The sequence below is a fragment of the Parapedobacter pyrenivorans genome (genome assembly GCF_014636865.1).
Lineage (GTDB): Bacteria > Bacteroidota > Bacteroidia > Sphingobacteriales > Sphingobacteriaceae > Parapedobacter > Parapedobacter pyrenivorans.
Genome location: NZ_BMER01000001.1, coordinates 1,452,146 through 1,567,488, shown reverse-complemented (window position 1 = coordinate 1,567,488; position 115,343 = coordinate 1,452,146). Strand labels below are relative to the sequence as shown.

Below are 115,343 nucleotides of genomic sequence, written 5' to 3'. Positions count from 1 at the left end.
ATCACCGCGCCACCTACAATAGCTGTGGATAATAACCCGGAAGCCTGCGTCGTGTACCGTCCCAGACCCTGAACCGACAACGAAAAAATAATAGCAAACATCACCGAATTGCAGAGCCCGACGGAAATCATCGTCCATACCGCGAGGTAACCGCTCGAAAAAACAGAAAACAGGATAAGAGCAACAGCGGAGCCAGCAGCAAACACCAACACATGCTGCGGCTTGAAAAGCTTTAGCAATACAGAGCCTATCAGCCTGCCAACCAACATCCCACCCCAATAAAAAGCGACGTAGTTATTCGCTGAATGCTCCCCGATATCCAGCCGATCGGCAACGTAGTTGGTCAGGAACGTACCAATGGCAACCTCCGCGCCCACATACATGAAAATACCGACCAAGCCGAAATTCAAGTTACGGAACGTATGGATCCCCTGACGGGCACGGCCATTAGGCTGTCGCAACTCCATTTCGTCTTTCGCAACCTTAGGCAACGCCAAAAAGTAAACAACCAATGCAATCAAAAACAGCATCCCGCCGATGGCCAGATAGGGCATGCTGACCGCATCGCTAGACGCATTGGATTCGGATAATCTCGATAAAATGAAATGTGCGCCAAACAGTGGAGCGACCGTCGTACCGATTGAGCCCACCCCCTGGATCAGCGTTAACCTCGACGAGGCGGTGTCCGGTTTGCCGAGCAAGGTGATATACGGGTTTGCCGCCACCTGCAACAATACGATGCCAATCGCTAGCACAAACAACGCGCCGAGGAAAAGTTGATACTGATGCAATAACGCGGCCGGGAAAAACAAAAGCGCTCCAATCCCTGCTATAGCAAAACCGAATACCATTCCCTGTTTATAACCGACTTTCTCCACAATCTTTCCAGCAGGGATAGACATGACAGCATACGTCAGGAAAAAATAAAACTGTACCAGCGCCGATTCCGCATAGTTCAACGTAAATCCGGTTTTAAAAAATGGCACAAGCGTATCATTCAAACAGGTGATGAACCCCATCATGAAATACAGTACAGCCAAAACAATTAACGCCGGTGTATACGACCGTCCATTGGTCTCATTCGCCATTGGGCTATTTACAGGTACGAATGCCATAATTAGTTATCCTGAACCATCAACTTCTTTTGTCTTGTCGAAATAGCTTCCATGGTCTTCCACAGTTGGAACAATCCCCGAGGCACATGAAAGCATCCTTTCCATTTACCGCCTTTTGAAGGTAGCAATACCTCTCCCCTGCGGTTGAGGTAACCGTACCATTCGCCGTATTGTGCGTCCGGAAAATGTGACCAGGTATAACCATGCAGCTTTGAAAACCACGATGCGCAACGCTGGTCGCCCGTATGCAAATACCCTTTCGCAAAAGCAATCATTGCTTCGATGTGCACCCACCAGAGTTTCTGATCCCACTCCAGTTGCTGCAGCGGCTTCCCTTTAACATCGAGGAAATAAAAGATGCCACCGTGCTTTTTATCCCATCCGTATTCAACGAGTTGTATGGCAATGTCAGTAGCCTTCCTGGCCAACTCCGCATTGCCCGAGCGTTTTGCAAGGTCCATCACGAACCACATGGCTTCCAGCCCGTGGCCTGGATTAACCAGCCTTCCGTCGAAAGAGTCGGAAAACCGGCCATCAGGGGTAACGTTCTCCAGAATTACAGCTGATTCCGACTGGTAAAACCGATCCATTATCGTATCGACACAGGAGCGGACGGTTTCTTCCACCACGCCCGGATCGAGCAGGTGTTCGATTTCAAGCACCAGGTTGCATAGAATCATCGGGAGGGCAAAGTTCTGGAGTGAACGTGTATCCGGATATTGCTTATTATATGCCCCCTTGGGGTTGCTGCTACGCTGAAGGATTTGATGGAAGGTCTGTTTGGCGATTTCAGCATGTGCCGCATCTCCTGTAGCTTTATTCAGCTGGCCGAATGCCATCGCTGCAAAGCAATCCGAGAAGATATTGTAAGGTTGGGTCAGCGGAATACCTGCTTGATTCAATGCAAAATACCAATTGCCCGCAGCATCCCGCCCATTAGCCATCAGAAATCTGGCACCCGATAACGCAAAGTCAAGCCATTCCTGCCGTTGTGCCACTTGGTTATACAGCATCGAAAAGCACCATACCTGCCTCGCCTGCAACCAGACAAACTTATCGGTATCATATACACGACCACGTTGGTCTAGGCAGGTAAAATAGCCACCGTATTCGTCGTCAGCCGAATTTTTCAACCAAAATGGAATAACATCATCCAATAACTGGCTTTTATAAAGCTCCGCCAGTGCCGCTGCATCAATCATCTACTATCCTCTTCTTTCTATTTGTACATGTTGGGATTTGCCGAAATCACATCCCACTTAGTCTTGGTTATAATTTAGGCTGCTAAATAATAATATATTTTTCATTCATCCAAATTATTTTTAAATTATTTTCTTAAATAAGGTACATATTAATAATTTATTTTCTTTAATATCTCAAATCACCTATTAACAATCTATCCACTTACCTATCCAGCACTTACAAACGGCCATTTTTGGGTTTATTATCACAATATTTTTAATTTTTTTTAAAAATGCATATGTTTGTATATCGTTAATTAATTGTTGCCATTGATGACAACGAATACCACTTTCTTCGAGGAATTGCACAGCACGGAGCTCACGGGCGTTGCCTATAAGAATATCAGGCTCAAAAAGCGGATATTGACGCATTTTGCTAACGACGGCAATGCGACGTTGGCCGACCTGAGCAAAGTACTCAATACCAGTATACCCAAGACCAGCGAACTCGTAAACGAGCTGATGGCCGACGATTTGGTAAAGGATTATGGAAAAACCGATTCCGGCGTCGGCCGTAAGCCGAATCTTTACGGCCTAGAGCCCAATTCCGCTTTTTTTGTGGGCGTCGAGGTGAAGAATTTCCGCATCAATATCGGCCTTATGGATTTCAGACGCAATCTCATCAAAGCCACGGAAGGGATCCCTTATCTGCTAAACAATACGGAACGGTCGCTAAATGCATTATGCGCCATTATCCAAGATTTCATTGATTCCAGTGCGGTACAACGCGAAAAAATCCTTGGAATTGGCGTCAACCTCAGCGGACGCATCAATTACAAAACCGGCTACAGCTATAGTTTTTTCAATTTCCACGAAGACCCGCTGAGCAGCATCATCGAAACAGCCATCGGCATCCATACCTTCTTGGAAAATGACTCCAGGGCCATGGCCTATGGCGAATTTTGCAACGGCGCAGTCCGGGATGAAAAAGACGTCTTATTCGTCAATATCGACCACGGCATCGGCATGGGCATCATGGTCAACGGTCAACTCTATTATGGCAAGTCGGGCTTTGCCGGCGAGATTGGACATATCCCGATACTGAGCAATGAGATCCTTTGTCATTGCGGCAAAAAGGGCTGCTTGGAAACCGAGGCCTCGGGTGAGGCTATCGTGCGGATTTTCAGGGAAAAGCTCAGCAAAGGAGCCAGCAGTATCGTTACGAGCAAACACCCTAATCCCGGAGACATCAAACTGGAAGATATTATCGAAGCGGCCAACAGCGATGATACCCTTGCTATCGAGATCATTACCGAAGCAGGAGAAAAGATCGGCAAAGGTATGGCCACGCTTGTCAACCTTTTCAACCCCGAATTGATTATACTGGGTGGCAGTTTGGCCGCCACAGGCGATTACATCAGGCTACCCATAAAAAACTCGCTCAACAAATACTCCCTGAGTCTGGTGAATAACGATACGCAGCTCACCATTTCTCAATTGGGCGACAAAGCGGGAATCACGGGCGCCTGCTTGCTGGTGAGGGATCGCTTGCTGGCGATCACTTCCTAAGCGATCGGGTACGCACCCCGCCGACGTCAAAAAATTACGCGCCGAGAATAAAATTATCACTAATATTGCCGGGCAAATTTTCGGTATAATTCGATGCAAACTTCCAAAAGCGCGGCCATTGGCTTCATCTTCGTCACGTTATTGATCGACGTCATGGGATGGGGCCTCATTATACCGGTAATGGCCGATTTGATCGCCGAATTAAAAGGAATACCAGTCAACGAGGCAAGTACCTATGGCGCGCTATTGCTATCTGTGTTTGCCATTACGCAGTTTCTGTTTTCTCCTGTGATGGGCAATCTCAGCGACCGGTTTGGCCGGCGTCCGGTACTGCTTTTTTCCTTGTTGGGCTTCGGTATCGACTACATGATCCTTGCTTGGGCACCCACCTACGGCTGGCTGTTCCTGGGCCGCGTGATCGCCGGTATCACGGGTGCCAGCTTCACCACCGCTGCCTCTTATATCGCCGACATCAGCGAAGATGAGACCACGCGGGCGAAAAACTTCGGACTTATCGGCGCTGCATTCGGCCTGGGTTTTGTATTAGGCCCCGCGCTGGGCGGATTGCTCTCGGTGTGGGGATTGCGTGCGCCTTTTTATGCGGCGGCGGCTTTATGCCTGCTCAACTGCCTGTTCGGCTACTTCCTCTTGCCCGAATCGCTTCAAAAGGATAACCGACGGGCTTTCGATTGGAAACGGGCCAACCCCTGGGGGTCGCTGGCTTTTCTCACCAAGCACACCGAGATCGGCGGACTCGCACTGAGCTTCTTTCTTGTATACCTCGGCGCACAGGCCGTACAAAGCAACTGGAACTTCTTCACGATCTACCGTTTCGACTGGAGCGAAAAAATGATTGGCTTTTCCCTGGCTGTTGTTGGCGTACTCACCGGATTGGTGCAGGCTGGCCTCACCCGCGTCGTTACCCCGAAACTCGGAAACGAAAAGAGCATTTATCTCGGGCTCTCCTTGTATACCCTGGGGCTCGTACTCTTTGCCTTTGCGACCGAAGGCTGGATGATGTTTGTCTTCCTGGTACCCTATTGCCTAGGAGGTATCTGCGGCCCTTCCCTGCAAGCCGTCATCGCAGGGCAGGTAACCAGCAACCAACAGGGTGAACTTCAGGGGGCGCTAACCAGCCTGATGAGCCTCACCACCATCCTGGGTCCGCTCATCATGAATGGCACATTTTCCTATTTCACCACCGAAAAGGCACCCTTCCGCTTCCCCGGCGTGCACTTCCTGATCGGGGCAGTCTGCATGCTGGGCGGACTGATCATCATCAATAAAATAATGGCCGGGAAAAGGACCTAATCACCGGTCAATTCCAGATGTCCATATAGCTTTACCAGCATCTCACATGGATCTGCATCGATCGCCTTCGCAATCAATACCAACTCGTCGGCCCGTAGCTTGGCCGTCGGATTCAATGACAGCTCGCTGATACGGGGCTTGCTTAAGCCGGTACGCCGTGCCACCATCGATTTATTGACCGATTTCCTAGCCAGGTACTCTCCTAAAGGGGTCATACTTTAAATACTTATCGTTTGTATAGACCAATATTAATAATATAAAGAAATTCTTAACAAAAAATAGGAATATTGAAATAATATCAGTACATTTGTAAAGAAATTCTTAACGATTTAAACCATGCATATCTTACAGCCCATCCTCGACAAGCTGGCTACCAAAATCCCGGTTGACCGCATCTTTGAATTTGAGTATCCTTTTATCGATACCACTGCAAGGCGATTGCTCATTGTGGTGGGTGCTAAATGCCAAGTGGCCGTCAAAACGCTGGAACCCATGGCCGAGCTCTGCCTCGCCGAAGCGCCGGAACATAGTTTCGACCTTATTCCTTATGGCGAACTGAAAACGGCCCTTAATAACGGCTCGCTTTATTACCTATTGGCTTGCCGCGAACCACACCTGCGTCTACTCAGCGGTAAAAAGCCGCTACCTATCCTATCGCGGAAACAGCTGGAAAGTGTCCGGACGAAAGCGCAAGAACATTATGAAAAAGGTCGTGTCAAACAACTGGATTTCCTTGACGGGATGCATTTCTACCGTGAAAAAGGAAACCATGCACAAGCACTCTTCATGCTGCACCAAGCGGCTGAGCTGACCTTCCGCGGGATAGAAAACGCCGTGTTCAAGCGTGATCGGCCTAGCCACGGCTTGCAGGAACACCTCAGGCTGATGGGCAAATACATCCCCGAATTCGCCGAGCTGTTTCCCAAAGGTGAACCGCACTACTTCCGCCTCTTGAAACTTATCGACCAATCGTATACCGCGGTGCGCTACCAACGGAATTTCGATGTCGAACCCGAAGAACTGGACCAGCTATACCAAAAACTTATACCGCTATTGGAATGGTGTAATAGGTATTACGATCAATGCATGCGGGCACTGGAATTGCTCATCAATAAAGCGGTCGATCCGGCGCCTGTCGAACCGGTAATAACACCAGATGACAGCCCGCATGCGATAAAAATCACCTTGCCCGAACCATTATCGGCCGAATTGGCCATCGAACAGGCTAAAGCGTTCAACACCATCCTGACCGGTGTCGCCAAACGCGAAGCACTGGATTACCTCATCCTCCTGGGCCATGAAATCAGCCAAACCAAAAAATTGATACGTTACACTTCCGACCAGCCTGCATCAGCGAAAATGGGCCATTGTTATGTACTGGGCATCGGCTCAGGCAGCACATCCAAAAGCCATACCATCGTCCACCCACTTATCCGCGTCACCGTACTCCTCTGTGCTGCCCAGCACACGAAACACGCGTTGGAAAAGAAAAACCACTTCTTTATCCAGGCCTTATCCAAGGGAACCACCCTCTATGTACACGAAGGCTTGCAACCGCTTTCCGTGCCCGAACCGGATTGGTCGCTCGCGCTTGAAAAATCACGCGCAGCCTGGAAGTACCGCAAGTATAAAGCCGACACCTACCTGCAGTGCGCCCAACTCGCCCGTAATCAACGGAAAGACATCGGTGCCGCCACCATGCTTGTTGCCCAAAGCCTCGAACAGCTTTGCATCGGCTTAATTTATGCCGGTATCGGCTATCGCGTAGACCAATGCAACATCCCGTTCCTGCTCCAGGTCTGCAACTTGATATCGCCCGAACTTGCGGAATGCTTCGTTACGGGGCGCGACGCGGATAAAGATGCACTCAAAGCCCTCGCCAACAGCTTGAATGCGGTGCGTTACAAGAAAGAGGATGCACCGACAGACACAGACCTAACCACTGCCATCGCCAACTACGATAGGTTCCGAACGCATGCTGCACAAGTGTGTGAATCGGTATTCGAATACCTGGATGGCCTGGTTGCTTCCACTTCTTCAAACGTGGTGCAGGAAGCCCGACCGGCCGAAGCAGCAAAAACCGAAATCCGCTCTGAAGAAACTCCTGGACATTAATTTTTTCCGGGTTCGGGTCGATGAAGGCTGTTGTGTGGCACCGTATGAAGACACGGAGAGACCCGATTCTTACTGGAGATTTGGTCTGCAATTTAGTCTCCATTGATAAAAAAACTTTTGCCCCCTGTCAAAAAATCGTGACAAAGAATAATTGCTAAAACGATTTCATAGCCTAAATTTGCACTATCGTTAGCCAATGAAGGCCCATGTTAGCATGGAATCTTTTAAACGAACACATGATTTGGTAGTGAAGGGACTTAGTGGTAAAATGTTAGCTTGGTTAGCTTTGCTTAAACGTATTAGCTAATTCGCTGTGGTCTCCTGATAACTTCTTGCTGTCCGTGTTAGGCCAAAACAAAAGGCATTCGTCAGTTGTCGTCCTTTACGAACACGTTATAGACAGCATCAGTTGACGGGAACAGCCAGCCCTCTTGGACTGGGTTATGACGCCACGACACTTCTTGAAATTGAAAAACAATTCCTTAATACGTTATACAGATGAATGTAATATCCAATTATTATGCCGCGCGTGTAAATAGCCTGCTATTCATAGCGGTTTGCGCGCTAGCTATGTGCGTTCCCCTGTCGGCCAATGCCAACGAGGCACCTCCACAAGCTTCCATAAGCGGGACAGTCGTGGACGAGACATCCACTCCGTTGGTTGGCGCTACGGTACGCGTTGTAGGCACGGATCGTGGTACGACGACCAATGCAGAAGGTAAATTTACCATCACCGCAGATCCACAAGACTCGCTGTCGGTCAGCTTTATCGGCTACAACACCAAAACAGTGGCTGTTGGTGCACAGCAAGACCTCACCATTAGCCTAGAACCTTCCTCTTCGGCCAGCTTGGAAGAAGTGGTTGTGGTGGGATACGGCACGCAGCGGAAGCAAACGCTGACCGGCGCTGTATCTTCGGTCAGCAACGCGGAGATCACGACCACCCGGAATGAAAATGTCCAAAACATGCTCACCGGCAAAATCCCAGGCGTGCGTGTTGTTCAGAAAAGTTCCGAACCGGGTTCTTTCAACAATTCGTTTGATATCCGCGGCTTCGGCGCACCGCTGGTGATTATCGACGGCGTACCGCGCGATAACATCACACGGCTTGACGCAAATGACATCGAATCCATTTCGGTGCTTAAAGATGCATCTGCCGCTGTTTACGGGGTGCGTGCCGCGAATGGTGTCGTCCTCGTTACCACCAAAAAGGGAAAGGCGGGTACGGTCGATCTGGACTATTCGGGTAGTTATGGCCTGCAAAACCCCGCCGGTTCACCGCGAGGTGTTGATGCGGCCGACTGGATGACGCTGCGCAATGAAAAAACCATGCACAACGTCAACGGTGGAACGCGCGCATACACGCCGGAAGAAATAGAAGCCTACCGCAACGGCACCATGCCGAGCACCGATTGGTGGGATCTCGTGATGCGGCCATCAGCACCGCAAACCCAGCACACCTTAAGCGCCACGGGCGGCTCCGAAAGAGTCCAATTCTTTACCAGTATAGGCTACCAACAACAGGAATCGTTCATCCGAAGCAATAGCCTGAACTACGACCGATTCAACCTGCGGTCCAACCTTTCGGCGAAGATCAGCGACCGATTGCGTATCGAACTGAACATCAACGGCATCACAGACAAGAAGGAGCAACCCTATACCAACTCCGATTGGATCATACGCACGTTCCAACGTGCCTCAGCGATACAAGCGCCCTATGCCAATGGCAACCCCGAATATTTGCAACAGGGGCTTATTGAAGGTGAAAACCCCATCGCCATGATGGACGCCGATCTAAGCGGCTACAAGCAATTCGGAAATAAGTGGTTCCAATCGTCCATGACCATGTCTTACGACATTCCCGGCATCGACGGGCTGACGGCAAAAGGCATGTTCAGTTACGATTTCCAGGCTGCCGATAACCGCCTGTATAACAAAGAGTACAACGTGTACACGTATGATGAGGCGAGTGACGTTTATACGCCACGCGCATTCGCAAGCCCGAACACCTTCCGCAGGGAATATTTCACAAAAGGGGTTACGCTCTATCAGCTGTCGCTCAATTACAATAAAACGTTCAACAACGATCACCGCATATCCGGCCTCGCCCTGTTGGAGGGGCAGCGCCGCGCAGGCGATAACTTCTTTGCACAGCGTGAGCTTGCCTTGGATCTGGACCAACTATTTGCCGGCATAACCAGCAACCAGATCGCCTACATGAATACCGGAGAAAACGACCTATACGAAAAAACAAACATGGGAATCGTTGGCCGCGTAACATACGATTTCCAGAGCAAATACCTCGCCGAATTCGGCCTCCGATACGATGGATCCTCCCTATTCGGGAGCGCCAACCGTTGGGGCTTTTTCCCTTCCGCCTCCGTGGGCTGGCGATTGTCTGAAGAGAACTTCTGGAAAGACTCGTTTATGCAGTTTGTCGACGACTTCAAAATCCGTGGTTCGTATGGCGTCATGGGCGACGACGGCGCATCCAGTTATCAGTTTATCACGGGTTACACCTATCCTGCCGGAGGGGATAACAACCGTCTTCCCGGGGGTTACTTCTTCGATGGATCCTTCGTGAACTCAGCCGCAAGCAAGGGAATTGCCAATCCGATGATTACCTGGTACGAGGCCAAAACGGCAGACGTCGGCGTCGACTTCAGTGCTTGGAATGGACTGTTGGGTGGTACGGTCGATTATTTTAACCGGCATCGCACAGGACTGCTAGTCACCCGTGCATTAAGCCTGCCCGGCGTGGTCGGCGCCGCCCTTCCGCAGGAAAACCTGAATAGTGACCGCGCTAGTGGCTTCGAAGTAGAGTTGAACCACCGGAACAACATCGGCGACCTGGAATACAACCTACGCGGTATGGTGACCTATACCCGGATTCGGAAGCTGCACGACGAACGCTCCAGAGCTGGGAACTCCTATGAAAATTGGCGGAATAACAATGCCAACCGAAACCAAAACTTCCATGTGGGTTATGGAGCCGAGGGGCGCTTCGCATCCTACGAGGAAATCGCGAACAGCCCTGTGTACTACGGCCGTGGCACACTGCCCGGAGACTATATTTATGAAGACTGGAATGGCGACGGAATCATCAGCGGCCTGGATGCCTATCCCATCGTTTATCAAGACAGTCAAAGCCCTTTCTTCAATTTCAGCTTCAATATCGGCGCCGCCTGGAAAGGGTTCGACCTGAATGCGCTATTCCAAGGCTCGGCACTGAGCTATGTGAAATACATCGAACAACTTCGCGAACCGATGTGGGGCAATGATTTCTCCAATGCACTCAGCTACTTTATGGACAGGTGGCATCCAACAGATCCGACTGTAGACCCGTATGATCACACCACCGTTTGGACTCCGGGGAAATACGCCTACACCGGAACGTTGCCCGACGAGAATTCGGCATTCAATATGCACAATTCCAGTTACCTCCGCCTGAAAAGCCTCGACTTTGGGTATACGTTCGCCAATCGGCTTACGCAATCAATCGGCCTAAAGAATGTACGTGTCTATTTCAACGGCTACAATCTCCTTACGTTCAAGACCATCGAATTGGACCCCGAGCACCCGAACGAAAGTTGGGGTAACCTGTATCCATTGAGCCGGATATACACTGTTGGATTAAACATCAAATTATAGTTGAGATTATGAGACCATCAAGATATAATACCATTATACTGTCATTGGCCCTGCTATTTACCGTTCCGGCCTGTACCAAGCTGGACGTGCCGCCGATGAATGTCGTACAGGACGATGATATATTTGGCAGCCCCAACGGCATCGCCAGTTACATGGCCCGGCTGTATGGCCAGCTTCCCATCCAAGATTTCCGCTATACACCGAGGCGGGGATTCAACGAATTCTGGATCATCGATCCCTTCCCCACAATTACCGGGGAAGCGTTGTCCGCCAATCAGAGCTCGGCCGAAACCGAAGCCGTCTATTATTGGGGGAATGCCTACGCGCTGATCCGCGACATTAACTATTTCATCAAGACGTTGCCCACGTACATGGAAGCCTCCCGCTTTAGCCAAGAAGACGTAGACCATTGGCTGGGTGAAGCGTATTTCATGCGTGCGGTAACCTATTTCGAGCTAGCGAAGCGTTACGGTGGTGTGCCGATCGTGGACGAGGTCCTTAACTTCCCGGAGCAGCCGATTGAGCAGCTGCAGGTACCCCGTTCATCAGAGGAAGCGACTTACAATCATATCGCTGCCGATTTTGACCAGGCCTGGGAGCTGCTCCCCGAAAGCAACCAAACAGGCAGGGCCAACAAATACGCTGCTGCCGGTTTCAAATCCCGGGCGATGCTATTCGGCGGTTCCATCGCTAAGTACAATGAAATTACGCTATTTGACAATGAGAATAGCCGGCTGTGTGGTATTCCCGCCGAGCGGGCCGCTGATTTTTTCAAGCAGGCTTATGATGCGGCCAAACTACTGGAAGGCCATTATTCACTGTACAAAAACGGATGGCAAGCCGACGACAAAGAGGCGCAGTACCAAAATTATGTGGATCTGTTTTTTGACGAGGAGAGCCCTGAAAACATCTTTGTGAAGCAATACGGCTATCCCGAATCCGTGCACGGTTATGACGTGTACAACATCCCCTACCAATTTCAGGTCGCCGGCTATTCCTCTTCCGTTAACCCGACGCTCGATTTTGTAGAGCTCTTCGATGGCCTACCTAAAACGAGCGATGGCCGCATTGAGGTTTACGATGCAGCAGGAAAATACGAACTCTATGACAACCAAATGGACTTTTTTGCGGATGCCGAACCCCGTCTACGGGCGACGATCATTTTCCCCGGTGATCAGCTCAAGAATGAAACCGTGGAAATCTGGCGTGGCATCTATACCGGCGATGTTGCCGGCGGAATAGACCGGTTGCAACCGGTGGGTGCGCGTACGACTTATGAGAATTCATCCGCCGCATCCCGGTTGGTCACGTCGGCCGTTCCACAGCAGGAGCCGCACGAACTGCCCGACGGCACGCTGATGAACCCTGCCGGCCGGAGCGGACGTTTCTTCAACTTCGCAGCTCCCGCACTGACGGGCTTCTCCGTCCGGAAATGGCTCAATCCCGACATGCCCCCCGCACTGGTCGTCGAAAACCGTTCGGACCAGACCTGGATTGAACTGCGTTATGCAGAAGTGCTCCTCAACCGGGCCGAAGCCGCTTATGAGCTGGCCGAGGCGGGCGAAGGCGGCGCCGACTATTTGGGTGATGCCTACGAATGCATCCGGCAAATCCAAGAAAGGGCCGGCGCGGATATATTACCAAGCCCGGCTGCGCTGACATCTATTGATATCATCCGGAAGGAACGGCGGAAAGAACTCAGCTTTGAGAACAAAATCTGGTGGGACCTGAAGCGCTGGCGGATCATGGATGATGAGCAAAATGGACGTACCTACCGCGCCCTGATGCCGTTCTACGCAGAAAACGCAGAAAAATGGTTTTTTGACGATCGCTTTGAAGAGCGCAACGCCATCTTCACGTTTGACACGCGCTGGTATTACCAACAGATCGATCCGGGTGAAATCACCAAGAGCCCTAATTTAGTACAGAATCCTGGCTATTAATTATTGAAAGATGAACCCGACATGATTAGAATAATCATTGCCCTGCGTGCTTAATGATTATTCTAATCATCAAAGGCTCCATCTGACAACTAAAAAGCAAAAAAATAAACAGATGAAAGCGAAAAAAATTATCACATACGTATTATCGGGCCTGCTGTGCACCGGCCTATTTTCATGCCAAAAGCTCGACAACTACGCTCCCCCATCCGAAACGTTGCAGGGCCGCGTGATTGACAAGGCGACCAAAGCGCCAATACAGACCGAAATGGGCGACCGGGGTATCAGACTGCGGTTGTTGGAGCTGAGCTGGAGCGACAACCCTACGCCTTACTTCTTTACCTGCATGCAGGACGGCACATTCAACAACACCAAAATTTTCAAAGGAAATTATAACGTTGTGCCACAGGGACCATTCGTGCCGCTGATCCTACGTGACGGAAACGGCGATATCATTACGGATGAAAGCCAAACCGTGGACATCGAAGGAGTGACCGACCTGACATTTGAAGTGGAGCCTTTCTTGAATGTAGAATGGGTAGGCGAACCGGTATTGAACGATAATGGTAGCATCACCGTCCAAGTGCGGGTTACACGCGGAACCGCCAATCCTGACTTCCAGCAAGATGTCACTGAAATCGCCCTCTTCATTAATTCCTCCAGCTATTACGTCGGGGATAACAATTACGACAACCGGTATACCGTGAGGATTACCGGAACCGAGGCCAACGGCTCCGTTGGGGAAGTCGTTACGTTGACTACCCAAGACAGTTTTTCGATGAACAGGGATTATTACGTGCGCGTGGGTGCCCGCATCGATTACAATGTAGAAGGTGCGCAGCGCTTTAATTATAACGAACCGAAAAAAGTAGCCATTCTCTAACAACGAACATCCATGATGATGAACAGAATAACGATGCTATTAATCAGCTTATTGGTCGCCGTCTCGTGTGCCTCCCGGAAACAGCCTGGCAAAAGCGGGAAAACAGCAGTCCGTGAAAAAACCAGTTTTCAGACCTCGCAACACTGGAAACCCGCGACCGACACACGGGCAGATATCGCGATGGTTTACGGTGTAGGCGGTAATCCCTCCGACAAACGCAAAGGAAAATCCTTTGAAGAACGGGTACAATCCTGGCGGGAGCGCGGATACACCGCCCATTTCATGACGGGTATTGCCTGGGGCGAGTACCAGGATTATTTCACCGGCGAATGGGACGGCAAGTGGCACCTGGACGAAGGGCAGGTGGAACGTGGCGGTGACACCATCTGGCACGGTCGCATGGTTCCCTATATCGTGCCAACCGCCAACTACCTGAAATACATCAAGGAGATGCACGTTAAACGGGTTATCGATGCCGGCATTGATGCCATCTACATGGAAGAACCGGAGTTCTGGGCACGTGCCGGATACAGCGAGGCCTTCAAACGGGAATGGCAAGCTTATTATGGCTTCCCCTGGCGCCCGCAGCACGAGTCGCCCGAAAACACCTACCTGTCCAACAAGCTGAAATACCAGCTGTATTACAATGCCTTAAAGGATGTATTTACCTACGCCAAGGAATACGGAAAAAGCAAGGGCATGGACATCCGCTGTTACGTACCTACGCACTCACTCGTCAACTATTCGCAATGGCAGATCGTGAGCCCCGAGGCGAGCCTTGCTTCGCTCGATGTTGTTGACGGCTATATCGCGCAGGTATGGACAGGCACTGCCCGCGAACCGAACTATTTCAATGGGAAGGAAAAAGAGCGTGTATTTGAAACGGCCTTTCTGGAGTACGGTTCCATGGAGTCCATGACGGCTCCTACCGGCAGGAAGATGTTTTTCCTTACCGACCCGATCGAAGACTGGCCCCGTGACTGGGTAGACTATAAGAACAACTACGAGGCCACGTTTACCGCCCAGTTGCTGTATCCCCAGATTGCCGACTATGAGGTCATGCCGTGGCCCGACCGCATCTACGAGGGGCTGTACCGGGTCAGCAAAGACAGCGAAGAGAAGGCGAAAATCCCCCGCCACTATTCGACCCAGATGCAGGTGATGATCAATACACTCAATCACATGCCGCTATCCGAGAATACCGTGTCCGGCAGCCACGGCATCAGTGTATTGATGGCCAACTCCCTGATGTTCCAACGGTTTCCGACACATGATGGATACGAGGATCCGCAATTGGCTAACTTCTACGGCCAGGCACTGCCCTTTCTGAAACGGGGTGTTCCCGTGAAGACGGTACATTTGGAAAACGTGTCGTACAAAGAAACCCTAAAAGACACCAGAGTGCTGTTGATGACCTACTCCAACATGAAGCCGATGTCGGCCGAAGGCCATCGCTACTTGGCCCAGTGGGTAAAAAAGGGCGGCATCTTGGTCTACAGCGGACGCGACGAGGATCCATACCAAACCGTCACCGAGTGGTGGAACAGTGATGGCAACACTTACCAACGGCCTTCCGACCACCTCTTCGAACAGCTGGGCATTCCGGCTGGCGCTGCCACTGGCGAATACACCTATGGCAAGGGTACTGTGCATATCTTCCGGAACGATCCGAAGGAATACGTATTGAAAAAAGGCGGCGACCAGCAGTTTATCCAAGTAGTTAAGGACCTGTATGAGCGGAATTCGGCCAACAGTCTTATTTTCAAAAACCAACTGTACCTGGAAAGAGGGCCGTACGATATCGCCGCCGTTTTAGATGAAAATGATGACGCAGCCGCATTTACCATCGACGGCCCGGTGATTGATCTATATGATCCCGCATTGCCTGTGCTAGCTCGTAAAGTGGTCCAACCGGGGCGACAAGCTTTGTTGTACAACCTCAGCCGCGTTGTCACACCGTCCACCCCACAGGTACTGGCGTCCGCTTCGCGGATCTACGAGGAGGACATCACCGGGAACAGCTATGCGTTTGTCTGCCGTAGCCCGTTACATACCACCAATGTCATGCGTGTGCTGCTGCCGACCGAACCTAGACAGTTCGCGGTAGTGGATCCGGAAGGAAATCCCGTCAGCGATGTCAGGACGTCTTGGGACGCTTCATCACACACCTATTTTCTCCAGTTCGAAAACCATCCGGATGGCATGCACGTCAAATTGGATTGGTAATTCATCCCGTATTTTGTAAGCAAACACGATCGTTTGCTCGTTATGAAAGGTTTCCAAATGGGTATTTGGAAACCTTTCTGTTTGTAAAGCCCCTTCGAACGATCAATAAATGACCCACCAATATGACCAAAACTATTTAAATAAATAGCATTTTATAGGGGGTTAATAGGGGAATAATAGGGGTTTAATTGGTCAGAATACCTATGAAATTACTCTTACCCATTACTAAAAAGCGGTTTATATTTTGATTAATTAAAGAGATAATGTACTTTTGGATATAAACCAATTAGGAGACCATACCATGGCAATACTCAGAAACGGGCCCAACGGGGGCTTCAGCGGAAAAGTAGGAAGCGTTGTTGGTTACAAATGGAAAGGGAAAGACGTCATCCGCGGATTACCCCGGAAGAACAACCAGCCACGAAGCGAGGCACGGCTTGCCAACGAACAGGCCATGAAACTTATCATGGGCGCGCTTGCACCGCTTAAGGTTTTCATCCGGGCGGGATTCCGGAATGCCGTGGAATCACTGGACATGACCGCATTCAACCTCGCCCTTTCGCTGAATAAAAAGCAGGCCATCAAAGGGGAATACCCTAACCTGGAAATCGAGTGGAGCAAGTTCCGGATCAGCCAGGGCGAGCTGCCGGGGCTGGAGGATGTGACCGCAGCCTGGGGGGATAACGGTTTAACCCTCTCCTGGCGGGACAACACCGGCGCAGCAAATGCATACCGAACCGACAGCCTTTCCGTTGTTGTTTATTCCCAAAAGACCGAACTGTGGTACAACTTTCTTAATCATACATCCCGCAATGCCCAGCAATGTGATTTGCCTGCCCACGAAAAATGGATAGGCTCCGAAGTCGAGGTATTCCTTTCATTGGTCTCCTTCGGGGGAGGGCTGGTCTCCGATAGCATGCATATCCATGTACCGGCAATCAGTACCTGATGTACCTTATTTATTGGGCAATTCGTTCAATTGCTGCTGGTACATGTGATTGAACGTCTCCCAGTCCATAAAAGCCGAACCATCGGTGATCTGCCATACCAACGCTTGTACGGTAGACTCAATCGCGTAATAATCATCCGAAACACCATCTTCATCCCAATAATCCACTGCCGCAATCTTTTTGCCCTTCAAATCATCGATGAGTCTACCTAGCAACTTGCTATTGGTCACCGGACCAAATGTATAGACTGCCAACGACGAAGCCGAAGAGCGGCTATTGTTACCGCAATACGTATGGAAAATGAAACGGATTGTCTTTTTTGGCGGGATGACAACCATCGTTTCCTCCACCACCACACCATGCTGGTATTCATCAGTTTCGGAAACCAGGATAAGTCCGCCGGGGAAAATGACTTTCTTTTCTTCATCGTTGTCATTCCGAAGCCCGACACAGACGGTCACGTAGTGGCCGCTTCCGATGCGTATTTCCGCTTCATCGCAGTAGTCCCCCGTGATTGTACCGTCCACGGTAACACCATCGGGCAACTTAAATGCGGTACCCTGCGGAGTGCCCGATTGCTCGCCAAGTCCGGGAAGACTACCAATCTCCTGCTGCAACTCCGCATCATCTTCAGGGCTCGGATCGTTGTCTTTACTACAGGAGAGGATGGCAACACAAGTTACCATTACCACTAGCATCGAAATAAAACGGAATGGGTTGACTTTTCTGGATAAAGAATGGATGACCATCGGATTACGTTATTATTAATTATAAATATATTTATTAACTACAAATCTATCGCTCGGCGAAATTAACGTTATCGAACGTTCCAAACAATCCCTAAATTCAAGTATTTTAACGCCCACCATTCGGGCAGCTGAATAGGCAACCAGCGATGAGGTGTCCGCAAGCGAACATGAGGTGTCCGATATCGGACAGTCCGCAAACCTGATATCGTGTTTTACAGCTGTTTTTCAGCTAGTTAAAAAATTGGAACGATAATATAGGGTGAAGGATTAAAGAATAATATTGAGTAACCACAATGAATAACGAACCACGCATAGGCCGACTGCCGAAAATTGATGGCCGACTGCTGATAGCTGTATAAACATGATCAAAATTACCGAACTGCAAAAATTTTACCGTACCGAAGAAGTGGAAACGGTTGCGCTCAACAATTTGAGCATTCACGTGAAAGCGGGTGAATTCGTCGCCGTAATGGGTCCCTCTGGATGTGGAAAATCCACGTTGCTTAACATCGTCGGCTTATTGGACGACCTGGACAATGGAAGCTACCTCTTTAACAGCATCGAGGTGGCCAAATTCAACGAGCGCAAGCGCTCGGACCTACGCAAGCACAATATTGGCTTCGTCTTTCAAAGCTTTAACCTCATCGACGAGCTTACGGTATTCGAAAACGTAGAGTTGCCACTTATCTATACCAAAGTGCCGGCAGCAGAGCGCAAGAAACGCGTAGAGGAAGTTTTGGAAAAAGTGCAGATCATGCACCGCCGCAATCATTTCCCCCAGCAGCTTTCGGGCGGCCAGCAACAACGCGTGGCCGTAGCCCGTGCCGTGGTGAACAACCCCAAGCTGATCCTTGCGGATGAGCCTACCGGTAACCTCGACTCCAACAACGGTAATGAGGTGATGCAATTGCTCACCGAGCTGAATGAACAAGGTACGACCATCGTGATGGTAACGCACAGTGAACACGACGCCCGCTATGCCGATCGCATCATCCGCATGTTGGATGGGCAGGTATTGATGGAAACGGTGGGGTGATTGTTTCAGCCCGTAGCTCCACGACTGGATCCGTGGCGCTGCGCTGACGTTTCCTAGGCCGTGTCTGCAACGGACTAAAACCTGGGAAAGAGGATATAGGTGGATGTCTCATATCTCACAGCTAAAAAATGATCAAGAACTATCTCCGTACATTATTCCGGAACTTCGCTAAAAGCAAGGCTTATTCATTGATCAACGTCACCGGGTTATCCATTGGCATGGCTGCTGCATTGTTGATCATCGTATGGATCCAGAATGAGCTGAGTATGGAGCGGATTCACGAAAAAGAAGACCGTATCTATGTGATGTACAACCGGGATACCGGCCCCGATGGCAACCGCTGGGCGTGGGGCAATACCCCCAAGATACTGGCTCCAACCTTAAAAGCCGATTATCCCGAGGTGGAAGATGCCGTGCGGATCAATAACATGACGTTCTTATTCACCGTTGGCGACAAAAACTTCAATTCGCGAGGTGCTTTTACAGACAGTGGCTTTTTCAACGTTTTCAGTTTTCCGCTGATAAAAGGAGATCCCGCCACGGCGTTGGCAGATGGCCATAATATTGTCCTGACTGAGCAATTCGCTAAAACACTCTTCGGTAACGCGGATGCCATGGGCCAAACCATCCGCATCGATAGCAACCGTAACGTGACCGTAACTGGTATTCTAAAGGATCTGCCGAACAATACCCTATTGGCGTTTGACTACCTGCTCCCTTGGGAACATTTGGAACGGTTGGGCTGGAACGACACCCATTGGGGCAATAATTCCGTCAATACGTACACGCTGTTGAAACCCGGAGCAAGCCAAGCAGCTTTCGACCGAAAGATAAGGACCATCACCATAGACCACACAAAAGAAACGGCAAGCGCCTCTACGACCGAAGTATTTACGCAGCCCTTGAGCCGCTATTACCTGTATAATAAGTCGGAAGACGGCAGATTGGTGGCCGGCAACCTGGTCACCGTACGGCTATTCATGGTACTCGCTGCATTTATTCTGTTGATCGCTTGCATCAACTTTATGAATCTCAGCACTGCGCGAAGCGAGCGGCGTGCAAAGGAAGTAGGTATCCGAAAGGTTGTGGGCGTAAGTAAGACCTTATTGATCACGCAGTTCCTCATCGAAAGCATTCTCCTCAGTATCTTTTCTTTCCTCGTTGCTTTACTGATTGTCCAATTGAGTTTGGGTGGTTTCAACCAATTGGTGGGGAAAGCACTCTTCATACCCTATGGCGACCCCTTTTTCTGGCTATTTGTCACTGGGTTTATCCTAATAACCGGTTTGGTTGCAGGCAGCTACCCTGCCTTCTACCTCTCATCGTTCAATCCCATAAGTGTGCTCAAGGGAACGTTCAAGAAGGAAAATGCCCTGATTGCTCCAAGAAAGGTGTTAGTGACGATCCAATTTACCTTTGCCATCATCCTCATTATTGCCACCATCATCGTTTACCGCCAAATCCAACATGGGTTGAACCGAGATACCGGATATGACCGGGAGAACATGGTATACCTCTTTTATCAGGGAGATATGGACAAGCATTATGCTGCCATAAAAAACGAGCTGCTCACCGGCGGTGCAGCAACCTCGGTCTCGCTTTCGGCTAACCCCATCACCCAGCAGTGGAGCGACAGCTGGGGCTTCCACTGGGAAGGGAGCACAAAGGCCGATGAAAAGCTTGACTTTGTACGTTTGGGTACGGATGCTGATTTCACAAAAACCTTTGGTATTGAATTGGTTGCCGGCCGCGATATCGACGTGTACAAATTCCCTACCGATAGCATGGCAATCCTATTGAACGAAGCGGCCGTAAAAGCCATGCGGCTTAAGAATCCCGTTGGCACCCGTATCAAGTGGGTTGACGGGACCGAATACTTCCACGTAGTGGGGGTTATCAAGGATTTCATCCTGCAGTCGCCTTTCGAGCAAACCATCAGCCCGATGATGATCAACGGACCCGCCGGATATTCGCCCTATATCCTGCATGTAAAACTTAACGCCGATAACAGCACGGCAGACAACCTTGCCCGGATGGAGAAGATTTTCAAGGCGTACAACCCACAATATCCGTTTGAGTATGTATTTGTCGATGAGAACTATGCGGAGAAATTCAAGAGCGCGGAACGCTCCGGCAAACTGGCGGGTCTCTTTGCGCTGCTCACTATTGTCATATCCTGCCTGGGTTTGTTTGGCCTGGCAGCTTACATGGCAGAAAGCCGCACCAAAGAAATCGGTGTACGGAAGGTGCTCGGTGCATCGATATGGAGCGTAACGCAACTGCTGTCGAAAGATTTTCTGAAACTAGTGATGTTCTCGTTCGTTATCGCCTCGCCCATTGCCTGGTATGCCATGAACAAGTGGCTAGCCAGTTATTCCTATCGAATCGATATTGAATGGTGGGTATTCGCGATGACGGGCATATTAGCAGCAGCAATCGCATTACTGACCGTAAGCTGGCAAGCCATCAAAGCGGCATTGGCTAATCCAGTGGATTCGCTTAGGGATGAGTGATTAATGTTTATAATCAATTCATACTGTTGCTCATCAACTGGAATCGGTTCACGCTGCTCCCAATTCCTAGGTTGATTTTGCAACAACATAGACTGACCACAGAACACTAAAAAATGATCAGAAACTATTTCAAAACCGCGTGGCGGAACCTGAAGGAACACAAGTTCCATACCTTCGTTAACATCAGTGGCTTGGCGTTCGGTCTTGCTACCGCTATTTTGCTGCTCCTTTGGGTGCAACATGAAAAAAGTTACGATCGCTTCCATAAGGACTTTTCCCGAATCCATCGGTTTACCGCCCATTTGGATGCCAATACCGTTTGGGAGGGAGTACCTGGTCCATTAGCCATATACGCCCAATCGCTGCCCGAGGTTGAGGGGATTGTCCGCATCAATGAGTGGAACGGCCAGGTGTTGGCGACCGAAGACCGGAGCACAGTCCTCGATGGTTTCACTACGGCTTATGTAGATAGCACCTTCCTATCGCTATTCAACTTCGAACTACTCAAAAGCAGGCCCGAGCAGCTGTTCCCCGATCCGTATAGCATCGTCCTGACTGAATCGACTGCAAAAAAATTCTTTGGTGATGATGATCCTTTGGGCAAGGTGCTTCAATTTAGGGGAGATAACCTCACCGTTACTGGATTGCTGCACGACTTTCCAGACAATTCATCCTTGGCATTTGATGCCATACTACCCATGGCCCATTATGCGCAGCGATTTACCGCTGATGGGGGCAATGGCCAGTGGAAAACCATCGATGTAGACATGGGCAGCTACTCCTTTACCACTTTTGTCAAATTACGAGACGGGGCCCATCCGGAGGTCGTTGGAAAAAAATTCACCCAACTTTATAAAGATGCCAGAAACGGGGAAAGCACGGTACAGTTTAACTTACAGCCTCTAGCAGACATGCACCTGGTGAGTGCTGACGGAAACAACGCCGCTGCAAGGATGGTACAGATTTTCTTACTCATTGCCATCATGGTATTAGCGATCGCGGCCGTCAATTATATCAATTTGACTACCGCCCGGGCACTCGTGAGGGCCCGTGAAGTCGGCATCCGGAAGGTCGTCGGCGCCAGCAAGGTGCAATTGTTCCTGCAATTTATCGTGGAGACCGCGCTGCTCTTCTGTTTCGCATTGCTGGTTGCCGTCGGATTGATTGTCGTACTCCTACCCTTGTACAACGACATCGCTGGCAAGCAACTTCATTTTTCGCTATCCAACATGGAAATCTGGAAAGTCATCGGTTACTCGGCTTTAGGTACGTTATTGGCGGCGGCGATTTATCCCGCACTCCTGCTATCCGGTTTCCAACCACTCCAGGTGATGAAAGGGAAAATGGCATCCGGGGTTGGAGTCACATTATTACGCAAAGCACTTGTTGTCTTCCAGTTTGCCATCTCCATGGTATTGATCGTTGCCACGTTCGTCATCAGTCGCCAAATGACCTATATGCGGAAGCTCGATCTCGGCTACGATAAAAGTTACGTATTCAGTGTGGCGCTTCCCGATGATGCAGTAGAGCATATCGAAGCGGTAAAAAATGAGTTAAGGAATCATCCCGGTATCGTTAATGTCGCCCTTTCGGACATGTATGACATCACCAATATGGGCAATGCGACCGGCGACCTCGAGTGGCCCGGAAAACCGGTCAACAGCAGCCTCATCATCGCTCAGTCATCGATCGACAAAGATTTTATACCCACGATGGGCATCCAATTGCTGGAAGGGCGAAATTTAACCGGTACCGCCGCCGACAGCAACTTATATGTTGTCAACGAAGCAGCCGTTCGGGAAATGGGCCTCACTCCGCCTTATGTGGGTACGCCCATCAGCTTCCACGACCGCCCGGGAACCATTGCTGGTGTCGTGAAGGACTTCAATTTTAAGTCGCTCAAGGAAAAAATTTCTCCCCTCCTTTTTTTCCACTGGTACGACGGCAGCATGCTGTATGTACGTACCACTGCGGCTGAGGCCTCGAATGCCATCAAGGCCGTTGAACAGCAATACCAAAAATATGCAGGTGACTCCCCTGCTCCTTTTAAGTATAATTTCGTCGACCAACAATTTGAAGCTAAATACCGGACAGATCAGCGTGCCGGCTTGCTATTCAACATATTCGCCGGCATTGCGATTTTCATTTCCTGCCTCGGTCTTTTGGGGCTTTCTACCTATACCGTCCGCCAACGGGTGAAGGAGATCGGCATCCGCAAAGTACTGGGAGCTAGTGTGGCAAGCATTGTACAGCTCCTATCCGCCGGATCCATCCTTTTGGTGGTATTGGCCGTGGTCATTGCGTCGCCAATTGCTTGGTGGGTAATGAATACCTGGCTGGACGATTTCGCATTTCGGATTGATATCCAATGGTGGATGTTTGTTTTAGCCGGAGGCGCAGCGTTACTGATTGCGCTATTGACGGTCAGTTGGCAGGCAATCCGAGCGGCAGTGGCCAACCCGGTGGAATCGTTGCGGGACGAGTGATGGATTATTTTACTGCTAAATAAAATGATAAAGAACTTTTTCACTACCACTTATCGCCACCTATGGCGCAACAAGCTCTTCACGGTATTGAATTTGCTTGGACTTTCCATTGGAATCAGCGCGGCTCTGGTCATCTCCTTGATTGTTTATTACGAATTCAGCTTCGACACCTTCCAACGAGATAGCGACCGGATATACCGCATCGTAATTGATGCCAATTTCAATGGCGTTGAAGGTCACAGTGTAGGCGTGCCTGCGCCTTTGGGCAGCGCTATACCCAACGAGATTACCGGAATCGAGCAAACCGTTCCAGTGTTCCAATTTCAAGGGGATGCGACCATTCATGTGCGGATCGATGAGGATCATGCTTCAAAGCCGCTTTTGTTCAAAAAGCAAAAAGACGTCGTCTTTACCAATAACGACTATTTTCGGTTGTTGGGATACCAGTGGATTAGTGGGCAGCAATCTTCTGCACTTGCCCAGCCATTCACGGTCGTCCTCACCCAAAGCCGCGCACGGCTCTATTTTCCGGACTTGTCTCCGACCGCGGTCATCGGCAAACAACTCACGTACAATGACCTCACCCTTACCGTCTCCGGTGTAGTAGGCGATCTGGATAAGCCGACGGATTTCAATGGCAGGGAGTTCATTTCCTTGGCAACCATCGAAGCTTCTTCGCTGAAGGAAAATTTCATGATGGATGTGTGGGATGACTGGATGGCCTATTCCCAACTCTATGTCAAATTATCGGCAAACCAGTCTGCACAGGCCTTCCAAGCCCAACTGAATACGTTCTATCAGCAACACAACACGGAACGGGGCAAAGACATCACGCTTAGCCTGCAACCGCTCCATGACATCCATTTCAATCGCCTCTACCCCAATATCGGCGGCCGTATTGCACAGAAGTCGACCCTATACGGCTTAATGGCCGTGGCGGCTTTCCTGCTCGCATTGGGCTGTATTAATTTTATCAACCTCACTACCGCGCAAGCATCGCAGCGGGCAAAGGAAATTGGTGTGCGTAAAACAATGGGCAGCTCCAAGCGGCAATTGATTCAACAATTCCTGGGCGAAACCGTCGTCATGACCAGTGTCGCTACCGTCCTTTCGATATTATCCATACCGATCATTCTTCGACTCTTTTCCAAATTCATCCCTGAAGGGCTGACGGCCGATTTCATGTTCCAACCGGGTTATCTGTTCGTACTCCTACTGCTCGTCGCCGTAGTCAGCTTTCTTTCGGGATGCTATCCGGCACTGATACTATCCGGATTTACCCCTACATCCGTTTTAAGAAATCAGGTTTCGGGACTGACCGGGCAGACCCGCCATGCTGGCGTAAGGAAAATACTCACGATATCCCAATTCGCCATAGCCCAGTTCTTTATTTTGGCAACCCTCATCGTAAGCCAGCAAATCAACTATTCCATCGACTCCGATATGGGGTTCGATACGGGGGCCATCTTCAAATTTGACACTCCTCGGGATACGGCCGAAACGAAAAGCAGACAGCTACTGCATACCGTCCAATCCCTGCCGGGCGTCGAGTTGGCGAGCACCGGCTTTCATGCCCCGGCCGATCGCGGGGTGTCCTTTACCACGGTCTCCTTTCATAACGGGACGGAGGAGCTAAAACCAACCACGCAGATCCGATGGGGTGACGAACATTACCTCGATGTCTACGGAATCAAGCTGGTGGCGGGCCGGAATATATCACCCGGAGACGCCACGAATGAGCTACTGGTTAACGAGCAATTTGTGAAGGAAATCGGCTTTCAACGGCCCGAAGAGGCTTTGGGTAAGTTTCTCAATTGGAATGGCAATGCGGTACCGATTGTGGGAATCATGAAAGATTTCCATCATCAATCCACCAGATCGTCCATTATGCCGCTGTTGTTTCAAAAAAACAACGGATCGACGTTCCATGTACGACTCAAGCCAAATCGAGATGGCCAGTCGTGGAGCCATGCGATCGCCCAAATCCAAAAAGCTTACCACGGCCTGTATCCCGATGAGGATTTCAACTACCAATTTGTGGATGAAATGATTGCTCAGTTTTACGAACACGAACAAGCTACCGCCAGCTTACTGACCTGGGCGATGTCACTTTCCATCTTAATCAGTTGCCTGGGATTATTGGGTTTGGCTACCTACACCATTAACACGCGCGGCAAGGAAATCGGCATCCGCAAGGTGCTCGGCGCAACGGTAGGCAGCATCGTACAGCTCTTGTCTAAAGATTTTGTAAAACTGGTTGTCATTGCGTTGGTTATCGCTTCGCCCATCGCGTGGTGGGCCATGAATAGCTGGTTGGCTGACTTTGCCTACCGCATCGATATGGAATGGTGGATGTTTGCAGGTACGGGATTGGTAGCCATGGTGACCGCGGCACTGACAGTGGGCTCACAGGCGATAAGGGCGGCATTGGCGAATCCGGTGGATAGTTTGAGGGATGAGTGATGTTTTAGCCTGTTGCTCATCAACTGGAATCGGCTCGCGATGCTCCCAATTCCTAGGTTGATTCCGCAATAGGCTAAAACAATGGGGATGGAAAAGGTTTACGCGTCGGCTGGATTCAGGGCGCTTCGCTACTGTATCCTAGGCCGCCTTCGCAACAGGCTAAAACAATTGTAGGTAGGAAGGGGATTTGGGGTCTGCAATAGGCTAAAACAATGGGATGGAAAAGGTTTACGCGTCGGCTGGATTCAGGGTGCTTCGCTACCACATCCTAGGTGGGGGTGGCAACAGACTGAAACGGTACGAAAGAAAATGATAAGGAATAACTTCAAAACCGCATGGCGCACGATAGTAAATAACCGGGCTTACGCCGTCATCAACATCCTCGGACTTACCATCGGGCTTACCGCCGCTATGCTGGTATTCACCGTGGTCATCGACGAGCTATCATACGACAAATTCTGGACACGGGCACAAGACCTGTACAAAGTTTACCAGGATAGAAACATGGGTGATGGGTTCCACCAAAAAGCACCTTACTCGCCGGCCGAACTTGGTAAAGCCTTGAAGGATAATTTTCCGGAGGTCGTACAATTTTCCCAAATATCGACGGTCAAACAGCGATTCCGTTTGGGCTTAGAAAATCCTGACGGTATTGCGGCGCGGGTGCTGAATGCCGACACCAATGCGTTCGACATGCTTGATTTGGTACCTGTCGATGGTCGGCGCCCTAACTTCATCGCCGGGCAAACGAACCTACTGATTACCGAACGCTTCCGTGATACGTATTTCAAGGACCAGAATCCTGTCGGAAAAATTATCGAAGATGTGCCCACGTGGAGTAACGAAAAGCACACCTTCCTAATCACGGGAATCATCAAAAACATCCCTGAAAACACCCACCTTCGGGCAGATGTCGTCGCCCTCACCAAACCCACAAATGCCACATTAAGCAAAGATGGATCCTTCTTCCACTCAAGAGTCTACTATCTGCTAGAACCTGGAACGGATCCGCAAGCATTCACTAAAAAGATGAACAACTGGGTACGGCATTACATTGAACTGAAGGAAGGCGAGCAAGTCTACGGGTTACAGCCCATCACCGATGTTTACCTCGACTCCGACTACGACAGCGCAATCACTGCGCGAGGCAATCGCAGCACCATCTATATCCTCATCGGTGTCGGCGTCCTGCTCCTGCTCATTGCCTGCATCAACTTTGTAAACCTCTGTACCGCTCAAGCGATGCAACGGCTTAAAGAGACAGGAGTTCGCAAAATTCTTGGCGCTCAACGCAGTCAGCTTGTCGGGCAATTCCTCACGGAGTCCCTATTATTTTTCTTGATAAGCACACTAGTCGCCATCGCCCTCTATGCACTGGCATTACCCGTGGTAGAAAGCTTTATGGACCATAAATTGGAACATTCGCTGCTAATCGACTCCCGTATATTAAGCATTACCTTGTTGCTTGTTTTTGGAGTAAGTGCTCTTACCGGCGCTTACCCCGCTTGGATACTATCAGGACTCAAGCCATCCAACACGCTACGCGGCAAGCTCTTTCAAGGCAATCTCTTCAGCGCAGGTGGTTTGCGGAAAGCGTTGGTTGTTCTGCAATTTACGATCGCAATCGCGGTATTGATAGCACTGCTGGTGGTGAGGCATCAAGTGAATTACCTAACCAACAAACCCATTGGATACGACAAAGAAAGCCTGCTACATATTGGCTTCCGCAACTGGGAAGGAAAAGGAGAACTATTCAAAACCGAACTGAAGAAGCTACCGGGTATTGAAGCCGCCAGTATCGCCAGTTGGAATCCTGTGGACGGCAACACCATCTTCTCCCGGCCTTCGTTTGACCATCCGCAAAAGGAGAATGAAAAAATTGCCATACATTTCATCGTTGCCGACTTCGATTTTACACGTACGCTGGATTTCAAACTCCAACAAGGCCGATACCTAGACGCGGCGTACGGGACAGATGTCTTTGACATGATGGCCGCCTCCGAAATGGATAGCCTTGAACGACGCCAATACATCAACTCGCGTTCGGCACTGATTCCGGCGTCTACCGCTAAGCAATTAGGTATCCAAAAGTTGGGTGTGACCATCCCAAAATTAGGTTATACACCGGTTGGCATCCTACAAGATTTCCACCGCGAATCCCTACACCACGCCCTAGGCCCCGTGTTCATCTTTGCAGAACAGAACCCCGATGATACCGGGATGTTTATCCGCGCCACGCCGGGTATGGGACGGCAAGCGCAACAATCGCTGGTGAAGCTATCGAAGGATTTTTATCCCAATCGCTTGTTGGATGCGCAATGGGTAACTGATATTTTAGATAAGCAATATGAGGCCGAGCAGAAGCAGCAGACTTTATTCTCGTTCTTTAGCGGCTTAATGCTATTCCTTTCAGCCATGGGCGTATTCGGCCTCATCCTGCATACTGCGCAACAACGCATAAAGGAGATCGGCATCCGCAAAGTGCTTGGCGCATCAGTGTCTGGAATAGTAGCGCTTCTATCAGGAGGTTTTATCAAGCTGGTGCTCGTGGCCGTGGTGATTGCCTCACCGATTGTTTGGTGGATGATGAACAAGTGGCTGGATGATTTTGCTTACCGCATTGATATGGAGTGGTGGATGTTTGCAATGGCAGGCTTGGCGGCGCTGGTAATTGCGCTGCTCACGGTAAGTTGGCAGGCGATAAGGGCGGCATTGGCGAATCCGGTGGATAGTTTGAGGGATGAGTGATGGGTTGGTTTTAGCCTGTTGCGCGTCGTCTGGATCCAGGGCGCTTGCGCAACGGGCTAAAACAATTGTAGGTAGGAAAGGGATTCGGGTTTGCAATAGGCTAAAACAATGGGGATGGAAAAGGTTTACGCGTCGGCTGGATTCAGGGCGATTCGCTACTGTATCCTAGGCCGCCTTCGCAACAGGCTAAAACAATGGGGTAAGAAAAAGGGGTTGAGGATGAGAAAATACCGGTTTCATATTCTTGACAACTTGACAAGAAAAAAACCTATCTTTGTATACATGAAGACCATGACAGTTGGCGAATTCAAGACACGCTTTGCAGAGGTACTTGAGCAGGTTAAATCGGGCGTAGGGATTGCGGTGACTTACGGCCGCAGGAAAGAAATCGTGGGTTATTTTCTTCCGGAATCACAAGTTACCAAACCTACACGCAAGCTGGGAATATTGGAGGGAAAGGCAAAGGCAGTGTTTAAACCCGATTATAAAATGACAGAAGAAGAGTTGCTCAGATGAGTTACCTCCTGGATTCACATGCGTTCATTTGGGCGATCCTAGATCGCAAAAAACTATCAACCAACGTTTACCGTTTGTTGGAAGACGCCAGTCATCCTGTATTTGTCAGCGCTGTGAGCTTTTGGGAACTTTCTTTGAAACATAGATTGGGCAAATTAGACCTAACCGGAATTTCTCCTGAGGAGCTGCCGATACTAGCCCAAGAAAGTGGTTTTGAGTTTATTCCGCTCAAACCATCAGAAGCTGCGGGATACCATCTCTTGAAAGCCGACTGGCACCGCGATCCCTTTGATCGGATGCTTATCTGGCAAGCGATCACTCATGACTTAACCTTATTGAGCAAAGACAAGACCATCAGCCAATATCAATCTGTCGGATTAAAGCAGCTATGGTAGCTCGTTAACCAAACCGGGCAACCCCTGCCCGCTTTCGAACAATTGGTGTTCGATATCGAACACCAACACCACACAATATACCAATAAAAAACTCACCGTCAATCAGTTACATTTATGGCGCAAAAAATGTAATGCATCTTTTGATTCGTATACAAACTGACGGCTGATGGCCGAATGCTGACAATTATGATTAAGAATTACCTAAAAATCGCTTGGCGCAATCTCTGGAAAAATAAAACCACCGCGTCCATCAGTATCGTTGGGCTTGCCGTAGGTATCACATGTTTTATCTTACTAGGCACTTATCTGCTCAATGAGCTCCGCTTTGACCGCTTTCACCGATATGCAGACCGCATTGCATTAGTTACAGCTGGATATAAGTCGCCCGATGATGCTGAAATGCGCTATATGGGCGTTACCCCAACGGCTGTAGGGCCTACATTGAGCAATCAGTTTCCGGAAGTTGAAAAAGCGACACGCATCTACAACCGAGGAACCCTGACGGTACGCCATGGTGATCAGCTACTCAACGAGAACAATATTATCTACGCAGACAGTGCATTTTTCGAGATACTGACTTATCCGTTTGTGGCCGGCGACCCGCATACCGTGCTTAACCAACCTCAATCGGTGGTACTAACGGTGCCGATGGCCAAGAAATATTTCGGTGATGAAAATCCCGTTGGTCAAAGCATTTTGATCGACGAAAAGCCGTGGCAGGTAACTGGTGTAGTGCAACCACCACCAGCATATACCCAATTGTCTTTTTCGGCGGTGCTCGCTTACACGACCTTAGAGCGCTCACGTAATCTCATTTGGCATTCGGCCAATGATATTACCCTGTTGCTGCTTAAAAGCCCTATCGACTTTGGCCCACTTCAGCAGCAGGTCGATGCATTGGTACAACAGCAATTTGCCGAGTCCATAAAATCAGGGGGTTATTATTACCAATTGAACATTGAAAAACTTACCGAGGTGCACCTCTATTCCAAAGCAGCAGGCACGGGCAATATTGCCTACCTGTATATCCTCGGCGGTATTGCCATAGGATTGTTGCTCATCGCTTGCATCAATTTCACTAATCTGGTGACAGCGCAATCAGCAGAAAGGGCCCAGGAGATCGGCGTGAAGAAAGTACTAGGTGCCGAACGCGGGCTGCTGTTCCGCCAGTTCCTGTTTGAGTCGGCCTTTGCTGTTTTTCTTGCAATCATCCTAGGCCTTGCATTGGCCCTGTTTGCCCTTCCCCTCTTCAACCGGTATGTGGGCATGGACATCAGCATGGTGCATTGGAATGATATCCGCTTTTATGTGGGTATCGCTACCCTCTTTATCCTCATCTCCCTAGTCGCCGGGGGGTGGCCTGCCTTCGTATTATCGGCATTCAAACCCGTTACCGTATTAAAAGGAAAAATAACCAATACCCGCAGCGGCTGGAAATTGCGCAAAGGCTTGGTGGTATTCCAATTCTGTATTTCCATCCTTTTCGTTGTCTGCACGGTGATCGCCGGAAGCCAACTGCATTATATCCAAACCAAGGATACGGGGTTGAATCGATCACAGGTTGTGGTGCTAGACGGTTCTTCGCTTCCCGTGAAAACCATTGAGACGTTCAAAAACGAGCTGCTAGGTAAAACGGGCATACAAGGTGTAACAGCTTCCTACGATTCACCGGTGAATGTAAAGGGTGGTTATACCATCATGGGAGCAGACGGTAAAGAGTCGAATTTTGCCTTGAGCGTCACGGCCATCCCCGTTGAAAAGGATTTCGTACCGGTATTCGACATCCAGCTCCTTACTGGGAGCAACCTCACCGATGCGGATATCGCGCGATCCAATCTTGATGACGATAATACCCGCGAATATGCCTTCATCATCAATGAGCTAGCGGCCCAAACCATGGGCTGGTCGGCCGAGGAAGCCATTGGCAAGTGGATCAACATGAATGGCCGGGAAGGTCGGGTCAAAGCCGTAGCAGCCAACTTCAACTTCGCCTCGCTCCATGAGGAAGTGAAACCCATCGTCCTGTTCCCGGAATACAATTGGTTTGGAAAACTGTTCATCAAAACGGCGGATGGAGCATCCATTACGCATACGTTGAGGACCATCGAAAGCACTTGGAAAGCGGTGAATCCGAATAAGCCTTTCGACTTCCATTTCCTCGATCAGGAGTATGAAGCACTTTACAAACAGGAAGCGCAGACGGCCAGCGTACTGAATATCTTCTCACTGATTACCGTGCTTGTAGCTGCCATGGGGTTGTTTGGCCTGGCAGCATTCACGGCGCAGCAACGGGTCAAGGAAATCGGTATCCGCAAAGTGCTGGGCGCTTCGGTAATCGGCATTGTACGTATGCTTTCGGCCGACTTCGTCAAGCTGGTGTTTATCGCGGCAATCATCGCCTCCCCCATTGCCTGGTGGATGATGAACACATGGCTGGCCGATTTTGCCTACCGCATCCAAATCGAATGGTGGATGTTCGGTTTGGCGGCATTGTTTGCGTTGGTGGTAGCGTTGCTCACCGTAAGTTCACAAGCTATCAAAGCGGCGGTGGCGAATCCGGTGGACTCGCTTAGGGATGAGTGATGTTTTAGCCCGTTGCTCATCAACTGGAATCGGTTCGCGATGCCCCCAATTCCTAGGTTGATTCCGCAACAGGCTAAACACCAGATATAAGAAGAGATTTTTAAAAGTCATAGCCGTGATAAAAAACCTATTATTAGTTGCATTACGCAACTTCAAGCGGGACAAGTGGTACAGCCTGTTGAATATTCTAGGGCTTACTATCGGCATCACATTCAGCCTGTTCCTGATTTTTTACATCCAGGATGAACTGAGTTATGATCGCCATCATGAAAAGGCAGACCGGGTATTCCGGGTCGAATCCTATATCAAAGAACCGGAAAAAGACACGTTGAAATGGGTATCTACCCCCTTTCCAATGGCGCCGGCATTAAGCAAGGACTATCCCGAAGTGGAAGAGGCCGTCCGGTTTGTGGATAACGGGAATGTATTGTACAAAAAAGGAGAGTTAAGCCTTTATCAAGACAAGGTTTTTATCGTCGACAGCAATATTTTCCGGGTCTTTACGCATCCGTTCCTTGAAGGAGACCCAAAGACGGCATTGGTAGCGCCCAATTCGATGGTGCTTACGCAGTCGGTCGCTGAAAAGTATTTCGGGAAAACCGACAGCTATCTCGGAAAATCATTGGAGAACACCAATGGGGATGTGTATAAAATAACCGGTGTGGTCAAAGACGTTCCCAAGAATTCGCATATCATCTTCCATGTCTTGATTTCCAGAAGTTCGCTGCCTGCGGATTTTGCAAACAATTGGGGTGGTTTCGGTTTTCACACCTATGTACTGCTGAAGCCCAATACCAATGCCTCCTCATTTGAACAGAAATTGTTGCCGATGTATGATAAATACCTGGCTACCATTTTTGCGCAGTTCCAAATCAATATACGGTTCGGGATCCGGCCGATTACAGCCATCCACCTCCACTCAGACATGCAGGGCGAACCGGAAGAATTGGGAAACATTTCATACATCTACATTTTTTCTGCGGCTGCCTTTTTCATGCTGTTGATCGCCTGCATCAATTACATGAACCTGACAACCGCACGATCTGCCAGACGTTCGAAGGAAATCGGTATACGGAAGGTTACGGGTTCTTCCCGGTGGCAGCTGATTTCGCAGTTCCTTGTTGAATCCATATTGACTGCATTGTTTGCGTTACTGCTAAGCCTCGGACTTATTGCGTTGCTATTGCCCATATTCAATTCGTTGTCTGGCAAATCGATTTCATTTGACACGTTATTGCAGCCCAACACGCTGCTGACGATACTGGTTGTCGTAGTATTCGTCGGATTGATGGGAGGAAGCTATCCTGCGCTATATCTTTCAAAATTCAATCCGGTAAGCGTGTTGAAAGGAAGTCTTTCCAAGAGTTCCAGCAACGTAACACTCCGCCGAGCACTGGTCGTCATCCAGTTTTCTATCTCGATCATCATGCTCATTTGCACTTGGGTGGTTTTTAACCAGTTGGCGTACCTCCGTTCGAAAGACCTGGGGTTTAATAAGGATCGGGTATTGACGGTGACCGCCAATTCACAGCGGGATGTACGCAGCAAGATTCTCTCCTTCAAAAATGAAATGCGCCAAAACCCGCAGGTGCTTGCCGTCAGTACATCGCAAGCGGTGCCCGGAGCGAACATCAACTTTAATCTGTTTACTGTCGAGTCCAAAAACGGGTTTGTCGATAAAGGTGTCTTTACCTATGGTATCGATGAAGACTACATCAACACCCTGGGAATGGAAATGGTGCAGGGCAGGAACTTTTCGGGTTTGCCGGATACGCTGCGCAGCATCATCGTCAATGAGCGAATGGTCAAGGAATTTGAATGGGGTGAAAACGCCATTGGGAAAACCGTAAAGTTTCCGGGCGACACGTCAGGCAACTATTTCGAGGTTGTGGGTGTGGTCAAAGACTTTAACCAGCAATCGTTGTATAATCCGATTGCATCATTGATTCTGTTTTATAGGCCCAATAGCAACAATATTCAATTGAAACTGGATCCGCGCAATATTCCAGCAACCGTTGCCCGTGTGGAGCAAGCGTGGAAGACATTTTTCCCCGAATTGCCGTTCCAGTACACGTTCCTCGACCAAGATTTCGACTCGCAATATGCAGCTGATCAGAAACGAGGTAAATTGTTTACGACATTTTCTGTGCTGACCGTCCTTGTTACCTGTCTCGGGTTACTGGGGCTCATCGCATTTATCACGGAACAACGACAGAAAGAAATCAGTATCCGCAAGGTATTGGGTGCAAGCGTGAGCCGGATCATGCCCTTAATCACCGGCAATTTTGTGGTATTGGTAGGTCTTTCGTGCTTGATTGCATTCCCCGTTGCGTGGTATTTTATGCACAAGTGGCTGCAGTTGTTTACGTATAATACTGGATTATCCGTCATCCCATTCCTGCTATCGGCCATTGCGGTGCTGTTGCTCACGTTGGCTACGGTATTATTTCATACCATCCGGGCGGCAACAGCGAACCCGGTAGACAGTTTGCGGGATGAGTGAGGTTTTAGTTTTAGCCTGTCGCGCGGCGTCTGGATTCAGGGCGCTTCGCTACTGTATCCTAGGCCGCCTTTGCAACAGGCTAAAACAGGAAGTGATTGAAAGGGGGCACAGATCTGGATTTGGGGCGCTTCGCTACTGTATCCTAGGCCGGACTCGCAACAGGCTGAAATCAATGATAGTGGAAAGGGTTGCGCGACGTCTGGATCCAGGGCGCTGCGCTACTGTATCCTAGGCCGGACTCGCAACAGGTTAAAACTGTAAGTGATGGAAGGGGAATAGCGGGTGAAAGATTTTATAGAACACGAATGAAAGTGACAAAGAACAATGACCGTCCTTTCTAAGTACTAAGTACTTTTTACTAACTACTAAAAAGATGCTGAAGAACTACTTTAAAACCGCTTGGCGAAATTTAATTCGGAACAAGGGTTTCGCGTTGATCAACTTGCTGGGGATGACCATTGGAATGACCTGTACCATACTCATATTACTTTGGGTGCGAAGCGAGGTTAGCTATGACAAATTCCACAAAAATTACGATGATATTTATACAGTCATCGCCAACCGGGATTTTAACAACCGCATATTTACAGACTACAACATGGTATTGCCACTTGCCAATGCACTGGAAAATGCCAGCCCCCAAATCGAACATGCCGTTGTGACAACACAGGGATACGATCTAACACTCCGTTACAACGATGTGCTGCTTCAGCAAAGCGGCTACACGGTAAGCGAGCATTTCTTTGACGTATTTTCCTGGAAGTTCATAACAGGTAATCCTGCCACTGCGATAAATGATCCTTCCGCTGTGGTGCTTACACAATCAGCCACCAAAGCGATATTTGGCAACGCGGATCCGATTGGCAAGACCATCACGGTTGTTGAAGAAAACAGGGAACTGAAGGTAACGGCGGTAATCGCCGATCCCCCCGGGGATTCCAGCTTCCAATTCGGCCTTATCCGCCCATTCAACTATTCTGATGCCGATGTCCGGCGCATGATGAGCAACTGGAGCGGATCCAGTTGGCGGGTGTATGTGCAAGCGATACCCAGGGCGGATGTGCAGCAGATAGACGAGACCATCAACACCATAAAAAAGCAGCACGATCCGAATGACAAGGTTAGTACGTATTTCACTTTCCCAATGAGTAAATGGCGGCTTTACAGCGAATTTAAGAACGGACAAAATGTAGGCGGCATGATTGAATATGTTCGGCTATTTACGATTATTGCTGTTATCATCTTGTTGATCGCCTGCGTGAATTTCATGAACCTTTCTACGGCGAGGTCTGAAAAACGGGCCAAGGAAGTCGGTGTGCGCAAAACCCTGGGCAGTGGGAAGACGCCATTGATCCTTCAGTTCTTTTGTGAATCGACGATTCTGGTGTTCATAGCGTTTCTACTTTCCATTTGTACGGTATATGCATTGTTACCTGCCTTTAATACACTGGTAGGCAAGGATCTGTCATTGGATGTTGCCCAGCCTTATTTTTGGTTGGGCGCTTTAGCCATTGTGCTACTCACCGGTATCATGGCTGGCAGCTACCCGGCGCTGTATCTCTCGTCCTTCAATCCGGTGAAGGTACTGAAGGGTACGTTTCTTACGGGCGGCAACGCAGCGTTACCAAGGCATTTCCTAGTGGTAGGTCAGTTTGTTATTTCATTTTTGCTTATCTCCGCCACGGTCATTGTCTATCAGCAGTTGCACTATGTTAAAAACCGGGATATGGGGTACAATCCCGATAACCTGATCATGATCACCGCAACGGATGATACGAAGAAAAACTTCGGTGTGATCAAACAGGAACTCGTAGCGAGTCAGTTGGTACAGGCCGTTACACGTTCGAGTTCACCCATTACACAGGTATGGTGGAAATCGGGTGCGCCCGACTGGAACGGGAAACCCGCCGATATGGATTTGATTATCTCTGGAATCCGAACAGACGTGGATTTTACCAAAACGATGGGCATCAAGGTACTGCAAGGGCAGGATTTTACGGGGATGCCCGCTGATTCGTCCGCTGTACTACTCAATTATGCGGCAGTGGAAGCGATGGATTTGAAAAATCCGATTGGCATGGAAATGCGTTTCGGTGATGAGAAATACCATGTTACCGGTGTGATAGAAAACGTGGTCATGGAGTCACCGTATCAACCGGTAGATCCGATGTTGACGTTTTATAATCCGAACGCCACAGGGGTAATCTCCCTACGTTTGGGTGAAGGGGTACAGCCGCAACAGGCCTTGCCCTTCATCGAATCCGTATTTGAAAAGTACAATCCGGCATATCCGTTCGAGTACCAATTTGCCGATGATGAGTTCGGGACCAAGTTCCTTACGGAAGAGCTCATCAATAAGATTACCAATGTGTTTGCTGGTTTAGCGATTTTCATCTGCTGCATCGGACTGGCCGGCTTGGCGTCTTTTATGGTTGAAAAACGCTTCAAGGAAATCGGTATTCGAAAAGTGCTGGGTGCCACGGTAGAGCAGGTGATGCTGCTGATGTCGAGGCAATTTTTGAAATTGGTGCTCATATCTTTCGTGGTTGCTACACCCTTAACATGGTGGCTCATGCACAACTGGCTGGAAAATTACACCTTCCATATCGAAATATCTTTTTGGGTATTCGTTATCGTAGGGCTGCTTATCTTATGCATGGCATTGGCAGTGGTTTGCCTGAACGCTGTTCGCGCGGCAACAGCGAACCCGGTAGACAGTTTGCGGGATGAGTGATGTTTAGTTTAGTTTTAAGCCTATTGCGCGGCGACTGCATCCAGGGCGCTTCGCTACTGAATCCTAGGCCGCATACGTAACACAAAAAAACAAGGAGTAGAAAATGGAAATATAACGGGAATTCACGAGATATAAAATACCTCACCTGCTGTTCACATCCGAACAGCAGGTGTTCGATATCGAACACTGCTATCGCAACACACACGATCATTATACTGACAACCAACACATTATAGGTTTGGTCTAGAAAATGTTGCCTTGAACGATAATTGTTCACTAAATGATGCATAACATAAAAATTGCTTTTCGTACGCTGTTGAAAGGGAGGCTATACTCCGCTATCAGTATTTTAGGGCTGACATTGGGGATAGCTTCTTGTTTGGTAATCGGCACGGTGGTATTTGATGAGCTATCTTATGACAAACATTGGAGTCACTCGGCAGACTTGTATAGGCTGCTCTCTATCCGGCAGGACGGCGGAGACTATACCCGAAAGGGTGGTACGGTATACGCCGGGCTTGCTCCTTCGCTAAAGCAGACTTTCCCGGAAGTGGTGGATTATAGCGAACTATATACGGCTACAGCTCACTTAAAAATTAATAAGACCGATCAACTACAATTGGATGCCGTGATACTTCATGCGGATAGTTCCGTCCACCGGCTATTGGATATTGAGCTCATCAGCCAAGAAGATTTGACGCCAGCCGGCGACATCAAGAAAATCATCATATCCCAACAATTTAGTGAGCGATATTTTAATGAAAAGAATCCACTTGGCCAACGCATCTACGATGTGCCTAATTATGACGAAAAGGCCAACGAATATGTAATCGCCGGTGTGATGAAGGACCTACCAACGAATTCGCACCTGCGTGCCGACATGATATTACTGAAAGAGCGGAAAGAATTGGCACTCAACGAGGGGCTCGGCAGCATGATGTTTGCTCGGCATTACATCCTATTGCGTGAAGGCACCGACCCTATAGCGTTTCAGCAAAAAATGAACAACTGGTACCGTGATAGCTACAGTGAAGATAAAACCATGCAATTCGCCCTGCAGCCAATGGTAGACATCTACCTGAAAACCGACTTTTCGGCCTACCAGCCCGTCAAGGGTAATATCCAGCATAGCTACATCTTTTCTGTTGTCGCCGTGTTGCTGTTGTTGATTGCCTGTATCAATTACATCAACTTAAGCACCGCCCGTGCGAGCAGCCGGATTAAGGATACGGGCGTTCATAAAATTTTAGGTGCTTCCCGGCGGTACATCATGACGCAGTCATTACTTGAATCGCTGTTTACCTTTGGTATAGCAGCCTGTTTAGCCATAGGCTGTTATCAATTGGCTCTCCCCTCGCTGGAAAGATTTATCGGACATCCCCTCGCCTTCAGTTTTGCCGCGTTATGGTCTTACTTATCCGCTGCTGTGCTGGTCTTCCTTTTGGTATGCTTGTTCAGCGGGCTATACCCCGCGTGGTTGGTATCCGGCTTCAGTGCGGTGGGCAGCATCGATCACGTACTGAAGGGCCAACACGCGCGTAAGGGATGGCTACGCCAAGGGCTGGTAGTGATCCAATTTGCGATTGCAGTTGCGATATTGGTATCGATGCTGGTGGTACAACAACAGGTGGATTTCCTTAAAACAAAGGATGTGGGATTTAACACCGAAGGCTTGCTGAGTATCAACCATGTATCGTGGGATGGTAAATCCACGGCTTTGCGCGTTGAATTAGAAAAAAATCCGGATATCGTTTCGCTGAGCTTTAGCAACTGGCTACCTACAGACGGTGCTGGCACCATGGTAAGGACCATGGAAGACCCCCGCAACCCAAATGAGCAGATCGACGTTTGGTACATCGATGCAGAGCCCGGCATGGCGAAGACCCTGGGATTGCGACTGAAAGAAGGTCGCCTGCTCGATTCTGCGATGCCCGGAGATGCCATTACGGCCAATGATTTTGAAGCCGAGGGGATAACCATGCGTCCGTGCCTGATGACGGCGAGCACAGCGCATTTATTCAACCAGGTCGTAGGATTGAACGAGCATTTTGAACAGGCACAGGTCATGCCTGTGGGTATCGTAGCGGATTTTAATAGCGAATCGCTGCATAAAGAAACTGTACCCACTGTCATCGTGGGCTATCGCGACCCTGCATACGGCGCCCTGCTCATCCGCAGCCGCCCGGGAGCTGAAAGTCGTGTGATGCAGTCGGTAGCGGCGACATGGAAACGTCTTTATCCCGAGAAATTTTTCGATATACAACTGGTAAAGGAGACGCTAGCGAAACAATACCAGGCCGAAGAAAAGCTACGGGAATTATTTGGCATCTTCAGCCTTCTCACCATGCTGTTGGCCGCGCTCGGCGTATTTGGTCTTATCGTTCATGCAACGAGCCTACGTACCCAAGAAATCGGCATCCGTAAGGTATTGGGAGCTACGGTGACGGCTATCGTGGCCATGCTCGCTAAGGACTTTGTGAAGTTGGTGTTGCTGGCTGCTATCATCGCCTCCCCCATCGCCTGGTGGACGATGAACAAATGGCTCGAGGATTTCGCTTACCGCATCGATATCCAGTGGTGGGTGTTTGTAGCGGCAGGCTTTGCTGCTGTGGTGATCGCGGTGCTCACGGTGAGCTGGCAGGCGATACGGGCAGCGATGGCCAACCCAGTGGATAGTTTGAGAAACGAATGATGATGTTTTTAGCCTATTGCATTCCGACTGGATCTGGGGCGCTTCGCTTCCACATCCTAGGCCGGACTCGCAAGAGGCTAAAAACAATTAGGAGTAGAAAAGGGAATTTGGGACAATATGGAATAAAAAGGAATACGCGCAGGGACCACCCTAGCTAAACACTAAGTACGATGTGCTAACTACTAAATAACATGATTAAAAACTACTTCAAAGCCACCCTTCGCAACCTTTGGAAAAACAAAGCGTACAGTTCCATCAACATATTAGGGTTGGCCATAGGTATGGCCAGTTTCCTTGTTATCCTGCTTTACCTCAACCATGAGCTGAGCTACGACCGGTGGAACCCGGAACTGGAAAGGGTGTACAAGGTGTCCGAGCGGGGTGAGGACGATATTTTCGAAACCACACGTGCGCCTTTGGCAGCGCTATTGCGCGATAATGCCTCGCAGGTAACATCGGCAACCAGCATCATGGCGGGCGGTAGTTTCGAAGTCCCACTTTCCGTAGCAGATAAGCAATTTTATCAGGACAACACCCTTTCTGCCGATTCGCTGTTTTTTAGGGTGTTTCCCTATGCCTTCATACAAGGAGATGCCTTTACAGCGCTTAATCGACCCAACGCCATGGTAATCAGTGATCGAGTGGCAACTAAGCTTTTCGGCGACGAAAATCCTATGGGAAAAACGGTCAGGGTGTTCAATGGTTTTGATTGCGAAGTAACTGGTGTGCTGAAAACACCCGACAGACCGTCGCACATGGATGTGGACCTGGTGTACCGGGCACCTTACGAAAAATCCAATTTCCATTGGGCTAATCAGTCGTTTCAAACCTATATCAAAACCAAAGAAACCCTACCCGTTGCAGACATCGAACGGGTGGTTGACGAGCTTTACTACAATCACCGGGTAAAAGAAAGTGAAGGTCTTACCTATCAAGCGTTCCGCGACGAAGGTCACCAAGCTGGTTTGTTTGTTGATGCGGTGCCGGACTTGCATAACTTCCCCAAGCACGGCGACAGTAATATTACCACCGTATCCATACTATTAGTATTGGCAGCCCTATTGTTACTGGCCGGTGCCATCAATTTCAGCAACCTATCCATCGCGGCTTCCATCCGTAGAGCCAAGGAGGTGGGTGTGAAAAAAGTGCTCGGCTCCAGTCGGGCGCGGTTATTTTGGCAGTTTATGGGTGAAACAGCGTTTCAATGTTTTATTGCCCTGGGTTTATCGATGTTATTACTCAGCGTAATGCTTCCTTACTTCAACCGGGAATTCGGCGTTAAGCTGGATTTCCTTCAAACTGGAAGTACCATTTCATTGCTATGGCAGTTTTTATTGAGTTTGCTGGTGATTACCCTGTTATCCGGAATGTATCCGGCGATATTCCTCTCTCGATACAATACGTCCAAAGTACTGAAAGGCGATTATTCACGTGGCACGAAAGGAATGGCATTGCGCAACGCGCTGATCGTAGTCCAGTTTGTGGTGGCCGCCTTCTTTATTTTTGGCACCGTGGTGGTGAGCCAACAACTGCATTACATGCAAAACCAAGACACTGGATTTTCAGGGGAGCAGGTGTTGCGCATACAGCCATACATGCAAAAGTCGCGGGATGATGGCTTTGGCGCAATACGGAATACCCTACTCCAGATTCCGGGTGTACAATCCGTGGCCAAAACCACGACGGTTCCGGGTGATGTTTTCGTAGACACTTCCACCGTAGCATTCAAACACCGTGGAGAAGCGTATCGATTGACATCTGTCAAGGTCAGTGCCGATTACTTCAACACGTTGGGTATCGATCTACTTGAAGGGCGATTGTTTAACAACGGCCAGGCTGACCAGCACACACGCACGGCCATCGTCAATGAAACTGCCGCAAGACGATTGGGGCTCCAGCAAACAGGTGACGCTTATATTACCTTCCCGTATTGCGATAGTATCCCGGTCCAAGTGATTGGCGTGGTGCGTGATTTCAATGTGTTGGGCTTTGAACAACACGTCCAGCCTGCGGTATACACGATTGGCAATGAAGCCTGTATGTTCCAGTCGGGCGGTGCCATCCTCGTCAAATTGAGTGGCGGTGACCTCCGGAAACCAGTGACCGCTATCGAAGAAGCATGGAAGATCATTGAACCGGGTTTCGCCATCCGGCATACGTTTCTTGATGACAATTTCCAACAGCTATTCGCCAATCACCTCCGGCTGCAACGCATAGTGAATTTCTTTGGCATTGCCGCTATTGCCATTGCGCTAATGGGTCTATTTGCCCTGACTGCCTTCCTAGTGAATCAACGAACCAAGGAAATCAGCATCCGCAAGGTACTGGGGGCTGGAATTGCTGACCTAGGATTGCTTTTGGGTAAGGATTTCATGCGGCTTATTGCCATCGCGGTTTTGATCGCGGTTCCGTTGGGGTGGTGGGCTGCCAGCGAGTGGCTCAAGGGTTTTGCCTATCGTATTCCGTTGACAGGGTGGCAGTTCGTAACGGCTGCATTGGGCGTACTGGTCGTCGCGGCATTGACTGTAGGCATCCATACTTTTAAAGCCACGCGGGCAAATATTGCAGATAGCCTGAGGGATGAATGATGTTTTAGCCTGTTGCGCGCCAACTGGATTCAGGGCGCTTCGCTACTGAATCCTAGGTCGCCTTCGCAACCGGCTAAAAAATGGTCATAGGAAGTGGAACCAGGGATAGAGCGATAAAACGGAACAAGGATAAAAGAACTACTAAAGAAATGATTAAGAATTATTTTAAAACGGGTTGGCGTTACCTGACCAAGCATAAGTTATTTTCTTTCATTCACGTTTTCTGCCTGACCATTGGCATTACGTTTACCATGGTTGTGGGGGTGTATGTGCTCAACCAGTACAACATCAACCGCTCACTCCGGGACGTCGAAAACCAATACATCGTCAAAAGCAACTGGAAAAACGGAGAGCTGGGGCTGGATATTACCACGTTGGGGCCGCTCGCAAAAACCCTGCGCGAAGAATATCCCTTGCTGGTGGCTGATTATTACCGGTACAATCCGGTAAATAATGTGGTCTCTGCCGGCAACAAACATTTTGTGGAGGATATTGCCATCGGTGATACTTCTTTCATCCGAATGTATGGCTTTCCTATCCGTTATGGTAATACCGACCGGCCCTTTCCGAACAACCATTCCGCCGTCATTACTGAAAGTATGGCCCTGAAACTGTACGGCAAAGTAGACGCCATCAACGAAACCATTAGCGTACACAGCACTGTACAGGGTGAAAAACAAGATTATCACGTTTCGGCGGTCATCGCCGACATCCCTTTCAATTCGGTTACCTATCTGATTGGCGACAACTATTCCGTATTCGTGCCCACGGAAGGCAACATGTACTACGGTTTTGAAGATCCGGCGTCCGGTTGGGATAATCCGTTTGAAATAGGCATGATCCAACTTCAGCCCGGTGTTACACCGGCTGACCTCGTAGTGCCTTGCCAGGAGGTACTTGCCAAATATACCCCCGAAAACATCCAGCAAAACCTCACTGTTGGGCTGGCTCCGGTGAAAGACTACTACCTCAATGACAATGGCGGTGCAGCTCGCCGGATGATTACCATCCTATCGCTATCGGCGCTGTTCATCTTGGTAATGGCTGTTATCAATTTCATCAATATCAGCATCGTAACGTCATCACAGCGCCTAAAGGAAATCGGACTCCGCAAAGTATTTGGTGGTGCTAAGCAACAACTGATCATCCAGTTTCTCAGCGAGGCGTTGTTGCTAACCGCGCTGGCCGCACTGCTCTCCCTCCCGCTTTACCAACTGTTACGTCCCGTTTTCAACGAAATCCTAAATACCCAACTAGACTCCGTATTCGATTTCAGATGGACAACTTATGCCGGTCTTTCCGCACTGGTGCTCGTTACTGGACTTTTGGCAGGTATTTATCCTGCGTTTAGGCTGAGTTCGTCGCCGGTAACCGCTGCCGTCAAGGGGAAGATCGACAGTGCTATAGGCAATTTAACGCTTCGCAAGACGATGCTGACAGTCCAGTTTACACTGGGCATTGCGGTATTTATCGGTACACTGATCGTATCGCGCCAGGTAGACTACATCTTCTCGAAAGACATTGGCTACAGCAAAGACCAGGTGATGGTGATTACCGCATTCCCGAAACAATGGGATGCTGCCGGCGTGAAAAAAATGATGGACGTGAAGCACGCACTTACCGAGCTGGCGGCCGTGGAAAGCGCTTCGCTATCATTTGAGGTGCCCAAGCGCCAACCGCCGAATGCATTCGGATTCATGCTGGCCACAGGCGACAGCCCCCAAACGATGATTCACTCCATCGGGGTGGATCAGGACTATGCGCAGACGTTTGGAATGACGGTACTCGCTGGGAGCTGCTTTGCACAAAGCGGTGGCCACATCCCCAATCAAGTGGTACTCAATGAATCCGCAGTCAAAGCATTGGGACTGACCCCGGAGACAGCCGTCAATCAAAAACTGCGGCCTGCTTCGTCGGGCAGTGAGGTCACCATAGCGGGCGTGGTGAAAGACTACAACTACTCCAGCTTGCAAGAGCAAATCAAACCCCTTGCCTTCTTCCACGTGCAGGATTGGCTTTCCTATCGCTTTCTTTCGTTGAAACTACGCGGTGCGAATATCGCTGAAACTATCCCGCTTATTAAGCAGCAATGGGAAAAACTGGTACCCGATGCACCGTTTGAGTTTAGCTTCATGGACGATCAGTTTGCCGCCCTGTACCAATCGGAGCTGCAGTTGAAGCGAGCGGCCGATGTGGCCACAGCGCTGAACTTCCTGATTATTGCGCTGGGTATATTTGGCATCGTAAGCTTTACGTTGACTAAGCGCAGCAAAGAAATTGCGGTGAGAAAAGTGCTCGGAGCAGAGCTCAGGCACCTGACATTGCTGTTTGTGAAGGATTATACCCGCCTCATCATTTTGGCCAACCTGATTGCTTGGCCAATTACGTATTGGGTGACCAACAACTGGTTGGAAGGGTATGCGTACAGGATAAGCCAAGGCCTAGGCGCTTATTTGCTGGTCTGCCTATTGGTCTTTGTGCTGGCTTACGGATTGATTGTTGGATTGTGTGCAAAGGCTAATCGGGCCAACCCTGTGGAGTCATTGCGGGATGAGTAATTTTTCAACTTATGGTCAAGAACTATTTTAAAACCACCCTCCGCCACCTGTGGCGCAACCGGATGTTTACCTTGCTCAACATCTTTGGCCTTGCTATCGGCATCAGTGCCTGTTGGGTGATCTATCGCATCGTAGACCACGAATTCAGCTATGACGCGGATTTACCTAACAGTGAACGAATCTATAAAGTCATCAGCGCATTTAGCAGGGATGGCAAGGAATCCCGGATGGGAGGCGTATCGGCTCCACTTTACCAGGGAATCGAAGACGAAATCACCGGCGTGGAGCAGGTGGTTCCCGCGTTTCGTCAGTGGGCATACCGCGTCGAAATCAAACGGGAAAATCAACCCTTATTTGTCAAGGAAGAACCCGACGGCATCGTGGCCACCACATCATCGTATTTCGAGATGCTCCCTTACCGGTGGTTGGCAGGTGATAAGCGCACGGCCATGGACGCTCCAGAAAGTGTGGTACTCACTGAAAGCCGGGCCAGCCTCTACTTTCCAACAAGCGAACCGGAAGCCGTCCTGCATAAAACCATTACATATTATGGCCGCGATACGGTGACCCGCACCGTTACAGGTATTGTAGCCGATTATGACACGCCATCCGAGTTTACCGGCCAGGAATTTGTCGTGCTGCCCCGGGTCGCTTATGAAACCTATGTATGGACCAACACCAACGGTACCGATCGGCTATACCTGCAATTTGGCCAAGGTGTAGACGTGGATGCCAAGCTTCGCGAAATCAATGCGCTGGATGCCAGGCATTGGACCGCCCTTGCGAAAGAGCAGGAAAGTCAAGGAGCAAACAATATGCCCACACGTGGCCGCACCTATGAACTGCTCCCCATCCGGGATGTCCATTTTTCAACCGACGTCGCCGAGTTTGGCGTAACCAAAACCAGCCGATCGGTGATGTATGGGCTCGTCAGCATAGGCGCATTCTTACTGATCCTTGCCTGCATCAACTACGTAAACATGAGTGTAGCACAACTTCCGCACCGGGGTAAGGAAATCGGCGTACGTAAAACACTTGGCGGGGGTAGCTGGCAGCTCATCGGCCAGTTCCTCTCAGAGACCCTCCTTACTACTTTGGTGGCCGCAGTGTTGGCCTTCGGGTTTGGCCGAATGGCCTTTTGGCTACTGGCAGACATCATCCCACAAGGTGTTACGCCGGATGGGAACCTCATGACCTTACTTGCTTTCCTATTGGGTGTGGTGGTCTTGGTTACCCTGCTGGCAGGTCTGTATCCTGGATGGCTTATTACCAAGGTCAGGACCGTACAGGTATTCAAGAGTTTCTTTACCATCTCGGCGCCCAAAAGCGGATTAAACCTGCAAAAGGTACTAATTGTATTCCAGTTCACCATCGCCTTGGTGTTCATTATCAGTACCATCATCGTGGGTACCCAGCTACGCTACACCCTCAAAGCCGACATGGGTTTCAACAAAGACGCTACCATATTGGTGAACGTACCCTGGAAATACCTATCGGATACACGCTACCAAGACAAGCAGTTTACACTGCTCAACGAAATCCGTGCGCTTCCCGGCGTCGAAAAAGTGGCCCTGGGTACCGCGCCGCTCTCCTCGGGCTATTCGTCAAGTCCGTTCGGTTATACGCCTGCCGAAAAAGACCCGATTGAAATCACTGGTTTCAAAAAAAGCATTGATACCGCTTATTTGGCGCTTTACGAGCTGGAACTGCTGGCGGGCAGGAATATCCACGCGTCAGACACCATTTCTGAATTCCTCATCAACGAGGCTGCGGCCAAGGCACTCGGGTTTGCTACCCCAGAGGACGCTGTAGGGCAAGTCATCGGACAACGGGGCAACAGCATGCATCCCATTGCCGGGGTGGTCAAGGATTTCAACACGCAAGATTTTTACACGGCTATCACCCCAACAATCCTCTATATGGAGCGCACAGGGCTTTCTTCATTCAACATCAAACTAGACAGCCATGACCCCAGAAAGTGGCAGGCCACTACAAAAGCCATCGGCGAAAAGTGGGCACAATTTTATCCGGCCGAAGCTTATCAATACCGCTTTTACGACGAAACGCTTGAATCCCTGTACAATCAGGAACGGCAGGTTGGTAAACTGATTAACCTGGCTACCGGAGTCACGATTTTCATCAGCTGCCTCGGTCTGTTTGGCTTGGCTACACTGACCGCCTTCCAACGCACCAAGGAAATTGGTATCCGCAAAGTGTTGGGAGCTACCATCTCAGGGATTGTGGGATTGCTATCCAAAGATTTCGTCAAACTGGTGCTGATCGCTACCGTCGTTGCCTCACCCATCGCATGGTGGACCATGAACAACTGGCTGGAGGATTTTGTCTACCGTATTGCAATTCAATGGTGGATGTTCGTCGCGGCCGGGTTTGCAGCCGTGATGATCGCCTTGCTCACGGTAAGCTGGCAGGCGATACGCGCAGCGATAGCCAACCCGGTGGATAGTTTAAGAGATGAATGACAATGGGAATGGAAAGAGCTGAAACAAGTACGGATAGGAAGGGTCAAGGACAAAATCAAATTTAGTGTATCACGTATTTATTATGATCAGAAATTTCATCAACATTGCGTTCAGAAACTTCCGGAAACGCAAATTATTTACCGCTATACACGTATTGGGCCTAGGCGCTGCCTTTGCGTCCGCAGTGCTCCTGTTTCTCACAGCCATGTTTGAATTGTCGTTTGACAATTTCCATGCAAACCAGAACCGGATCGGTCTGGTCTATGACGAATCCAATCCGACGACGGGAAAAGAATACGGAGAGACGAAACCGGTTCCTTTTGGCCCTGCATTGAAAGCGGAACTCCCTGCCGTGGAGCGGATGTCCCGATTCGGAAACGGCGGTGTCTTACTCAGACACGGCGACAAGCAGTTTTCTGCGTCAGCACGATTTGTAGACCCCGATTTCCTGGAAATGTTCAGCTTTCGATTGATGAGTGGTGTTGTTACGGCACTGAACCAGTTAGATAACATCGTCATCAGCGGGACCATGGCTCAAAATCTTTTTGGGCGCACTGATGTCGTGGGACAAACACTGGAAGCGCAAATCAATGGGGAGTGGCAGTCCAAAACGGTTGCTGCGGTTACGGAGGTGCTCCCCAAAAATTCAAGCCTGACCTTCAATACACTGCTTCGCTTCGAACACATGATGCCGGATTACAGCGCTCAGCTTGACAATTGGGGCGACGCTAATCACAGCGTGTTCGTTCAGTGGGCAGGCGATAAGTTAGATCCCTTAGTCTTTAACCAACAAGCACGCGCATTCATGGCTACCCATTATGTAGGTGAAATCGCGAATCTGAAGCGAGATGGCGCAAAACCCGACGAAAATGGCGAGTATTTAGCTTTGAAGGTGCTACCCATGAAAGACTATCGCCTCAATACGTTGGGTATCGGTGGTGGTGGTCCACCTGCATTCCCTTGGATCTTGTTACTTATTGCAGGTTTAATTCTGTTTATCGCAGGGTCAAACTTTGTTAACTTGTCGTTGGCGGGCTCATTCACACGAAGCCGAGAAATCGGCATGCGCAAAACACTCGGCGGACGGCCTTGGCAATTGATGTTACAGCTTTGGGCCGAGGCATTATTGGTATGCCTTGCCGCACTCACATTGGGTCTGTTGGTAGCACAGGTACTGCTTCCGTCCTACAACGCCAATATGAACTACGGACTATCCATCCGCCAGTTGTTTGCCGACCCGAACTTCCTGCTCTTCCTCGCTACATTCCTGTTGCTAACATTCATCGCTGGAGGATATCCAGCGTGGATCATATCACGCGTTAACACCATCCAGACGCTTAAAGGTCGTTTTCAGTTCAATACCAGGGGAGGATTGCGAAACATACTTACCATCGTACAATTCATGATTACCATCGTGCTGGTAACCTGCACGCTGATCATGGGAAGCCAATTGCATTACCTTCATACTCGACCACTGGGATTTAACAAGACCGCCGTCCTCAGCATCCCTATTGGGGACGAAATCGATGGGGAACATGCGTTAACCCGTATGCGGGCGGAATTAGCGACCTTGTCTCAGGTGGAAAGTGTGAGTGGGTCAGACACCAATGTTGGCCGGGGGAGGGATGGAAGCATGTCAACCTCGCGTATTGGGTTTGAGCATGAAAATCGGATCATACGTACGCACTGGCAGCGCGTAGATTACGACTACCTGAAAACGTTAGACCTCCAGCTTGTGGCAGGGCGTGAGTTCTCCCGCGAGTTTACGGCAGATACCAATGCCGTCATCATTAACGAGCAAATGGCGACCCAATTGGGTGGTGTTGAAAAAATCTTAGGGCAAACGATTCCCATTAACGGCGGCAGTCAGGTCATCGGCGTGGTGAAAGATTATCATTTCAAAGATCTTCGCCAACAGATAGAGCCGCTCACTATGACTATTAATCCCCGAGATTTTCCACTGGAATATATCTTCATCAAGGTCAGGCCGGAAAGTCTGACGTCGGCGCTGGCGGCCGTGGAATCCCTATGGAAAAAAGTGAATCCCCACGCTGTCGATGTAGCATCCTATCTCGATGAAAATACGGACAACCAATACCGACGGGACCGGCGTGTTGCAAACATCATCATCGGTGGGGCGACCTTGGCCATCCTGATTTCGTGTATGGGCTTATTTGCCATCGCCTTGCTGGCTATCAACAAGAGGGTAAAGGAAATCGGGGTACGGAAGGTACTTGGGGCAAGTGTATTAGGCATCATTACCCTCCTTTCGCGTGATTTCATCAAGATGATGGGTATCGCCTTTCTCATCGGTGCGCCGATTGCTTGGTGGATTAGCAACAAATGGCTAGAAAGTTTCGCCTATCGCATTGATACACCCGTGGCGTTACTGCTCCTAGGTGGTCTTTTGGTATTGGGGGTTGCTTTGGCTACGGTCATCGTTCAGTCGCTGCGGGCGGCGGCGGCAAACCCCGTGGATAGTTTGAGAAATGAATGAAAGTTTAATTTTCGCCTATTGCTCCCCGACTGGATCCGATGCGCTACGCTGCCGTATCCTAGGTCGGGTCTGCAACAGGCGAAAACAATGGGGATGGAAAAGAAATGCGATGTACTAACTACTAAAGTAAATGATAAGAAACTACTTCAAAACAGCTTGGCGCAACCTCGTACGGGGCAAGATCTTTTCTGTGATCAACATTAGTGGGCTAGCCATTGGACTCACGGCATCCCTCTTGCTGGCGCTGTACATCAAGGACGAACTGAGCTACGACCGGTTTCATGAAAAGGCGGACCGGATTTACCGGGTATCGCGGGAGTTTCTGGCAGAAGATGGTTCAACGGATTTGCACTTGGCGGGTATAGCGCCACCCTACGGTCCGTTGATTGCCCAGGATTTTCCTGAAGTGGAACGGATGGTCCGCATGTTGGAAACGAGCCTTGCTATCCAGCATGGTGATGTGCTGTTCAAAGAAGAACGGGTATTTTTTGCGGAAGATGGATTTTTGGATCTATTTACGGTAAATGTGGTGCAGGGCGATGCGCATACTGCACTGAAAGAGCCGTTCACCATCATGTTGTCTACGCCCATGGCTAAGAAATACTTTGGCGACGAAAACCCGATAGGCCGCATGATACGCGTGAATAACCAAGGAGAAATGATGGTTTCCGGCGTGTTTGACCCGTTTCCCGACCAATCGACGATGCATCCTGAGTTTCTGATTTCGTTTGCGACATTGAATGATGACGATATATATGGTGCTGAACTTTTGCGGACGAATTGGGGCAACAACGCGTTCAATACGTTCTTACTGCTTCCGGAACACGATGATGCACAGAAGATGGTGGATGCTTTTCCTGCATTCCAGAATAAGCACATGGGTGAGAATACCTCCAAGTGGTCTGTACTTCACCTAATGAAGCTCACGGACGTCCACCTGCATTCGCATACCGATTCAGAAATAGAGCCCACATCAGACATCCGATATGTATACTTTTTCTCTGCCATCGCGCTATTCATCTTGGTGATTGCCTGCATCAACTACATGAACCTCACCACAGCCCGATCGGCCAAGCGCGCTAAGGAAGTGGGTATGCGCAAAGTGGTCGGCGCGCAACGCGGCCAGCTCATCAGGCAATTCCTTACGGAGTCGTTACTCTACACCGTCATCGCATTGCTGGTGTCGTTTACCTTTGTACTGGCCACACTTCCCCTTCTCAATAGTTTATCAGGCAAAAACCTCTTATTTGGCGATCTGCTTAGCCCGACCTTCATCGGCATCATAGTGACAGTGACGCTGGTCACCGCGTTGGTTTCGGGTTGTTATCCCGCTTTTTTTCTTACGGCTTTCCAACCCATCAAGGTATTCAAAGGCAAGGTGGCTACCGATGTTAAGAAGGGTATACTGCAACAGCTTTTGGTAACGGTACAATTCGCCATCGCTGTGTTGTTGATTATTTGCACGACAGTGGTGTACAATCAAATGCGGCACATCCAGGATTTCAAATTAGGTTATACCAAGGAACAGCTTATATTATTGCCAGCAACGGGAGATTCTACCACCTATGAATCGATGCGGCAACAGCTTGTGCAGCAAACAGGCATTGTTGACGTAGCCCGTTCGTCACGTATCCCCACGGGGAGGCTTTTGGATGGTCAGGAAGCTTTCGTCATGCGGGGAAGCGAATTACAGCCTTCGGGTATGATGATCAAAGGACTGGCGATTGACGAGCAGTTTATACCGACCTACCAAATCGAAATGGCTGCAGGGCGTAACTTATCCCGAGCCCACCCCACGGACCGTACCGATGGGTTTATTCTCAATGAGTCAGCCGTCAGCATGTTGGGATGGAACGATCCCGCTGAAGCCATCGGAAAAGCCTTTGCCTACGGCGACCGAAAGGGACAGATCGTCGGGGTTACCAAGGATTTCCATTTCGAGTCGCTGCACCAAGATATGGTGCCCTTGGCAATGGCCATGAGCCCCGATGGCTATGGGTGGTGGTCTGTACGGACATCGGGAGACATCCGTACAACATTGAATCACCTGGAATCGGTGTGGAAAGCCCGCTTTCCGAGCAACCCATTTCAGTATGAATTTCTGGACGACCGCTTCGGCGCATTATACGAGCGTGAACAAACCCAACAGATCCTATTTGGCATCTTCGCGGGTATTGCCATCTTCATTTCATGCTTGGGCCTGCTGGGATTATCCATGTACATGGCGGAACTGCGGATGAAGGAAATCGGCATACGTAAGGTACTAGGCGCTTCGGTGTCGGGTATTGTGCGTTTGCTTTCCAAGGACTTTTTGAAACTGGTATTGATCGCTATTTTCATCGCCACCCCACTTGCTTGGTGGATCATGAATGCTTGGCTGGCTGATTTTGCTTATCGGATCACCATCCAATGGTGGATGTTTACTCTGGCTGGGATTGCGGCGGTGGTGATCGCATTAGCTACGGTAAGCTGGCAGGCGATCAAAGCGGCAATAGCGAATCCGGTGGATTCGTTGCGGGATGAATGATATGTTTTGTCTAGTGTTTATTATCTAATAGCTAAAAAATGATAAGGAACCACCTTAAGACGGCCTGGCGTAATATCTGGAAAAGCCGATTTTTCTCGGCACTGAATATCGGCGGGCTAACCATTAGCCTGGCGGTCGGCATGCTCATATTGGCATGGGTGCAAGACGAATTGAGTTATGATCGTTTTCACGACAAGGCTGCCGATACTTATAAATTGGATTTATGGGGTGGTACCGGATCCAGCCGCCAAATTTGGGAAGCGACGGTAGCCCCAATCGGCCCGATGGCCAAAGATCAGTTGCCTGAGGTTGTGGATCAGGTACGCGTCACTTCTGCTGGATCTACCTTCTCATTGTTTGAATACCAAGATAAAGCCTTCGGCAACGAAAATGTCGTGTTTGCTGATCCTAGTTTTTTTACGGTTTTCGACTTTCCGCTATTATATGGGGATAAAAACAGGCCATTTGCAAACGATCAATCGGTAGTCATTACGGCATCCACCGCCAAAAAATACTTCGGAAACGAAGACCCATTGGGAAAAGTCATTGTGGCCGATTCAAAAACACCTCTCACCGTAAGCGGTGTACTGGCCGATTTCCCCAGTAATACCAGCTTAGGCTGCGACATGATAGTGCCCATCGACTATCATTTCAGGCATGAACTTACGCAAAACCACGTCGACCTGACCACCAATTTTACGTATTTCAATTACGATACCTATTTATTGCTTGAACCCGGCACGTCATTGACGGCGCTCAGCAAAAAGTTATATGATATCCATATCAGCCAAAAGCCAGACGATACCGATGCGGATTACCTCCCGCAGCCCATTGCCGAAACGCACTTATATCGTGCCGATGGGACAGAAAACGGCATGGGAACGGTACGCATTTTCACTGCAATTGCTATTTTGATTCTGATCATTGGCTGCATTAACTATGTGAACCTTTCCACAGCACGTTCGATGCTACGGGCCCAGGAAGTAAGCATACGGAAGGTCATCGGTGCTAACAAACGGAACCTATTTTTGCAATTTTTCATTGAGACAGCATTGGTTTTTATCGTGTCCGCTGCCCTTGCCATCGTGCTGATGCAAGGGTTGATGCCCGCATTCAATGATTTATCCGGAAAAGATCTACGTATCGACTTTTCCGACGACCATTTTTGGCTGGTGTTTGGGTCATCGACGCTGGGTACCTTATTGTTATCCAGCATTTATCCGAGTATATTGCTCTCCTCATTTGCTCCTATTGCGGCAATGAAAGGCAAAATCTCATCGGCGGCTGGTAATGTTCTTTTCCGCAAAGCACTGGTGATTATACAGTTTGTCATATCCATCACCCTCATTACCGGCACTATCCTCATCACACAGCAGCTGGATTATATGCGCAAGAAAGACCTTGGGTACGATAAAGAGCAGGTATTCGGTTTTTGGATGCGCGATATGGCATCACATTATGATGCCGTAAAAACCGAATTGCTCAGGCAACCGGGGGTGGAGGAGGTTACGCGATCGTTGGGCAATATCCTTTGGCTAGGCCAGATCACGGGAAGTGCCGAGTGGGATGGAAAGGAACCAGGATCGACGTTCATCCTGCGACCGGTAGCCGTAGACCATGATTTCCTTTCGTTTTATAGGATGTCCTTGGTAGCAGGAAAGAACTTCACCGGCAGCCCAAGTGACAGTACCCACTTTATCCTGAATGAAACCGCAATAAAAGAAGCTGGTATTGAAGATCCAATAGGCAAGAGATTCCGCGTTTGGGATACCGAGGGAACCATTATCGGTGTTGTGAAAGACTTCCATTTCGCTTCTATGAAGCAAGAAATCAGTCCGGCGATTTTTGTATACGCGCCTGATCGTGCAAACCTGATGCAAGTCCGCACGACCGCAGACAATGCAACGCAAGCCATCAAAGCTGCGGAGATCGCATTCAAGAAATACAATGGAAAGTATCCGTTCGATTTTAACTTCATGGACGAAACGTTCAACTACCTGTATGCCGGCGAGATACAACAGGCGTCCCTCTTCAATTACTTTTCGCTCATTGCCATACTGATATCGTGTTTGGGATTGCTCGGACTGACCACCTTTACCGCTTACCTGCGCACCAAAGAAATCGGCATCCGCAAAGTTTTGGGAGCGTCGATGGCAAGCATCGTCAGGTTGCTGTCGGCTGATTTCTTGAAGTTGGTCCTGATCGCCGTCATGATCTCCGCTCCTATCGCATGGTGGCTGATGAATCGGTGGCTTCAGGATTTTGCCTACCGCATTGATACGGAGTGGTGGATGTTTGCGGTCGCGGGATTGGCAGCTGTGGCCATCGCCTTGCTCACGGTAAGCTGGCAGGCGATACGGGCGGCGATAGCGAATCCGGTGGATTCGCTTAGGGATGAGTGATGGAGCCGCCTTCGCAACGGGCTAAAACAATGATGGAGGAAAGCGCTTGGGTTATGCTAGCGCCGTCTTCAAAGCTACTGCTGCCTGCTGAACTGCGGTTCGAATCGCAGAGACGTTGGCAATGGGATTCAACAGGCCAAAATCGTGGATCAAGCCGCCGTGCCGGGTAAGCGTAACCGCTACACCCGCTTCGTCTAGTTTCCTGGCATAGGCTTCGCCTTCGTCCCGTAGCACATCGTTTTCTGCCGTTTGCACTAATGCCGGTGGCAATCCTTTTAGCTGCGCTATACTGGCCTGCAACGGAGATGCATAGCTTTCCTTTCTTTTGTCCACATCGGGCAGGTAATTATCCCAGAACCACTTCATCATATTTTTGGTCAAGAACCGCTCATTCGCAAACAAATTATACGATTCCGTTTCAAAATTAGCATCGGTGACCGGCCAAAGTAGCAGTTGAAAGTTGATTTTAGGCCCATTTCTGTCTTTTGCCATCAACGTAATTACTGCACTCATATTTCCCCCTGCGCTATTCCCCGCTACGGCAAGCCTGTTGCCGTCTACCCCGATCTCTCGCCCATGCTGAGACACCCATTGCGTGACCGCATAGATTTCTTCTATAGCTGTTGGGTAGCGAGCTCCTGGTGAACGGGAGTAATTGGGAAAAACAGCAACGGCTCCACTCTCTACCACCAAGTCCCTTACTAATCGTTTGTGGGTTGGAAAATCCCCCAACACCCAACCACCGCCATGAATGAAAATAAAGACGGGGGCATCATCTTTTGCGCCATCAGGCTTGACAATATGGATTTCCACATCGTAGCTATTTTGCGAAATCGAACGTACCGATTCCTCAATACCCGAATCATCAACTTCCACAGATTGCTGTGCATCTACCAGCACCTGGCGGGCTTCTTCTGGACTTAATTGTTCCATAGGTTTACCGTCGCCCGAATTGGCAGCCTTCAAAAAAGACCGTATTTCTGTAAAAATTTGTGGATCGCTTTCGCCTTTGTGATTCCGTTGCTGCGTCATGGTATGTTGTTTGATGTTGCGAATGATGTCTTTTCATAACAACAACTTTTAATGGACAAAGTTTGAAAGCGTGGTTAGCTAGCCTGTCCGCAAATGGGCAACCCGTGTTCGATATCGAACACGTGCATCATTAAAAACAAACCTAATCTATTGATTATAAAATAGCTGTCTTTTTGGCGCGAAAACTGTAACGGTTTAGTCGCAAAATGATCAAGAACTATTTAAAGGCCGCACTACGGAGCTTAAGGCGGAATCGCAGTATACGACCCTGCACATTATCGGGCTGGGCGTCGCTATTGCATGCGGACTGTTTATCTATCGGTATATCACTTTCCACAACAGTTACGATAGCTATCATGAACGGGCTCCACAGACTTACAAGCTGGTATCGGACATCTTGTTGGAAAATACGGCTTACAATGAAGGTGCGTCCGAAAGCGATTGCATTGCTCACGGTGAGTTGGCAAGCCATACGGGCGGCAGTAGCGAACCCTGTTGAGGCGTTGCGTGATGAATAGTCCATAAAATCACATTTCTTTATCGGCATACATCGCCGCTTATCGATTCCAAACGTCCCTTGTCGATTCGCAAATTGCCAACTGAAAGGAATCGCTTCCTTTGTGGAAAAATAGCAGATTATGTGTCAGCAAATTATCAAAGAATCGACAAACTACATGAAAATGTTTGAGCTGCTCGCCCATGCGAGTTCGGCTACGACCAACAGACAAAATTCTTCCCTGCATCAATCCGTCGCACAGCCAGCAGGTCGCACCACCTACGAATCGGATCTACCGGTTCTTGAAGCGCATATTTTTTCACTCCTTGGCATTGATTGACATGCGTTCGCTCTTCATCACAATCGGGTTGGGGGCGCTATTGGTCGGTGCTTCACCCTTATCCGCACAAACGCCTACGCCAATTGTCGGGGGTGCCTATCCGCTGCAGATCGACCTGCCCTTATTCGACCTCCCGTTTCAGCGGGATGCGGCGCGTGCCGGAGAATTGTTCGATAGCTATTCCATGCAGCAAGCGCTCGCGGTGACACAAAACCTGCACCGTGTCAACTACCATTTCAACAATAAACTCTGGCAGCGTATTATCCGCCCTGACAACAAACGAAGGCATGTCTACAACCGCATTGCAGCCAACATCACTTCCGGCCTAGTTGATTATGCGTTTACCTACTACGGTGTTGTACTCTCGGCCCAATGGATGCACGAAGAATTCCATCGGGCTGGATTGACCATACGGGGCATAGCGTCTTACGACGAGACGTATAACCGCTTCAATGGCGGATTCGCGAATGGATCGGTAAGCCGGGTGAAGGATGAAGACCTCATCCGGTTGAAAAAAGAAGCTCCGCAAGAACTGGTCCGTAGCTTCGCCGCTGGCATTGAAAGCGAATTCTTGTTATTGCGGGGACTGCAAAAGGACAATTTTTTCAGCGACTCCAAGCACGCCAATATCGCACTAAACATCCTGCTCACGAAGCATGCCATCGACTATGTGAATCAGTTCAAACAAAAAGACTACAACGGCAGCATCGACAGCATGAATGCGTATGGGCTGACCGTGGCCGACCGCGACTTTGTGGGTTGGGACTTTACGCCATGGGTATATGACTTGCACCGACCGGACGAGCCTTACGAAGCACGCGGCACACACCCCAGCGGTGTGGGCATCGACCGCGCCATTAAGACAACGGTACTGACTGACAAAGAATACCGGTACCTGGAAAGGATGGGCAAAATGCAGTACCTCAATTTCCTTTCGCCCTTTATGATCGGTATCAACCGTATCCGCCTGAATGACCAGACGGCATTTAACGTTGCTGTGAGACACTACCTCAATTCGTTTGGATATGACCTCACGGCAGATTTCTTTCTCGATCACCGAGGGCGACAATACCTCGTCAGTCTGCACGGTTACCGCAACAACCATAGGTTGGTCCCCGGCGTAGAGGTAGAACGGAGTCCTTATACACTCGGCCTTGCCGGAAAGGACCGCCTGTTGCTACAACCCTCGGCTATGCTCTGGCTGCAACCTAAAGGCTTCCATGATCGTCAGGCCACTCCAGGCGGATTGCTACGGCTACAGGGAGCCTATGTATTGGATAAAACGTGGCGCATTGTTGCCGTCGCCGAGGGCAAGACCCAAGGCTGGGTGGCGGGAAACCCTTACCTGGATGCCAAGGCAAGTTTCCGGCTCGGGGTGTCTGCATGCTTTCATAGGGGGAGCAAACAAGCGGCATCGTTGATGTGAGCCGTTACCCATTATTTTGTATTTTTACGTCCGATGACTACCGGTTCAAGATACCGCCAACTCCGTTTGGCCTTGCTGCCCTTGTTGGGCTGCATGGTGGCAGTGACGGGCGCCCAAGCACAACGGGCCTCGGGGTTTATACCCATAAACCGACTGGGCATATCCTATCAACGAGTCATAGGCATAGATCTCGGTCTCATCGCCTACAACACCTTATATGGATCACAAGAACGAAGTTTTTATGACATTTCCTTGGGTGTCGAATCCATATTCGCTCGGCAATTCGCACTCGTCCCGAAACTGAACGTAGACGTAGGTATCCGATCCTCCTTGTTTGACGCGGCGACCATCGGTGGCGGATTTGACGTGGGGTGGTATATGGATTTTCCCAACGGCAACTGGCGAATCACGCCAAAGGCGGGGGTCACGTTAGGATCGATATTCCGGCTATATTATGGCTATCACCACTATTTTTCCAAACCCGTTCCGTTGGGCACGGGCCGGCACCGCATTTCCTTCGAGCTGAATATTGCGGCTTTTCATGATTTTAAGATCGGAATCTAACACGTTTTGTATCGTTACTTATACGGCTGCAATGCCTCCACTAGCTCCCGGTAGTCTTTCCGCATCAATCCGGGCCCATCGGTAATTTCCCATAAAGCCCCCTGGATCATCGTATAGATAACGCGCCACTCGGGTATTTGATAGTCTTCGTCGAACATTTCCTGCGGGTTATAATGCTGCGTGAGCCGCAGTTTGGGATAAGCCTTGAGCAGCTCCAGCAGCTTACGGATGTTCGGGTCGGTGGTTACCACACCGGGTTCGTACATGTCTTTGCCGATGGGATAGTCCTGTGTGTCCCACTGCTGGTTTTCCTCCCACGGAAATGCCATGGAATAGTTAAGGCAACCCAAGCCGAGGTATACAGTGGTTGTATCCGCAGGCGGATTGACGTCCGCATAGGTAGGCGGTACCTGGATGCGTACCGTTGACGTTAAGATACCGTTCTGTGTGCGTCCCTCGTGTTTGAACAAACAGATTAACCCACTCGGTATTTCTACGGTGACCGTCACATCCAAGTTGTTGATAAAATTCACATCGGCATAAAATGTGTTCAGGCTACCATGTAGTAGTCCGAGATCGGGGCTGAATGGTTTGTCCGGCCGCGCTACAACTTCGATTCCATGCGGCAGCTGCCAGGGTACGCCGGCGGGAATGCCGTCATTATCGCCCAGACCCGGTTTGTCTTTTGAGGACGGAATGACCATATCCCAATCGTTGCCTTCTTCCAACGGATCCGGGAGGTCTGTCCCCTCTCCTTTTCCGCAACCGACCAATAGCCAAAGCGCTACCGTATAATACATCCACTTGCTCATCAATCTTATAATTTAATAAATTCTACCCTTCTGTTTTGCGCCCGGCCTGCCGCTGTCTGGTTGTCGGCTACCGGCTCCGCTTCACCCTTGCCCCCCGTCTCCAGTCGGCTGCCTTCAATCTGATATTCGGCTTGCAACACTTCGCTCACCGCAGCGGCCCTGCGCCCACTGAGTTCGAGGTTGGCCTTATCGTCGCCTACGGCATCCGTATGGCCGACGATGCGTACACGGATGTCCGGATGTCCGGTGAGTACTGCCGCAATAGCTTTCAGCACACCGGCGGATTCCGGCTTAATGGTCGCTGAACCGGTATCAAACAAGATGCCTGTTGTACTGAACTTACCCGCTTCCACCAGCTTATGCCGGGTATCTGGCAGGCCTTTGGCAATCTTGATATTACCGAAATAAACACCGATCTGTTCGTCGTTGTACGGGCTGCTGCTTAGCTTGAAATAGAGCTGGTTGAACTCACCTGCTTTGGCGATGCCTTTCGGCACATCATACAGTTTTTCGCCATCCACCCAGATACGCAGTCGTTCTTTCTGCCCTTGGATGGCTACGTGCGAGACTTTCCCATACCATTGACTTACCAATTGATTCCTCGTGGGTGGACTATTGAAATAACGGATATACTTCTCGTAGCTCTCGAGCACGATGTTTCCGGCATCGGAGAGCGGGGAAACTTCCACATAAAACGACTTCTCGCCCTTCGGATCGGACAAAAGTTTATTGGAGGTCGTGGATTCGCCACCGGAGGCCAGCAAACCGAACTGGAAAGACGGTGGCAGCCACCCTTTGAAATCATACTGCAGCACCATATCGAATTCGACCGTAAAGTCCGGTCCGAAAGGCTTTTCGTTGGCCGTTAAGACGACCGTTCGCTGTGCCATACGCAGCCATTGGCCGGGAATATCGTTCAGGCTGACGATTACCGAGCCACCGTTGCTATTCCATCCACCGGGCAGTTCGCCGATGGCTTCGCCGGAAAAGTCGTCGGCATACAGCACCGAGTCGCCCGGAATGAAATCATACTTGCTGAACGCTTGAATGGAAGCCTTGGGGTTGCCCGTCGTATCACTTCCAGGTGCCGCAAGCTCGCCATTTGCTGATGGTTGACCACTGGACCCTGAGGCCTTACCGTCTGCCGGTGTTGATGCGGACTCGATAGCCTTATCGATGCCTTTGGAGACCGCTTTGTCGGTTTCGTTCAGTACTTTCTGGGTAGCGGTCTGCTCCGCACGCCCTTTTATTTTATTGAGGATAGACTGCGCTTGTGCCACTACCGGTACGGCGCCGAAAAGTACGGCAACAACCGTGAGACCTTTTACTGAAAAATACTTCATCATACTAAAATTAATCGGCACAAAGCTAATTGCTCCAGTCAATTGCCGCCTTCCGTTTCGACAAACAGCAATATAAAGGCACGAACGCATTATAGCTTCGACGAAAATCAGTGTTTCACTCATCGCTGTTTCGAGCCCCTTTGTCGACGCTATCGATCGTTTATCGAAAACAAGAAAGGCAATTGCGCGAACTGCCGATACTTGCCAAAAAATGAACATGAAATTCGTCAATATGTACACCTATCGGCTGGCCGGCGGACTACTCCTCTTACTCGCACTTTCCTGCAGCAAAGACACGCCCGCCATCGAAGAACCGCGCCCCGTATTCGGCGAGCCGGTAATCAGACCCAAAGGGCAGCCGATGGGCGATGCCGTATCGACGATTATCGATGCCCGGGGCGGCGTGCTGTGGTTTCACGGCGCAGTACGGCTGGAAGTTCCGCCCGGGGCGGTGGAACAGCCCACGGCATTCGGCATCCAGCCCATCGCCAATACGCTCGATGGTACTTCTCCCTATCCGGCCTTCCGGCTCACGCCGGAGGGCACCCACTTCAAAAAACCTATCCAGGTGTCGTTTATATACGAGCCCCAAACCGGTGGTGCCCCACAGACGCGTATGGTAGCTTTCCAGAACGACAAAGGTGTTTGGTGTGGCGTTTCCACGGCATTGGACGAGGCCCAGCATCGCTTGACCGTGGCAACCACACATTTCAGCGACTGGGTATGGTTTGATTTGCTGTCGCTTCGGAAAGACCGGGAATCCATCGGGGCCGGAGGGACGGTGAACCTCCAATTGCTGCAACAAGTGCTGGGCGAGCTCGTCCCCGCCAATCATATCGACAGCGTATCGCTCGGTGCCATGGACGACATCGGTTATTGGAAAGAAGATATAACGATAAGTAACTGGAAGATCGTATCGGGCCCAGGCAAGTTGGAACCGCAGGCGAACAAGTATGGCAAACTCGGTGATGCGGTATACACAGCGCCAGCAGTCATCAATGAAGCAACCGAAGTCGAAATTCAGGTGGAAGTGGAAAGCAAATACGGTTACATCAGCGACCCTACGGCGCCCGATGGCCGGCGAAAGCTTGGTAAGCTGATCCTGCTCACGAAAATCCTGCTGGAGCCCGATCACTATTTTTTCCTTGAGGTAGACGGGGTGCGCCAAGACCTATCGAAGGGCGCATCGGGGGCGGTCATGGGCGGTCAGATTACCGTCAGTAGCGCCAATGAAGCAGGTGTGACCGTCACGTTGGGCTGCTTTGGGACCGGCTCGGGCACGTACCCCGGCGGTATCAATTCCGGCGAATCGTTTATCCTCGTGAGTGTACCTTCCGGCGGAACCCGGAAGTCTTTTCACAACGTCTACGTCCAATGTCCAGACATCCGCTATAGTGGCGTTACCGAAGTTGGAATCACGGATGGCGCCATCGAAGGCACATTCTCCGGCACGGTCTATTATAGCGACCAAGCATGCGGCTACAGCGATAGTAAATCGGTGAAATGCACATTCAAGATTAAGCAACATTAATTCAGGTAATCATATGGAATATACCAAAAAACAGTTCACGCGAGGGATTACGCTCTTGGCATGGAGCGTGATACCGCTGCTAGATAGCGGTTGCACAAAGACCAAAGACGGGCCAGACGGCGATGGCGCACGAACTGGCTATGTAACGGGTATTGTCAAAGACGGGGCCGGAAAACCGCTGGAGGGCACGCACATTATCATTGACCATAGCATCTTCTTCAATGCCAACATAACCACCCGCACAAACGGCGAAGGCAAGTACGCCATCAAGGTACCGACGGGCTCGTGGTACGCATTCGCCAAACGGGAAGTCGCATACAACGGCAAGACCTATTCATTTTATTTACACCCTGATAACCCCACGGGTTTCGGGGACGAAGGTGCGGTGCGCAATTTCGTATGGAAGTTGACGGGCATCATGCCCGAGCCACTTTCCGGTCATTATGGAGGACTAGTGACCATCGATAACTTTCCGGGGATTTACATCGAAGCAACCGAAATCGATTTTCTGCTCACTCCGATTGGACCGCTGATTGATGGCAGCCAAGGGGAGGCAATCCACTTAAAAGCTGAAGATGCCCACACCCTCAGGGACATTCCCATCGGCCGTTATCGGCTGACCGGTACATACGGCGGGAAACCGGCAACCTTCCGCCGGTGGAATTCGGACGACCCGTTTGTGGCGGACTACGAACTCCACTTCGAGCCGCAGATTGCCGCGCAGTGCGACAATTGCGCAAAACTGGAATATTATTGGGAATAATAACTTGCAGCCTTTTATGCAAAAAGCGGAGTTCCAATTCGAAGGACCTCCGCTTTTTACGCTGACTATTCATCGTTTACGTTTCTTTCGGCACGTGTAAATCAACCAAACAACCATTTTAAGAAGCAGCAATAGCAATATCGCCAATCCAACCAACACCCAACGCAGTCGCTCCCCGTCTATATAAAAATAACCCATGTTCCCCTCTAAAGAATCAAGGATTTGATACCGTTCAAGTAGTGTTTCCCTACACCGATTTCCTGTCCGTTTTCCATCACCAAGTAGAGCCTACCGAAATCACGATAGCAAGCTTCGATACGTTCGATATTGACGATGAACGAACGATGAACGCGCAAAAACTGTGAATTATCCAATCGACACGCGATGCTTCCGATACCCGAAGAGCTTAGGAATTCGCCATGCCCCGTATAAACCACGGTATAGTCGCCCGCAGCTTTCAGGTAACGGATATCGAGCATGGCAATGCGCCGCAGCCGATCCCCTTCTTCCACGAACAGGTGGTTGGGCTGGCGGGTGGACACGCGCGCATGCACCGGTACATCGGTTGCGATGGCCGGGCAAGCCACCTTCCGCAACGCCGCATCCAATCGCGCCGCGCCATAGGGTTTTAATAGGTAGTCGAGCGCTTGATGATCAAACGCTTGTAGCGCATACGATTCGTTCCGTGCCGTGTAGATAACCTTCGGCATATGATCCGCCTTACGGATCAGGTCAAACGCCTTGTCTCCCAGCTGCACATCCAGGAAAAGCACGTCGGGCTCGAGCGCATTTACATAACGGATAGTCTCGTGGCAGCTCCCGCATTCACCGATCACGCGAAATCCGGGATGGTTATCGATGTGCTGCCTGATTTGCTGGCGATGCATGGGCTCCCGGTCGGCAATTAAAATGGTATTCATCTTTTTTCGAACTAGTAAGTAGATGCAAAACTAGGCTGGCGTTTGGTGTTAAAATAGCGCAGTTACCGCCGAAAATGGGATTACGTACTACTACTGAATTTAGCCGATTACCGGCTCTCACCGATTGGACACCGAGCGAAAACACCTACTTTTGCTTGCATAAACAAGTCAAGTAATGAAGATAAAGACAGTACACGTGACCACCTTACTAGCAATCGGAACCATGCTTTCCGCCGCCAGCTGGCCTAACAAACCGATGTCAACCGCACAAGCCGCACCCTTTGGTGACCGCTATTGGGTATTGACATCGACGACCATCCACCCCGCACTTGATGTCGATATGGATGGCGAACCGGATACCGACCTGACCATCTTGCGGGAACCTTGTGAACGTGATGATGTCAGCAAATACCGGAGCGACGGTGTTATCCTGACGGACCACGGATCGGAGCGTTGCGACGAAGAGGAAGAACATGAGGAAGAAACCGGCACTTGGTCATACGATGCATCGACAAAAACGGTGACGATGGACCACTACCATAGCGATAAACCCGTGATAGCCACCGTCTCGTCCGCCTCGAGTACGAAGATTGTTTTAACCTCGCGCCATGAATCGGCACACGGTACCCATACCATCACCGCGGTAATGACCCCACGCAACTAAGCATCGGATGAAAAATCGTTGCGTGTGTAACATTTCCAGTCCTTGTTTCGTCTACACGTTGACTAAAAACGGCCAACGTGTACCTGATTACATACCTGCTTTCATCATTACTGCTTTTTGGATTGTGTGCTGATCTTTCGGCGCAGGAAGCCAAATCAGATAGCGTACGGGTTTTTGCGCTCATCGACATCGCAAAGGAAAAACAAGCGCAAGGCTTTCCCGATTCGGCAGAACATTACTTCAAAAAAGCAGGCCAACTGGTGGAAGAGCTCGATTCCGATATCGGGCGGATTGCTTATGCGGGTCATTATGCTGTTTTTTTATACCAACAAGTACGCTATGACGAAGCACTCACCCTTGCCAAACAGCAGCTGGCGGCTAGTCTCAAAGTCAACAATAAGCAGAAAGCTTCGTATGGATACAACAACATGGCCCTCCAATACCAAGCACAGGGTAAGCTCAAGCAGGCCGCCGAAGCGTTGATGAAAGCCCTGGAGCTATCGTCCGGAATCGAAAACCCCACACATCGTGATTTATCGGACCGCCGGAAATTCTACAACAACCTCAGTTCACTGCTCCTCGATTTGAACGATATCGACAAGGGGTTGCAGTATGGATTAAAATCACTTGAGATTGCGGAAGAGCTACAGGACACCGTTGCCGTGGCAATGAGCCTGGTAAACATATTGGTAGCCGAGGCGATGGCCAACAAGCTCACCGATGCAGAACAGCACGCCCTGCAACTGCTTGCTATCGGTCAGTCCCATGGCGATGTACAAACGAAACTGACCGCCTACATCAATCTCAGCGACATCTATCGCCGCCAAGACCGCCTTCCGCTCGCCCTTGAAACGTATCAGAAAGCCGAGGTATTATTGCAACAGGCACCTCCCGGCAACGAAGTATACGTACTGTCTGGCATTGCCACCGTATACAAGAATATGGGCCAATACCATCAAGCAAGTTCCTATTTTGATAAGGCGCTCGTCTTGGCCAGGGAAGAGCTTGCCAAACCCAAGCTCATTGAGCTCTACCTATCCGGCGCGGAAATCAAGGAAGGGCTGGGCAATTATCGGCAAGCCCTTCAATTCCGCAAGCAGTACGAACGCCTCAGCGACTCCCTCTTGAACCGGGAAACACAGCAAACCATCCAAGAGTTGGAGGTAAAATACCAAGCAGCGGAGAAAGAAAAATCGATAGCCGAACAAGCGCTGAAGATCAGCGAACAACAGGCTCAGCTCGACCGCAAAAACAAATGGATTGTCCTGGCTGTTGCATTGGTCCTCCTCTTGGTTTTATTGCTTATGTCCAGTCGGCTCATCAGCCAGCAAAAGCGAAGGACCGAAGCTTCCAAACAGGAAAACCGATTGCTGGAAGCGCAGCTTAAAGGCGAAGAGGAAGAGCGGGCAAGGACGGCCAGGGAGCTGCACGACGGTGTAGCCAGCATTCTTTCGGCGGCGAAGCTACAGGTCAATGCATTAGCTGATGGCCATCCGATACCGCAGTTGCACATCGGTCAGCTCATTGAATCAGCTGTGCAAGAAATTCGAAACATCTCACACAATCTCGCACCGGAAATCGTACTCACCGAGGGGTTCGCCTATGCCATACAGGAATTTTGCCAAAGAATACGCCGACCCGGATTGCAATTGGAATGCTACATCATAGGAGCGATACCCCAATTGGACAAGAAGGCCGAGCTCCTCCTATACCGCATCGTACAAGAGTCCGTAACCAATATGGTGAAACATGCCGATGCCACCGAGGGTATTGTACAGGTGGTCGATGGAGGTAACCGTCTCGCGATTACCATCGAAGACAATGGAAAGGGATTCGACCCCGAACAGTTGACAGCGGATGGTATCGGGCTCAAGAATTTATCTTCCCGGATACAACTCGTGGGCGGCACCTATGAAATCCGTTCCGCGCCGGGGAAAGGAACATCTATTTACATCGAAATCGGAACGGATAACCACCGTCCTGTCAAGCGGGAGGGAGCCGAGGTTCGAACCTACGGTTAATCAACTTTCCGTAGTACCACGGATGGCGGGTGGTCGATTTTTAGTTATTTTGCACAAGCTTTGGAGAATACCTGTTATGATTACCCTTGGAATTGTAGATGACCATTCGCTCATCATCAGTGGATTGGCTCATATGTTGAGCGATCAGCCTGCTTACCCGATCTTGTTTACCGCTACTGACGGCAAACAATTGATGGCCGAATTGGAACAAGCTGTACCTGATGTGCTGTTGCTCGACATCGAGCTACCGGACACCAACGGCATTGAGTTATGCACCGCCGTACTTAAAAAACACCCTACATTGCATATCATTGCGCTCACCAATCACGACGAAGTGGTTTATGTCCGTAAAATGATACGCAACGGCGCCAGCGGGTACCTGCTGAAAGGCACGGATAAAAGTAACCTGCTGGCGGCCATCGATACCGTTGCCCGTGGGCAGCAATTCTTGGATCGCCAAATCGAACAAGCGATTTTGCGGCAAACCCTTACTGGCAAACGCACATCCGTGGAGGTGAAGTTGACCAAGCGCGAAAATGAAATCCTTGCATTGGTCGCTAACGAATACTCCAATCAGGAAATCGCCGATAAGTTATTTTTGAGCGTTCGTACCGTAGAATCACACCGACACAGCCTGAATCATAAATTGAACATCAGGAATTCAGCTGGTTTGGTAAAAGAGGCCTACCTACGGGGATTGATTTGATTACGGAGCCCCATAACTACCATCCTAATCTTGCTTCTGCCCAAGCGTCTTTCGGATCCGGCTGAGGCTGTCTTGGTGAATCGCCAAAAGTGAAGCAATATATTTCAGGGGAACCTGCCGGATCACCTCCGGCTGGGTTTCCATTATTTTCTTATACCGCTCTTCCGCTGTCATGCATATCGCATCTATCTGGTTGTCTTGCAACCACGCCAACAACCGGTCCATGATCGCCAGCTCTAGGTCATACATCCGCGGTATCGCTCCTTTTAGTGACAGTGCATTTTCCTTATCCCATACCAAGACATCGATCTCTGTGAGCGACTCCAACGCACAGGTAGATAACTGCCCACTTTGGAGGTACAGTGGTGTGGACAAAAAGTAATTCGTCGAAACAATCCCCAACGTATGATCGACACCCTTTTCTATCCGGTATAAACGCGCGATGCCGCTATTCAGGAAATATAGTGTGTTGACCGCTTTGCCCTGCTCCATAATCACCGTATGCGGTGGTAGGATCTCATGCCGCGTGTGTGAACTGATGATGTTGAATTCATCAGGCGTGAACAGCACGCCATATTGTTGCGCAAAGTGGCAGGCATTTTCAAAAAGTTTCCGTGGTGTCATCAACAAGCAGGTTATTTTCAGCCTAGTACGACACTAAAATACAAAAAAACCAATCATATCGCAATTTCTGACATATGTCAGGTTATGGAATGATCGCAGCCGATAACTTTGTACTGTTATGATAACGAATAGACAACCATGGGAAAACAGACCGTATTGATTGTAGATAGCGATCATTCCGCCAGACATTGGCTTCGGGAAAACATCAGCTGCCAGCCCTACCCGTTTGTATTTTGGGAATGCTGCAACGGCTTGGAAGCCGAAAAGTACATCAACGCGCTGCAGCCGGATCTTGTATTCATGGATGTCAAACTTCCGGGGAAAAACGGCTTTGAAGTCTTGGACGCTGTCGAACACCAACCATCGGTTATCTTGACATCGGCGTCTGCACAAGATGCAGCAGCAGCATTCGAATATCAAGCCATTGACTACCTCATCAAGCCGTTGACGGCTGGACGCGTAAAGCTCGCACTGCAGCGTTTTGATCATCGGTGTGAAGCCGCCCGCAAAAAAGACAGTCCGAGCGATTCACCAGCCAACTATCCGGCGCGGATCCTGGTAGAAAAGGGCCATCGTTTGACCAGCATACCCATCAATAAAATCACCCACCTGAAAGCCGACAAAGATTACACATGGATTCATATGCTAAACGGAGAATCCTACCTGAGTACCACCGGTATCGGCCAGCTCGAACGTAAGTTGAATCCCCAATATTTTATCCGAATCCATCGCTCCTACATTATTAATATCGATCACATCCAAGAGCTGTACCGCGACATCAGCAAGCTTTTCGTATCACTGCCGAATGCAATCGAAATCAACGTGGGCCGCAATTACCTCCCAGCCGTAAAAGAGCTCATATTTTGACCGCCCGTGCGATCGCTCGGACGGTTAACGGGATACCCCAGCAGGTAGGTAACGGGCAGCAATTTATCGGTAATCCTGCCGACCTCCCAGAGGTAGCGCCGGTCGACATCAGCGTGGTGTGCAAAATCGAGCATTTCGTTGGCCCTGTACGTGCGGCACACACTTACCAACCCATCCCATAGTAGGTATGCCGGTATGATGGGAATCAAATACGTGAAAAGTAACCTACGCCATTTAAATGGGCGGATACGTGGCGTGAGCCACCATACGCTCAGCGGCGACAGGATCAAAAACTTCAACAAGGTAAACAGACTTCTTTCCTGCGCTTCCACGATCAAGATGGGCGATTGCTGTAGCACCGCATTACTTATTAAACGCTGGGCTTGGTGGGGTGGAAAATGATGAAACGATACGAATTGTGTCCGCAACCCCTTCAGTTCATGGGGTACCTTCAACGCATTTACCGGCTTGGCGTAGTACGAAATATTGTTTGGAAATTGCTGTGCGAGGTAATCGAACGCGTCTTTATTCGGAAAAAAATCAGTCAGCACCACCCGGATGTCAGGTACATCGGGGATTAAGCGCTGGAGCATCTTTTCCCATCCACCGCCGCCGCCGGAAGCAATATCAATACAGGTTGTTTGCCTAGTTCGTTCCAACGCCTGTTTGATAATCGGAACCAAATGCTCGTAATAGTCCGCCTGGTCAGCGATGGCCCGGAGGAAATCCGTACCGTAATCGCGGAGCCATTTCGGAAACCAAGATAAATCTTCAAACTCAAATAGGTGTATTCGTCTCATAAGGTGTCAAAGCTAGTAAGCACGGCGATTCGATTGGATGAAAGCCGTCAAACCACCATACACGAAGATAAAAAGCATAATATGCAGATAAACGTATTGTCTAGTAGTATTACGTAAGCTAAAACTAAGGTATTGCCCCCGAAAAAAGGGAGAAGAACCTTAACTAGTTTCGTCAATTAAATAACACTCGATATGAATTTTCTAGAAAAACTCAAAAAGCTCGATCTTGATCTCCCTACCCCTACTGCACCCGGTGGAAACTACGTATCCATAAATATCAGGAATGATGTAGCTTATATTGCTATTCAATTTCCCATATTGAACGATCAGTATCATTATCAGGGTAGGCTCGGCGGAGAATTGTCGACCCGCGATGGATATAACGCCCTCGGTATCTGCTCGCTGAACGTATTGTCTCAAATAAGCACCATCTCATCAATAGACCAGCTCGTGGGATTAAACCACCTTGACATTTACTACCAAGCGACAGCCGGATGGGATGAGGGAGCCCGGCTGGCCGATGGAGCCTCTGATCTATTCGTACAAGTCCTAGCAGATAAGGGCCGGCATTCTAGGGCTATTTTCGGTGTTGAGCGGCTGCCTAAAAATTTCGGTGTGGGATTAACGGCAACATGCACCATTGCCAACACGTCACTTTGTCAAACTTGCATATCTGCACAATAATTGACAGCAATTCAGCCGGAAATACGTAATACTGCGCAAGCGAAAGTTCCCGTAGCAACCCCGAAAAACTGTCAGCTCACAAGCACTAATTTTGTCAATGTAAAACAAAGTACAAACAAATGAAACAAACGTTCCTATTCAGTTTGATCTGCCTTGTCGTGGCCTCAGGTTGCAAAAAAGACCGCGAGCGTGAATCGCTATCAAACACAACAAAATACCTCCAACGTTATATGACCACGACAGATGGTGTATCCAGTACCTACACATTGCTTTACGACGACAAAAACCGCCTCGTTGCGTACAATAGCGAAGAGGATAATTATCACAGTAAGGTGACTTATGATGGCAATGACAATCCCATAAAGTTTGAACTCGAGTCGGAGGGCGCTAAACAGGTATTCGAAATCACCTATAGCAACACCGGTATTCCTTTAAGCGCAACTTCCGTTTTGACCTATCCGGCAAATCCCGAATTGGAGTTCGAAACAGCCGTTGCCTACGAAACAGCGAACGGTAAGGTCAGTACAATGCGCTTCTCCAACGAGTCGGGCGAAGAATCTATCTATACGCTTAGCTATACCGGCAAGAACTTAACGCGGGTAGCATTAACCAGTGATAACAGCGAACTGCAACTGACATGGAAATACGGCAACAAGAAATCACCATTCAGTGCGGCTCGTTTCGACTACCTTGTTATTCCCGATTTGTTCGGTGTCTTCTCCAGTGAAAACGAGATCATTGAAAGCAAGTTGGACATTACCGGCCTCGGGTCGTTCATCAGTACGTATGCTTATCAATATGCGGCCACGGGCTACCCTTCCTCAGCGGTGGAGAAAGATGAAGATGGCAAAGAATCCCGAACCACCTACCTTTATAAATAACTCATCAAGGTTTTCTGTTGAATGCCTTGCGGTAGCTGTCATTTAATCGAAAATGGGCGTGCATAAGGCACGCCTATATTCCTTTATCGAAAGCATTACGAGACGACTAGTTTTGCTTCCGCAAGTACTTCGTTAAAATAACAATCAGCTGCCCGTCTACCCTGCCTTCTATCTGCTCTGGATTATCTTCCACCAAGCGAATGTTTTTAACCACTGTGCCCAGTTTGGCGCTTAAGCTGCTACCCTTCACATCGAGAGTTTTGGTAATCACCACAGAATCGCCGTTTTGGAGAATGTTGCCATTGGCGTCTTTGTGCACGACGGCTTCACGGGCTTCTCCCTGTTCACCGAGGGCCTTTGCCCATTCCAGCATATCGTCGTCGAGGTAAAGGATATCCAATGCGTCGGAAGCCCAAGCTTCGTCTTTCAGGCGGTTCAGCATACGCCATGCCAGCACTTGTACGGCGGGCACTTCGCTCCACATCGCATCGGGAAGGAAACGCCACGCTTCAGGATTGAGAGGCTCAGTACCTTCAACCTGGCCGACCAGGGACTTGCACACGACCACCTCATTATCGGCATACGTATCAGGCAATATGTGATGGACCACTACGTCCGCTTCTTTTTGGCACAATTCGCATTTACCACCGCTTCTTGCCATTAATTTGTCGTTCATATCCGGGATTGATCTAGTGGTCGCAAAGATAAGATTTATTTCGTCTTTCCGCGGAACGCATACATCAGGTAAAACAGTGCCGGGAGTATCAGCACACTGCCACAAAGGAGCGCCCACCCCAGCGCCTCAATGCTGGCCAACCCCCCGTGGTGATCCGCTAGGGACAATGCGCTGCCGTTGTTGAGCAAAACCAGATCGGGATAATGCTGGTAGGTAGCCGCAAATAGGATCATCACCACCTGGAAGCCGGCAAGCAGCCGCATCCAAAGGGCATTACGGCGTTTAAATGCAATGAACAATCCAATTAGTGACACCGAAGCGGCCGTAATGGCCAGTTGCCCCCAGATATCCCCGAAAATCCAATGCAACAGTGGGATTTCCGAACGATGTGCCATTAGAAACACCACTGCACCGCATACCACCACAATCAAAATAAAAGACCGAGCCAGCCGAATAAGCATGCGTCTTTCGCCTTCTTCTGGCGTTTCCCCCACGGCAAACACGGCTGCTAGATAACCACAGATTGCAATGGTGAAGAAACCCACACTGATCCCGAAGCCATTGAACCAGCTAAACACGTAGGCCGAAAGGAAGTCGGCTGCTTCGGTGTCTATCGTGCGCGATACCGTAGCGGCGGCGATGATCCCCAGAAAGAAAGGGGTAACGAGACTTGATGATGTAAAAACACGAGAATAGACCCGCTGCAGATCGTCAGTAACGGCATCGTAGTGACGAAAGGCGAATGCGGTACCCCGTGCCATAATCCCCAGCAGCATAAGCACGAGTGGTATATGCATGTATACCGACATGGCCGCATAGATTTCGGGGAAGCCTACGAACAGGATGACGATGGCAATGATCAGCCACATGTGATTGGCCTCCCAAACAGGTCCGATAGCCCGGTACATGATGGCGCGCACGGCCTTGCGGTGCTTGGGCTTACTGACCAACTCCACGATGCCGGCACCGAAATCGGCCCCGCCCAACAGGATGTAAAGGCAAATGGAAGCCCAAAGGTATGCGATAACGACGTACAACATAGCGTTTAATCTTTTGCTTTATACTCGGGATCCGTCGGATCATACAACTTGCCGACCATCTTAATTTGCCTGTATAGCAGGTAACTCACGATGATCGACAGCGACACAAACACTGCCGTGAATAGGTAGAATGAGTAGACAATGCCCGGCATGGGAGTCACGGCGTCTGCCGTACGCATCACGCCATGGATGATCCAAGGTTGGCGACCCACTTCGGTAACTGTCCAACCAGCTTCCAGCGCGATATAACCCATCGGGATCGCAATCACGAACAGTCGCAATAGCCACCTGCTGGATAGCCAATGTTTTTTGTGGATAAGCCCGTAGAGGTATATAACGGACAATGCCGCAAGTAACATTCCCAACCCGATCATGAGCTGGAAGGCATAATGGGTAATTGCCACCGGCGGGCGGTCTTCACGGGGAATGTCCTTCAGGCCCGTCACCGGCGCATCGATATCGCCATGGGCCAAAAAGCTTAATAGCCCCGGTATCTTTAATCCATAGTGTACCGTGTCATTTTCTTCATCCGGTATGCCGCCAATCAAAAAGGGTGCCCTTGACTCGGTATTGAAATGCGCCTCCATGGCTGCTAGCTTGGCCGGCTGCCGCTCAGCGACATCTTTAGCCGAGATATCCCCACTGATCGGCTGCAGGAGTGCTGCTACACAGGCGGTCAGCGCACTGATACGGAAGGCCGCATTGTGAAAGGCGACATTTTTATTTTTGAGGATCATCAGCGCATGCACGCCTGCAACGGCGAAGCCGGTAGCTACAAACGCGGCCAATGTCATGTGCAGTGCCTGTGAGAACCAAGCATCGTTGAACATGGCCGCAATGGGATCGATGTTCAAATACTGGCCATTCACGTAGTCAAAGCCCGCGGGGCTGTTCATCCATGCATTGGCAGCCACCACCAAAATACCAGAGGCCACGCCGCTGATGCCCACCACCAATCCTGCAGCCCAATGGAACCACGGGTGAAAACGATCCCAACCATAGAGAAAGAAACCGAGCGCTATGGCCTCGATAAAAAAAGCGGTCCCCTCCAAGGAAAATGGCATCCCAAAGATAGGACCAGCGTGCTCCATAAACGTGGGCCACAACAACCCTAGCTCGAAAGAAAGCATGGTACCGGATACCGCACCAGTAGCAAAAAGTATCGCTACTCCGCGGCTCCAAGCTTTCGTTAGTCCCTTGTATAGTAAGTTGCCGGTCTTTAGGTAAATGAAATGGGAAATCGACATGAAAAAGGGCATGACCATGCCGATACAGGCAAAAATGATGTGGAATCCCAAGGACATGGCCATCTGTGACCGAGCGGCGAGAAAATCATCCATAGCACGTATGTATTATCTCACCAAAGTTACGCATTAACGCTACGCGCAGCCCGGGTTTAGGGGAAGAGAATGATAGAAAATGTAATTTGAAGTAATTCTAAATTGTTAACGATATCGCTATTTCTTAATCATTAGCAAATCTGGATATTGTTGAACAGCACATTGAACCGTTCCTGTATCTGAAAACCGCTGCTATTGATATTCGTGCTATTGGCTATTAGAGCCAATACTTCGGTCAATATGACCGCTAAGCCCGGTCAAGCCTATCCTGTTGTAACGTTAGATACGATGGTTACCCAAAAAAATCAAACAACGTTCCGCCCAATGGGCAAGAATGGCTATTTTAGCCGAATCCAGTTTACTTTTTTCGATGTGCCGATACTAATGAAAGACGAACAGCAATTACTTACCGAAATTAGAAAGGGAAATGAGCGAGCATTGGACGAGTTATATGTAACCAATAAAGCGAGATTTTTGAGGTATGGTAAGCACATCCTTGACGACAACATGGTGCTGGAGGATATCTATCAGGATGCAATCATTGCGTTTTACGAAAACGTAAGGACGGGCAAAGTGACGGAATTGAAAAGCGCCATTTCTACATATATAATCAGTATAGGCAAATTTATGCTTTATCGTTACCTTAGGAACAGTAGGCCTACTACAAGCCTGGAAACGGGTGACTTGCAGGAAATAGATTGGGTAATTTCCAACTATATTGAAAATGTAACAGATGAGGACGAAACGGTTAGCCTATTGCAAAATGCCATCAAAAAGCTGGGAGAGCCGTGTAGCACGATTTTACGAATGTTTTACTACGACGACAAGGAACCCACAGCGATTATGAAGCTGTTGGGATACGCTAACACAGATGTAGTAAAAAGCCAAAAATACAGGTGTATGCAGAGTTTGAAGCTCATCGTGAAAAAAATATATCGGAATGCCGGAAAAATATGATGTACTGATCGATGCCTACTTAACAGGCAAACTGGAGGGGGATGAACTCCATAAAGTAGAAAAGCTAAGAGCAGAGGACCCTGTATTCAGGGAGGAACTTCAATTCAGGCAACAGGCAGCCAAGGCTTTTGCGCGAAATGAACATGAGCGGCTAAAATCTCGCTTGCAAAGTTTGACCGATGAAGAGCAGTCGCCTGAAACAACCATTTCCGGACAAGAAAGTCGGTTAACGTGGTGGTATGCAGCTGCATCCATCTTACTAATCGGTACAATAGGACTATTTTATTGGTCTAATCAGCCTGTAAGAACGTCCTCGGAATTGTATAGTATCCATTTTACCCCTTATCCAAATATTGTAATGCCCATCGTACGGGAAGCAACAGATACAGATGTGCTCACGAGGGCATACGCAAACTATGAAAAAGGAAATTACGAAAGGGCCTATATACTGTTTGCGCAATTGATCGGTGATGGCAATGCAGACGCTGAAACCGTGTTTTACCAAGCGTTGTCCGCCATGCAGTTAAATCGTTACAAGGAAGCCACTACGCTCTTGTCTACCTATTTGGACTCACCGGGCACGAAGCTCATGCGCCAGGCGCAATGGTACTTGTCATTGGCATACATCAAAATGGGGGAAACCGAATCAGCGATTAACCTACTTGAACAATTGGCCGTATCAAACGGCTATAAGCAAACAGAGGCTAAAGTGTTGATAAAAGAATTAAATCCATGACTACAAAGCCCGTGGACGACGGGCCCGCTTCCATTTTCTGCCTGCATATAAACAGCCGCCAAATCCAATGATTCCCAGCAGCGCCCAATATAGCCAATTTATACCGGGCCTGATGGAGCTGGTGTTGCCTGATATGACCAGCCCGGCCCAGTAATACGGATGCAGCAACTCGGATTCTAACTCGAATTTTTCAAGATACCCCTTTTTAGCGGTCGCCAGCGCAACATGTTTATGTTTATTTTCTTTTAGGCTATGGTAGAAATCAACCATGATTTCACTCGTGCTATTGTCTGGTAGTTGCCAGAGACCCATGACCAAGCTGGGCACACCGGCATAAGTAAAAGCCCTTGCCAAGCTTTGTACGCCTTCACCTTTTTGGATAGGGCCATACCCCGTATTACATGCACTAAGTACCGCCAATCCCGCTTGCAGTTTCATACCATACAACTCATAGCTATGTAACCTGCTGTTGTCCGCAAATATGAAATGGGATTGCTCGCCATTATGGTCATCGACTTGGGCGTGCATGGCAAGGTGTAGTAATCCATACTTCGGAGCTTGATCCCAAAATACTGATTTGATGACCGAATCGCCTCGGTGAATATCCCCCCCAAACAAGGTAGACAGCACGTCCACTTCATTTGCCGCTCCTGGCAAGTCGAGTAACTCCTGTCCGCGTTGATCTGCAGCTGTGGTAGTTACCGGATAATGCGGGGCAAAGGCAGCAAACGCTCTTTCATTACTATATGATGTTTGATCTTGCACAAGCAAGAGCGGTAATGAAGTGGCATAACTGGGCGTATGATTATGCACCAAAAAGCCGCTAGGCTCTCCGTTTGCCGTCAACGCCTCAAACGGAAGGTAATGCAAAACACCATCAGGCACGATGATTAATTGGTTTGCCAAATGGGGCTTCAGTGTTTCGGGTAGCAGAAGATCATGCAATTCCTTTGCAGCGGGATAATAGGCGTCGTCCCTTTTCTTCAGCAGGCCAATGGTGCGCTCGGCCAGCCCTATCAAAGTGGATGAATTTCCTAAAGGATAGAGCGCCAGACTGCGGCGTTTGATGTGGATAAGGTAGGAAGCTGAATCGGTGATCACGTACCTTAGAATTGACTGGTTTCGAAGTTTCTGTTGGATGTCTGATGTGGTGATTTGACTTTCGCTAAAATGATTATAGATAGGATGTAAATTCAAAATAGCTGTTTCGGCTTTTTGGAGCGCGGCCTCCTCCTGATGGAGCAGCGCAGTGATGAGGTCAGTGTCTCCATGGATAGCGCTATCGTTCGCCATGCCGTACAATTGGCTTTTGTAGTGAACGATTAGTCGCCGGTGCGCTTCTTCCTGATCAAGCAGTGAATCAGGAATGACCAGCGACCCCGTTGGCATATTTTTAAGGAACTTTTTCCAACTGTGACGGCTTTGGCTATTTTCCACCAAACTGATGAGGCGAGCCAAGGTTTGTTCTTTAATGGCTTCATTCGGATTCAGGAGCTGGCATTCGAGTAACCCTTGTTGGATAGCCGACAAGAGTTCGGCCAATGTTTCGGTGTAAAGGCCACCAAGGTAGTAGGTCCCCAGCATATCAGATGCCAGCGTAAACAAATGCTGCGCCGCATCCAAATCGGATACCTGCCCCGTATTCCTGTAAAAACCAAGATAGTGATGGCCGGCTGAGCTCAGCGCAGCGATATAATTGCGGTCAACTTTGCCGTCGAAATCACCTGATTTGATTTTTTGGGGAGATTTTCCAAGCGTAGCGGATCCTGCTAAACCTTCGAGGGTTTGCGCGATATGGTATCTTGCGCGATCAGTGTCTTGTTGTTTTGCGGCGATTTGTGCTGCAATCGTATGGAAAACGGGAAGGTTAGCCGAATGCTTTGTTATCGCTAACGTACTGTCTATATATAGTTTTGCTGTTTCGAAATCCCGTATCGCCATAAGTGATTTGGCCATCTTAGCTAAGGTTTGCGATTGCGATCGACCATACTGATGCGTTCTTTTGAGGTCTAGCGCCTTTTGGAAGTAACTGACTGCAAAACTGTCTTTTCCTTGCGCGGCATAAGCACTGCCGATGTCTGCATATCCACTTTCGAGGTATTCGAGTTGTTTGTCGGTACGCTGCGGGCCGATAGCATGCAGCACTCGGGCAATCGAATCAAGGTATTGGTGGGTGCGGGCGGTGTCACCCGTTTTAGCATATAATTTAATGCTCTTATTCCACAAACTTAGTCGAATATTTACGTTTTCAAGCTCGTTTTTATTCACGATCAACCTATTGTTGCTGCCCCACTGTGCGTCCTTATGCAGATGCAGTTGGCGCATCTTGGCCAGCAAGCTTTCCGCCTCATCTACCTGGCCATAATCTATTAGCCATTGAAGCAAATTGCCATATACGGTACTCAGGTAGCTTTTGTCTTCCAGTGCAATGCTTTCCCAGATAGCAGCAGCTTCACTATAGGACTCATATTGCTTGTTTGCCATCCCCATCAAACCGTAATTGAACGCGAGGTTGTTGTATCCCAATGCTACATCGTTGTCGAACCGGCCTTTATGACGAATATATAAGTCAATGGAGCGTTTGTAGCCTTCAATGGCTTGCGGGTAATGGCCAATCATGTTATTGATATAGGCAACGTCATGCACGGTGGAAATGTATGCTAAAGGAGGTTTTTCATCCAAGTTTTCGCGTAGCCGCATACAAAGCTCGGCAATAGGCAGGGCTTCTGTCCAACGTCCATTATATCCTAGGTAGTGGTAGTAGGTATTGAGGAAAGTAGATTGCCGCGAGGTATCCAATTGGGAAACAGACAATAATGGATAGGCTTCTTCAAAAAAGGGAATGCCTTCCTTTTCATAGTCGTAAGTCAGCCCTTTGCCATAAAGTAGGCGGAAGCGCAACATTCGCTTTATCGTATCTGGAGCATTTTTGGCACTCGAGACAGCCTGCTCCCAAAAAGGCACAGCTTGATCAAACTGTCTATTGCTCTGCAGCGAATCCGCGATAATCGACAACGCTTTCCAGTTTGATTCTTGCGATTCAGTCGTGAAGGCCAACATTAGCGCAAAGCAGGTAAAAAGTAGCGATAAGAATCTATAGACAGGTAGCATGCGGTTTCCTTAAGTAATCTTATTTGTGATTTGCGATGACAGCACAAATATAAGCGAATATATCAATGTCGGCACTACACCAAATTAGGTATTCCCCGCACATTTTGATTTTTCTGTTTACCTGACACATGGGGTACGTCACTAACCATAAAAATAAAACAAAAGTAATCTTATGAAAAAATTAGTATTATCAGGTTTGTTTCTTATGGTGGGTTTCGCATTCCTACAAGCTCAGCAGCCCATCCGTGTCGGTCTATTTGGTGCCTACGGCACCAAAATCGAAAAGCCGGCTATCGGTGTCATTGGTGAGATTGGCATCATCCCAAAACTGGCCATTGCACCATCCTTTGCTTACTATTTTATGGAAAATAGCGAATTCGCTAAAATGACATTTTGGGAGTTCAATGCCAATGCCCACTATTACTTCGTCAATGAAGGGCCTTTCAGTGTGTATGGATTGGCCGGATTGAATGTGGCCCGCTCTTCCGTAAACTTTGATCTCGGGGATATCGGGATGGACTTCGGTGGACTTGGAGGGAGTGCCAGCAAAGTGGGACTCAACATCGGCGCAGGTACCAACTTTGATTTCGGTTCGAAAATCCTACCCTTCGCCGAATTGAAATACACCATTGCCGGCACAGAACAGCTGGGCATTTTCCTTGGCGTCAAATACAGTATCCGTTAAAAAAACTTATAAACTCAACAAAAATGAAACCCATGAAAATACCTGCATTATTTTCCCTATTCGTCGTGATGGTATTGTCGGCTTGTGGAAAAAAAGATAACCCGATTCCAGAAGCGACCAACAGTAGCTACGAATTCAAATTCCTGACTGGACCATTGGCAGGCAGGGAGTATAAAGCTGGCGGACTTTCCCCCGAGCAGGCCATCGCGCTCTTCGTGCAGGAGCCAGGGACAAACAATAAAGGCATTTCCCTCCAACTACTGCATGGTGATTTTACGTTTGCCAGCGCCTTGGCGTTGGACCCAAGTGATCGAGTACTTCCATTTGCCCTAGACGGAGCGGAAACAGGAAGTCAAGCGGCCCTTTCCCTCAAAGACGGAGGTACACAATATGTGTTTGGGTCTGTAGGAGGCAACATATCGATCAGTAACTTGAAACGCCAATCTGCAGGATCCAACCCCAATGGCGGCCTGGCAACCTTCGAGCTCCGCTTTGAGAATGCAACATTCTACGATGCCGTGGCTGAAGGTGAAAACATTGAGGTAGAAGTTAAAGTAAGTGGAAAGATTATTATCAAATAACGAAGAATGCAATACATCATGAAATACTCATGTTTCCGAAAAACACAAACATACATGAGTATACATATGGCAATTGAAAAACAAATTATACACATATGAAAAGACATATCGTCATATTATTGTCGCTGGCTTTTTTGGCTTGTGGTAAAAAAGATCATCCAAATCCAGATGAACCGGGAGACGGATCCGAAATCTGGCAGCCTGAGAAATCCCAACCGGGCGTATTCAAAGTGCCGGATGCGTTGAAAAACCATCAAGACACTCACGCCAAGCAGGTATACGGAGCGATTAACGTTTTAGGGGCTATTATTGCGGAATACAGTACTTACTTCGTGGTGCCTGAAGTGCATACACAACCTACAGGCGGATTAGGTGACCGTTTTGAATACCAGGTCGGTGGTCATATCGTCAGTTACATGTTCGGAGATTTCGTCGACTCCCACCGCGTCTTTGAGTTGGAGGTGACAAATGCCACTGGCGGACATATTATGCGGGCGGCGGGCAACTGGTGGGAAGACTGGAATGCAGATGAGGGAAAAACTGAAACGGGCAAGCATTCTGGCCAATTAGCCTATTACATCGGTGCCGAGCCCAATACGCAAACGAAAGAATTTTCTTGGATAGACGACGGGGGAGGCAATTATCGGGTGGAACTATTAGTATGGAGCCCCAGACCTAACAGCTATTTGACTGCAAGGTATCAATATGTATTTAAGGCGGACCAATCGGGTGATTTCACGTATTGGTCATATCCGCCCAATGGTGGTGGCGACTATTGGCGAGCTGGGTGGACAAGCAGCGGTGAGGGCGAATTGATCAAAGGGGAAGGCGAAAATGCGGAAACCTTTCGCTGGTGACCCTCTAATTTTACAAAATGCACACGTCTTCATGGTAACCGGATAAGGTGCTTTAACCCATCAGGGTTTTTGCGCCCTTCGGTTCTACCGGCTAGCGATAAGCGTTGGTTGCGAGTTTTCGATAAATGATTAAGAACATGAACAGGCAATTAGTAATATGCATTTTTTTTGTCCTCACCACGTGCGCATGGACAGGCTGTAAAAAGGGCGATGTTGGTCCACAAGGACCACAAGGGCAGCAGGGTGAACGCGGCGAAGCCGGCAGCCGAGGGGCGTCCGGAAAAGATGGCCATGTTATCCTCAGTGGTACCGGAGCTCCGGCAGCATCAATCGGTTCAACAGGCGACTACTACCTGAACACCAGCAATGCAAGCCTTTATGGGCCAAAAACGGAGAAGGGATGGGGTACATCGATTGGGTTGAGGGGACCCCAGGGCCCACGGGGTGCTACAGGAGCGCAAGGCCCCAAAGGAGATAAGGGCGATAAAGGAGATACCGGCCCACGGGGTGCTACAGGGGCGCAAGGCCCCAAAGGAGATAAGGGTGACCGAGGAGAATCAGGCCCACGGGGTGCTACAGGAGCGCAAGGCTCCAAAGGAGATAAGGGTGATAAAGGAGATACCGGCCCACGGGGTGCTACAGGGGCGCAAGGCCCCAAAGGAGATAAGGGCGATAAAGGAGATACCGGCCCGCGGGGTGCTACAGGAGTAAGAGGAGAGCAAGGTGAAGCCGGCTCACAGATACTCAGTGGCTCGGCATCGCCAACAACCGTCATTGGCCGCGACGGGGACTACTATTTCCAGACAACGACAGGTGCTTTGTTTGGGCCCAAAACCGATACCGGATGGGGGGCGGGCATCGTTCTCAAAGGAGTACAAGGCCCCAAAGGAGATAAGGGCGATAAAGGAGATACCGGCCCACGGGGTGCGCAGGGTGAGCGTGGTGCAAAGGGAGATAAAGGGGATCCGGGCACGGCTAACGTCATATATTCTAATTGGTTTGCTTTTGATAACTTGAACGATTGGGAGATTATCAATTCTAAACACGCCCAAAGCCTGTTATACGTGGATGCGCTAGTCACTTATCCCAATAGCATGGTCGTGGTTTATGTGCGCACGGTCAACAACACGCAGGTTAGCATGTTGCCGATTTATAATTTCAGCTATTCCAGCAGGGTTTTGTCTTATGAGTTTTCCTACCATTACCAATTGCCGGTCATTACGATCGACGTGAAGTCATCGGCGGCAGACTTAGGCCAGATCATCTTGTACGACGCTTACCGCTATGTCATCATCCCCGGGGGGCTTGCCGCATCCGCGAGATCCCAAGGGGTAGACCTAACGAACTTGGATGCCGTTTCACAAGCATTTGATATCCCGATGAATTAATCCCAGGATTTATCCTTTTAGAAAAACCAATACACCATGAAAACAAGTAAAAGAAACCACCAATTGATCCACCTGTTTGCCGTCGCCGTATTGCTTATGGTTTGCCAGACAGGAAACGCCCAGATATGGAAAAACACAGGCAAGAAGATTGAAAAGAAAATCGAGCGGAAGGCCAGCCAGCGCATCGAGCGGAAAATAGACAAAGCGATCGACAAAGGCTTGGACAAAGTGGAAGAGACCCCCGGCGACATCGCCAAATCGGAAAAAGAAGGCAAAGTGAAAAGGAATTCCGGGAAGCCGGGACAGGCACATGGCGGAGATTCCATCGAGATGAATGCCAAAGGCACCTCGGCCGATGGGCAAGAAACCCAATCAGCCGGCCTACAGCGTTATAGCAAATTCACTTTCGTGCCGGGTGAAGAAATCATCGCTTTTGACGATTTTTCGCAGGATGCCGTGGGAGATCTGCCTGCGTCGTGGGTCAGTACTGGCACCTCTGAAATCGTCAACTTCGAGGGCCTGGAAGGAAACTGGGTATGGTTTAACAAGACCAAAGGCAACTTCGTGCCCGAATACCTGCGGGATTTGCCCGAGAACTTTACGCTCGAATTTGATCTCATGTATGATTTTGCATTTGGCACCTATAGCAATGCACGACTTCTTAACCTGGTGTTTTCGGATATTGCCAATCCTGAAGCCAAGCTGGACTGGGAGGGTACACCCGGATATTTCGCTCTTCAAAAATTGACTGATCACTATACCGGGGTCGAATTCTCCGGCGTTGGGCACGATGGCGGGCCTTTTATTACGGGTAGGAAAGTTGTATCAGCGGATGCGTCCCTCAACTTTTCGACAAAGTACAAAGCTGATCAGCTCATCAATGCCGAGAGCAAGAACACACCGATCCACATCTCCATTGCCCGGATGGGAAGGCGACTACAGGTATTTGCCAATGAAACCAAAGTTTTGGACATGACCAATGCATTCGAACGTGATGTGAAACTGACCAGTGCACGTTTCTATGTGTTGAACAGCACGGATGCCGATAACTATTATGTGAGCAACATCCGTTATGCCATAGGTAAGCCAGATACCCGCAACAAGCTCTTGGAGTCAGGTAAATTCACCACTTCAGCCATCACATTCAACACGGGATCGGCTGAAATCAGGTCGGAATCCTACGGGATACTAAAGGAAATTGCCGATGCGCTGAAGTCTGAACCCGGCAAATCGGTGAGCATCATCGGCCATACCGACAGCGACGGCAGTGATGCGCTTAACCAACAGCTTTCTGAAAAAAGAGCCGAAGCGGTGAGGACCACTTTGGAGCGGGAGTTTGGTGTAAGCAACGTCATGTTGGCAGCCGGTAAGGGAGAAAGTGACCCAGTCGCCGATAACGGCTCGCCCTCTGGAAAGGCACAGAACCGGCGTGTGGAATTTATTCTTCAGTAATAACCAACAACGATTTTACAAATTTTATAACACATACCAATGAACGCAACAATTATCGGTTTAGTCTACGTAACCGCAGGTTCGTTGATGAGCTGTGGTCAAGCCACGCCGCCATCAGCCGCAGGAATATCCGATAAAATAGACCCCAAAGCCGAAGGCCAGAATACCTGCCTGTTGGCCCATGCTGAGAAATATAGCGAACTCCTCACGAAAGAAATGGCAGCCGAGGCAATGAATATGCCGGCAGACCAAGCTATCATGGGTATTTCAAAGTTAGGTTTGGCATCCAACGAATACGACTATGTACAGTACGAATGGGAAAACGGGCGTGAAAAACTTGTGAAACAAATCAATCGGAAAGTCAAAGCAAAGGATTACGTAAAGCTTACCGGCATTGCAGCCACTTCGCTGGATAACTTCAAAATGACCTATCGAGCTGTGAGCGACGAGGATATCGGGATGTTGGACGAAAAAATCGAGCGTTCGGTCAGAGCCGAAGCCCCAACAGCAGTCAGCAAAAATGCACAAAAGAAGTTGGACGATTTAGGTATATCACGCGAACAGCAAGAGCAAATGATGAAAGATTTTTCAGGCATGGCTAAAAAGGTTACACATGCGTACGTTACCGTGGAAAACATCGGCGATGCCGCCGTTTGGAACGGCATCGAAAACACCTTCTATGTGTTTACAAATGGTGCCAAATTCCAGGTGGTAGTGGAAGTAGGTGAAGACCCAGATCAAAACAAGGCCATTGCTCTGGCTTTGGCGAGAACTATTTTAGCGCGTTGCAAATAATCCGTTGAAGAGGCCACAGCGATAAAAATTTAGTGCTTTTAATTCTCAAACCGACCATAGATCTTGCAGATCCGGAAAAGTACCGCCTGTATATCCCGGCTTTGAAGAAAAATACTGGTCTGAAGCAATGCTTGCTTGCTCCCTATGTCTTTGCGACGGATAATGTCCAATTCATTCCCAAAATTGATATTGATGAATTCGCGGATTTCATTCCGGCTTCGACGAAGCAAGGGTACATCCGGTCCGTCTTCTTCGTTAAGTTCATTTATCGCCAGCCGGAAGAATTTGTCCATCTTGTCTCCCAACCCTTCCAGGGTGACAATGAAACCATCGGCAAGGGGGGCATGCAGGTTTTCGATATACTGGACACTTTCCGCACTCATGAATTTTGCCGACTGAAGCATATCCTGTATGAGGTCGGCACCATGCACAATGACTTCGGCTGATCGGCGGTCCGCAGCACCCAGCTTCCGGATAGCCCGTAGGCTATTACGCTTCAGCTTGTATGAGTATTTGATCAGGTCCATCAGTTCCCTATCCGTCTTCCGGATCGCCGACACGTCGCCTGCCCGTATCCCATTCAAAACCGTACTATAGTGCCCGGAGATTTCAATGATCATCGTTACCAGCATATTCTTACTGCGGATGTATACATCAAGATCCGGCTCTTCCAGCAAACTCAGTCTGCTCCTTTCGGTTTTCGACTTCTGTTCCCTTTGGGCGAACGTGATGTTGGATATGATGATGTAAACGAGTACCACCCCCATTAAAAAGCCGGTTGCCACTACCCCCTGATAAATCACGAACACGAAGAAACCCGCTACGGAAAACGCAATCAATGCGGTGATAAACCACCCACCTATTACGCTGAGCACACCCGTAACGCGGTATACTGCCGATTCACGGCCCCACGCCTTATCGGCCAGCGAGGTACCCATGGCCACCATAAATGTCACATAGGTGGTTGATAACGGCAGCTTCTGTGAGGTTGCCCAAGCAATCAGTATACTAGCTAAGACCAAATTCGTTCCTGCTCTGACAAGATCAAAGGCTGGCGCATCCTCGCCAACCCGCGTTGCTTTGCTCAGCTTATCCCGTTCGAAACTCAAATCGTATCGCCGTTTCACATTACGTGGTATAACCGCATCGAAGACGTTTCCCAGCAGCATTGCAGTTTTCACCACCCGACGTGACACATTATTGGGTTTGAACCGATCGTCACTTCCGTCATCGCCCTGCTTCCCGAGGTTGATTTCCGTCTCCGTTACCTTCTTCGCTTTCGCACTAAGCCAAATCGTCAGCGCCATAACCAATCCGGCTATCAGCAGCATGTAATTAGGCACGATCACATCACTTGTGGCAAGAAAATCTTGATAGAGTGCGTCGGCAGCAACGCCGCTTTCTACCCAATTTTCATAGGCTAAGAGCCCGGTAATGGGCACCCCGATGAAATTAACGAGGTCATTACCTGCAAATGCCATGGCTAAGGAAAAGGTTCCTGCCAGTACCACGATCTTAAGCGGGTTCAGCTGATATCGCCTTTGAAGCCAGAAGCATAGCGCCGTCGAGACCGTGAGAATAAGCAATAACACAAGCACGATATGCTCGTAGATTATACCAACCCACTCAGCTTGCATCAGTGTAGTTCCCTTAAGGCCTTTGATTAGCAGGAAATACACGATAACGGTAATCCCCATACCGGAAGACGGGGCACCCAGACTTTTTAGTCGTTGTTCGTATTGGAACGTAAAGGCCGAACGAATGACAAACTGGACGACTACACCCGCGGTAAACGCGATTAAAATAGACAGAAAAATACCTGATATAATTGAGAATGTGCTATCCACATTGATATACTTCATCACCTCGCCAATAGCCTCCCCTTTCTCAGCAGCAAATAAAAAGCCCATGATCATGGAAGCCCCCAACAGTTCGAAGACAATGGAAACGGTCGTTGAGGTCGGCAAACCAAGCGAATTGAAAACATCAAAGAGAACGATATCGGCAAGCATAACGGCCAAAAATATCCACATGACTTTATCGAAGGTAAAGTGCTGCGGCTGGAATATACCCTTACGGGCGATTTCCATCATTCCACTTGAAAAAAAGCAACCCATCAAGATACCCGCGGAGGCGATCAGGATGATATTCCGATAGGTTGTTACCTTACTACCTATTGCTGAATTCAGGAAGTTGACGGCGTCATTGCTCACACCAACAATCAAGTCCGCAACAGCCAATACAAGCAATACTGCGACAATAAACAACATATATTCCATGGAAACCCCTATCTACTATTAGTGCTGCAAAATTGTGAACTTATTGTTAGTTAATGATTGTGATTAAGTTAAGTTAATGTTAACTCACTCCCTAACCCAGGTAATCAGCCTGTCTCATTAGCAGTGCCCGATATTTGTTGAAAACAGCCGATTTAGAGACAAAGCCCATATAAATTCCCGATTTATCAACAACGGGCAGAATCCAGATATCCTCGCGGTTCATCTTATTCATCACCACCTCCATATTGGCATCCACCAAAACCGTATCTGCGGGCTTCTGTACCAAATCGGCTACCGTTTTATCCCGTTCATTGGATTCACCCAGTAGAATTTCAAATAATCGCTCGCTATAGATGATTCCCAACAGCTTGCCCTGGTCGTCTACCACTGGAAAAATATTTCGTTTGGTATGAATGATATCGTACCGTCTATCCATGGGTCGTTCATGTGGGTGGAGAATTGTAAAGTTCTTCTCCAGCACGTACCGCAGTTTCATCATGCTCAATACGGTGCGATCCTTATCTTCATGGGTAAGCAAATCCCCTTTTTCCGCCAGCGCCTTCGTGTAGATGGAATGTTTCATCACACTACGATTGATCAGGTAAGCAATAGATGTAACAATCATCAGCGGCACCATCAGCATATACCCACCCGTAATTTCAGCGATTAGGAAGATAGCGGTGAGCGGAGCGTGCATGATGCCGCTAAGTGCCGCGGCCATTCCCGCTACTACAAAATTCGCGATATCCAGCGACACCAGTCCTGTGAGATTCAATCCGTAGGCAAAAGCAAAGCCCAATAGGCCCCCCATCACCAACGTGGGTCCGAATATACCACCGTTGCCGCCACTATTTAAGGTAATTAGCGATGCAAATGATTTTGCAATTACCGTAATGAGGGCATAAAGGACAATCAGATAACCATATTGGCTATAACCTGAAAAAATACTATTGTCCAATAGCGCATGATAACTCCCATTCAGTATTTGCTGGATAGCCAAATACCCCTCGCCATATAAAGCCGGAAAAAGAAAGATGAGCAATCCCAAGCTAAGTCCGCTTAACCACACTTTCCGGTATGGATTTGTAATACCTGCAAACCAGCTGTTGACCGCAGCACTTAACTTGGAAAAATAGATGGAAAACAAACCGATCAGGGCCGCTAAAAGAACATAAAAAAATAACGCATCGAGGTTCCAGTCATCCGTCAGCAGGTGAAACAGCGGTTCGCTGTAGATCAATCTCGATATCACAGAAGCCGTGGCCGCTGACATCAGCAACGGAATAAATGCCGGTATCGAAAATTCCGGCAAAAGGATTTCAATTGCAAAAATCATCCCCGCCACCGGACTGTTGAAGGCACCGGCAATCCCCGCAGCAGCCCCGCAAGCCAATAAAAGCGTAATTTCGCGATAATTGAGCCCAAAAACTCGTCCGATATTGGCCCCGATTGCCGAACCGCTATTGGCGATAGGCGCTTCCAGTCCGGCCGAACCACCAAAGCCGATAGTCAATGCGCTCGTAATAATCTGCGAATACATATTGTGGGGTTCAATCCTACTGGATCTACGTGATATGGCATACATAATCGGGGTCATACCATGCGCCATTTGCTTACTTTTGATAAATCGCCTCACATAGACAACACTCAATAGGATACCTATCAACGGAAAGAAGAGATACAGGTAATATTTATATTCCCATTGTACCTCATCCTGTAGAAACGCCGCAATGGAATGCGTCAAGCCTTTAAGTGCAGCAGCAGCTAGACCACCCAATATGCCCACCAAGATCGACAAAACGATAAGGAAATTTCGATTTGACAACCGTTGAATCCGCCATTGATTCAGCGTCATGATGTATCTCCGAAGTCGCTTCATCATGCCACAAAGCTAATCATCCTGCGCAAAAAAGCGAATCGCTCAGCGGTCTTTCTACCTTTACAGTTAAATTTTGCTTTCCCGGTTATCTCGTTGAGATGACCGTAGCCACGAACTATTTAAATCACTAGATCCCCTGTAGCAAAAGTGCGCTGCTTTGCGTTTAGCACTAAAATTCCAACTATGAATAAAGTATACGCATTACTGGCCCTGTTGGCCATCACCGTCTTTAACGCCTGTGAAAAAGGTGATATCGAACACGAGAGCCGTTTCGAGCAGAGCTACAAAGCTTGGCTGAATTTTAAGGCATCAAGTGGCAACAATTACCGCTACGAAGTGTCTGGTGCTACCTGGACAGGATCCTCTTGGCTGACTACTATCACCGTTAAGGAAGGGAAGGTGGTGCAACGGGATTTCCGATACGAGGTATTCAATGACATCCGCAGGCCGGATGAGGGTTGGGTTTCGGCATCGCTCGATGACTTGCTGAATGGCTTGGGATTTACGGCCGAAGAGTTTCTGGAACATGAGGGAAGTTCCTTCCACGAGGGACTGCAATGGACGGAGACCGCGATTGAATTGGGGGTTCATGAGTCTTCCCCAGCCAGCCCTATCCAGACGCTGGATGAGATTTACGAGACGGCCCGCACGGTATGGTTGAAAAAACGGGATGACGCACAAATTTCTTTTGACGCAAAAAATGATGGCCTGATTTCTTCAGCGGGCTTCGTGCCGAACGGCTGCATGGATGACTGTTTCTCGGGTATTGCTATCCGGTCTATCGAGGCGATTGACTAGGTCAAGTACGGCAATTTGCTTACCATTGAAACATTAAAAAACGATGTTATGTCGTGGTAGAAATTCAACCTCACAAAGCCGCAACAGCGCTTTTCCAGAACACGCGGATATGTCCTGTATCTACTTTCATCCGGTCATCTAAAAACGCTAATGCCGTTCAGGAAAAGTGCCCTTGACGTACTTGATTACGGCAGAAGTGTCAATCAAATTATCTACCTTTTCGAATACCCTTTCCGCATCCCAGATTTCGTCGATATCGAAATGCAAGCCCGTTATCGAACTGTGCGTGAAATCAAGCAAATCCGCGGTATTTTCACTATGCAGCGCTTGCCTGCGGGAAACACCTGGCCACCTTCGGCTGAAGCCTTTCCAATCGGTGAGTTTAGGGTTCTCGTTGTCTTCTTTGAAGCAGTTCTTCTAACCTAATAGATAGCGGGTTAGAATAATATTTATTATTTTTGTGATATGAATGCAGATTTAAACATAAACACGATTCTAACTCAGGTTAAACAGCTTAACAGAGCTGATCAATTGAGTTTGTTGGAAAAATTGGCATTACTAATTCGCAAATCTGATACTACGAGAAATAAAGTCAAACTCAGTTCTATTTCTGGTATCGGGTCCTCGCTTTGGAGTAAGACCAATATTGATGAATACATCGAGCAGGAAAGGCAGTGGTAATAACTGATTTCTATCAAAAGACCGTATTTTTAGATACGGCACCCCTTATCTATTTCATTGAGGGTCATTCTGAATATCAGGAGAAGCTGATGGCGTGTTTTACCGCCAACGATAACGGCGATTTTACGTTTATTACTTCTTCGATTACCCTTTTGGAAGTTTTGGTTAAGCCCCTAAGAGAGCGAAAACACAGACTGGTAGATCAATACAAAGAAATTCTCTTGAACGCATCCGGTATTCTTTTAGCTGAAGTGTCTAATGATATTGCTGAAGGTGCAGCCGGATTAAGGGCAAAATATAACTTGAAAACGCCAGATGCGATACAAGTTGCTACGGCTCTAGAAAACCAAGCGGATTATTTTTTTACAAATGATTATCGACTGGCTATTATCCAAGAGATAAAGATTGTGACATTCCAGGATTTGTAGTCCGCTGGCTTGAAGTCTTTTTCCACTTCACCTTGTTCCTTGAAGTTAATACTATACATTAGCGCATTGGTGCCGACGACAATCCTATTCATAATCATTGGCTTCTTCACGGTCAAATTTATGTCCATCGCTATTTCGCGAAACTTCCACCAATTCCTTCTTTAGTTGTTCCACACTTTTTCTCTTGGCTACCGTTCTTTCGCTGTTTTCGCTTTGCTCAAGATTACCAGAACCTCCAGATAACAACGCCACTCGGTTCTCAATTACAGCCTTCGTCACCTTCAGTGCGTTATCTACCTTTTCGAATACACTTTCCGCATCCCAGATTTCGTCGATATCGAAATGCAAGCCCGTTATCGAACTATGCGTGAAATCAAGCAAACCCGCGATATTTTCACTCAATGCAGCGCTTGCCTGCGGGAAACACCTAGCCACCTTCGGCTGAAGCCTTCCCAATCGGTGAGTTTTTGGGAATTCAAAACTGAAGATAGACAACAGGTTCTTATATAAGTATTCCAGGCAATGATGTAACATCAAAGCTGCTACATTGGGCGATTGGCTTTTCAACCGCTCGGCTTCCGACAAGAATACGCCCGACTGCGCGAATAGTCGGTCCAGTTTTTCCGGTAGCTCGGTTCTCACTTCGTCGAGCGTTTCAGCAGACACTGATTGAAGCCGATAAGGACTCCCCGAAAACACGAGGTTTTCTTGGCTGCAAAAGAGGCAATGATGAGGTTGTCCTTGGCTGATTGCTCGTTCGAATTTGGCTGTTGTTTCAAAATTGACAACCACATTTTTTTGCCGGAAACATGCCAGGTCGAGGATGCCTTTGGTCATTTTCTTTGAGGTGATTTGCGACCGATCCATCACAACGAGGATTTCGGCGTAGGCATTAACATCCAACTCGGGCAATGCAGGGTGATTGATTAAGAACAGCCGCTGCGGTTCGAACACGGCGGTCATCAATTCCAACACCGGTTTCAGCGCCGCGTGTTCAGACGCCACCTGCAAAAGCGAACCGATTTTCCGCATCCAGTTGTCAAACTCCCCGTGGTTCGGACCGGGATGGAGGTAGATGTGATTGGTGGTTTGGGAATCGTTGCGAGTAGAGAAATCGTTATTCCGGGCATCTCCATTGCCGCTAACGTGAATATTCTGATTCATAATTTAATGTTAAGTAAACTAATGCTGTTGCTTGTATTCTGGTCGAAAAAAGGACTTCAAACACTTGGGAAATTAATTAGCACCTTTCAGTAGAAATTTATTAGATATTACCTTGAACGAAACGGTACAATCAGCATTGCGAAACACCAATCCCTCTCGGGCAACCTGTTTATTAGGCGGACTTAGTTCGGCGTCACCGTCTGCCAGCCCCAAAATCTCGTCAATGGTGTCCGGCAACTGGAAGTTCCCAGCCAATAAAGGGACAGTTTCAAGTTCCAGCTTTTCCATCAGTCGGAAAAATTCGTCCATGGGTAGGTATCGGTGTTTGTCAATATCAAACGCATAAAAAACTGTACCGTCTGGCTTACGAGTTTATATGGATTCCCTTGACCCCTTCTCCAATGAGCTCACCTTGTAACGCAATATTTCGATTAAGCGAACTCAATTTGCGAGTAAGCTCAATCTCATGAGCGAACTTCCAAAGCGTGTTATCGGGTGATTCTAACAGCTCTAGGTTTCGAGAACAAACCCCAAAATGTCCGTTGTGCAAATAATAGGTAACGGACGATCCATCCAATTTCTCCAAGACATAATAGCGGTGCTGAATGAGCCGTTCTACGAGTTGTTGAGTTGCGGTTGTTTCCATAAAAAATCAATAATTAGATAGAAAATCTATACAAACGTATAGTTAATATTTCAATAAAACAAACAATCGTTCATATTTTCTATACAATAATTATATTTATCATCACAAAAGAGCAGATTAAATGACAGATCTAGGAGAAATTCTGGCTAAACGGTCGGTTAATAAGTCGATGGTAGCGCGGCGGACGGGCCTGAGCAAAGCACGGATGAACGAACTAACACTGACACCAACAGCCAAGCTGCGGGCCGATGAACTCTATCTCATCGCGAAAGCCATTGACTTGGATCCGTGTGCATTACTCAACCAACTGTACGGTCGATTAACGTTGGTTGGTGAAGGAAATTAATATGACACCGTTAACTCGATATATGAAACACTCCATGCTGTTCGTCATCATTGCCCTCCTTTGCTGCTCCTTCGGACAAAAGCAGCAGACTTGGCTCGCGCTCGGTGATTCCATTACATACCTCAACGAGCATCCTGACGAAACGGGCAATCGCATAACCAAAGGCTATATGACGTTGGTAACGGAGGAAAGACAGGACATGCGCTATATCAACCAGGGGCATAACGGTTGGACAGCGGTACGCATCGCAGAGCAAATCGATAACCTGGAATTGGAAAAGGCGGATTTTTACACGGTTTTCTTGGGCACGAATGATTGGTGGGCGGGATTGCTCCTCGGTTCACTGGCTGATTACCGGAACAAGACAGGCACCGCCACCACAAGCGGCTCTTTCCGTATCATAGCCGATAAACTCAAGCAGCTGAACCCCGATGCCGATATCATCCTGATCACACCCATGCAGCGGGCCGACTTTGTATACATCAACGATTTTAAGAACAACGCCTGGGGCTCCTATAAACCGAACCGAAATGGCCAAACGCTCGAACAATTCGCCGATACGATCCGAGCGATCGGCCGCGAAGCGGGATTCAAGGTCGTCGACCTTTATCATCACCCCAAGCTGAAGCTCGAAAAGCTGGTGAAATTCAAATGGCTGAAAGAACCAGCATCCGGTAAGTACCGCCAATACCGATACCCAACCTATACGGAAGTTGTCTTCAATCCCGAAACCGATGAATATCCCTATCCCGAAGCGGCCATCGACATGACATACGATGGGCTGCATCCCTCGGACAAGGGATACCGGGTGATTGCCCGCGAATTGCTGCACACCTTACCGTAAGCGGTTGCTGACGGATATCCTGCGATCCATCACTTCGACGCTGATATCGCCATAAAATCCACTTCTAATAGCTTTTTTAACGTTCCCTGCGCCCATGCTGCGGGCATGATCCGTAGTAACGAGTTGCGGATACCGATCACTAGCGGATGGGTATATTGGGCGGCGCGACCGATTCGCCAAGAGGTATCGGTGATGTATTTTGTCCGCTTTAACCGGCGCCTTTCGAAGTTTTTGAATGCCTGTTCAACGAGGCTGGTCCGCTTCATCTCGTCGGTCAACACGGCTACATCCTCAAGGGCCTGGCAAGCTCCTTGCCCCATATTGGGGGTAGTGGCATGTGCGGCGTCACCGATCAGTAAAATGTTGTCGTAAGCAAAACGTGATAGCGGCTTGATATCGATGATATCGTTCCAGATCAGATCCTCATCTTTTGTACTCGACAGGATTTCAGGAATCGGATGGTGGTAACCACCGAAGTTGCGCAATAGATCCTGCACCGAATAATTTCTATATACATTGCTGTTTGGCGACGCATTGACACAAGCGTACCAGTAAATGCGATCATCTACCAACGGCGTCATTCCAAACCTACCATCAGGGCCCCACGTTTCCGAACCGCGCTGTAATCCGATAGCACCATTGGTAATCGTGGCCCGCCAACAGGTATAACCTGAGTAACGGGGTTTGGAGCCGGGGACCAATTGCTGCCGAGCAATGGAATTAACGCCATCTGCAACGATCAAATACCGGCACCGGTACATTGTGCCATCTTCGAAATGCAAGGCGATCCCATCGCCAGCTCGTTCAAACCGCCGTAAGCGCTTACCGAGCTGTATGGATTCCGGAGGCAGCTTTTCTTGCAGATAGCGATGTAGGTCTGCGCGGTGCACCGTAAGGTTCTTTTGATTGTATCGCGCACTCAGGCTCTGGGCATCGGGCGCAATCAAGGCACGGCCCTTATGGTCCAAGACTTCATAGGTATCGGTATAGAAGCCGATTTCTTCGACCTCCTGCCGAAGGCCTAAATATTCAAACGCCTGCATAGCATTGGCAGCCAAACCGAAGCCAGCCCCGATACCCTTCAGCACCGGAGCCTGTTCGAAAACCAGAAAATCTTTTTTAAGACCGGCAAGGGCAATGGCTGTGGAAATCCCCGCAACCCCGCCTCCAACAATGGCATATTCGCTAGCTAACGTCATGTTTGCTAGCGGTTAATCGACTGCGCCAAACACCTTCTTCAACAGTGAGGTAGTACGGAATACCGAATTGTCCCGGATGGCGCTTTCTTTTTCTGCAACCATCTTGAATACCCCGCTAACGGTTTCCTGCGTCACATAACTGTTCAGATCCGTTTCGAGCGACTGGTTGGTTATCCCATTATACTGGCTGATGATCTGTTCCCAGATTTTGTCTGCACCGACTTTACCCAGAGAACCTTCCACTTTTGGTTTGAATGCCGTAAAAAGTTGTTCGGATGTTTTACCCTTCAGGTAATTGGTCGCCGCTACGCTATCACCCAGCAAAATGTTTTTCGCATCGTCAAATGTCATCGATGTGATCGCATTGGCAAAAATCGGCGCGCCTTCCTGTACTGCATCTTCAGCGGCCCGATTAAGCAATAGCAACCCCCGGTCGGCCAAGCTGCCCAATCCGATACCGCGTAGCGTGGCATCTACCTTCCTCAATTTCTCCGGGAGTAGGATTTTAACGAGCTCATTCTTAAAGAATCCGTCTTCGGCTCCGAGCTTTTGTATCCCCTCTTTTACACCGATATTCAACGCTTCTTTAAGCGCACCGGACATTTCTCCGGTGGATATGCCGGTCAGGTCCGAGTTGCTTTTCTTACTATCATCACTTGTCTTCTCTTCTTGTTGATTTTTTACAGCTTTCTTTACTTTATCAAATATACTTTGTGCCTGGACCGTGGATGAAGCCAAAAAAGAGCCAAATAACCCGATCAAAAATAGTCTTCCAAAAAACATCATGTTCAATTTATAAATACCCGGCAAATGTACACAACAAAATCAACATGCATTTTGCAGGGAGACGGTTTCGTACCATTTACCAAAGAAAGCCCGCGTCGTTTCCCGATGATTCAATACTGTTCGTATTTGGGCAACAGGTGTTCGAAATCGAACACCTATCCAAAACAATTTCATCATAAAAAACTAATAATGAGCAAATTAATGTTTTGGCGTAGTTGATGCTATTTTTTTGAACACGGACTGATCACGAAGTGATTTGTTGCCAGCACAAAATTAGAGATGATAAGGAATAATTTCAGTACGGCTTTACGAAGCATTACAAAAAACAAAGGCTTTTCCTTCTTGAATATAGTCGGTTTGGCATTGGGTATTTCTTGTGCCCTGCTTATCCTGCTTTGGGTTCAGGATGAGCTGCGCGTCGATCAATTCCACGCGAATGGCGACGAGCTCTATCAAGTCTATCAACGGAATTTTTACGATGGAAAGGTAGCAGGTGCTTACCAAACCCAGGGGCTTTTGGCCCAGGAACTTAAGAAAAATATTCCGGAGATCGAATATGCAAGCGGGATGGAATATGTAGCAGCCCCCGGCACGGCTAGTACCTTTTCCGTGGATGACAATGTCAACAAAATGATGGGATTTTTTGTCGGTGCCGATTTTCTAAACATGTTCAGCTACCCCGTGCTGCAGGGCGACAAACAATCGGCGTTGACTATGCCGAATGCGATTGCCATTTCACGAAAAATGGCCGATCTTTTTTTTGGCAGCACGGAAAACGCTATAGGCAAGACCATCCGGTTTGAGAATAAGGGAGACCTGCAGGTGACAGCAGTCTTTGAAAACCTTCCCGTCCATGCTTCCCAGCAGTTTGACTTCCTAAGGGGGTGGGGCGATTTTGTCAGCGAAAATGCCTGGGTACATAATTGGGGTAACACCTCTCCCTCAACATTCGTGCAGTTGCGTGCCGATGCCGACCGGCAACATGTAGCAGCTAAAATAAAAGATTTCATCTATCATTACACGGATAAGAATGAGGGCTTCCGAACGGAACTGGCTTTGCAACCCTATGGCGAACGGTACTTATACTCAAATTTTAAGGACGGATATATCACTGGCGGGCGTATCGAATACGTCCGGCTGTTTAGCTGGGTTGCCGCATTCGTACTACTCATCGCTTGTATCAACTTCATGAACCTGGCAACGGCCCGCTCGGTTAAACGGGCCAAAGAAATCGGGCTTCGCAAAACTATCGGGGCTTCCCGATTCTCTTTGATCACGCAGTTTTATATGGAAGCGTTCCTGCTCGCGGCGTGCGCACTCCTAGTCGGACTTATACTCGCTTTTGGCTTCCTACCGGTATTCAACCAGTTTACGGGAAAAGCTTTGGCACTGCCGCTCTCAGCATCCGGTTTCTGGCTTTCGGTATTCGCACTACTTATCACTGTCGGTATGGTAGCCGGAAGTTACCCTGCACTGTATTTATCTTCCATGCGGCCTATCCATGTACTGAAAAATAACCTCCGGTTGGGCGGTGTGGTTCTCCTCCGGAAGGGATTGGTAGTCTTCCAATTCACCCTTTCGGTCATGTTAATATTGGGCATGATGGTGATTTATCGCCAACTTGGCTTTATTCAAACGACGCATATTGGCTATGATCGGGAGAATCTGGTTTACATCCCTATTGAAGGTGATTTGGTAAAAAACTATCAAACATTTAAAACAGAAGCGGAAAATCATCCCGGAATCCTTTCGGTATCGAAGATGCGCAATTCGCCGACAGTAATTGAACACCATACAGGAAGCATCAATTGGCAGGGCAAAGATCCTAATCTCATGGTATCTTTTGCCGATGCCGTGGTGGGCTACGATTTCGCAGAGACCCTACAGCTCCAGCTAAAGGAGGGCCGCGATTTTTCGAAGGCTTTTGGAGCAGATTCGGCTGCCTACTTGCTGAACGAAACCGCCGTGGAACGGATGGGCTTCCAATCAGCCATCGGACAAACGGTGGATTGGGGGAACCGTCCGGGCAAAATCATCGGTATACTTCGGGATTTTCATTTCAACTCCTTCCATCAAGCTATCGAACCATTGATCATTCGGCTAGACGAAAACTGGACATGGGGCACTATCCTGGTGCGTACCAAAGCAGGCAGCACAAAAGACGCTATTGCGACGCTTGAACGGCTCTGCAAAGCATTAAATCCAAAAACTCCTTTCACCTTTCAGTTCTCGGATCTGGAGTTTTCTAAGTTGTATAAGAGTGAAGAGATTGTCGGTAAATTGTCCTATTACTTTGCTTTATTTGCCATATTGATTTCTTGCCTTGGCCTTTTCGGCTTGGCTGCATTCACCGCCGAACAACGCACCAAGGAGGTCGGTATCCGAAAGGTGTTGGGTGCGTCAGTGGGCAGTGTGGTATCGCTCCTTTCGCAAGATTTTGTAAAGCTTGTTTTGGTGGCCATTGTCATCGCCTGCCCAATTGCCTGGTGGACGATGAACAATTGGTTGGCCGGTTTCGCATATCGCATCGATATCGAATGGTGGATGTTTGCCGCGGCGGGGCTGGCGGCAGTAGCGATCGCTTTGCTAACAGTGAGTTTCCAAGCAATTAAGGCGGCAGTCGTGAACCCGGTAGATTCATTGCGGGATGAGTAAAGCTTTAGCCTGTTACGCTCCATCTGGATCCGAGGCGCTCCGCTGTTGTACCCTAGGTAGGGTCTGCAACAGGCTAAAACAGTGAAAGCGGGAAACGATAAAAACGAACGTTCTGACCGCTGTTATCTAATGACTAAATACTTTTGTACTAAGACCAATAAGCATGATAACGAACTACCTCAAAATCGCATGGCGAAATATCATCCGCCAAAGGCGGACATCGCTAATCAATTTGATGGGGCTTTCTTTGGGAATTGCGTCGGCGTTGATTTTATTTGTGATCGTGCAGCATGAGTGGAGCTATGATCGCTTCCATAAAAACTACAAACATATCTACCGGATTGTAACGGAGACGAAACACGAAAATTCGTCCGATTACAACGCGGGAGTCGCTAATCCGTTACCCCAAGCGCTACAGGTAGACATGCCTCAATTGAAGGCCATCGTACCATTGCTAGCAACCGGTGGCCAGGTAGATGTACCTAATAAAAACCAGGAAAACCCGATCGACAAATATTCCGAACAGGTCATTTTTACAACAGCCGATTTTTTCCAGCTCTTTGACGCAACGTGGCTTGCTGGAGATGCGACCTCGCTGACGGTGCCCAATAGTGCCGTCCTCGACAGGGAGACTGCCGACCGCTTCTTTGGCTCATGGCAGCAGGCCATAGGACAGCAACTCCAATTGGCCAATGCTATTACGCTCCAGGTTACCGCTGTTGTGGAAAACGCTCCGCAAAACAGCAACTTTCCTTATCACTTACTCGCCTCCTTCCCGACATTGGAGGCAAATTCGAGTCTGTTTGACTACGATGCCGATAATTGGAATGGCGTAAGCAGCAGCTTCCAGACTTATGTATTGTTTGATCCCAATGAGGACAGGGCCGCTATCGGCCAACAATTGGAAGGCTTAGCCAAAAAATATTTTGAAGGCAACGGAAGAAATAGGTTGCTACACTTGCAGCCACTGAGCGATATTCATTTTGACACACGCTACGGCAATGTGCTCGATAATCGAATGGTTAAGCGGTCTACCTTGACCACATTGGCGCTCATCGGCGTGTTCATCCTCATCATGGCAGCCATCAATTTCATCAACCTCAGTACCGCCCAAGCGCTAGGTAAAGGCAAGGAAATTGGTGTTCGGAAAGTATTAGGGGGTTCCAGGCGGGGCTTGATTGCACAATCGTTCAGTGAAACCTTCCTACTTGTCTTTCTATCGATGGTCGTTGCAATCGGGATCGTCTATATCGCGCTCCCTTATGTGCATCACTTTTCCAACATGCCTGATCGCCCTACTTTACTACAAGGGAATACCGTTGTATTTCTCGGTATAGCCCTCGTGGCGATGACCCTGCTGTCGGGTGGCTACCCGGCACTTGTCCTTTCCGGTTTTACACCCATTGCTGCGCTCAAGAATAAGACTAATACCGCCCAACTGGGGGGAGTTCCCGTGCGGAAGAGCTTGGTGGTTGTACAATTCGCCATCGCTCAATTGCTCATGATCGGCACACTGGTGGCCGTAAAACAAATGACCTATATCCGGAATGCCGATCTGGGTTTTGACAAAGCGGCTGTTTACGTAGTGCAAGTACCTAGCGACAACAGCGAGAACCAGCGGGTATCGATTTTCAAGCAGCAGTTATTACAGCTCCCACAGATTCAGTCGGTGAGCCTGGCGAGCGACGTTCCTTCATCGGACAACAAATGGCAGTCAAATTTCTATTTCGATGGAACGGAATCGGGCAATGATATCACGTTCCCCACCACTATGAAATTCGCTGACGCCGACTATTTTGACAACTATGCGCTGACCTTTGTTGCAGGCAATGCCTATGCGGAAAGCGATACCGCCAAAGCGGCCGTGGTCAACGAGACCATGGTGCGTAAATTGGGTTTACCAAGTGCCGAAGATGCGATAGGTAAGCGAATCCGCATTGGATTTATGGATAGTTGGATGACCGTTGCCGGGGTTGTGAAAGACTTTATACCCAACTCGCTGCGAGAAGAAGTCAGCCCGATGATCATTACTACCTTGAAGCGCAACTATTACGTAGCCGGTATCAAACTGGAGAAAGGCGCCGGGAAAAGCACATTGGTTGAAATCCAGCAACGGTTTGAACAGCTTTACCCGGAGCATTATTACCAGGCTAGCTTCTTGGATGATAATATCGCCAAATTTTACGAACAGGAAGAAAAAATGGCGCTGGTGTACCAATTGTTTGCGGCATTATCGCTCGTAATATCCAGCATCGGACTATATGGGATGGTGTCCTTTATGCTGGGCCAAAAAGTAAAGGAAATCGGAATCCGGAAGGTGCTTGGCGCAAGTGTCGCAGGTATCGTCTATCAATTTTCCAAAGAGTTCGTTTATTTGGTAGTTATTGCATTCTGCGTGGCGGCACCGATTGCCTATTATTTCATGCATGACTGGTTGGCTAATTTTACTTATCGCATTAATTTAAGCACTGGGCTGTTTGCGGTTGCGATGCTGGTGGCCCTGACAATTGCGATGCTAACCATTGGCATCAAAGCTTTCAAAGCCGCAGTAGCTAATCCAGTTGATTCATTGAGGGACGAATGACGTAGTACAAAGATATTATCTAACGATCAAGTGTAATGTACTAATTACTAAAGAGATGATAAAGAACTACTTCAAAACTGCACTCCGTAACCTGCTACGGCAGCGGGTGTTTGCCGTCATCAACGTCGCGGGGCTAGCCTTGGGAATCGCCACATGCATACTGATCGGTTTATTTATATTCGATGAATGGAGCTACGACCGATTCCACGAAAAGTCGGACCGCATTGTGCGTGTGGTATTTGGCGGCGCCGTACCCGGTGGTGAGATCAAAGAAGCCAATGTAATGCCTCCTACGGCGCAGGCAATCCAAGCGGAATTTCCAGCTGTTGAAGCCGCCACCCGTCTGGTATCGGCCGGCAGACCTTTCTTTCAGGTGGCCGATCAGTTCTTCAATGAGGAAGAAATGGCATTCGTGGATTCAAATTTTTTCCAGGTATTCAGCTTTCCCCTAATCCAGGGCAATTCAAAGACTGCGCTCATCGAACCCAACACAGTCATCCTTACGGAAACAGTTGCCAGAAAATATTTCGGGAGTATAGATGTCATCGGCAGGCAAATAGCGGTGAAGGACAATAACCAACCCCTAAAAGTGACGGGTGTGGCAGCGGATTTACCCCATAACTCACACCTCCGTTTCGATATTTTCACTTCTATGTCTAGCTACCCGAATGCTAAATCCCATTCGTGGCTGGAATCGGGCTTTTATACCTACGCGGTACTTCATCCCGGCTCAGATTACAACACGATGGAAGTCAAGCTCCCCGCGTTGTTTGAAAAATATGCCGGCCCCCAGTTCCCCGCTGCTTTCGGGATGACCTATACGGAACACCGAAAGGCGGGTAACGACATCGGCTTACACCTCCAGCGCCTTACGGACATTCACCTGCATTCGGATTTTACCAATGACCTGAGTACGCCAGGAGACATCCGCTATGTGTACATTTTCGGTGCTATTGCCTTGTTCATGCTCCTCGTTGCCAGTATCAATTTCATGAACCTGGCTACCGCCAGTGCTTCCAGACGGGCCAAGGAGGTAGGCGTACGGAAAGTACTCGGGTCGGGGCGGAAAGCGCTGACCATCCAGTTTCTACTCGAGTCGCTACTATTGACGTTTATCGCGTTGCTATTCGCCATTGGACTTACCTACTTGGCGTTACCGCTGTTTAACCATCTATCGGGCAAGGCATTAACACTCGACTTGGTAGCACATTGGTGGATCATACCCTTGCTGTTGTTCGTTGGGTTTGCCGTAGGTCTTGTGGCTGGAAGTTATCCGGCATTCTTCTTGTCAGCCTTTAGGCCGGTAGCGGTATTGAAGGGGAAGCTCATTCCTGACAATAACGGCTTGGGATTGCGCAGCGGTTTGGTCGTTTTCCAGTTTCTGGTTTCGATTGGTCTGATCATCTGTACCACCGTCGTGTACAAACAACTCCATTACATCCAGCATAAAAAACTGGGTTATGATAAGGAACAAGTGCTGGTACTGCGGACCTGGCCCTTGGAAAAAAACGAAGAAATATTCCGGCAGCAATTGCTACAGGATTCACGTGTACTCCACGTGAGTAACTCGCCCTATGTTCCGGCGGGCGCTACCTATAGTAACAACTTCTTCGTCCATCCCGTAGATGCTCCCGCGCAATGGACCAAGACCCTCCGATATGATGTGGATGAACACTATATCCCAACCCTGGGAATCGAATTGTCAGCTGGCCGAAATTTTTCAGCCGATTACGGCATGGATTCATTGAGCGCTATTATCAACGAAACGGCTGCTGCAACATTTGGATGGACCGGCGACGCGCTCGGAAAAACGCTAGTCAATGGCGAAAACAAACACTTACGTATTGTGGGAGTCGTAAAAGATTTCCATTTCAAATCCTTGCACGAACGGATATCACCTTTGGTGATGGTGTTGAACAAGAATTTCGGCAATCTTCTAGTAAAAGCCAAGCCCGGTGATGTTACCAGTTTACTGGAAACCATGAAAAAACAGTATGATGGGCTCAGCCCCGATTTGCCTTTTTCGTACTCTTTTCTGGATGATCGGATCAATAACACCTACCTGGCAGAACGTAAAACCGGCATCATACTGGGCTTGTTTGCAGGGCTCACCGTCTTCGTGGCTTGCCTTGGATTATTCGGACTAGCGACATTCACAGCCTACCAACGGACGAAAGAAATCGGTATCCGTAAAGTACTAGGAGCAACGGTAGCTAGCATTATCCGTCTTTTGGTTACGGATTTTGTGAAACTCGTCGGACTTGCCATGCTCATCGCATCTCCAATTGCTTGGTGGGCGATGAACAGATGGCTGGAAGATTTCGCCTACCGCATTGAAATCCAATGGTGGTTTTTTGGGCTGGCAGGGCTGGCGGCAATGATGATTGCGTTGCTCACAGTGGGCGGGCAAGCCATCCGGGCAGCTGTGGCTAACCCCGTGGAGTCGTTGCGAGATGAGTAAATTAGGCTTGTGGCGAAGGATTCTTTACGAGCAGCTCCATTGCTGCAATCCGACGATTGCTCAGCTCACCGGCTATTCGTAAAAGTGTCGAGGCACGGTAGTAAAGCGTCCACGCCTCTTCCTCCTTGACGGTAAACCCCGCAGCATAACGGCAATCATTATAGCTGTTTTTGAGTAAATTGAAGAGCGTCTTATCCCGCGGATTATCACGAGGGAAGACGCCGGCAATCTCTGGTGCAATGGTACTGCAAAGTTTGAGCATCCATGCAAGGTTGTGGGTATTGGGCCTCATGTGCAACATGACTTTAAGTATCGCCTTGCACGCTTGCTCCACAGTTTGATGCATCATAAATACAGCCAAGCCAAAATTGCATTCCACCAAGCAATATGCAGCACAATCCATAAATTGGCAACTGTTGTTGAACCAACGGCGCCAGCCTTCCCGTGTTTCTTGCAACAAGGTTTCGTGGCATATAAACCCCTGAACGACTGGCAACGCATTCGTTTGGCTATACAACAAAGCGCCACGCTTGAAAATATGACAAACAAACACATCTCCTGTAGCCAGGCGTTGCATTGCATCGTTATGTGATAGCACCACCGTGGTGTATTGATGCGTATCGGTACTAAGGTTATTGGCCAAATGTTGGATGTCATACAAGCAGCGCTGTTCGCTCTCATTGTACACCAATAAGATATCGGCCTTGAACCATTGTTTCGTTGTTTTCTGTGCAAAACAATGCGCGCAGCTCGATTCGTGCTGTTGAAGGGCAAAACAAAAGATAAATGCCGTACCGATCCGGTCGGTGAGCTCCAGGGCCAGCCGGCGTAATGCGGCTTGCTGCACCGAATTGAGGTTATCAAAGTCTATATCCATGGTTAACGGTTTTGTGGACTATGGGTAATTAATGCACAACTTGTTGAATTTCTTCATCAAAGCAGGAGCAGCTGCACTGTTTTTTCTATTTTGCATACGTTAACAGCAGCTAAGTTTGTATATTGCTATTTCATACTACAAAGATAATATCTTTAGATACTATTTCAATATCAAAACAGATGGAAATGCAAAATTCTTTAGAAGGCATTGATTTACAGTCGGAAAAAATCGGGAGCCGCCTTAAGGAGATCCGAAATTCCTTGGGCATGACCGTGGAAGAGTTTTATAGCCCCTTGATGAAAGCATTCAATAATGGGTCATCCATTGAAAACAATAAACGGAAACTAGGCAAACGCCTTGCAAAAGACATTATTGAATATTACAATATTAATCCAGCCTACCTGAACACCGGTGAAGGGGAGAAGCTATTTATGGTACGACCCTACCTCAAACAGACCTTTCATTCGATTCCCAAGTCAGGTGGAGAAAGCGTACCCTTCTACGATGTCAAACTCACCGACCTGCAACGTATATCATCGGATATTTTCGACGATAGCACACCGGAATACTACGTAAACTTTCGCCCCTTTAACGACTGCTCGGCTTATCTGCCCATGTACGGCGACAGCATGTATCCTCGCGTCGCCAACGGTGAGATCATCGCTGTCAAGGAAATTACAAACACCGATATCATCCTATGGGGCGAGGCTTATTTGGTCGTGACCGATGAACGCGCCAACGGCATGGTGACGGTGAGGTTGCTCTACCAACACAAAGACACCTCCAAAATCGTACTCCGGGCCGCCAATCCCGATTATGAGGGTGACACCGTGATCACAAAAGCTTCTATTGTCAAACTGTATATTATTAAGGGCAAAATCACCCAAAACCAATTGTAATATTGTAGCAGGCATCCTTTGTTTGCAGAAACCTGCAAAAATTTTCAAAAAAATGCAAAAGATATCCGCCAAGCAAAAAACTTGGCATCCTTTTCGCTATTACCAGCATAGGTTTAGGTTGATAGCCCCTAACCCCATTGGGGCGGCCGTTCCGGTGTAAGCCGGAACGGTTTTTTATTTTAACCGCAATTGCAACACGCTTCTTGCTGATGATTTCCTTAACTTAGGCGGATGGAGCCCCAATTAATTTAGAACATTATTTGCATCTCATGAAGAAAACCATGCTACTCATTGCACTGCTGTGCAGTATTTCGGTCACCCGTGCACAAGAAGAAACCCGCCTGTTACGCTTCCCAGCGGTGCATGGCGATCAAGTTGCTTTCACCTACGCCGGCGACCTCTATGTGGTATCGACAAATGGAGGCGTAGCCCGCCGGATCACCAGCCACCCGGGCTATGAGTTATTTGCCAGATTCAGCCCGAATGGCCAACACATCGCATTTACCGGGCAATATGATGGAAATACGGAAGTATTTGTCATCCCCGCCAAAGGAGGTGAGCCCAAACGAATCACCTATACGGCTACACTCAGCCGGGACGACGTGGCCGACCGGATGGGGCCCAACAACATTGTAATGGGATGGACATCCGACAATCAGCATGTCATTTACCGTAGCCGTGGAACGTCGTTCAATGCATTCAAAGGCAAACTGTATTTAGCCCCCCTTGATGGAGATCTCAGTAAGGAACTCCCATTCGATGTGGCCTCCTGGGCTTCGTACAGCCCAGATGGATCAAAACTGGCGATGAATCGTGTATTCCGTGAATTCAGGACCTGGAAGTACTATCGAGGGGGCATGGCCGACGACATCTGGCTGGTAGACCCCAAATCCGGTGCTTCAGAAAACATCACCAATAATCCCGCGCAGGATGTGTTTCCCATGTACTATCAGGATAAAATCTATTTTGTGAGCGACCGCGACCGGAGGGCCAATCTTTTCGTTTATGACACCCAAACCAAACAAACGCAAAAAATAACGGATTTCACGGAATTTGATGTAAAATTCCCTTCGGTGGGTGGCGATGCCATCGTCTTCGAAAACGGCGGTTATATCTATCACCACGATCTGCGCGATGGACAGACACGCCAATTGCACATCATCATCGCGGAGGACTTCGCCTCGGGTCGTTCCAAACAGGTGGATGCGTCCAAATTTATATACAGTGCTGACCTATCGCCAGATGGCAAACGTGTGACCTTCGGGGCGAGGGGCGATGTCTTTACCGTACCTGCCAAGACCGGGGTAACCCGAAACCTCACGCAAAGCAGCGGCGCGCACGACCGCAATGTGGGATGGAGCCCCGACGGCCGATGGGTAAGCTTCATTTCCGACCGTACGGGCGAAGATGAACTTTATATCCAACAACAGGATGGAGCCGCGCCTGCCAAGCAACTTACCAAGGGCGGCCGGGTATACAAATTCAACCCCATTTGGAGCCCCGACAGCAAATACCTACTCTATGGTGATCGCGGCCAAGATTTGCACATCGTGGATATCCAATCGGGTACCGCCACCGTTGTTGCACATTCCGACGAGGGTACGGTCGGTTCCTACACCTTCGGGCCCGATAGTAAATGGATCGCCTACACCACGCCCGGAAAGGCACGGGAGTTTACCGTGATCAGACTCTACAACATCGTCACCAGAAAAACGATCACCGTTACCGACACCTGGTACAACAGTGGCCAACCCGAATTCAGCACGGATGGAAAATTGCTCTATTTCGTCTCGCAGCGTGACTTTAACCCAACCTATAGCAGTACCGAATGGAACCATGCATATAACGATATGAGCCGGCCCTATTTTGTACGGCTAAGTGCGGACGCTAAGTCCCCTTTTGCGGAAGAAAGTGACGAAGTGGTCGTGAAACGTGACTCAACCGATGATTCGAAAAAAGAAGACAAAGGCGAGAAACGCGAAGAGTCTGCGAAAAAAGAGGTGACGGTTGTCGTGGATGAGGACGGATTGGCAGACCGCATCGAAAGCTTGCCGGTAACACCTGGATCATATTCCGGCCTTGTGGCCACCGATGAGGGCGTATACTATTCAAGCAGCAGCCGAGGAGATAGGAAGTTCCGGTTTTTTAGCCTCACCGATAAAAAAGAAACCGAAATCGGCAACTTCGGAAGCTACAGCGTGACCCCAGATCGCAAAAAAATCCTCTTCCGCACCAGCGATGGGTTTTTTATCGAAAATCTAGGAAAAACCAAGATTACGCCTTCTAGTAAGCTTGATTTGGCCGGTTTGAAATTAACCATCGACCTGAAAGCGGAATGGAAGCAAGTGTACGACGAGAGCTGGCGCCAGATGCGCGACTATTTTTACGACCCCAACATGCACGGCGTAAATTGGAAAGCAATGCACGACAAGTATGCGCCATTATTACCTTATGTAAACCACCGCGACGACCTCACTTATCTGATTGGAGAATTGATTGCTGAACTCAATATTGGCCATGCCTACGTGAACAGCGGCGATCGCCCCGACGTGCAACGCATCCCTATGGGATTATTGGGTGCGACGTTTAGCCGCGACAAAAGCGGATACTACCGCATCGATAGCATCCTCTCCGGGCAAAGTTGGAATAAGACGCTGGTGTCCCCGCTGCGCGCACCAGGTGTAAACGCCAAAGCGGGTGACTACATCATTTCTATCAACGGCACGTCCATGAAAGATGTAGACAACCTCTATCAGGCACTTATCGCGAAGGCTGGCCAATTGGTGGAAATTGAAATCAACGGAACAGCTACAGACAACGGCATCCGCAAGGTGTTAGTAAAGCCAATAAGTGATGAATCCGCACTTTACTATCACGAATGGGTCCAGCAAAATATTGCCAAAGTGACCGCCGCCAGCAATGGCCGCATCGGCTACGTACATATTCCGGACATGGGCCCTGAGGGGCTTAATCAATTTGCCCGTTACTTCTACCCCCAACTCGATAAGGAAGCGCTCATTATCGACGACCGTGGAAACGGGGGCGGCAACGTATCACCGATGATTATCGAACGCCTGCTCCGTAGGCCCGGCCTAGGCACCATGCGGCGCAACAGTAAGACCTCTTCGATCAAACCGGATGCACATATCGGCCCTAAAGTGTGCCTTATCGACCAATATTCGGCGTCAGACGGCGACCTGTTCCCCTGGCAATTCAGATACTACGGCATCGGACCGCTCATCGGCCAGCGCTCATGGGGTGGCGTAGTAGGCATTAGCGGCTCCCTGCCTTTTATCGATGGTGGCGATATGCGTAAACCAGAGTTCGCTCACTTTTCAGCTGATGGCTCTTCATTTATCATCGAGGGTGAAGGTGTTCATCCAGACATCGAGGTGATTAACGATCCCTATGCAGCGTACCAGGGTATCGATGCGCAATTGACGCGCGGCATCAGCGTACTGCTCGAAAAGCTAAAAGAAGATGGCACGACCGGCGTACCGAAAATACCGGCCTTCCCCGATAAATCGAAATAAGGGAGAGACAGCCATGCAATACATAAGGGGTGTCTAGAAAGCTAGACACCCCTTTTTTAGCTAAGTTTGGCAGGCCTGAATTAGATCAATCCCGTTAGCCAAGCCGGATATACACCAAGCAATAAGGTAATCAACGCCGCCAATAAGAACACGGCTTTGTATTGGCTACTTACCACGACCTGGTCACGGTCAATCGGCCTGAAATACATCGCCACGATAACCCTGAAATAATAAAAAATACCCATCGCCGCATTGATGACCGCAAGCACAACCAATAATATTTGGTAGTCTGCCAATACACCGGAAAACATCATAAACTTACCAATGAAACCCGCTGTGAGCGGTATCCCCGCCAGCGACAGCATAGCGATGACAATGGCCAGCGACAAATACGGATTCCGTTTGGCCAAGCCATTGAATGCTTCAAAATGCTCGCTGCCGGTAGCCCGTTTCACCAAGATAAGCGCTCCGAAGGCAATGATCGTCGACAAGGAATAGGCCCCAGCGTAAAACAGTACAGACTCCCCAGAAGCCGGGCCAATGGCCACAATGGCAAAAAGCAAGTATCCCGCATGTGAGATACTTGAGTAGGCAAGCATCCGCTTAACACTCTGTTGTACGATTGCTGTAATGTTTCCGATAAACAAGGTGATGATCGTCATCACCAGCAGTACCGGCATCCAAAAATCCTGCAACGGCACGAAACAAAAGTAAAACAGCCGGAGGAAACCAGCGAATGCAGCCGTCTTGACCACAGTGGCCATGAATACCGTAACCAATATCGGCGCGCCGTCGTAAACATCGGGCGTCCAGAAATGGAAAGGCGCAGCACCCACCTTGAATGCCAACCCCACTATCAGCAGCAAGATACCAGCATAAAACAGTGGTGAGATCGCGTGCGGATTGGATACCACGTATTGCTTAATCGCGGCCAAATCGAATGAGCCGCTTGCGCCATACAATAAGGCAATACCGAACAACAAAAAGCCTGTGGAGAACGCCCCCATCAGGAAATACTTCAAAGCTGCTTCATTGGACGCGAAATCCTTCTTTCGGATACCTGCAAGGATGTATAATGCCACCGACATGATTTCGATACCAATGAATAGCATAGCCAAGTTGTGGAACGACACGACCAGCACGGCTCCAGTCAGTGAAAAAAGAATGAGGGCATAGTATTCGGCCACATGCGGACTTGCCTTATCGAAGTAGTCTTTGGACAGCAACAACACCAATGCAGTCAGCAAAACGCATAAGACGGAAAAGGCAACGGCAAAATGATCGAACAACACCATACCGCTGTATAATGGGTTGGCATCTATACCCCACTGTACCGCATACATGACCAGCGTGGTAACAAGACCCAACAGGGAAACCGGTAACAGCGCATTTCGGGCTTTGAACAATCCCAGATACAGTACCAATATAGCTAATAAAGACAGCGTAATGATCGCACTCATGTTTCGTTTATTATCTTAGCCCCTTCGGCAAACACCTCCGGAATATGCAATTCTTAATTTTTATCTAATTAGACCGACCTTATTGATCAAATCCGTTACCGCCGCCTCCGAGAGATCCAACAAGGGTTTCGGATACACCCCGATACCGATAATCAAAACAACAACAACCGCCAACACAACCCATTCAGTGCCCCTAATATCCGTGAAAACGGCCGTTTGCGTGTTCACTTCGCCCAACATCACCTTTTGATACATCCGTAGCAGATAGACCGCGCCAAGAATGATGGTGAGCCCACCGAGAGCGGCATACCAAATGCCATATTGATAAATCCCCATCAACAGCAAGAACTCACCGATAAAGCCATTGGTTATTGGCAGTCCGATTGCACCCATCACGATGGTCAAAAACAAAATGGCCAGCACCGGCGCGGGCTTTGCAATTCCGCCCATGGCCGCCATATCACGCGTATCCAGCCGACGGATTAGGATATCCGCCACAAAAAATAAACCCACCACACTGATGCCGTGATTGATCATTTGAATAATGGCACCTTGTAAGCCTTGCACATTCCAAGCAAAGATACCCGCACCGATGAGCCCCACGTGTGCGATGGACGAGTATGCAATTAATCGCTTGATATCTCCTTGTTTAAACGCGATGACAGACGCGTAAACAACGCCGATCACACATAATACCAACGCCAATTGCCCATATGCCGCCGTACCCAATGGAGCAATCGGGATTAACCAGCGGATGACTCCGTATACACCCATTTTAAGCATGATGGCAGCCAATAACATGGTTCCCGCCGTAGGTGCCTCTGTGTAGGTATCGGGTTGCCAGGTATGGAACGGGAAAATGGGCATCTTGATGGCAAACGCGATGAAAAACGCCCAGAAGATCCATCGCTGCGTACTAGCATCCAATCCCAGTTGGTAAAACGAGGTCAGTTCGTAATCCTCTGTGGGAACCTGCATGTGCAAGTAGATAATCGCAACCAGCATCAGCAAGCTCCCGAAAAAAGTATAGATGAAAAACTTGATGTTTACCCGAATGCGGTTTTCTCCGCCCCACAATGCACAGATAAAGTAAATCGGTATCAAAGCCACTTCCCAGCCTACATAGAATGCGAATGCATCCAATGCGGTGAAAACGAGCAATAATCCAGCTTGCATAAATAATACCAACGCATAGAACCCGCCCTTATAGTCGTAGTTGAACGCCGAAAGAATAATCAACGGAATCAATCCATTGGTAAGCAATACCAACGGCAGGCTAATCCCGTCGATGCCGATATGGAAATGGATACCCAACGAAGGAATCCAAGCAAACCGCTGCTCGAACTGCATACTGGCATCCGGTACGAACTGCACCAAAAATGGAATCGTAAGCCCCAACGAAACCAACGACACCAACAATGCCAACTGCCTGGCTGCCTTTGCCTGTTGCACAAAGGCGAGCACCAATGCTCCAAGGACCGGAATTAATAATAGTATAAATAAATTGTCCATGTACGCGATATAACTTCGTCTCGATTAACCGTTAAAAAAACCATAGGCCAGGAGTGCCATTATGGCGATGACCATCATAAAAATATAAAACCCTACATTGCCGGTTTGCAGCAATCGGATTCCCTTTCCGGATTCGCCCACACTTCTGCTTAGGCCATTAACCAACCCATCGATGCCCGATCGGTCGACTATACGGTAAAAGAACACCGACAGCGCATTCAACGGACGAACAATCACTGCGTCATACAGTTCATCTACATAAAATTTGTGATAAGAAATCTTGGCTAGTAATCCACGCGGAGCCTCATCCGCCACCGGTACCGCTCCTTTACTCACATATTGCCTATAGGCTGCCAGGGCCATTACAACGGCCGCCAATGCCGATACGCCCATCAGGATATATTCGGTAGTGTGATCCAAATGGAACGCCCCTGTTTTAGCGACGGAATCCGCGAACACGGGGGAAAGGAAATCGGCCAGTAAGTGGCTACCGCCTAAGGCTGCCGGTACGTTCAACCAGCCCCCGAAAGCGGCCAGTATGGCCAGGATAACCAAAGGAACGGTCATCGTTGCCGGCGACTCATGCAGGTGGCCCGCCTGTTCGGCCGTACCTCTAAATTTACCGAAAAACGTCAGAAATAACATCCTGAACATGTAGAATGCCGTAAACAATGCGCCGATAAAGCCAAGCACCCACAACAACTTGTTGGCGGAAAATGCATGGGCCAGTATCTCATCTTTGGAAAAGAAGCCAGAAAGCGGCGGAATACCGGAGATGGCTATCGTAGCAACCAGCATGGTCAGATACGTTGTGGGGAGTTGTTTCTTTAATCCGCCCATGCTACGCATATCCTGTTCATTGCTCATGGCATGGATTACAGAACCTGCACCCAAAAATAGCAATGCCTTAAAAAATGCATGGGTAATCACATGGAAGAAAGCACCCGTGAATGCACCCACTCCCAAGCCCAAGAACATATAACCCAGCTGTGATACCGTAGAATAAGCCAGCACCTTCTTAATATCGTTTTGCGTAATAGCGACGGCCGCCGCCAGCAAGGCTGTGCAAATGCCGATGGCCGCAACCACCTGAAGCGTAATCGGGGAAAGCGTAAATAGGATATTGGAACGGGCAATCATGTAGATACCCGCCGTAACCATTGTTGCCGCGTGGATCAACGCCGACACCGGCGTAGGACCCGCCATCGCATCCGGCAACCACGTAAACAGCGGAATCTGTGCAGATTTACCGGTGGCCGCTACGAAAAGCAACAAGGTGATCAACAGCAATGTCGTATCGCCCATGGCCATATCAGCCGCCCGGGGGAAAATTCCCGCAAACTCTAAGGTACCGAATGTATTGAATATCAAAAACACAGCGATAAGGAAGCCCAAATCGCCGATACGATTCATCACAAAAGCTTTCTTGGCTGCACTGGCGAATGCCGAGCTCTTAAACCAGAATCCGATCAGCAGGTAGGAACAAAGCCCAACGCCTTCCCAACCGATAAACATCACCACATAATTCGATCCCAGGACCAAAAGTAGCATGAAAAAGATAAACAGGTTGAGGAATGCAAAAAACTTGGCAAATCCGTCATCGTGTTTCATGTAACCGATGGAATAAACATGAATCAGGAACCCGATACCCGTGACGATGAGCAACATGATGGCACTCAACGGATCGACCAAAAAAGAGAGCGAAACGCTCAGATTCCCGGCACTGATCCATTCAAAAATCGATTGTGTAAAGGTAGCGGATTCACCTGCCTGGCGAGCCGCATAGACGGCGGCAAATACGCCACAGCTCAGCAGAAAGGAAACAAATACCACCCCACTGCCGATAATGCCAACCAACGGCCTTGGCAATACATCCCTGCCAATTCCATTGACCAAAAAGCCAACCAACGGCAACAGTGGAATCAACCAGATTAAATCTATCATGCTTTTTTAGTAGTTCAAATCTTCAAATTATCGTCTATTCTCCAAGCCGGCGTACGTTCAGATCGGCAAATCTCCAAATTCAATCACCCCCGTAAGCGATTCAGTGCATTGATATCTACCGAGCGCGTATTACGGTAGACCATCACGATGATAGCCAAACCTACGGCCACCTCTGCGGCCGCCAGGGCCATGATGAAAAACACGAACACCTGTCCTGCCGGATCCCCGTTATGCACGGAAAACGCCGTCAACAGCAGGTTTACCGAATTAAGCATCAGTTCCACGGACATCATAATGATAATCACATTACGGCGAATCAGTACGCCGGTGACTCCGATAGCGAAAATGATACTGCAAAACAGAATATAATGATTGAGCGGCACACCCTGTATATTTTGTACGATGCTTTCCATTTATACTTTTTTTGGATCGTTTTTAGCCAACAATACCGCACCCACCATGGCGGTCAACAATAGAATCGAAGAAATTTCAAACGGAAGTAAGAAATCACTAAACAGCACTTTACCCAAATTGGCTACCAAGCCGATATCCGGATTTTTTAGCTGTACCGACTCGGACACCTCCAAAATCCGTAATGATCCCGCCAGCGTAATCAACAAGCACATACCTGCTATTGCACCCATGAATTTCACCAGATTGGACTTCAGCGGCTCGCTATCCTTATTCAGATTGAGCAGCATCAAAACAAAAAGGAACAATACCATGATAGCTCCCATGTATACGATGAAATTGACCACTGCAAGAAACTGTGCATTCAGTAAAATGTAGTGCACGGTAAACGTAAAAAACGTGATCACCAAATAAAGAACACTATGCACCGGATTCCTGGTAAAGATGGTCATCA

At 49.0% G+C, this 115,343-nt stretch carries 81 protein-coding genes and 1 pseudogene (2 of these 82 running past the window's edge); 54 read left to right on the top strand and 28 right to left on the bottom strand.

From position 1 onward, the window contains the following. Nucleotides 1-1,115, bottom strand: the 5' portion of a protein-coding gene (locus IEV98_RS06205) for a sugar MFS transporter (protein ID WP_188505011.1). The gene continues 130 nt to the left of window position 1, outside the view; only the first 1,115 of its 1,245 coding nucleotides appear in the window; it begins with the start codon at nucleotides 1,113-1,115; its stop codon lies beyond the left edge, outside the window. A 2-nt stretch (nucleotides 1,116-1,117) separates the two neighbouring features. Then, nucleotides 1,118-2,317, bottom strand: coding sequence for a n-acyl-d-glucosamine 2-epimerase (locus tag IEV98_RS06200; RefSeq protein WP_188505010.1), 1,200 nt, complete (start codon nucleotides 2,315-2,317; stop codon nucleotides 1,118-1,120). Nucleotides 2,318-2,629: 312 nt separating this feature from the next. Here IEV98_RS06200 and IEV98_RS06195 point away from each other — a divergent pair, with 312 nt between their 5' ends. Beyond that, nucleotides 2,630-3,865 (top strand): ROK family transcriptional regulator, encoded by a 1,236-nt coding sequence (locus tag IEV98_RS06195; RefSeq protein WP_188505009.1) that lies wholly within the window; start codon nucleotides 2,630-2,632, stop codon nucleotides 3,863-3,865. A 93-nt stretch (nucleotides 3,866-3,958) separates the two neighbouring features. Then, nucleotides 3,959-5,176, top strand: coding sequence for a TCR/Tet family MFS transporter (locus IEV98_RS06190; RefSeq protein WP_188505008.1), 1,218 nt, complete (start codon nucleotides 3,959-3,961; stop codon nucleotides 5,174-5,176). On the opposite strand, the gene IEV98_RS06185 is transcribed toward IEV98_RS06190, so the two are convergent. After that, on the bottom strand, nucleotides 5,173-5,391 hold the full coding sequence (locus IEV98_RS06185) for a helix-turn-helix domain-containing protein (RefSeq protein WP_188505007.1): 219 nt from the start codon (nucleotides 5,389-5,391) through the stop codon (nucleotides 5,173-5,175). The genes IEV98_RS06190 and IEV98_RS06185 overlap by 4 nt on opposite strands. 121 nt (nucleotides 5,392-5,512) lie before the next feature. Here IEV98_RS06185 and IEV98_RS06180 point away from each other — a divergent pair, with 121 nt between their 5' ends. From IEV98_RS06180 to IEV98_RS06155, 6 genes are all read left to right on the top strand, one after another. Continuing rightward, nucleotides 5,513-7,291 (top strand): HEPN domain-containing protein, encoded by a 1,779-nt coding sequence (locus tag IEV98_RS06180; protein WP_188505006.1) that lies wholly within the window; start codon nucleotides 5,513-5,515, stop codon nucleotides 7,289-7,291. Between the two features lie 498 nt (nucleotides 7,292-7,789). After that, nucleotides 7,790-10,942 carry a SusC/RagA family TonB-linked outer membrane protein gene (locus IEV98_RS06175; protein ID WP_188505005.1) on the top strand — a complete coding sequence of 1,051 codons (3,153 nt, stop codon included), beginning with the start codon at nucleotides 7,790-7,792 and terminating at the stop codon, nucleotides 10,940-10,942. Nucleotides 10,943-10,950: 8 nt separating this feature from the next. Then, complete coding sequence (locus IEV98_RS06170) at nucleotides 10,951-12,885, top strand: RagB/SusD family nutrient uptake outer membrane protein (protein ID WP_188505004.1); 1,935 nt, start codon at nucleotides 10,951-10,953, stop codon at nucleotides 12,883-12,885. A gap of 112 nt (nucleotides 12,886-12,997) precedes the next feature. Beyond that, the gene (locus IEV98_RS06165) at nucleotides 12,998-13,765 is read left to right on the top strand and encodes a DUF3823 domain-containing protein (RefSeq protein ID WP_188505003.1); all 768 of its coding nucleotides are present in this window, start codon (nucleotides 12,998-13,000) and stop codon (nucleotides 13,763-13,765) included. Between the two features lie 12 nt (nucleotides 13,766-13,777). After that, nucleotides 13,778-15,991, top strand: a complete 2,214-nt coding sequence (locus IEV98_RS06160; protein WP_229738602.1) for a hypothetical protein — start codon at nucleotides 13,778-13,780, stop codon at nucleotides 15,989-15,991. A gap of 301 nt (nucleotides 15,992-16,292) precedes the next feature. Continuing rightward, entirely contained in the window at nucleotides 16,293-16,940 is a 648-nt protein-coding gene (locus IEV98_RS06155) for a DUF6266 family protein (RefSeq protein WP_188505002.1), read from the top strand. Nucleotides 16,941-16,946: 6 nt separating this feature from the next. Here the strand turns inward: IEV98_RS06155 and IEV98_RS06150 are convergent, their stop codons facing one another. Beyond that, nucleotides 16,947-17,627, bottom strand: a complete 681-nt coding sequence (locus IEV98_RS06150) for a hypothetical protein (RefSeq protein ID WP_229738601.1) — start codon at nucleotides 17,625-17,627, stop codon at nucleotides 16,947-16,949. 424 nt (nucleotides 17,628-18,051) lie between these two features. On the opposite strand from IEV98_RS06150, the gene IEV98_RS06145 reads away from it, so the two are divergent. The 17 genes from IEV98_RS06145 (at nucleotide 18,052) to IEV98_RS06065 (ending at nucleotide 55,411) form a co-directional block, all read left to right on the top strand. Continuing rightward, on the top strand, nucleotides 18,052-18,726 hold the full coding sequence (locus IEV98_RS06145; RefSeq protein ID WP_188505000.1) for an ABC transporter ATP-binding protein: 675 nt from the start codon (nucleotides 18,052-18,054) through the stop codon (nucleotides 18,724-18,726). A 128-nt stretch (nucleotides 18,727-18,854) separates the two neighbouring features. After that, a complete protein-coding gene (locus IEV98_RS06140; RefSeq protein ID WP_188504999.1) occupies nucleotides 18,855-21,239 on the top strand; it encodes an ABC transporter permease in 2,385 nt (794 codons plus the stop codon). Between the two features lie 113 nt (nucleotides 21,240-21,352). Beyond that, nucleotides 21,353-23,725, top strand: a complete 2,373-nt coding sequence (locus IEV98_RS06135) for an ABC transporter permease (protein ID WP_188504998.1) — start codon at nucleotides 21,353-21,355, stop codon at nucleotides 23,723-23,725. Nucleotides 23,726-23,749: 24 nt separating this feature from the next. Further along, nucleotides 23,750-26,188: an ABC transporter permease gene (locus IEV98_RS06130; protein ID WP_188504997.1), complete on the top strand. Its 2,439-nt coding sequence runs from the start codon at nucleotides 23,750-23,752 to the stop codon at nucleotides 26,186-26,188. Between the two features lie 309 nt (nucleotides 26,189-26,497). Further along, a complete protein-coding gene (locus IEV98_RS06125) occupies nucleotides 26,498-28,936 on the top strand; it encodes an ABC transporter permease (RefSeq protein ID WP_188504996.1) in 2,439 nt (812 codons plus the stop codon). Between the two features lie 282 nt (nucleotides 28,937-29,218). After that, nucleotides 29,219-29,452, top strand: a complete 234-nt coding sequence (locus IEV98_RS06120; RefSeq protein ID WP_229738600.1) for a type II toxin-antitoxin system Phd/YefM family antitoxin — start codon at nucleotides 29,219-29,221, stop codon at nucleotides 29,450-29,452. Then, nucleotides 29,449-29,847 (top strand): type II toxin-antitoxin system VapC family toxin, encoded by a 399-nt coding sequence (locus IEV98_RS06115; RefSeq protein WP_188504995.1) that lies wholly within the window; start codon nucleotides 29,449-29,451, stop codon nucleotides 29,845-29,847. Before IEV98_RS06120 ends, IEV98_RS06115 begins: the two co-directional genes overlap by 4 nt. A gap of 186 nt (nucleotides 29,848-30,033) precedes the next feature. Beyond that, nucleotides 30,034-32,430, top strand: coding sequence for an ABC transporter permease (locus IEV98_RS06110; protein WP_188504994.1), 2,397 nt, complete (start codon nucleotides 30,034-30,036; stop codon nucleotides 32,428-32,430). 115 nt (nucleotides 32,431-32,545) lie between these two features. Next, on the top strand, nucleotides 32,546-34,933 hold the full coding sequence (locus IEV98_RS06105) for an ABC transporter permease (RefSeq protein WP_188504993.1): 2,388 nt from the start codon (nucleotides 32,546-32,548) through the stop codon (nucleotides 34,931-34,933). A gap of 373 nt (nucleotides 34,934-35,306) precedes the next feature. Continuing rightward, nucleotides 35,307-37,667, top strand: a complete 2,361-nt coding sequence (locus IEV98_RS06100; protein WP_188504992.1) for an ABC transporter permease — start codon at nucleotides 35,307-35,309, stop codon at nucleotides 37,665-37,667. Nucleotides 37,668-37,947: 280 nt separating this feature from the next. Beyond that, a complete protein-coding gene (locus IEV98_RS06095; protein WP_188504991.1) occupies nucleotides 37,948-40,359 on the top strand; it encodes an FtsX-like permease family protein in 2,412 nt (803 codons plus the stop codon). Nucleotides 40,360-40,550: 191 nt separating this feature from the next. Then, complete coding sequence (locus IEV98_RS06090; RefSeq protein ID WP_188504990.1) at nucleotides 40,551-42,947, top strand: ABC transporter permease; 2,397 nt, start codon at nucleotides 40,551-40,553, stop codon at nucleotides 42,945-42,947. A 149-nt stretch (nucleotides 42,948-43,096) separates the two neighbouring features. Then, nucleotides 43,097-45,505 (top strand): ABC transporter permease, encoded by a 2,409-nt coding sequence (locus tag IEV98_RS06085; RefSeq protein WP_188504989.1) that lies wholly within the window; start codon nucleotides 43,097-43,099, stop codon nucleotides 45,503-45,505. A gap of 11 nt (nucleotides 45,506-45,516) precedes the next feature. Next, on the top strand, nucleotides 45,517-47,985 hold the full coding sequence (locus IEV98_RS06080; RefSeq protein ID WP_188504988.1) for an ABC transporter permease: 2,469 nt from the start codon (nucleotides 45,517-45,519) through the stop codon (nucleotides 47,983-47,985). Nucleotides 47,986-48,067: 82 nt separating this feature from the next. Next, nucleotides 48,068-50,482 (top strand): ABC transporter permease, encoded by a 2,415-nt coding sequence (locus tag IEV98_RS06075; protein WP_188504987.1) that lies wholly within the window; start codon nucleotides 48,068-48,070, stop codon nucleotides 50,480-50,482. Between the two features lie 130 nt (nucleotides 50,483-50,612). Then, entirely contained in the window at nucleotides 50,613-53,009 is a 2,397-nt protein-coding gene (locus IEV98_RS06070) for an ABC transporter permease (protein WP_188504986.1), read from the top strand. Nucleotides 53,010-53,047: 38 nt separating this feature from the next. Next, on the top strand, nucleotides 53,048-55,411 hold the full coding sequence (locus tag IEV98_RS06065; protein ID WP_188504985.1) for an ABC transporter permease: 2,364 nt from the start codon (nucleotides 53,048-53,050) through the stop codon (nucleotides 55,409-55,411). A 51-nt stretch (nucleotides 55,412-55,462) separates the two neighbouring features. Here IEV98_RS06065 and IEV98_RS06060 read toward each other — a convergent pair whose 3' ends face one another. Together IEV98_RS06060 and IEV98_RS06055 are read right to left on the bottom strand one after the other, a co-directional pair. Then, nucleotides 55,463-56,443, bottom strand: coding sequence for an alpha/beta hydrolase (locus tag IEV98_RS06060; RefSeq protein WP_188504984.1), 981 nt, complete (start codon nucleotides 56,441-56,443; stop codon nucleotides 55,463-55,465). Nucleotides 56,444-56,660: 217 nt separating this feature from the next. Continuing rightward, a complete protein-coding gene (locus tag IEV98_RS06055; RefSeq protein WP_229738599.1) occupies nucleotides 56,661-56,966 on the bottom strand; it encodes a hypothetical protein in 306 nt (101 codons plus the stop codon). A 115-nt stretch (nucleotides 56,967-57,081) separates the two neighbouring features. On the opposite strand from IEV98_RS06055, the gene IEV98_RS06050 reads away from it, so the two are divergent. From IEV98_RS06050 to IEV98_RS06040, 3 genes are read left to right on the top strand one after another with little or no spacing between them, the layout of a single operon-like run. Next, nucleotides 57,082-57,279, top strand: coding sequence for a hypothetical protein (locus IEV98_RS06050; protein WP_188504982.1), 198 nt, complete (start codon nucleotides 57,082-57,084; stop codon nucleotides 57,277-57,279). After that, nucleotides 57,266-58,705 carry a hypothetical protein gene (locus IEV98_RS06045; protein ID WP_188504981.1) on the top strand — a complete coding sequence of 480 codons (1,440 nt, stop codon included), beginning with the start codon at nucleotides 57,266-57,268 and terminating at the stop codon, nucleotides 58,703-58,705. The genes IEV98_RS06050 and IEV98_RS06045 overlap by 14 nt, the downstream gene beginning before the upstream one ends. Before the next feature lie 33 nt (nucleotides 58,706-58,738). Further along, nucleotides 58,739-59,269, top strand: coding sequence for a hypothetical protein (locus IEV98_RS06040; RefSeq protein WP_188504980.1), 531 nt, complete (start codon nucleotides 58,739-58,741; stop codon nucleotides 59,267-59,269). 14 nt (nucleotides 59,270-59,283) lie between these two features. On the opposite strand, the gene IEV98_RS06035 is transcribed toward IEV98_RS06040, so the two are convergent. Both IEV98_RS06035 and IEV98_RS06030 read right to left on the bottom strand, forming a co-directional pair. Beyond that, nucleotides 59,284-60,081 (bottom strand): hypothetical protein, encoded by a 798-nt coding sequence (locus IEV98_RS06035; protein ID WP_188504979.1) that lies wholly within the window; start codon nucleotides 60,079-60,081, stop codon nucleotides 59,284-59,286. 5 nt (nucleotides 60,082-60,086) lie between these two features. Then, the gene (locus IEV98_RS06030) at nucleotides 60,087-61,427 is read right to left on the bottom strand and encodes an OmpA family protein (protein WP_188504978.1); all 1,341 of its coding nucleotides are present in this window, start codon (nucleotides 61,425-61,427) and stop codon (nucleotides 60,087-60,089) included. A 214-nt stretch (nucleotides 61,428-61,641) separates the two neighbouring features. Between IEV98_RS06030 and IEV98_RS06025 the strand changes: the two genes are divergently transcribed. Together IEV98_RS06025 and IEV98_RS06020 are read left to right on the top strand one after the other, a co-directional pair. Then, entirely contained in the window at nucleotides 61,642-62,955 is a 1,314-nt protein-coding gene (locus IEV98_RS06025; protein ID WP_229738598.1) for a hypothetical protein, read from the top strand. Nucleotides 62,956-62,968: 13 nt separating this feature from the next. Then, a complete protein-coding gene (locus IEV98_RS06020; protein ID WP_188504976.1) occupies nucleotides 62,969-63,718 on the top strand; it encodes a carboxypeptidase-like regulatory domain-containing protein in 750 nt (249 codons plus the stop codon). A gap of 206 nt (nucleotides 63,719-63,924) precedes the next feature. Here the strand turns inward: IEV98_RS06020 and IEV98_RS06015 are convergent, their stop codons facing one another. Continuing rightward, on the bottom strand, nucleotides 63,925-64,638 hold the full coding sequence (locus IEV98_RS06015; RefSeq protein ID WP_188504975.1) for a LytR/AlgR family response regulator transcription factor: 714 nt from the start codon (nucleotides 64,636-64,638) through the stop codon (nucleotides 63,925-63,927). Nucleotides 64,639-64,813: 175 nt separating this feature from the next. On the opposite strand from IEV98_RS06015, the gene IEV98_RS06010 reads away from it, so the two are divergent. The 3 genes from IEV98_RS06010 to IEV98_RS06000 all read left to right on the top strand — a co-directional run bounded on the left by IEV98_RS06010 (nucleotide 64,814) and on the right by IEV98_RS06000 (nucleotide 68,029). Continuing rightward, complete coding sequence (locus tag IEV98_RS06010; protein ID WP_188504974.1) at nucleotides 64,814-65,302, top strand: hypothetical protein; 489 nt, start codon at nucleotides 64,814-64,816, stop codon at nucleotides 65,300-65,302. 77 nt (nucleotides 65,303-65,379) lie between these two features. Continuing rightward, nucleotides 65,380-67,323: an ATP-binding protein gene (locus tag IEV98_RS06005; RefSeq protein ID WP_188504973.1), complete on the top strand. Its 1,944-nt coding sequence runs from the start codon at nucleotides 65,380-65,382 to the stop codon at nucleotides 67,321-67,323. Nucleotides 67,324-67,399: 76 nt separating this feature from the next. Then, nucleotides 67,400-68,029 (top strand): response regulator, encoded by a 630-nt coding sequence (locus IEV98_RS06000; protein WP_188504972.1) that lies wholly within the window; start codon nucleotides 67,400-67,402, stop codon nucleotides 68,027-68,029. 24 nt (nucleotides 68,030-68,053) lie between these two features. On the opposite strand, the gene IEV98_RS05995 is transcribed toward IEV98_RS06000, so the two are convergent. Further along, on the bottom strand, nucleotides 68,054-68,653 hold the full coding sequence (locus tag IEV98_RS05995; protein WP_188504971.1) for a Crp/Fnr family transcriptional regulator: 600 nt from the start codon (nucleotides 68,651-68,653) through the stop codon (nucleotides 68,054-68,056). Between the two features lie 138 nt (nucleotides 68,654-68,791). Between IEV98_RS05995 and IEV98_RS05990 the strand changes: the two genes are divergently transcribed. Then, entirely contained in the window at nucleotides 68,792-69,520 is a 729-nt protein-coding gene (locus IEV98_RS05990) for a LytR/AlgR family response regulator transcription factor (RefSeq protein WP_188504970.1), read from the top strand. Here the strand turns inward: IEV98_RS05990 and IEV98_RS05985 are convergent. Beyond that, on the bottom strand, nucleotides 69,487-70,320 hold the full coding sequence (locus tag IEV98_RS05985; RefSeq protein ID WP_188504969.1) for a hypothetical protein: 834 nt from the start codon (nucleotides 70,318-70,320) through the stop codon (nucleotides 69,487-69,489). The two genes, IEV98_RS05990 and IEV98_RS05985, sit on opposite strands and share 34 nt — an antisense overlap. Nucleotides 70,321-70,512: 192 nt before the next feature. Between IEV98_RS05985 and IEV98_RS05980 the strand changes: the two genes are divergently transcribed. Together IEV98_RS05980 and IEV98_RS05975 are read left to right on the top strand one after the other, a co-directional pair. Then, nucleotides 70,513-71,004, top strand: a complete 492-nt coding sequence (locus tag IEV98_RS05980; RefSeq protein ID WP_188504968.1) for a RidA family protein — start codon at nucleotides 70,513-70,515, stop codon at nucleotides 71,002-71,004. 119 nt (nucleotides 71,005-71,123) lie between these two features. After that, nucleotides 71,124-71,885, top strand: a complete 762-nt coding sequence (locus IEV98_RS05975; protein WP_188504967.1) for a hypothetical protein — start codon at nucleotides 71,124-71,126, stop codon at nucleotides 71,883-71,885. 106 nt (nucleotides 71,886-71,991) lie between these two features. On the opposite strand, the gene IEV98_RS05970 is transcribed toward IEV98_RS05975, so the two are convergent. From IEV98_RS05970 to IEV98_RS05960, 3 genes are read right to left on the bottom strand one after another with little or no spacing between them, the layout of a single operon-like run. Further along, nucleotides 71,992-72,561, bottom strand: coding sequence for a PhnA domain-containing protein (locus IEV98_RS05970; RefSeq protein WP_188504966.1), 570 nt, complete (start codon nucleotides 72,559-72,561; stop codon nucleotides 71,992-71,994). A 35-nt stretch (nucleotides 72,562-72,596) separates the two neighbouring features. Next, nucleotides 72,597-73,601 (bottom strand): cytochrome d ubiquinol oxidase subunit II, encoded by a 1,005-nt coding sequence (locus IEV98_RS05965; RefSeq protein WP_188504965.1) that lies wholly within the window; start codon nucleotides 73,599-73,601, stop codon nucleotides 72,597-72,599. Between the two features lie 5 nt (nucleotides 73,602-73,606). Then, nucleotides 73,607-74,941 (bottom strand): cytochrome ubiquinol oxidase subunit I, encoded by a 1,335-nt coding sequence (locus IEV98_RS05960; protein ID WP_188504964.1) that lies wholly within the window; start codon nucleotides 74,939-74,941, stop codon nucleotides 73,607-73,609. A gap of 240 nt (nucleotides 74,942-75,181) precedes the next feature. On the opposite strand from IEV98_RS05960, the gene IEV98_RS05955 reads away from it, so the two are divergent. Further along, on the top strand, nucleotides 75,182-75,898 hold the full coding sequence (locus tag IEV98_RS05955; RefSeq protein WP_188504963.1) for an RNA polymerase sigma factor: 717 nt from the start codon (nucleotides 75,182-75,184) through the stop codon (nucleotides 75,896-75,898). Continuing rightward, nucleotides 75,882-76,634 carry a tetratricopeptide repeat protein gene (locus tag IEV98_RS05950; RefSeq protein ID WP_188504962.1) on the top strand — a complete coding sequence of 251 codons (753 nt, stop codon included), beginning with the start codon at nucleotides 75,882-75,884 and terminating at the stop codon, nucleotides 76,632-76,634. Before IEV98_RS05955 ends, IEV98_RS05950 begins: the two co-directional genes overlap by 17 nt. Here the strand turns inward: IEV98_RS05950 and IEV98_RS05945 are convergent, their stop codons facing one another. Continuing rightward, nucleotides 76,635-79,745 (bottom strand): CHAT domain-containing protein, encoded by a 3,111-nt coding sequence (locus IEV98_RS05945; RefSeq protein WP_188504961.1) that lies wholly within the window; start codon nucleotides 79,743-79,745, stop codon nucleotides 76,635-76,637. Between the two features lie 172 nt (nucleotides 79,746-79,917). Here IEV98_RS05945 and IEV98_RS05940 point away from each other — a divergent pair, with 172 nt between their 5' ends. The 6 genes from IEV98_RS05940 to IEV98_RS05915 all read left to right on the top strand — a co-directional run bounded on the left by IEV98_RS05940 (nucleotide 79,918) and on the right by IEV98_RS05915 (nucleotide 85,503). Continuing rightward, complete coding sequence (locus IEV98_RS05940; protein WP_188504960.1) at nucleotides 79,918-80,430, top strand: outer membrane beta-barrel protein; 513 nt, start codon at nucleotides 79,918-79,920, stop codon at nucleotides 80,428-80,430. A 23-nt stretch (nucleotides 80,431-80,453) separates the two neighbouring features. Beyond that, nucleotides 80,454-81,011 (top strand): hypothetical protein, encoded by a 558-nt coding sequence (locus tag IEV98_RS05935; protein ID WP_188504959.1) that lies wholly within the window; start codon nucleotides 80,454-80,456, stop codon nucleotides 81,009-81,011. A 95-nt stretch (nucleotides 81,012-81,106) separates the two neighbouring features. Continuing rightward, the gene (locus IEV98_RS05930; RefSeq protein ID WP_188504958.1) at nucleotides 81,107-81,868 is read left to right on the top strand and encodes a hypothetical protein; all 762 of its coding nucleotides are present in this window, start codon (nucleotides 81,107-81,109) and stop codon (nucleotides 81,866-81,868) included. 137 nt (nucleotides 81,869-82,005) lie between these two features. Beyond that, nucleotides 82,006-83,256, top strand: a complete 1,251-nt coding sequence (locus IEV98_RS05925; protein WP_229738597.1) for a collagen-like domain-containing protein — start codon at nucleotides 82,006-82,008, stop codon at nucleotides 83,254-83,256. Nucleotides 83,257-83,292: 36 nt separating this feature from the next. Further along, nucleotides 83,293-84,708, top strand: a complete 1,416-nt coding sequence (locus tag IEV98_RS05920; protein ID WP_188504956.1) for an OmpA family protein — start codon at nucleotides 83,293-83,295, stop codon at nucleotides 84,706-84,708. A 39-nt stretch (nucleotides 84,709-84,747) separates the two neighbouring features. After that, nucleotides 84,748-85,503, top strand: a complete 756-nt coding sequence (locus IEV98_RS05915; RefSeq protein ID WP_188504955.1) for a hypothetical protein — start codon at nucleotides 84,748-84,750, stop codon at nucleotides 85,501-85,503. Between the two features lie 38 nt (nucleotides 85,504-85,541). Here the strand turns inward: IEV98_RS05915 and IEV98_RS05910 are convergent, their stop codons facing one another. Both IEV98_RS05910 and IEV98_RS05905 read right to left on the bottom strand, forming a co-directional pair. Beyond that, nucleotides 85,542-87,782 carry an inorganic phosphate transporter gene (locus tag IEV98_RS05910; RefSeq protein ID WP_188504954.1) on the bottom strand — a complete coding sequence of 747 codons (2,241 nt, stop codon included), beginning with the start codon at nucleotides 87,780-87,782 and terminating at the stop codon, nucleotides 85,542-85,544. A gap of 91 nt (nucleotides 87,783-87,873) precedes the next feature. Next, a complete protein-coding gene (locus IEV98_RS05905) occupies nucleotides 87,874-89,664 on the bottom strand; it encodes a chloride channel protein (protein WP_188504953.1) in 1,791 nt (596 codons plus the stop codon). Nucleotides 89,665-89,844: 180 nt separating this feature from the next. On the opposite strand from IEV98_RS05905, the gene IEV98_RS05900 reads away from it, so the two are divergent. The 3 genes from IEV98_RS05900 to IEV98_RS05890 all read left to right on the top strand — a co-directional run bounded on the left by IEV98_RS05900 (nucleotide 89,845) and on the right by IEV98_RS05890 (nucleotide 91,568). After that, nucleotides 89,845-90,459 carry a hypothetical protein gene (locus IEV98_RS05900; protein ID WP_188504952.1) on the top strand — a complete coding sequence of 205 codons (615 nt, stop codon included), beginning with the start codon at nucleotides 89,845-89,847 and terminating at the stop codon, nucleotides 90,457-90,459. Between the two features lie 150 nt (nucleotides 90,460-90,609). Then, entirely contained in the window at nucleotides 90,610-90,885 is a 276-nt protein-coding gene (locus IEV98_RS05895) for a hypothetical protein (RefSeq protein ID WP_188504951.1), read from the top strand. A 248-nt stretch (nucleotides 90,886-91,133) separates the two neighbouring features. Beyond that, nucleotides 91,134-91,568 (top strand): type II toxin-antitoxin system VapC family toxin, encoded by a 435-nt coding sequence (locus IEV98_RS05890; protein ID WP_188504950.1) that lies wholly within the window; start codon nucleotides 91,134-91,136, stop codon nucleotides 91,566-91,568. Between the two features lie 84 nt (nucleotides 91,569-91,652). On the opposite strand, the gene IEV98_RS05885 is transcribed toward IEV98_RS05890, so the two are convergent. The 3 genes and pseudogenes from IEV98_RS05885 to IEV98_RS24560 all read right to left on the bottom strand — a co-directional run bounded on the left by IEV98_RS05885 (nucleotide 91,653) and on the right by IEV98_RS24560 (nucleotide 93,378). Further along, nucleotides 91,653-92,732, bottom strand: coding sequence for a HEPN domain-containing protein (locus IEV98_RS05885; RefSeq protein WP_188504949.1), 1,080 nt, complete (start codon nucleotides 92,730-92,732; stop codon nucleotides 91,653-91,655). Nucleotides 92,733-92,804: 72 nt separating this feature from the next. Further along, nucleotides 92,805-93,074, bottom strand: a pseudogene (locus IEV98_RS24565) (RNA ligase family protein); the annotation flags it as partial. A 22-nt stretch (nucleotides 93,075-93,096) separates the two neighbouring features. Next, complete coding sequence (locus IEV98_RS24560) at nucleotides 93,097-93,378, bottom strand: RNA ligase family protein (protein WP_188504948.1); 282 nt, start codon at nucleotides 93,376-93,378, stop codon at nucleotides 93,097-93,099. Between the two features lie 121 nt (nucleotides 93,379-93,499). Between IEV98_RS24560 and IEV98_RS05870 the strand changes: the two genes are divergently transcribed. Then, nucleotides 93,500-93,724 (top strand): helix-turn-helix domain-containing protein, encoded by a 225-nt coding sequence (locus IEV98_RS05870; protein WP_188504947.1) that lies wholly within the window; start codon nucleotides 93,500-93,502, stop codon nucleotides 93,722-93,724. Nucleotides 93,725-93,746: 22 nt separating this feature from the next. After that, on the top strand, nucleotides 93,747-94,568 hold the full coding sequence (locus IEV98_RS05865) for an SGNH/GDSL hydrolase family protein (protein WP_188504946.1): 822 nt from the start codon (nucleotides 93,747-93,749) through the stop codon (nucleotides 94,566-94,568). A 29-nt stretch (nucleotides 94,569-94,597) separates the two neighbouring features. Here the strand turns inward: IEV98_RS05865 and IEV98_RS05860 are convergent, their stop codons facing one another. Both IEV98_RS05860 and IEV98_RS05855 read right to left on the bottom strand, forming a co-directional pair. After that, nucleotides 94,598-95,767, bottom strand: a complete 1,170-nt coding sequence (locus IEV98_RS05860; protein ID WP_188504945.1) for an FAD-dependent monooxygenase — start codon at nucleotides 95,765-95,767, stop codon at nucleotides 94,598-94,600. A 12-nt stretch (nucleotides 95,768-95,779) separates the two neighbouring features. Beyond that, entirely contained in the window at nucleotides 95,780-96,553 is a 774-nt protein-coding gene (locus IEV98_RS05855; protein WP_229738596.1) for a DUF4197 domain-containing protein, read from the bottom strand. A 279-nt stretch (nucleotides 96,554-96,832) separates the two neighbouring features. On the opposite strand from IEV98_RS05855, the gene IEV98_RS05850 reads away from it, so the two are divergent. The 3 genes from IEV98_RS05850 (at nucleotide 96,833) to IEV98_RS05840 (ending at nucleotide 104,253) form a co-directional block, all read left to right on the top strand. Further along, a complete protein-coding gene (locus IEV98_RS05850; RefSeq protein WP_188504944.1) occupies nucleotides 96,833-99,208 on the top strand; it encodes an ABC transporter permease in 2,376 nt (791 codons plus the stop codon). A gap of 163 nt (nucleotides 99,209-99,371) precedes the next feature. Further along, on the top strand, nucleotides 99,372-101,792 hold the full coding sequence (locus IEV98_RS05845; protein ID WP_188504943.1) for an ABC transporter permease: 2,421 nt from the start codon (nucleotides 99,372-99,374) through the stop codon (nucleotides 101,790-101,792). Nucleotides 101,793-101,847: 55 nt separating this feature from the next. Next, complete coding sequence (locus IEV98_RS05840; RefSeq protein WP_188504942.1) at nucleotides 101,848-104,253, top strand: ABC transporter permease; 2,406 nt, start codon at nucleotides 101,848-101,850, stop codon at nucleotides 104,251-104,253. A 1-nt stretch (nucleotide 104,254) separates the two neighbouring features. Here IEV98_RS05840 and IEV98_RS05835 read toward each other — a convergent pair whose 3' ends face one another. Then, entirely contained in the window at nucleotides 104,255-105,130 is an 876-nt protein-coding gene (locus tag IEV98_RS05835) for a HEPN domain-containing protein (protein WP_188504941.1), read from the bottom strand. Between the two features lie 185 nt (nucleotides 105,131-105,315). On the opposite strand from IEV98_RS05835, the gene IEV98_RS05830 reads away from it, so the two are divergent. Both IEV98_RS05830 and IEV98_RS05825 read left to right on the top strand, forming a co-directional pair. Next, the gene (locus tag IEV98_RS05830; RefSeq protein WP_188504940.1) at nucleotides 105,316-106,029 is read left to right on the top strand and encodes a S24 family peptidase; all 714 of its coding nucleotides are present in this window, start codon (nucleotides 105,316-105,318) and stop codon (nucleotides 106,027-106,029) included. 269 nt (nucleotides 106,030-106,298) lie between these two features. Beyond that, entirely contained in the window at nucleotides 106,299-109,562 is a 3,264-nt protein-coding gene (locus IEV98_RS05825) for a S41 family peptidase (RefSeq protein ID WP_188504939.1), read from the top strand. A gap of 80 nt (nucleotides 109,563-109,642) precedes the next feature. On the opposite strand, the gene IEV98_RS05820 is transcribed toward IEV98_RS05825, so the two are convergent. The 5 genes from IEV98_RS05820 to IEV98_RS05800 form a co-directional block, all read right to left on the bottom strand. Continuing rightward, nucleotides 109,643-111,022 carry an NADH-quinone oxidoreductase subunit N gene (locus IEV98_RS05820; RefSeq protein WP_188504938.1) on the bottom strand — a complete coding sequence of 460 codons (1,380 nt, stop codon included), beginning with the start codon at nucleotides 111,020-111,022 and terminating at the stop codon, nucleotides 109,643-109,645. Nucleotides 111,023-111,082: 60 nt separating this feature from the next. Beyond that, complete coding sequence (locus IEV98_RS05815) at nucleotides 111,083-112,534, bottom strand: complex I subunit 4 family protein (protein ID WP_188504937.1); 1,452 nt, start codon at nucleotides 112,532-112,534, stop codon at nucleotides 111,083-111,085. A gap of 24 nt (nucleotides 112,535-112,558) precedes the next feature. Further along, complete coding sequence (gene nuoL / locus IEV98_RS05810) at nucleotides 112,559-114,478, bottom strand: NADH-quinone oxidoreductase subunit L (RefSeq protein ID WP_188504936.1); 1,920 nt, start codon at nucleotides 114,476-114,478, stop codon at nucleotides 112,559-112,561. An 83-nt stretch (nucleotides 114,479-114,561) separates the two neighbouring features. Further along, nucleotides 114,562-114,891 carry an NADH-quinone oxidoreductase subunit NuoK gene (nuoK, locus tag IEV98_RS05805; protein ID WP_188504935.1) on the bottom strand — a complete coding sequence of 110 codons (330 nt, stop codon included), beginning with the start codon at nucleotides 114,889-114,891 and terminating at the stop codon, nucleotides 114,562-114,564. Continuing rightward, on the bottom strand, nucleotides 114,892-115,343 hold the 3' portion of the coding sequence (locus IEV98_RS05800) for an NADH-quinone oxidoreductase subunit J family protein (RefSeq protein WP_188504934.1). 46 nt of this gene lie beyond the right edge of the window; only the last 452 of its 498 coding nucleotides appear in the window; its start codon lies beyond the right edge, outside the window — the gene reads right to left on this strand; its stop codon occupies nucleotides 114,892-114,894.

Bases quoted from the DNA above. Each gene is read 5' to 3' on its own strand.
- nuoL (WP_188504936.1), bottom strand. From the start codon at position 114,478: ATGATAGATTTAATCTGGTTGATTCCACTGTTGCCGTTGGTTGGCTTT.
- IEV98_RS05815 (WP_188504937.1), bottom strand. From the start codon at position 112,534: ATGGACAATTTATTTATACTATTATTAATTCCGGTCCTTGGAGCATTG.
- IEV98_RS24560 (WP_188504948.1), bottom strand. From the start codon at position 93,378: ATGGAAACAACCGCAACTCAACAACTCGTAGAACGGCTCATTCAGCAC.
- IEV98_RS05990 (WP_188504970.1), top strand. From the start codon at position 68,792: ATGGGAAAACAGACCGTATTGATTGTAGATAGCGATCATTCCGCCAGA.
- IEV98_RS06175 (WP_188505005.1), top strand. From the start codon at position 7,790: ATGAATGTAATATCCAATTATTATGCCGCGCGTGTAAATAGCCTGCTA.
- IEV98_RS05855 (WP_229738596.1), bottom strand. From the start codon at position 96,553: ATGATGTTTTTTGGAAGACTATTTTTGATCGGGTTATTTGGCTCTTTT.
- IEV98_RS05970 (WP_188504966.1), bottom strand. From the start codon at position 72,561: ATGAACGACAAATTAATGGCAAGAAGCGGTGGTAAATGCGAATTGTGC.
- IEV98_RS06020 (WP_188504976.1), top strand. From the start codon at position 62,969: ATGGAATATACCAAAAAACAGTTCACGCGAGGGATTACGCTCTTGGCA.
- IEV98_RS06150 (WP_229738601.1), bottom strand. From the start codon at position 17,627: ATGGTAACTTGTGTTGCCATCCTCTCCTGTAGTAAAGACAACGATCCG.
- IEV98_RS06015 (WP_188504975.1), bottom strand. From the start codon at position 64,638: ATGAATACCATTTTAATTGCCGACCGGGAGCCCATGCATCGCCAGCAA.
- IEV98_RS06115 (WP_188504995.1), top strand. From the start codon at position 29,449: ATGAGTTACCTCCTGGATTCACATGCGTTCATTTGGGCGATCCTAGAT.
- IEV98_RS06090 (WP_188504990.1), top strand. From the start codon at position 40,551: ATGATTAAAAACTACTTCAAAGCCACCCTTCGCAACCTTTGGAAAAAC.
- IEV98_RS05845 (WP_188504943.1), top strand. From the start codon at position 99,372: ATGATAACGAACTACCTCAAAATCGCATGGCGAAATATCATCCGCCAA.
- IEV98_RS06080 (WP_188504988.1), top strand. From the start codon at position 45,517: ATGGTCAAGAACTATTTTAAAACCACCCTCCGCCACCTGTGGCGCAAC.
- IEV98_RS06065 (WP_188504985.1), top strand. From the start codon at position 53,048: ATGATAAGGAACCACCTTAAGACGGCCTGGCGTAATATCTGGAAAAGC.
- IEV98_RS06145 (WP_188505000.1), top strand. From the start codon at position 18,052: ATGATCAAAATTACCGAACTGCAAAAATTTTACCGTACCGAAGAAGTG.
- IEV98_RS06010 (WP_188504974.1), top strand. From the start codon at position 64,814: ATGAAGATAAAGACAGTACACGTGACCACCTTACTAGCAATCGGAACC.
- IEV98_RS06135 (WP_188504998.1), top strand. From the start codon at position 21,353: ATGATCAGAAACTATTTCAAAACCGCGTGGCGGAACCTGAAGGAACAC.
- IEV98_RS06040 (WP_188504980.1), top strand. From the start codon at position 58,739: ATGACTACCGGTTCAAGATACCGCCAACTCCGTTTGGCCTTGCTGCCC.
- IEV98_RS06170 (WP_188505004.1), top strand. From the start codon at position 10,951: ATGAGACCATCAAGATATAATACCATTATACTGTCATTGGCCCTGCTA.
- nuoK (WP_188504935.1), bottom strand. From the start codon at position 114,891: ATGGAAAGCATCGTACAAAATATACAGGGTGTGCCGCTCAATCATTAT.
- IEV98_RS06130 (WP_188504997.1), top strand. From the start codon at position 23,750: ATGATAAAGAACTTTTTCACTACCACTTATCGCCACCTATGGCGCAAC.
- IEV98_RS05840 (WP_188504942.1), top strand. From the start codon at position 101,848: ATGATAAAGAACTACTTCAAAACTGCACTCCGTAACCTGCTACGGCAG.
- IEV98_RS05905 (WP_188504953.1), bottom strand. From the start codon at position 89,664: ATGATGAAGCGACTTCGGAGATACATCATGACGCTGAATCAATGGCGG.
- IEV98_RS06070 (WP_188504986.1), top strand. From the start codon at position 50,613: ATGATAAGAAACTACTTCAAAACAGCTTGGCGCAACCTCGTACGGGGC.
- IEV98_RS06055 (WP_229738599.1), bottom strand. From the start codon at position 56,966: ATGGACTATTCATCACGCAACGCCTCAACAGGGTTCGCTACTGCCGCC.
- IEV98_RS06085 (WP_188504989.1), top strand. From the start codon at position 43,097: ATGATTAAGAATTATTTTAAAACGGGTTGGCGTTACCTGACCAAGCAT.
- IEV98_RS05985 (WP_188504969.1), bottom strand. From the start codon at position 70,320: ATGAGACGAATACACCTATTTGAGTTTGAAGATTTATCTTGGTTTCCG.
- IEV98_RS05895 (WP_188504951.1), top strand. From the start codon at position 90,610: ATGCCGTTCAGGAAAAGTGCCCTTGACGTACTTGATTACGGCAGAAGT.
- IEV98_RS06155 (WP_188505002.1), top strand. From the start codon at position 16,293: ATGGCAATACTCAGAAACGGGCCCAACGGGGGCTTCAGCGGAAAAGTA.
- IEV98_RS05940 (WP_188504960.1), top strand. From the start codon at position 79,918: ATGAAAAAATTAGTATTATCAGGTTTGTTTCTTATGGTGGGTTTCGCA.
- IEV98_RS05860 (WP_188504945.1), bottom strand. From the start codon at position 95,767: ATGACGTTAGCTAGCGAATATGCCATTGTTGGAGGCGGGGTTGCGGGG.
- IEV98_RS05915 (WP_188504955.1), top strand. From the start codon at position 84,748: ATGAACGCAACAATTATCGGTTTAGTCTACGTAACCGCAGGTTCGTTG.
- IEV98_RS06195 (WP_188505009.1), top strand. From the start codon at position 2,630: ATGACAACGAATACCACTTTCTTCGAGGAATTGCACAGCACGGAGCTC.
- IEV98_RS06165 (WP_188505003.1), top strand. From the start codon at position 12,998: ATGAAAGCGAAAAAAATTATCACATACGTATTATCGGGCCTGCTGTGC.
- IEV98_RS06075 (WP_188504987.1), top strand. From the start codon at position 48,068: ATGATCAGAAATTTCATCAACATTGCGTTCAGAAACTTCCGGAAACGC.
- IEV98_RS05885 (WP_188504949.1), bottom strand. From the start codon at position 92,732: ATGAATCAGAATATTCACGTTAGCGGCAATGGAGATGCCCGGAATAAC.
- IEV98_RS05955 (WP_188504963.1), top strand. From the start codon at position 75,182: ATGACCGCTAAGCCCGGTCAAGCCTATCCTGTTGTAACGTTAGATACG.
- IEV98_RS05835 (WP_188504941.1), bottom strand. From the start codon at position 105,130: ATGGATATAGACTTTGATAACCTCAATTCGGTGCAGCAAGCCGCATTA.
- IEV98_RS06140 (WP_188504999.1), top strand. From the start codon at position 18,855: ATGATCAAGAACTATCTCCGTACATTATTCCGGAACTTCGCTAAAAGC.
- IEV98_RS05910 (WP_188504954.1), bottom strand. From the start codon at position 87,782: ATGGAATATATGTTGTTTATTGTCGCAGTATTGCTTGTATTGGCTGTT.
- IEV98_RS05820 (WP_188504938.1), bottom strand. From the start codon at position 111,022: ATGAGTGCGATCATTACGCTGTCTTTATTAGCTATATTGGTACTGTAT.
- IEV98_RS05830 (WP_188504940.1), top strand. From the start codon at position 105,316: ATGCAAAATTCTTTAGAAGGCATTGATTTACAGTCGGAAAAAATCGGG.
- IEV98_RS06125 (WP_188504996.1), top strand. From the start codon at position 26,498: ATGATAAGGAATAACTTCAAAACCGCATGGCGCACGATAGTAAATAAC.
- IEV98_RS06180 (WP_188505006.1), top strand. From the start codon at position 5,513: ATGCATATCTTACAGCCCATCCTCGACAAGCTGGCTACCAAAATCCCG.
- IEV98_RS06100 (WP_188504992.1), top strand. From the start codon at position 35,307: ATGCTGAAGAACTACTTTAAAACCGCTTGGCGAAATTTAATTCGGAAC.
- IEV98_RS05825 (WP_188504939.1), top strand. From the start codon at position 106,299: ATGAAGAAAACCATGCTACTCATTGCACTGCTGTGCAGTATTTCGGTC.
- IEV98_RS05865 (WP_188504946.1), top strand. From the start codon at position 93,747: ATGAAACACTCCATGCTGTTCGTCATCATTGCCCTCCTTTGCTGCTCC.
- IEV98_RS06025 (WP_229738598.1), top strand. From the start codon at position 61,642: ATGAAATTCGTCAATATGTACACCTATCGGCTGGCCGGCGGACTACTC.
- IEV98_RS05960 (WP_188504964.1), bottom strand. From the start codon at position 74,941: ATGGATGATTTTCTCGCCGCTCGGTCACAGATGGCCATGTCCTTGGGA.
- IEV98_RS06095 (WP_188504991.1), top strand. From the start codon at position 37,948: ATGATGCATAACATAAAAATTGCTTTTCGTACGCTGTTGAAAGGGAGG.
- IEV98_RS06185 (WP_188505007.1), bottom strand. From the start codon at position 5,391: ATGACCCCTTTAGGAGAGTACCTGGCTAGGAAATCGGTCAATAAATCG.
- IEV98_RS06035 (WP_188504979.1), bottom strand. From the start codon at position 60,081: ATGAGCAAGTGGATGTATTATACGGTAGCGCTTTGGCTATTGGTCGGT.
- IEV98_RS05925 (WP_229738597.1), top strand. From the start codon at position 82,006: ATGAACAGGCAATTAGTAATATGCATTTTTTTTGTCCTCACCACGTGC.
- IEV98_RS06060 (WP_188504984.1), bottom strand. From the start codon at position 56,443: ATGACGCAGCAACGGAATCACAAAGGCGAAAGCGATCCACAAATTTTT.
- IEV98_RS05980 (WP_188504968.1), top strand. From the start codon at position 70,513: ATGAATTTTCTAGAAAAACTCAAAAAGCTCGATCTTGATCTCCCTACC.
- IEV98_RS06050 (WP_188504982.1), top strand. From the start codon at position 57,082: ATGTGTCAGCAAATTATCAAAGAATCGACAAACTACATGAAAATGTTT.
- IEV98_RS06200 (WP_188505010.1), bottom strand. From the start codon at position 2,317: ATGATTGATGCAGCGGCACTGGCGGAGCTTTATAAAAGCCAGTTATTG.
- IEV98_RS06120 (WP_229738600.1), top strand. From the start codon at position 29,219: ATGAAGACCATGACAGTTGGCGAATTCAAGACACGCTTTGCAGAGGTA.
- IEV98_RS05995 (WP_188504971.1), bottom strand. From the start codon at position 68,653: ATGACACCACGGAAACTTTTTGAAAATGCCTGCCACTTTGCGCAACAA.
- IEV98_RS05950 (WP_188504962.1), top strand. From the start codon at position 75,882: ATGCCGGAAAAATATGATGTACTGATCGATGCCTACTTAACAGGCAAA.
- IEV98_RS05920 (WP_188504956.1), top strand. From the start codon at position 83,293: ATGAAAACAAGTAAAAGAAACCACCAATTGATCCACCTGTTTGCCGTC.
- IEV98_RS05975 (WP_188504967.1), top strand. From the start codon at position 71,124: ATGAAACAAACGTTCCTATTCAGTTTGATCTGCCTTGTCGTGGCCTCA.
- IEV98_RS05930 (WP_188504958.1), top strand. From the start codon at position 81,107: ATGAAAAGACATATCGTCATATTATTGTCGCTGGCTTTTTTGGCTTGT.
- IEV98_RS05965 (WP_188504965.1), bottom strand. From the start codon at position 73,601: ATGTTGTACGTCGTTATCGCATACCTTTGGGCTTCCATTTGCCTTTAC.
- IEV98_RS05900 (WP_188504952.1), top strand. From the start codon at position 89,845: ATGAATAAAGTATACGCATTACTGGCCCTGTTGGCCATCACCGTCTTT.
- IEV98_RS05945 (WP_188504961.1), bottom strand. From the start codon at position 79,745: ATGCTACCTGTCTATAGATTCTTATCGCTACTTTTTACCTGCTTTGCG.
- IEV98_RS06000 (WP_188504972.1), top strand. From the start codon at position 67,400: ATGATTACCCTTGGAATTGTAGATGACCATTCGCTCATCATCAGTGGA.
- IEV98_RS06190 (WP_188505008.1), top strand. From the start codon at position 3,959: ATGCAAACTTCCAAAAGCGCGGCCATTGGCTTCATCTTCGTCACGTTA.
- IEV98_RS05935 (WP_188504959.1), top strand. From the start codon at position 80,454: ATGAAACCCATGAAAATACCTGCATTATTTTCCCTATTCGTCGTGATG.
- IEV98_RS05850 (WP_188504944.1), top strand. From the start codon at position 96,833: ATGATAAGGAATAATTTCAGTACGGCTTTACGAAGCATTACAAAAAAC.
- IEV98_RS06160 (WP_229738602.1), top strand. From the start codon at position 13,778: ATGATGATGAACAGAATAACGATGCTATTAATCAGCTTATTGGTCGCC.
- IEV98_RS06030 (WP_188504978.1), bottom strand. From the start codon at position 61,427: ATGATGAAGTATTTTTCAGTAAAAGGTCTCACGGTTGTTGCCGTACTT.
- IEV98_RS05870 (WP_188504947.1), top strand. From the start codon at position 93,500: ATGACAGATCTAGGAGAAATTCTGGCTAAACGGTCGGTTAATAAGTCG.
- IEV98_RS06110 (WP_188504994.1), top strand. From the start codon at position 30,034: ATGATTAAGAATTACCTAAAAATCGCTTGGCGCAATCTCTGGAAAAAT.